This is a genomic window from Peribacillus sp. NPDC101480 (genome assembly GCF_050277335.1).
Taxonomy (GTDB): Bacteria; Bacillota; Bacilli; order Bacillales; family DSM-1321; genus Peribacillus.
In genome coordinates this window covers 220354-335696 of sequence record NZ_JBNNSB010000003.1, presented here as the reverse complement: position 1 = coordinate 335696, position 115343 = coordinate 220354, and the positions used below count along the sequence as shown (strand labels likewise).

Sequence of the window (115343 nt, the reverse complement as noted above, 5' to 3'; positions counted from 1 at the left end):
TTTTCCCCTATATATCGATGAGCAGATTTTCATGCCATTAACGACTTGAAGCATTTAGCAGTTGGAGTGAGCATACCCATTTTTGTATATGTCAACAGCACACCATTATAATGAACTAAGGATAAAAAATTCAAAAAGCGGGGTGCCTTCATTGGACGAATCAATATTAGGAAAACTTGGCAGGATGATGACAGGAAAAATCAGTCGTTGGGTTGTCATTGCTGTATGGATAATTGCAGCAATCGGATTAACCATCACATTGCCTGCCGTTAATGATCGAACAGCAAATAATGCCGCCGACTTGCCTGAAGACTCACCTTCCGTCGTGGCTGATGAACTTATTAAAGAAGAGTTTCCAAATTCCTCTGGAATACCTGCCCTGCTTACATGGCATCGGGAAGGTGGACTGACAGAGGCCGACTTGGCCGAAATCCAGTACCTTTCCAAGGAATTGACAGGTAACCCTTTGATACAGCAATCTTTTTTACCGCCGCTTCATGAAATTCCGTTGCGTGCTCTTCAAGGCTCGGTTTCAGAAGATGGAACGACTTTCGTACAGCCGCTTTTCTTTAAAGAAAAGACCGAGACTGAAATTCTTGAAAAAAATCTTGAGAGCATTAATGAAATAGTTTCGGAACGCATTGGATCTGACCCATTCAAGGTCCCTACAGATTCAGATGAATTATCACTTCGAGTGACAGGCCCTGTAGGGATATCCGTCGATGCAACAGGATTATTTTCAGGTGCTGATTTCAAATTGCTATTAGCTACCGTAATACTTGTACTTGTCGTATTATTACTCATTTACCGTTCCCCGCTTTTAGCCATCATCCCTTTAATCGGAGTAGGATTCGCCTATATTGTCACAAGCCCGATCCTTGGATTCATGGCAGATCATGGTTGGATTACAGTCGATTCACAGGCCATTTCGATCATGACCGTATTATTATTCGGTGCCGGAACGGATTATTGTCTATTTTTAATTTCTCACTACAGAAGTGAATTAAGAAATCATGAAAGCAAACGGAAAGCCATGATCTCCGCATTTAAAGATTCATCAGGCGCCATTGCGATGAGCGGCCTTACGATCGTCATCTCGCTGCTAACATTGCTTGTAGCGAAATACGGAGCCTACCACCGTTTCGCTGTACCATTCAGCTTGTCGATTTTAATCATGATGCTGGCAGCTTTAACACTTGTACCGGCATTGCTTTCTGTATTCGGAAGGGCTTCCTTCTTCCCAATCGTTCCTCGTACCCCAGAAATGGAAGAAGCACGGGCCAAGAAAAAGGGAAAAGCCGTCAAAAAGCATAAAGAAGGCCGCATCGGAAACTGGATTGGACATATCGTCACAACCAAGCCATGGACCGTCATTCTTACATGCCTGATCATCTTCAGTGTTTTAGCAGGATATTCTTCACAAATAAAATATTCATATGATATTCTCTCTTCCTTCCCTGAAGATATGAACTCCCGCGAAGGCTATTCTGTCATTTCCGACTCGTACTCACCGGGCGAACTGGCACCAGCCACAGTGGTTGTCGAAACGAATGGTGAAGATATTGATTTAGCGCCGACATTAGAAGGGATGAATATTGTTGAAAGTGTGGCTGATCCAGTCACAAGTAAATCCAATGAAGATCTGCAATCCTATGAGGTCAAATTCAACACCAACCCATATGATATCGAGGCAATTGATTCCATTCCGGAAATCCGCACAATTGCGGAGAAAGAATTGAAGGCCGCCAATATATCTTCCGTCGAAGATAAGGTTTGGATTGGCGGGCAAACTGCGACGCAATTCGATAAAAGGGATACCGTAAAGGCAGATGAATTCATGATCATCCCGATCATCATCGTCCTGATTTCCTTACTCCTTTTAGCCTACTTGCGATCTGTGACAGCCATGGTGTATTTAATGGGGACAGTGATTCTCTCATTCTTTGCTGCTATGGGCTTAGGTTGGATAATCCTGCACTATTTCATGGGTGTCGATGCCATAGAGGGGACGATTCCACTTTATTCTTTCGTATTCCTTGTTGCACTTGGAGAAGACTATAACATTTTCATGGTTTCAAGCATTTGGCGTAAGAAAGAAACGATGCCAATCAAGCAGGCCATCAGAAAAGGCGTTGCCGAAACTAGCGGTGTCATCACTTCCGCCGGAATAATCTTGGCAGCCACTTTTTCCGTTCTAGCCACACTTCCGATTCAAGTATTGGTTCAATTCGGGCTCATTACTGCTCTTGGTGTGTTAATGGACACATTCATTGTGCGCCCGTTCCTTGTTCCTGCGATTACCGCCCTGCTTGGCCGCCATGCCTTTTGGCCAAGTAAAGTGACCGATCAAGAAGAGAAAGATCATGCCAATTAATTAAGGTAGTCAGCTTTACTTTTCTTCATAATGAAAAACCCTGTGCCTCATAAATGCACAGGGTTTTTCATGTTTTCAAAATAAAGGAAAACTTTCAGTTGACACTATTGCTTCCACCTCTTATAATTACATTAAGTTAAGATATCTCAAATTAAAGATATATAAATTCAAGATTAATAATTAGGAGGAATTATCATGACCAATACAAAATGGACAGTCGACCCGACTCACAGTGCTATTGAATTTTCCGTAAAACATATGATGATCGCTAAAGTAAAAGGAAGTTTTAATAAGTTCGAAGCAAACATTCTTGCAAACCCATTGGATCTAACAACTGCAGAGATCGATTTTACCGTTGATGTGGCCAGTATTGACACACGCAATGCAGACCGGGATAATCACTTGCGTTCCGCTGACTTCTTTGATGTAGAAAAAAACCCTACATTAACATTCAAATCAACAAAAATTGTGAAAACGGATGAAGATGAATACGATGTAACTGGAAATGTGACTCTTAATGGAATCACACAAGAAGAAACTTTCAGCATCACCTTCGAAGGCCAAGGAAAAGATCCATGGGGAAATGAAAAAGCAGGCTTTAGCGGAAAAGGTAAAGTCAAACGCAGTGATTATGGTTTAACCTATAACGCAGCTTTAGAAACAGGCGGCGTACTGATCGGCGATCAAATCACGCTTACCATCGAAATCGAAGTTGCAAAAGAAGCTTAATTAATAAAGAAGCAGCCATCCTAGGGATGGCTGCTTCTTTATTAATTTACCGGTGTTACGAATTCCTCGTTTTATAAAGTAAATAAATGAAGTATGGTGCCCCGATGCTCGCTGTGAAGACACCAGCCGGTATTTCCAAAGGTGAGAATAGGGTCCGTCCAATCAAATCCGCCACCATAACCAGGATGCCGCCAAGCAAAGCTGAAGTGGGCAGTAACACTCCAAAACTAGAACCAACAAGCCTTCTGGCCATGTGTGGGGCCATTAATCCAACAAAGCCTATTCCTCCAGCAAAAGCTGTGGAACCGCCAATCAAGGCGGTACTGATCATCAATAATGTAAACCGTTGTTTTTGGACATGTCCCCCAAGACCCGTTGCAAGGTCATCGCCAAGCTCCTGTAAATTAATATTTCTGGCATACAGGAAGGCGATTAATAGGAATAGAATCGTCCATGGTGCCAGAACAGCGATATTATTCCAGGTGGAGTTAGACACTGACCCCGTGATCCAAAGGTTGGCCTGGCTCGCTTGATAGACTGGACCAAGAATCATCATCATCGTTGTGAGTGCCTTCATTAAGGCCATCACCCCAATTCCGATCAACACAAGCCTGATCGGGGGAACTCCATTTTTCCAGGCTAATGAATAAACAAGTAATGCCACGACTGTCGCCCCAATGAACGCAGCTAACGGCAGCCAATTGATGCTCACCGTTAATGAATGATTCTTATCACTAAAAATGGCCAAGAATCCAACGACCGCCACTGTCGCTCCTCCCGTTATCCCCAAGATATCAGGCGAAGCAAGTGGATTCCGAATCATCCCTTGAAGGATTCCGCCAGCAACAGCAAGGCCCATCCCCACCAACAGGGCAACAATTATTCTAGGCAGCCGGAAAGATTGGATGATAAGCCGATCGCTCTCCGTTCCCCCTCCGAAAAGGACCTGGAGGACACTTAGCGGATTTATATTCATTTCACCCACGCCAGTACTGATCACAAACACTAGTGAAGTGACTACAAATAATATGAAAATCACGATCATAGCTTTTTTATCCATCAAGAATGATATTTTTTCATTAAACAAACGAAAGCTCTTATATGACTTCATCGACCGCTGAACCCCTTTCTAGCTATATAAATAAAGAATGGGGTCCCTATTATGGCTGTCATGACTCCGACCGGAACTTCTCGAGGCATCAGGATATACCTGGATATGACATCGGCCGCAATCAAAAGCACCGCCCCGAAAAGTCCAGAGAAGGGAATCAGCCAGCGATGATCGATGCCTACTATAAAACGGGTAAGATGTGGAACGACGATTCCTATAAAGCCAATCGGACCCGCAACCGCCACTGATCCGCCAGCGAGAAGGATGATTGCCAGCCCCAGAACCAGCTTAAGGAAAACTATATTCAATCCAAGACCTTTTGCAACATCCTCACCCATGGACAACACATTCATTTTACCGGACATGATCAAGGCAAGGCCCCAGCCTACGACAAGATAAGGCAGGACAGCAACTAAATTGTCCAGACTTCTACCGGAGACGGATCCAGCAAGCCAGAATAGGACTTGCTCTAAAAGAGCCTCATTAGAAACAAGAAGACCTTGTGTAAGTGAAGCTACCATGGCCGTCATGGCTGCACCAGCCAATGTCAGCTTCATAGGTGTCAAGCCGCCTCGTCCCATGCTTCCAATCATATATATGCTTATCGCGGCTATGGCCGCCCCTATGAATGACAGCCATGTGAATACTTGAAGATTACTTATTCCAAAAACGGTGACACCGGTTACAACCGCCAATCCCGCCCCGGCGTTGACCCCGAATATATCTGGAGACGCGAGGGGGTTTTTAGTTAGCGTTTGCATTAACACCCCGGAAATGGCCAAACTTGCACCGATTGCCGAAGCTATCAGGGCCCGCGGAAGTCTGACTGATTGAATGACAATGTGTTCGTTCGTCCCATTGAAATCGGTAAAAGCATCGATGGCCATTTTCCACGTTGTATCTGTATAACCGTATACAATGCTTGAGCACAGTAAAAATAGCAGCAAAAGAATGGTAATGAACAGCCCCATCCATTTCTGCCATGAATTTTTTAATAACATATCCAGTTACCTTTCCAATCACGTTTGTATAGTAATATTTTACTGGTCTAAACAGGATTATGTCAACGAATTTGAGAATCATTTTCAATTATATATTGACAGAAAAGTATATTCATTTTATGATGGTGCTGTTAAGTGCGAATGATTATCATTTGCTGACAAATTGGGAGGGATACATAGATGTTTAGATTTAAGTCTTTATTAACGATTTTTACAATATTTGCAGTCTTCCTTCTAGCAGCTTGCGGGAATTCGGATGAAAAGGCCGATGGAAATAAAGCTGAAGACAAGAAAGAGGAGAAAAGCTACACAATTGAGCATGCCATGGGCACTGCCGAGTTGAAAGAAACGCCTAAAAGAGTGGTCGTTTTAACAAATGAAGGCACTGAAGCATTGATCGCTTTAGGGATTAAACCTGTTGGTGCCGTTCAATCATGGCTTGGTGACCCTTGGTACGACCATATTAAAGATGATATGGATGGGGTCGAAGTTGTTGGTGTTGAACATGAAGTTAACTTAGAGAAAATCGCATCACTGAAGCCTGACTTGATTATCGGAAGCAAGATACGCCAAGAAGCTGTTTATGATAAATTAAATGCAATCGCCCCTACCGTTTTCTCGGAAACGTTAAGAGGAGATTGGAAAGAAAACTTTAAACTATATGCAAAAGCCTTGAACCTTGAAGAAAAAGGGAACGATGTAATTGCAGAATTCGATAAAAACACTGAAGATCTTAAAGCTAAATTGGGTGATAAAGTAAATCAAGAAGTTTCCATTGTTCGTTTCATGGCTGGAACTACTCGTATTTATTACACAGATTCATTCTCTGGAGTGATTTTCGATCAATTAGGATTTAAACGTGCAGAACAACAGAAGGAACTCTTCACTGCAGATAATAAATTAGGCAACCTTGCCATTGAGGTTGGAAAAGAAGTCATCCCTAAAATGGATGGAGATATTCTCTTCTACTTCACTTACGCTCCTGAAGGCGACAAACAAGCCCTAAGCACAGCAAAAGAATGGACGAATGATCCACTTTGGAAAAACCTTGATGCAGTCAAAAACGGAAATGCCCATGAGGTTAGCGACGCAACATGGAATACAGCTGGCGGAGTAATTGCAGCTAATAAAATGCTTGAAGATATAGAAAAGATCATGCTTGAAAAGTAATAACACGTTTCCATTGAAAAAGGCCTTTCTCGATATAATTCGAGAAAGGCCTTTTATTTTATACTAATGTGTCATTATCCCACTTGTCCGCTTTCCTTCAATTGATCGTCAACGAATAAGAGGCCCAATTCGTAATGCTCCCCGTCAAATAAAGCTCTTTGCACAAAACGAATCTGTTCATTATTATCGATGACCTCAAGCTTGCAATGTGCCCGGTTTATTTGGAGCGCCCTATATAACTCTTCTTCTTCCCTGACGACGACACCATTTATTTTCGAAATGACCTCGCCTTTTAGCAACCCCATTTTATCTGCCGGAGATTGAGGGATAACGCCTAAGATCTGGACACCCAACTTACTTTTCGAAAAATAAAAAGGAAGCTTTCGATCCATTGCCTTTTGGGAATAATGCAGAAATTCACGACCGAGGATTGCTAAAACAGCCGTCATGATTGCCAATGGGGGATACCAGTAACCAACTGCCGCCAAAAGCGTAATCATAATTCCCAATGCCCCAACCTTTTTGCCTTGCGCCCTAATGGCCAGTTCAGGGAGCGTCCCATGCACTTTTTGCCTAAAGCCGATTAATATGGGCAGTACGATCGGCGACAGGGATACATCCCCGATTGAAAAAACTGGATACCATTCGAAAGGAATTGGAAGTTGTCCTCCAGGAACCATGACGAACATGGGAATTAGCCAGATTCGCTGTGATACATACACACCTATCGGCTGCCCCCTCTTGGATACCTCCAACTGGGGAGAGACCTTTTTACTTCCGTTGCCAACAATCAAGAACCCTTCAGCAATCAATAATAACCCTATTAAAATGACAAGTGTCGGATATACGGACCGATCCAGCTGATTAAAGGCATCCTGAAAGAACGTAAGCTTGATATCTCTATCATATAAAAAGAAAAGGATAAAGAAGGTGAGTCCCACTGTATAAACGGGGGAAACAAACCTCCTTTTCATGGATAGCATGGACAAAATCGTTACCACTGCCATGATGAGCAGCGCCGCCATAGGAATGGCGAGTCCAGTAGCCAGCGTAAGGAAGGAAAGGATCAATCCCCATATCAATCCTTGAGGTAACATGGAACGCAGCTCCATGGAAAAACTGTAAATCTTGGTATTAAAATCATGGCGTTCCCGTTTAACGCGAAGATAGCCGATGAATAAACAATAGGCAATCGAAACATAAAGCAAAGGATGAAGGAAGATTTTTCCTAATCCCATTAAGCATGCTATCAGCCAATCCGTTGTCAATTTCTTTCCACCATCCTCAAATGTAATCAAAATTTTGTCAATTTCGTTCTGGTCAGTTACCTCCTATTCTATCAAAAATGTAGCCTCCATGCCTATTAAGATGCAGAAAAAGTAGCTTTATCTAAAGTTTCCCCTAATCTGCCTCCATGTTCGCAGGCGAACTCAAACAAATGCAAAAGAGGCACCGCTCCAAGGGGAACGGTGCCATCAAGTTACTTCACTAAATAATTCAAAGCCGTGCGTAACTGAATATCATTATCTTCATCCTGGATCTTATCCAGAATGGCGGATTCCAAATGTGCTGCGGTTTTAGCGTCCAGCTTACCAGTCACTTCCAGGCCAAATTGTTTTTGGAATGCTTTTACTGCGATTTCTGTACTCCAATCATAATATCCATCCTCACGGCCCGGTTCAAATCCAAGTCCTTTCAGAATGCTTTGGGCATACTGGATTTGTTCATCATTCATATCCCGCTGCAACACCTTCTCAATGGCCAGCTGATGTGCATCAAAATACTCCGGTTGTTTCACTTTGATTGTCGGCTCGATCCCTTTTTTATGGATCCAGTTTCCTGAAGGCGTCAGCCACTTATATAATGTAAGTTTAATCTTACTGCCATCACCCATTGGTACAGCCTGCTGTACTGTGCCTTTCCCGAAGGTCTTCTCGCCAACCAATGGATAGCCTCCCGCCTCTTGCATCGCGCCTGCCAGGATTTCCGAGGCTGAGGCGCTCCCTTTATCCGTCAAGACGGCAATGGGATAACTTTTCGCTTTCTTAAGGCTTGTAAAAAACGATTGCGTTTCGCCCGTTCTTTCTGCAATTTGCAAATAAGGCTTGTCTTTTGTGATAAACTCGCCAAGAATCGTTTCCACACTAGAAAGAAGGCCACCTGGGTTACCGCGTACATCTATGACCAAGCCCTTGATTCCCTTCTTTTCGAGCTCTTTCATCTGCTTTTTGAAATCAGATGCAGTATTTTCCGAGAAAGTGGTCAACTCGATATAACCGATTTGTTCTCCGGCAACTTCCTTAATTGATGAAAATACGGTATCCAATGGAATTTCGGCACGCACCATTTTGAATTCAAGTGGATTGTCCACCCCTGCCCGCTTTATTTCCATTTTGACGGGAGATCCTTTTTTGCCGCGGATTTTCAGGCGCGTTTCATACAGATCCAAACCTTCTACACTTTCGCCATTCACCTTAAGGATTTGATCTTTCGGCTTTAATCCAGCTTTTTCTGCAGGCGAGTCTTTGTAAGGAGAAACAATGATGACCTTACCATCTTCCATTCCGATTTCAGTCCCGATCCCTTCAAAAGAGGAGTCCAGTGTTTCATTGAATTGCTTGGCGGTCTCCTTGTCCATATATACGGAATAAGGATCTTTCAGCGCTGACAGCATGCCTTGGATGGCGCCCTCCACCAAGTTGGAACCGTCCACCTGTTCTACATACTGACTTACGATCAAACCATAAGCTTGTTCCACTTTTGCCCATTCCTTATCCTTCGGTATTGCTTGGCTTTCATCTTTTGCTTCATTCTTGGCCGGAAGGCTTGTCCAATATATGCCCCCCATTGCTCCAATGGCTAGTGACATGATAATTACTAGAGGAAGTACCCATTTTTTGACCATATTTATCCCCATTTCTGACCTGATATGTATTTCACTATATGAGGCGATTGAAAGAAATATGCTTATAGAATATGGTGACACTACACAAAAAAACAGACCAGGAATTGATCCTGATCTGTTTTTCCGTTCATATATTGGGTATTAATTAGGTATATAGTTTAATGGATTAACAGCATTTGACTTGCTATAATTCCATGCGCCTTTATGTAGCTCAAAGTGTAAATGCTGACCGAAGGAATGTCCTGTGTTACCCATGATTCCAACCTGTTGACCTTTGGCAACTACAGCACCTTCGCCTACTTGTCTAGAACTTAAGTGTGCATAAACAGTAGTCCATTGCTGACCGCCGATTGAATGGGTAACGAAGACGACGTTACCGTATGTACTTGAGAAGTAAGAACGGCTTACGACTCCGTCGGCTGCAGCTACAACTGGAACCGTTCCGCTAGCAGCGATATCGATGCCGGCATGCTGTTTATTCCAACGTTCACCCATTGTTGAAGATACATATCCTGCACTTGGTCTAGTGAAAGTACCAGATGATACAGCTGGCGCTGAACTTACATTAGACGAAGGTTGTGAAGTTGATGGCGCTGATGAACTGTTGCTTTTTGCACTATATCCTGAAGAAGTGGATTGTTTTTTTGATTCCGATGCTTGTGATGCTGCTTGTGCAGCCGCTTGTGCCGCTTCTTGCTCTGCACGTTTTTTCGCTTCAGCTGCCGCTTTTTTACGAGCTGCTTCCAATTCGGCAAGACGTTGATGCTCTAAGCTGATGGCAGATTTGATGGCTTTTTCTTGAGCAGCAAGATTCGCTTTTTCTTCCTCTAGACCCATCTTCTCATGTTCATGCTTTTCAGTTTGTTGCTTTAATTTCTTAACTAAAGCATCCTTTTCTTGCTTCTGCTGTTTTTGTTGCTTTTGAATTTCCAATAGTTCAGCTTTTGCCACTTCTAAACTGGCAAGCTTCGTTTCAACAGCTTTTTGCTTTTCTTCCAGATCCTTTTTATCCAGCTCATGCTCCTTTAAAATATCGCGGTCAGCTTCAGCGATTGTCGCTACAGCTCCGACACGGTCAACTAAATCCCCAAAACTGGATGATCCGAATAATACTTCCAGGTAGTTCACGTCCCCGCCAGTCTCCTGGAAAGAAAGTGCCCTTTCCTTCAATACTTCATTACGTTTGGCGATCCGCTCTTTTAATACTTTAATCTCTTCTTTCAATGCTTCGATTTCTTTTTTCGTTTGTGTAATTTCAGCATTTTTAGCATCGATTTTTTTTGCGGACTCTGCGATTTTCGCTTCAATGGCAGCGATTTGGTCTTCTGCTGTCATTTGCTTATCCTGCAGGCTATCGATTTTCTTTTCAGTTTCGGAAATATTCGATTCAACACCTGAACGTTTTTCCTGTATGGATTCTTTCTGTTTTTCTAAATCCGAAATAGACTCAGCATAAACCGAAGGTGCCGCTAGAATGCTTCCCAACCCGATCATGATGGAGGCATTCATGGCAATGATATTTTTTTTCACGTTTCATTTCCCCTTTCAACCCGTTACATCCTTGCCTTGTAACGTCTCTCTATTTATGTCTGGCTACTTTTGGCTTTCGAGTAAAGATACACTTTTATACTTTCAAGAACTTCCTGACGGACATCAAGCTGCCCCATATTCCGATAACCGCACCAATTACGATGAGGATGGCCGAAACTTGATAAATAAACGGATTTGCAGGCAAGAAATCGATGAATTTGAACGTAATCTGCGGTGCTGCGTATTTATAAAGATTATAGTAGAGTACTGCAATCAGACCTATCGGAATGATGGAACCGAGGACTCCCAACCAAAGCCCTTCCAAGAAGAATGGCCAACGGATGAATGTATTTGTCGCTCCTACCAATCTCATGATCTCAATTTCTTTTCTTCTGGCTACAATGGTAATTTTAATCGTATTCGAAATCAGGAACATTGCAGTAAATAATAATCCTACAATAAGAACGATCCCTATGTTTCTAGCAATATTAACAAAGCTGAATAGTTTCTCGACGTAGCCTTGTCCATATTTAACACTTTGGATATATTCCATACCTTCGATTTTTTTTGCCACCTTGATGACATCTTGCGGAGATTTCGTTTTGATAACATAAACGTCCCTTAATGGGTTATCCTGTTCAAATGGTTTAAAAGCCTCACCATTATCTCCTAAATCATCTATTAAATTAGTAAGCTCTTCATCCTTTGGAGAGAAAATCACTGATTCGATGCCGTTTATCTCCGTAATTTGCTTACCTATAGCTTTTATATCGTCATCATTCGCCGCATTATCAATATGTGCACGAACTTCGACATCTTTCTCCACATTTCCCGCGATATGATTTAAATTCATCATGAGCACTAAAAAGACGCCAACCAAAGTTAGAGTGACCGTTACTGCACTGACTGAAGCAAACGTCATCCATCCATTACGGCCAATATTTTTAAAACTTTCACGGAAGTGACGGAGCAATGTTCTAAATTTCATATCCGTAATCACCTCGATGTTCATCGCGAACTATTTTTCCACTTTCAATGGCAATGACACGTCGTTTAATATTGTTGACGATGTCCCTATTATGGGTGGCCATGACAAGTGTAGTTCCGCGTTTATTAATTTCTTCGAATATGTTCATGATTTCCCATGATGTTTCGGGATCAAGATTACCTGTAGGCTCGTCTGCTATGACTACCTTGGGATCATTGACGATCGAACGGGCTATTGCAACCCTTTGCTGTTCCCCACCAGATAACTCGGAAGGAAGCATTCTCGCTTTATGTTTAATGCCAACCAGATCAAGGACTTCCATGACTCTCTTTTTGATTTCTTCCGGTTCCTTTTCAATAACTTCCATGGCAAAAGCAACATTTTCATATGCAGTGAATGTTTGAAGGAGTTTAAAATCTTGGAATACCATACCGATATTACGGCGAAATAGAGGAACTTTCGAATTGCGGATACTTGGCAGGCTTATGCCATTGACCAAGATATTACCGCTTGTAGGCTTTTCTTCCCTATACATCATTTTGATGAAGGTCGATTTTCCGGCACCGCTCGGACCCACTACATAAACGAACTCGCCTGGCTTTATTTTCACATTGATTCCATTAATGGCAATTACGCCATTTGGATATGTCTTTTTCACATCTATCATTTCTATCATTCTAAAACCACCTAATTTGCTTGGATTATCACTATGTACCTACAGCTTTTTCGACAATTTTCACTGAAATCTGACAGGAATCTCTCTTACTTGAGCACAGAAACATTATAACATCATATTTTGTCAAATTAAGCATAAAAAATATTACAGTTTCATTTCAGTTAGACATATATCAACATCTATGTAATAATTCCAGGATTTGATTGCTTGAAAAGGGGGTTAAATGTGAGTTGTCACGAGGTTTAAAGGAGGCTAAATGAAACGTCCTGCTAAGCAGGACGTTTCATTAATCATTATTTATGTTCAGCAAGCCATTCAGCGACCATGCTCGCTTCCTTGCCCTGGATTATACCTTTTGGCATTCCGCCTTGACCATTCGCAATGACTTTTTCGATGTCTGCTTTTGATAGCTTGGAACCGACCTTCGTTAAATTCGGTCCCACGCCGCCTTCAAGATTCACTGCATGGCAACTTGAACATTTGTTTTCATAAATTTTTGCGGCATCACCGGCATCTGCCGTAGTCGTTTCATTATTTTCACTTGCAGGCTCTTTATCTGCAGCATCATCGTTCCCACCGCATGCAGCCAAGGCCAAAGAAGTACCCAAAATTAAGGCTAACCACTTCATTTTCATCGAATTTACCCCCTCTGATTTATACCAGCACAAGAACATTATACCAATTTCAATCCAGTTTAAAACCCTCCCCAAGTACCTCCGATGCGTCCATTACAATTACAAACGCTTTAGGGTCAACGAGTTTCACCAATTGTTTCAATTTGGTGAATTCAGACTGGTCTATTACGCACATCAAAATTGGACGAGTAACATCTGTATATCCGCCATACCCGGATATGCCTGTTACACCCCGGTCCAGCTCATGTATGATAGCATCCCTTACTTCCATTTCTTTATTCGTGATGATTAATGACATCTTCGAACGGTTCAATCCAACCTGGACGAGGTCTATCGTCTTGCTTGTCACATACAATCCAATCAATGCATAAAGCCCTTTTTCAATATCAAAAACGATGGCAGCACTTAAAACGATGATTCCATCAATGACTGCCACACAGGTTCCTAATGACAGATGGGTATACTTATGGAAAATCTGTGCCGCCAAATCGGTCCCGCCTGTGGAACCCTTCCCTCGAAAGACGATCCCCAGCCCAAGTCCGACCATCATCCCTCCGCAAATCGAACCAAGCAATGCATCATTCGTCCATGCATCCCAATCCTTTGTCAGAAATACCACTAAAGGCAGAAACAAGGTTCCAATCAAGCTTTTGGCTCCGAAATGTCTTCCAAGGATAATAAGCCCCGCAATGAACAAAGGGATATTAAAACCCCAAAGAACGTAGGCTGGCTCCCAACCGAGAGTTGAATCGAGAATCGTGCTAATTCCACTGACCCCGCCAGATGCGACCTGGTTAGGCAGTAAGAATACATTAAAACCAATGGCAATTATGGATGAACCGACAATCACCAATCCATACTCCGTTAACTTTTGAATTAAAGGGTGCTTCTGCTCCCGGTATCTTTTCTTCATTTTGCATAAGTCTCCTCGAACCATCATTATTATCTAGTATTGGCCGAACGAGGTAGAGCATCCCTTTTCAATCCTGTAAATGTCAGCCAGAAGATTCGTTAAAAAGGAAAAAACAAAAAAGTCGGACCGTGGAAACCGGTCCGACTGGCTGATCTTATAATTTTGAACGCAAGTACGCATCAATGAACATATCGATATCGCCATCCATGACAGCCCCCAAGTTTCCGGTCTCCGCACTGGTACGATGATCTTTAACCATGGAATACGGGTGGAAAACATAAGAACGAATTTGGCTTCCCCAGCCAATTTCCTTTTGCTCACCACGGATTTCATCCAATTCCGCTTGTTGCTGCTCAATTTCACGTTGATACAATTTGGCTTTCAGCATATTCATGGCCTGGGCCTTGTTTTTGATTTGAGATCTCTCGTTTTGGCACGTTACCACGGTGTTCGTAGGTATATGGGTGATCCGGACTGCCGAGTCAGTTGTATTGATATGCTGACCACCTGCACCACTTGCCCGGTACGTATCTATTTTCAAATCTTCCGTGCGTACTTCTATATTGATCGTCTCATCGAATTCCGGCATGACTTCACATGAAACGAATGAAGTATGGCGTCGTCCTGAGGAATCGAAAGGAGAAATACGGACAAGACGGTGTACCCCTTTTTCCGCTTTCAAATAACCATAGGCGTTATGGCCTTTGAAAATTAAAGTGACACTCTTGATCCCAGCTTCATCACCTGGAAGGTAATCAAGGGTTTCCACTTTAAAGCCTCTTTTTTCACCCCATCTTGTATACATGCGCAGCAGCATGGAACCCCAATCCTGGGACTCCGTTCCGCCTGCACCAGGATGCAGTTCAAGAATGGCATTTTTCGAGTCATATTCTTCACTTAGTAAAAGTTGAAGTTCAAAGTCGTTCATCTTTTGTGCAAGAACCGTAATCTCTTCTTCCAGCTCCGCTAAAAGTTCTTGATCGTTCTCCTCTTTCACTAATTCATATGTCAAATCCAGATTTTCATATGATTCATTCAGGTCGGATAATTGATTGACTTGTTCTTTTAAACCATTCGTTTCATTGATGACAGTTTGTGCCTTTTGCTGATCATTCCAAAAATCGGGATGTGTCATCTCATTTTCTAGCTGTGCGATTCGTGCCTCTTTTTCATCTAAGTCAAAGAGACCCCCTAAAGTCCGTTAATCGTTGCGCTGTCCGTTCAAGTTCATTTCTAATTTCTGCTAATTCCATTTCTCTTCACCTCATTAAGTATGTTAAAAAAAATCCCTGAAGAGGGATTCCCTTCATTACAAATAAAACCTCTCCAAACTATATGCAAATGTATACCTTTATGCAAACAAAACATGAAAAGAGGCGGCAAGCCTTACACTTAACCGTCCCATAATCATTATACACCTAACTTTAACCTAAATTGCCATGGCAATTCTTATATTTTTTACCGCTGCCGCATGGGCATAACGCATTTCGGCCAACGTCTTCCTTTTTACGGGCAGGGGCTTTTTTCACTTTTCCCCCGTCTTCTTCCTTCGGATTGACCGCTTGTCCTTTTATGACTTCCTTACGTTCCAAATTGTTTCGGATTTCGGCCTTCATGATGTATTTTGCGACTTCATCTTCCATTGAAGCAATCATCGCTTCAAACATTGCGAAACCTTCTGATTGATATTCACGAAGCGGATCAATCTGGCCATAAGCACGAAGGTGGATCCCTTGGCGCAATTGCTCCATCGCATCAATATGGTCCATCCACTTGCTATCGACGGCACGAAGAACGATTACTTTTTCGAATTCACGCATTTGTTCTTCAGATAGCTCTTCTTCTTTTTGGTCATAGCTTTCTTTCACTTTTGCTAAAATGAACTCAACCAATTCCGTTTCATTTTTCCCTTCCAAATCAGCTACAGTGATTGAACCTTCATTGAATAGGTTACCATTCAGGTAATCGACAAGGCCTTGTAAATTCCAGCCTTCCTCATCACCCATTGGTGCAAACGCGACAACATTTCGCTGGATGGATGCCGTGATCATCGTTTCGACGATTTCACGTAAGTTGTCACTTTCCATGACATCGAAACGCTGTTTATAGATAATTTCCCGTTGTTGACGGAGAACATCATCATACTGCAGTAATTGCTTACGTGAATCGAAGTTATTGCCTTCGACCCGTTTCTGTGCGGATTCAACGGCCCTTGTCACCATTTTGCTTTGAATTGGCTGGGAATCATCCATACCAAGGCGCGCCATCATGTTTTTCATGTTATCCGAACCGAAGCGGCGCATCAATTCATCTTCCATTGATAAATAGAATTGAGTGACCCCTGGATCTCCCTGACGGCCGGACCGACCACGCAGCTGGTTATCTATACGCCTGCTTTCATGACGTTCCGTACCGATTACAGCAAGGCCCCCAAGCTCCTTGACACCTTCACCAAGCTTGATATCCGTACCGCGCCCTGCCATGTTCGTAGCGATCGTAACTGAGCCTTGATTACCTGCATTCGCAATGATTTCCGCTTCACGCTCATGGTTCTTGGCATTCAAAACATCGTGAGGGATTCCTTTTTTGGATAAATAGGCAGATATGACTTCAGATGTTTCGATGGCAACCGTACCGACAAGCACAGGCTGACCCTTTGTATAGCGTTCGGCGATGTCTTCCACAACAGCCTTGAATTTGCCATCAGTTGTCGCGTATATAAGATCTGCCCTGTCGTCCCTGATGATATTCCTGTTTGTCGGGATCGCAATTACATTCATATTATAAATATTGCGGAATTCTTCTTCTTCCGTTTTGGCTGTTCCGGTCATACCTGAAAGCTTTTCATACATCCTGAAATAGTTCTGGAATGTAATCGTCGCAAGAGTCATGCTTTCATTTTGAATTTCAAGTCCTTCTTTCGCTTCGATCGCCTGGTGGAGACCTTCACTGTAACGGCGGCCTTTCATCAAACGGCCAGTGAATTGGTCAACGATGACTATCTCGCCTTCCTGGACAACATAATCCACATCCAAATGCATGGAAACATGTGCCTTTAACGCCTGATTGATATGATGATTCAAAGTAACGTGATTAATATCGAATAAATTATCGATATTAAACGCTTTTTCAGCTCGATTCATCCCATCTTCCGTCAGCTGAACACCTTTTGTCTTTTCATCATATGTGTAGTCGGTTTCTTTTTTCAAGGTTTTTACAAACGCATTGGCCTGGATATACAGCTGAGCCGATTTTTGTGCGGAGCCGGAAATGATCAACGGCGTTCTTGCCTCATCGATCAAAATCGAATCGACCTCATCAATGACAGCGAAGTGCAGCGGGCGCTGTACCATTTGTTCTTTATATAACACCATATTGTCACGAAGATAATCAAAACCTAACTCATTATTCGTACTGTACGTAATGTCAGCATTGTACGCCGCCTGTTTTTCTTCTTTAGAATGACTGTTCAAATTCAACCCGACGGTCAAACCAAGGAAATCATACAATACACCCATCTCGGTGGCATCACGGTGTGCCAAGTATTCATTGACAGTAACGACATGTACACCTTTACCGGTAAGCGCGTTTAAATAAACCGGCATGGTGGATGTTAAGGTTTTACCTTCCCCTGTTTTCATCTCGGAGATATTTCCATCATGAAGTGATGCCCCACCCATGATTTGAACACGGTAAGGATATAAGCCCAGAGCACGCTTTGCCCCTTCACGTGCAACCGCAAAAGCCTCAACAAGCAAATCATCAACGGTTTCCCCATTTTGATAACGCTCTTTAAACTCACCCGTTTTGGCACGCAACTGTTCATCCGATAACCCCGCCGTCTCATCAGCCAGCGCTTCGACCTGATCGGCGATTTTTTCTAAACGTTTGATTTCTCGCTTATTCGGATCAAAAACTTTATTTAATATATTAAGCATTCAATAACGCTCCTCTATTATGGTAATGATCGTTCAATGACAAAATTCATATAAGTAAGAAGAAACACACTTCTATTATTACTAATGCACGCTTAATTTTACCACTTCTATCATAGAGGTACAACTTCATGTCACTTCCCTGGTATAGACCTGAATTCAATTCTTGCGAAAAACAATGGATAAATGAGGAGTAAAACTGTTAAAATAGAAGGAAGTATAAAAAATATGTTGCTAACTCCCCACTATTCCATATGTAAATGAGAATTATCCATAACCTTCCATCACTAGATGCTGTGTGTCCTCTCTAGCGATAGCATGTCAAGGTAATCCAACCTTACAGTCGTCTTGTTTTGAATGATAAGATTGGCTACTGACACTTATTAGCGGAAGATAAATAGAACATGTTTCGAGGTGGTATTGATGATTGGTGAACGTGTAAAAAAACTGCGAGAAGAAAAGAAAATGTCGATGACTGAACTTGCCGATAAAGCGGGTGTGGCAAAGTCTTATTTAAGTTCGCTCGAGCGGAACTTACAAACGAATCCTTCTATTCAATTTCTTGAAAAAATCTCCGCCGTACTAAACATTCCTGTTGATGCCCTGCTTTATGATGCACCAAATAAGGAAACCTTGGACACTGACTGGATGAAAATCGTTGAGGAAGCCATGAATTCGGGTGTCTCAAAACAACAATTCAGGGAATTCATCGAGTTTAATAAATGGAGAAAAGATAAAGAAGAGTAGAGTGGTAGTACACTAGTTTACCTACATAATCCTGAAGAATACAGTTTGAATAAGCTAGACTTGTAGAATCTCAAGGAAGAATAAACCCTATAAACAGCTAATGAATCGAATTACTGTTTATAGGGATGTTCTCGAACTTTTTCGTAAGCTATTTTCCATTGTTCTCCTCTAATGTTACCTCAAGGCTTTCCCGTTTCAAAAAAGCACTGATTTCCTCCTTTTTGAAACCCAAGCTCCTTGCTTCTGAAATCAATTTCACCCATTCTTGATCCATTTCCACATTAGCCACCTCTTCTACCTCCTAAAATACTCCTTGTATTTCAGGCAGACCAGCCATCATAGTCTCAAGGACCTTAGACCTGTGCCTTTGCGCCCTCATCTTTCAATAAGTTTGCCTTTGTCGTGGTATTTATTACCAAATACATTACATATAATCATATTATAACGGATACCCACTCCATATATTGCTATTTTATGTCGGTAATCTACCTAAATGCAAAAACTTTTATCCGACAAATTATTACAAAATTAAGAAAATTCATAGTGCAGGTAATTTATCATAGACTAATTGATTTTCGTTTTTTTGTATAATAGTGAATATTGCTCTTCTTAATATTTCGTTGCTTCGTATTGATTCTCTCCATTGTAAGTGCATCCAAGGCTTTTTGCGCAGTTAAATCCTCACCGCAGGTCGGGCAAAGCCACTTTCCATATTCCGCACTGCTAAAAGAAGCCCTATGGCAAGTATGGCAATTCTTTCGATACAAGTAATCCAACCCCTCTGCACCTTGATCAAATTGTTTTATATAAAAAATCAGCCGTTCTTTTTAAAGAACTTACAATTTGAGTATAGTACAAAAGAAGGGGGTTATTAAATAGGTAAAACTGACTATTTATCTTGATAAAGAACAATAATTGTTCTTCAAAAGGATTTTTCGTTGATTTGTATTTTATAGAGAACAAAAGAAGCAATCATTCTTTTTCTTTTCAAACGAATTCTATCAACAGGCATTAAAAAAGCACAACCCAAAGGCTGGGCTGTGCTTTTGATCTTAGAATAATAATTAACTAGGTTCAATCAATCCATAGCGTCCATCTTTTCGGCGGTACACTACGTTCGTTGTATTAGTATCCGCATTCGTGTAAACGAAGAAACTGTGACCAAGCATATTCATTTGTAAAATCGCTTCTTCACTGTCCATCGGCTTTAAATCAAAGCGCTTATTGCGGACCACTTCAATATCATTATCGTCTTCAAATTCATCCACCACTTCGTCAACTTCCATATTGAAGGCGAATGCATCTGGTGCAGCTGATAGATTGTTCCGGAACTTACGATTGACCTTCGTTTTATGTTTACGAATTTGGCGTTCAAGCTTATCATTGATCAAGTCAATGGCAGCATACATATCCGCATTTTCCTCTTCAGCACGAAGAACCAAATTCTGCATGGGAATCGTCACTTCGACCTTTGATGTATTATTGTTCACTTTTAAATTCACTAACACATTTGCATCTGGTGTATTGTTAAAATATCGTTCTAACTTGCCAATTTTCTTTTCGACGTATTCTCGAATTGCTGGAGTTACCTCAATGTTTTCACCGCGTACGTTGTAATTCATAAAGTGAGTCCTCCTTAAATTAAGACTATACAGTTAGATTCTACAATACCCCTCCGGTTCCTTTTAGAAACACATCATGAAATATGTCGAAATAATGAAACAATTGTCGGAAGGTTTGGAAAGGGGTTGATGTCTGCCCTAGCTTCATTATATCAAATGCTATGCTATAAAGAAAAAATTAAGCCTATTTTATTTACAGAAAATTTAAAAATAATTAACATGAAAACCTTTTGGAATCCAAACGGTCGTGTAATCAATTTCTTTTATCATAGAACACACCATCCACTGATAGACTTTCATACGGGTTCGTGTATTTATTGGATGATCGTTTCTTCTTGTTTATTTCCTGGATATCCCGCTTTATCTCCTGCTTTTGGAGCTTCAGCAAGTGATCGACCTTTTGGTTGAGCAACAGTGCTGCACGTCCCAGCTGCTGCTCTTCTGCAGTAAAAGGCGGTTTGATTCGAGAAAGAAGTCCATCTCGCTGATCGATCAGCTTTGTGATCCTTTCTATTTTATCATCACGCTCTGTAATCGTGTGATTTTCCAGAACGGCAAGTAATTCAACAGTCAAATCATGAAAGGTCCTAATCACCATTACACTTGACCGCTTTGGGTAAATTGTTTTTTCCGATTGATTTGAATTACTTCCTTCCAAGTATTCCGGAACTCAGTAACAAGGCCCTCCACTTCTTCCAAGGCAGAAACATCATTTTTCATATTCGCTTCTATCAGACGCCGGTTCATGAAATCATATAGACTCATCATATCTTTGGATACATCCGCATCCATATTCAGCGTCACCATCAATTCGCGGATGATATTTTGCGCCTTGATGATGTTCGTATTCTTCGCTTCGATATTTCCTGCTTCAATGGCCTTCTTCCCAAGCATGATGAACTTCAAACAGCCATTATAAAGCAGTAATGTAAGCTCTCCCGGGGATGCTGTGTTGACTGAATTTTGCTGATACGATTGATAAGGATTATTTATTGCCATATTTAACTTCCTTTCCGACTTACCTTAACTAAAATAAGAAGCTAACGATGCACTTTGGCTGTTTGCCTTTTGAATCGCTTTTTCCATCGCCGTGAACTGGTTGTAATAGCGCGATTCCAATTTCGTTAGCTTTGCCTCAAATGTTGAAATCTTCTTATCCAGCCCATTGACCAATTTTCCGATTGTAAAATTGTTATTAACAAATCCGGCCTTTCCGGCCTTTTCAGTAATCGCCTTCATTGATGATTCTATATCATCCCTTAACCGGCGCGCGAGGCCTTTGTCGCTCTTTTCTGGCCCATTGGCCATGAACATATCATAAATCGCATTCGGATCCTCACTAATGGCTGCCCGGAGCTTGTCCTCATCAATCGTTAATTTACCGCCCTCCAAATAATTTTTGGTGGTGGTGATCCCCAAACTGCTGAGATTGTTTTTTCCTGTGATCCCATCCACCGAGGTGTATAGGGATGACCTCATTGTGGTCAAGAGGCTTTTTAACGTCGAATCCCCTTTTAATGTTCCGCTCTTCGCTTTTTCTTCCCACAGCTTCACTTCATCCTCTGTCATTGCCTTTTTTTGCTCAGAGGTAAGCGGGGTAAAGGAGCGATATTTAGCTTCACCCGTTTTATCTTGAACCTTTTTAATGACATCATTGTATTTATTCACAAACTGAGTGATCGTGTCCAGGATGGCATCCACATCAGCTGTTGATGAGAATGTGACTGTATCCGTCGTTTTTTGCTTTACCGTTATTTCCGCTCCATTAATCTGAAACGTATTCGAAGGACGGGAAATGTCCAGGCCATTATAAGTAATCGATGCATTTTCCCCTATTGTGCCGCCAGTTCCTTCATTGTTACTGCTCATTTTTAGCACATTGAAGAAATCTCCGGTACTCCCTAACTCAATTTCAGGCCGATCTTTTATATCACCTGTATTTTTAGCAGTGATGGAAAACTTCTGGGACGTTTCATCGAAAAATAGAGTCACTCCCGAGTTTGCAATAATTTTATTTATGACACTCTCTAACGTATCGTCCGCATTAAGGGTAAGAGTATACGGATTTTCCACTGTTGCGCCATCTTTTACTTCCGTATCAAAACCGCCATCCTTATTGATGGACAGTATCGTAATATCTTGAGGAGTCGTGATTCCCAATTCCGATAGTTTCTTTTTCGGGTCGGTAACAGCTGATTTTTCTGTACTTGTCATGGTTGCTGCCTTGGCAAGCCCATTCACTTTTATATTCCCGGAAAAATCAATGGTCGAATTCACATTTCTCACTGATACAGCATCTGGATTCGATACCATCACCTTCTTTTTAATAAAGGAAGACTGCTTCCCAATTCCATCACGAATGAGCGTATCCAATTCTGATAAAGCTGTATTTATCGAACGGTAATCATCCCGCTGCCACTCGGAATACTGCTTTTTCTGTGTCAGTTTTTCCAATGGCACCCGTTCTGCCTGCATCATGCTCTTAACTAATTCATCAATGTCCATCCCGCTTGCTAAACCACTGATTCGTACCAAAATTGATCACCCGCTTATATTTTTTCATCCACCATTATGCCGACAAACTCCGTCATTGCCGCATAGAAGTCCAATAACTTCTTCGGGGGAATTTCCCTGATCGTCTCATCCGTTACATCATCCACTACCTTGACATAGTACTCATTCAGCTTCTCATGATATTCAAAACGAACCGCCGTATGTGTCGGATTCAGGAAGGTGTTCAAACTATCCACCATTTCCTGCACCTTTTCTTTTGATGGCATATCAGTAGATTCCACACTTTGCTCCGAATAGGCTAGCGTATTCATTTCCCGCTGATAAAATGAACTGATTCCTTCCGAGATTGCTGTTCTAAGTTGTGAGGAAAGGATATTTGTGGACAAACTCTCCCGCATCTAAATAGCCCCCAATATGATATCTTTACTTTTTATATCGGTTCCGAAATGGAACTTTACAGTGTACATACAAAGGATTTATTATTAAATAGAGAACAAACATTCGCTATCGGAGGGGATAACATTATAAAATGGGATTAAGAAGATGAGCTTACACTCTTATATAAGGAGGTTTTCATAATTAATCTTACTGAAATCCAGAAAAATATATTATATGCCAGCATTATAAGTGACGGTGAAATCACGAAAATTTATAAAAATAGCAGGAGAAAGAACAACAGCTACCGGGAGCACTACGGCACATCTCAGGGAGATTATCGAAAATGGAAAATTTCCTTTTTTGATGGATTATTATATATCACTCCGGCAAGCCAATGTGTCCGTTCCGCTTCTTTAGAATTATTCACCAATTTATTCCCACACTTTTACAGTGATGATGGAACTAAACATCTCCCCTTCACATTATTGAAACATTGCATTTTAACACATTTCCTAACTATTCTATACATGGATGATGGCTCTTTAAGCATCTCATACAGGGTAAATCATAATAAAAAAATTATTTACCTCACACCGCATATTTACCTTTACCTTCAATGTTATCCTAAAGACGAATTAGAGAAACTAAAGGAACATATATTTACCACATATCATTTATCCTTAAAGCTGAGCTCTCGTAAAGATGGATATGGATATATTCTAAAAACTACTTCTGTTAAAGAAACTTTTCGTTTCCTCGAACTAATCGAACCTGTTGCAAAAACTTGTTCTTCCATGTTATATAAAACCTCTTGGGAATTCCGAAATCAAAAAGAAATACTCAGGTGGAAATCTAAGTATCCTGATTACACGATTCTTACCAGCAGTTCAGATCGCTCTAAACCCTATTCTCCAGATGAAATTAAATTACTAAGACAACTTAAAGAAAATGGTTATACAACAAATGAAATTGCAAAGATGCTAAAAAGAAGTTATTGGTCCGTTACTTATAAATGGCAAGAAATAAAAAAACTAAACTAACGCCAAAACATGATAGTATTTTGGAGCTAAATAATGTTAATCTAACCGATCCTTTATATTTTTCGATAAAAAAAGAGACTCTAGTAAAACTAGAGTCTCTTTCAGGTAATCTAAAATTAACGAAGAAGTTGTAAAACTCCTTGTGGTTGTTGGTTCGCTTGCTTTGCGACTATGTCTTTCGATCATAGAACAGACTATATCTTCACCCTTATCTTATAAGGGGCTGGGCACTTCGAATGGCTTTTGCCACCCTACGGATTTCATTGCCATAGCTTTCACCTTAGACTGTATATCCTAGTCGTTGAACCTTCTCCAGAGTTTCCTCAAAGGAGCTTGGCTGCTGATTATCCATTATGTCATCTCCATCATTTTCAGACCATCACGCTTACCGTTTCCAGTTACGTTGTGGTTGATGCAGCTTTAGGAAGTTCCAGCAATTCACCCAGTCATAATTTTATCCATTACTGGATAAAACGCCCTTCAAATTTACCTCAGAAGTTGTAAAACTCCTTGAGGTGCGGAATTTGCTTGAGCTAGCATTGCTTGAGATGCTTGCGCCAAGATAGAGTTTTTAGTTTGCTCCATCATAGTCTTAGCCATATCTGTATCACGAACACGTGATTCAGCAGCAGTCAGGTTTTCAGAAGAAGTTCCTAAGTTGTTGATCGTATGCTCTAATCGGTTTTGGTTAGCACCTAGTTTAGAACGTTCAGCTGATACAGTGTCAATTGCAGATTGAATAACTGTGATTGCTGCAGATGCATTTTTAGCATTAGAAACATCCAGACCGGATTCAACGCCTTTAGAATCTGTACCATTGCTTACATTTGTAGTTGCAGTGAATCCATCACCAATACCAGTTAATCCTAGATTACTAGCACGCATGTCACCGATTTCAAGTGTCAGACTTTGGTTTTCATTTGCACCGATTTGGAATTGAAGACCTGCGCCAGCATCAGTACCCGTAGAAGAAGAACTACTTATTTTTAAATCAGCTAAAGCAGTACCAGCAGATGCACCAACTATTTCAACGGAACCTTTAGCGCCAGCAGTTAAGGTATCAAGCTTTAAAGCACCATCACCATCAAGGGACGCATACTCTTCACCAGTTGTTCCAAGTGCAGTATTTGCTGCAGTATTAATAGCAGTCACTATATCAGCAGCCGCATCACCATCTCCGATTGTAACATCGACATCTTTCCCATCGATTTTAAGACTTAATGTACCGCCAGTTGTAACAGCACCTGCCGCCCCTGAACCAGTCAAGCTAGCAGTAGAAAGTTTTGTATCAGAATCCTTAGAACCATTCAATAGTTTCTGAGTATTGAATTCAGTAGTATTACCGATACGGTTGATTTCAGATGTTAATGAATCCATTTCCTTTTGTATTTCTCCACGGTCACTAGTTGTATTAGTATCCGTTGATGCTTGTGTAGCAAGTTCACGCATACGTTGAAGAATGTCAGTCGTTTCGTTTAATGCACCTTCAGCAGTTTGGATCAATGAGATGGCATCCTGTGAGTTACGGGAAGCTTGGTCCAATCCGCGGATTTGTCCACGCATTTTTTCAGAGATTGCTAGACCAGCTGCGTCATCGCCTGCACGGTTGATGCGCATGCCCGATGCTAGTTTCTCCATTGATTTTGATTGTGCATTCGTTGCACTTGATAATTGACGGTGCGTGTTTAGAGCTGAGATATTGTGATTGATAATCATTTTTGTTTCCTCCTTGAGTCTTAAGTCCCCACGTCCATGTGGTTGTTTACGATGGGCAGTGACTAAGTCGGCCGCCTATTTCACTGCCCATCGTTGTATACTTAATATCGACCTGCATGGAAACATATTTAGCGGATTTTACGATTTTTTCTTGAAATACTCATTTATGCCTTCCAGAAAATTAGTTTCTGTTTTGGAGGCTTTTCTATTTTCCTGCTGAATGGACAGGTAGATTTCCTTCCTATGGATATCGACGTTTTTAGGGGCATTGATCCCCAGTTTGATCTGTTCCCCCTCGACGGACAGGATCGTAATTTCGATATCATCGCCAATCATGATTGCTTCATTTGGTTTTCTGGTCAAAACGAGCATCATTTCCCCCCCTGTTCCGCTGAGGTTCAAACAGTTTGTGCTTTGTACGGTATTCACTAGCGTTCATGATGAATTGCTTTCCGACTTTTTTAGGGCCGTTTATGATGATGGGTGCCTGGAGATTCGCCGTCGTTTCATTGAAAGGGTCTTGGATCGTTAAAATGACGAAAGTAATGACTTCCAGTTCCGTTTCTATTTGTAAAGAAGATAATACTTCATCCGTAAGCTTCACTTCGTAATCAGGAAACACCTCAAATGGAATCGTCACAATGAAAGCAAGCTCTTTTGTTTCTGTCGATTGCAGGACGAAAAATGGCGTGTCATCCAAAGCTAGCAAGCAAAACTGTTTTTCTTCTAAAAATCCTGGTATCCCGCTTTCAAATACATAAATCTCTTTCTCAGCCAATTCGAGTTCGCCATGAAATTTTGTTTGTAGAATCATCTATGTTTTCACTACCTTATCTCATCCGGATTTAAATTGATGAAATCTATATCCAGCGCATTTTTTTGTAGAATTTCGACATTCACACTACCTGGTGTGTATGTATGGTTAACGCTATTGATTTGAGCATCAATGATCGGTTTTTGAGCAGTTGCTTCAACCTTCACTTCCGCTGGCTGGTAGTCAAGCTTTACGCTGAATGGAGAGGGAATCCAGCCGAGATTGAACTGCTTCTCAGGGCCTTTGCTGTTTTGCCTAGCCTGTTCAGCGAGTGGATTACCCCCTTTTTCAATATGCCTCAGCTCAGTTCCCTGCTGGGCACGTCTTGCCATACCCGCCAGCCAATCCTGGTATCCCTGCTCCGCAAATTCATCGACTCTTACTGAAAGGCTTTTCAAATCCATGTCTTCCCTTGCTTGTGACTGATCGATCGTCAGCTTGCCTGGGGTCATTTGAATCTCGAGAATCGCTTGCGGCTGTTTGATTGATTGGACCGCAGCCTTCTGTTCGATTTGCTGTACAGGCTGTTCTATATTCACTCCAATCTTCATTGGGGTGGTTTGCAATCTAATTTGCGGAATCTGCATCATCAACACTCCTTATAGAAAAAAGCTATCCATTTAAGAATAGCTTAGCGAAGAAAATCCAATAAACTCGGCTGCATGATCTTTGCTCCGATGCTTAAAGCAGCACTATGGACACTTTCCTGGGTCGTCAAATCCATGATCGCCTTTTCGATATCGACATCCTCATTTTGCGAAAGGATTTCAGTGGCAAAAACCTCCTGCTGCTTGAGACGATCCGTCATCAGCTCAATCCGATTCTGCCTTGCGCCAACCTGTGCCTGCATGCCTAAGAAAGTATTTATCGTTGCGTCAAGTCCTTCCAGTGTGCCGCTCACGTCCCTGCCGTTTTCGAGTGCCTCGATTGTCTGGTCGATGCTTCCGCCGGCAGCTAGTGCATCACCAAAAATCTTGGAACCGTCCGTATTGATTTTAAGGGAAATCCCCGAAAAAACTTCAAGGTTTATGTCCCCTGTGCCATACACGGTATTTCCATTCCCATCTTTAACGGACGACGGTCTCACATTCGTATCCTGGCCGTTAAAGATATACTTCCCGCCAATCTGTGTGTCGCCTAGAGTTATGAGATGTTCTTTTAATTGTTTAATTTCTTCAGTAATTGTTTTAAGTTGCTCCCCTTCATACGTGCCATTGCTGCCTTGAACGGTTAATTCACGAATCCTCTGCAGGGCGGAAACACTTTCAGTAATGGCATCATCCGTGCTGTCGATCCAATTGGTCGCCTCGGCAATGTTACTTTGATACTGCCCTATTTGATTGAGGTTTGTCCTGTACCCCATTCCCATCATGGCCGCAACAGGGTTATCGGAGGGCTTGGAGAACTTCTTTTGAGAGGAAACCTGCTCTTGCAGCCTGGACATCTTTTCGTAACTGCTGCTTAAATTGCTCAGCATATTATTGGTTAGCATCGATTGCGTTACCCGCATATTCGTCTCCTCCTATCATCGGCCAACTGTACCCATTCCGTTTATGATTTTATCGAGCATTTCATCCATCATCGTCATCATTCTTGCGGATGCGTTGTATGCCTGCTGGAATTTGATCATGTCAGTCATTTCTTCATCAAGGGATACGGAACTGACAGACTCCCTATTTTGATTGACTGAGGCAGCAAGCACGACAGAGTTGGAAAGGTTCTTTTGGGCGCTTTGGGAATCCACACCAAGCTTTCCGATGATACCGGAATAATAGGTGTCGAAGCTACCCGTCAATTCGTCGGAGTTTTGGTCTTTAGTCGAGTACTCACTGAACGCCTTCTTTTTAAGGTCAGCCAGGAGTTTGGCGTTTTCATTATCACCGGATGCCCCTCCACTTTTACCGCCTGCGGCAATTTTTGTGGGATCCTTAACGATTTCACCATTCACCTTGATGCCTTGGGCGGCACTCTTACCCGGTTCGAGTTCAAAGAAGTTCAATGTGGAAGTGCTGTCATCACCCAGGGCATAGCCTTGTTTATGGATGGCATTGAATTCATTCACGAAAGCAGCCGTCATATTATCGAGCTTTTTCAGCATATCAGGATAAGCGCCGGCGATCGTGCCATCAGCCTTCTTATATCCAAAGCTTTTGATCAGACCGGATAGTTCCCCGGAGAAATTGTAATCCGTCAATGTTTTCGAACCAAACTTCAATCCATCCACCATACCTGTCGTTTTATCATGGCTAACTTCAACTTTCGAAGTTCCCACCATCCCGGTTTGGTTAACACTGACTAGATTGATGGGCGGCACAAAAGACGAACCGTCATCTTGCATCAATTCGATATTGTATAGCCCTGTGGCCACATCGCTTGCTCTGCCGTAATCCGTCGGAATGACGTTATTCACTTTAATGCTGACAAGCTGTGAGAGATTGTCTACGAGTACATCACGTTTATCGTAAAGGTCATTGGGAATATAACCATGAGGCTCCACTTTGCTGATCTGTTGGTTTAGCTGGTCAATACTGCTGATGAGCGTATTGATTTCGTTCGCTTTGACGTTTATCTGATTGCCGATATCCGTTTGAACGTTCGTAAGCGAGTTGTAATAGTAATTTAGGGTATCCGCGACCATGACGCCCGTCGAGGCAACGACCTCACGCGCCCCGGAGTTTTCCGTATTCGCCGTCAGCCCCTGCAGCGAGTTCCAGAACTTCTCCATCGTGGCGGCTAATCCGCTGTCGGTCGGCTCGTTCATGACGCCTTCCATTTTCGTCAAGGATTCGCTCATGGCCCCGTAATAACCGATTTTATTACTTTGTGTCCTGTATTGTGCGTCCAGGAAACTGTCCCGGATCCGCTGAACCGTTTCAGCTGCCACCCCTGTCCCGATTTGGCCGGCAACGCGCGGGCTGTTCAAACCGACAGTAGGAAAGCCCGACGTCTGGACCAGGTTGACCCGCTGTCTTGAATATCCTAATGTATTGGCATTGGCCACGTTATTTCCTGTTGTATACAAGGCCCCTTGAGAGGTGGATAATCCGCGTTTGGCAGTCTCAAGACCCATAAAGGTTGAAATCATTTGCTCGCACCTCCATCTTTTTTCTGCTTATTAAGCTTTGGAATCAAACATTCCCATGCCGATTTTGGCCGTTTTCTTAACCGAATCCCCGTAATTCAGGTTCTGGTGCTGCGGCCTCAGCATATCCAATGAGACATTGATGAATTGAAGGGACTGATAGATCAATTGCTGATTTAAACTGTTTCGCTCCTTCAGCGTTGTCACTTCATCAATCAATTCCGCTTTTAGTCTTTCAAGGATTTCCTTTTCTTTAGATCCTGTCAATTCCGTTACGGTATGGATGGAGACAGGCTGTCCCGCCGTTCCATTGGCTGCAAGAAATTCCTCGACTGCCATTTCTCTTTCCTTATCCGTTTGACTGATCGCTTTAATATGTTTTTGTTCTGAAATTAGCAGAGCAGTGATCTCCTCGGTATCATTTGCTTTCAAAATGGCCGTTTTTCTTATCGCCAATTGATTGAAGCTTTTATGAAGCTTGATCAATTTTTCAAGCGATCCGATGATGTTCCGTGCAGACATTTTGCTGCCTCCTCACTCATAAATGAAGGACGGAAAATGGCTCCGTCCTCTTCATTCAAGCTTTTTCATTAAAAATTCATTTCCGGTAAAAATCAATGAGACCCTTAGCCGTTGCTTGTGCATTCAATTTATAATTTCCTTTTTCAACTTGGATTTTCAGTTCATCCACTCTTGCTTGTCTTGCAGCAAGAATTGGTGATGATTGCTGCATTTCTTTTGCCGCTGAAGAAATTTCAACTTTATCCGAGGATTTGACCTTGGATTCTTTGATATTCCCCGTTTTATTGGCTTGAAGATTATAAGGGTTAACACCTGTCATACCGACGTTATTGATTTTCATATTCCAGATCCTCTCCTTCGGTCGATTTTATAAATCCCATAATGTTTCGATTCCTTAACACATGAAATGGCTCTGGACTGTGTTATTCTCCCTATCGTTATTATCGACAAGGAATGGATTTCTTTAATTGTTTCTTGTAATCTTTCCTTCGACACCCATTGTCGAATCTTGTTCTCAATATCGAATATTTTAACAAATACTGCATCATGTTTCCATGATTTATCCTTTTTGATCATCCTTCATGTAGTACGTATTTTTTTTATCATTTCCCTGAATTTCAGTCAGGCGCTTTTCCTCATATTCAAATGCCTGCAAATCCGTACGCAATGAATCGCTGCATTTGCCGCATAGCCTTCCGCTCTTGATGTTAGCGCCACACTTTTCACATGGAATTCCTAGATTGGGCAACTGCGAAATTCTCAGCTTTCCTGTTCTCACAAATTTAATAATTAACGTATCTTCAACGCCGGTTTCCTTAACCACCTGCATCATGGACGCCGTTCTATTTATTTTCTTGCGAATATATGCATACACTTTATCATATTGGTCTTCTTCTACTTTATAACAGGCATCGCATACATCACGGAATTTCGTCATGACGAATAACGAATTACAGCTTGGACAGTTGAATACTTCCATCGAGGACCCTCCTTCACCATCACAGCGATATTCTTCAGTACTGTATATATCGAATAATACCTGAGATACTTTAGGATGTTTTATTAAAATAAGCTTTTTCACCTAGCCAGGGTGATGGATGATACTTCTTTGGCCCCAGCCGTTATCAATGCCTTTGCTGCATGCCTGAGAGTTGTGCCTGTCGTGTAAATGTCATCGATGATCAAAATTGATTTAAGCTCCAGCAAATCTAACTGTATGACCTGAAAAACCTGCGGTAATGATATTCTCTCTTGACGTGATTTTTTTGATTGTTTTTCCGTATGGATTCTTGTCAAGATCTCAACCGTATGAATTCCAAGAAGGTCTGCCAAGGCCTGTACCTGGTTGAATCCACGTTCCGTAAGCCGTTCATGACTAAGCGGGATGACCGTTACCAGGTCAAACTCCATGTCCTTTAACCTTTCTTTCAAAAAAGGGACGAAAACCTCAGCTAATGCATAATCCCCACGGTACTTATATTTAGCAATAATATCTTTTAAGTATTCATTATAATGAAATAGCGATATGTTCTTCGACAAATAGCCGCTCCATTCCTTATTCCTTTCCCATCTTGAACAATCCAGACAGAGGTCACCGGTAATATGAACCCCACCAAGCTCCCTTGAACACATTGTACATGTTTCTCCGGTAATCCTATTAAGCTTCCCCTCACATCTTGCGCAGATTGCTCTTGCCTCGGTCTGCTTAAGCAAGCTCCTCCATGTCAATGCCTGCTTCATTCCTTCATCACAAACAAGACATCTATTCATAGAGCAGCCCCCTTATCTTGGCATCTTTATTCATCATTTGAATATGGTGAACCGCCTCGACCATCGCTTTACTTTTACCGTAATGAAAAAAGGTGATCGTCCCTGCAGGATTAGCAAAGCTTCTCCCTACCCTTCCAGCAATCTGAACGAGAGCACTATCAGAAAACACTTCATGTTCAGCACCGATCACGGCTACCTCCAACCGCTCAATAGTCACGCCGCGTTCCAGTATGGTCGTGGTCAGTAATCCTGGAACCAAGCCATTCCTTAATGCCATTACTATTTCCTTTCGATCAGGGTGCTGGGAGTGGACAATCGATAATTTTGGGGACAGCATTTGAAACAGCGGAATGACCTGCTCCATCACTTCAATGCTTGGAAAAAACAAGAGGAAGGGGATGTTCTGCTCAAGGCGTTCACTTACCCATCCGATGATTGCTGGGGGAATCTTTTTTTGAAGAAATATTTTTTGCCAATTGCCGCTCCACTTCATTTCAGGGACAGGGATTGGCTGACGATGATAACGGGCCGGTATTATGACGGCTTTCAATTTGCCGCTGCGGTATAGCCGCTGCATCCGTTTCGAAGGTGTGGCGGTCAAGTAGATGGTTGCCGCAGAAACCTTTTTTGATTTATTGACCGCATAATGCAGCGAATCATCAATTGAGTAGGGAAACGCATCGACTTCATCAACGATGATGACATCGAAAGCTTCAATAAAACGGAAAAGCTGATGTGTCGTGGAAACGGTTAGTGGCGAAAATCCATGTCGATCGCCACTGCCGGCATAGAGGGTCGCGACCTCAATGGCAGGAAAGGCTTTTTTTAACCTAGGGGATAGTTCGAGAACGACATCGGTCCGGGGTGTTGCCAAACAAATCCGTTTCCCGGCATGCAATGCTGCCTCAATCGCCGGGAATAGGACCTCCGTCTTTCCTGCCCCGCATACAGCCCATACCAGGAGTTCACCTTTTCCGTTTACAGCTTCAACGACAAGGTCGGAGGCAGTTTGTTGACCTTCCGATAAAGTGCCTTCCCAGCTCATCACTATGTCAGGAATCTGAAACTGAATGCCGGGTCCGGTCCACCTAAATAGTTTTGCACATTCACTGACCCGTCCCATCATGATGCATGAGCGGCAGTAAGTGCAATCTTGATCGCAAATCTTGCAAGGGAATGTATAAAACAAAGTTTGATCTTTGTTACCGCAGCGTACACAGTGATAACTGCCGTTACCGTATTGCACGCCGCAAGTTTCTGAGACATACCCATTCTTGAGGTGCTCTGCGAGGAGTTCTTGAGAGAAGGGGATTTCGAATGCCAAAAGATGTTTTCCGGTGAGATGGTTCTGAAGTTCCGGGGAATATGGCGGGGAAATGCTCATTTTTTCCAAACTGCAACCTCCTTTTCTTGATATATCACGCTCCTCCTTATCATTCGCTTTTTACTCCCGAATTCCCTTTTGCTTCAAAAAAAAAACACCTTCCACTTAGGAAAGGCGTTAAATAGCTTAAATTTTATACCAGCCCATCCCCATCGAGCCTTCGCCCAGATGCGTTCCGATTACTGGACCGAAGTAGCTGATGTCGAACTCGACATTCGGGAACCGGGCTTCAAGTTCCTCTTTCCAGTCTTTAGCTTCACTTTCCCGTTTTGCATGAATGATGACGGCTTTATATTTCTCGCCGCTCGCCGCGTCTTCTCCAAGCAAATCGGCAATCCGTTTCATCGCTTTTTTTCTTGTACGGATTTTTTCGAATGGGACGATGACCTTATCAACAAAATGGAGAACCGGCTTCACTTGAAGCAAACTGCCAATCAATGCTTGGGCACTGCTTAAGCGTCCCCCGCGCTGCAGATGGGAAAGGTCATCTGCCATGAAGTATGCCCTGACCGATGGCTTCATCTCTTCAAGCCTGGCCATGATTTCTTCTGCACTTTTACCATCAAGTGCCATCTTTGCCGCCTCGATCACATAAAACCCCTGTACCATGCAGCTGATCTCCGAATCAAAGGCATGAACCTTAATTCCATCGACCATTTCACCCGCCGATACCGCTCCTTGAAACGTTCCGCTGATGCCGCTCGATAAATGAATGGAAATAACATCATCATAGTCTTTTTGCAGCTCCTCGAACTTCTCGACAAACTTCCCTATTGGAGGCTGTGAAGTGGTTGGCAATTTCTCCTGCCTCTTTACTTCCTCATAAAACTCATCCGCAGTGATATCAACTTCCTCCCGATAAGCTTCATTGGAAAAAATGACATTAAGCGGCATCATATGTATATGTAAACGATCACGTATTTCCTCAGGTATATATGCAGTGCTATCTGTTACGACTGCGGTTTTCATAATAGTACCATCCTTATAAAAATTTACTTCATATCATACTCACCATTCTATCTGAAAATGCCTTTTTTTGCATTAAATTGCTTTCTCCATTACCAAAAATATGAATCCAGTTAGTCATCCTTCCTACAAAAAAAATCCAGCCCTTCAGCACGCATTGCGGAATCTGAAGAGCCGGACTTATCGATCGTTTTAATTACTTCACTTCTACCCAGCCGTTTTTGATAGCTAGGACAACCGCTTGTGTACGGTCATTCACATTCATCTTCTGAAGAATGTTACTTACATGGTTCTTGACTGTTTTTTCACTGATATAAAGAGTTTCACCGATGGCACGGTTGCTTTTACCATCCGCTAAAAGTTGGAGCACTTCACATTCGCGTCGAGTCAATAGGTGAAGCGGCCTCCTGATTTCTATTGTATGTACGGAATCACGATCAGCACCCTCTTCAGCTGCCAATCGGCGATATTCCTTAACCAAGTTATGGGTCACCTTCGGATGAAGGTATGATCCGCCTTCAGCTACTACACGCACAGCATCAATCAACGCATCCGCGTCCATTTCTTTCAACAGATAGCCTTGTGCTCCTGTTTTCAATGCGTGCTGTACGTAGTTTTCATCATCATGAATGGAAAGGATGATGACTTTTGTTTCAGGGTAACGGTTCACGAGCATTTTTGTCGCTTCGACCCCATTCATGTTCGGCATGTTGATATCCATGATAACAACATCAGGTTTATGTGTTTCAACGAGATCCATAGCTTCGCTTCCGTCATCACCCTCGGCAACAACATCAAAGGATGATTCAAAATCTAATATGCGCTTTACGCCTTCACGGAAAAGCTGATGGTCATCGATAATGATGATACTAGTCTTCAACGGCTTCTTCCTCCTAGTTTCTATTTAAAAAGTCTATTCTCTATCGTTTATATATGGTAGGGAATTTGTATAAATACTAAAGTGCCTGCCCCTGGTTGTGAATCTATCGTCATTTCACCTTCCAGTAGCTCGACTCTTTCTCTCATTCCTACCAAGCCAAATGAACCTTCTTTTTGAATCGAAGAGTCAAACCCCTTTCCATCATCCTTGACGACAACGGTCACCATCTCCTTGGAAATGGACAGTTTAACTTGAATCTGTTTTGGGTCCGCATGCTTCAATGAATTTTGTACTGCCTCTTGAACCAGCCTGAATAAAGCGACCTCCATATCGGAAGGAAGCCTTTTGACCTGCCCAAGATTGACGAAATTAAGATTCACGCCATTATTATAGTCTTCGGTCGTTTGCAGGTACTTTCTGAGGGTAGGAACTAGTCCTAAATCATCAAGCGCCATAGGACGAAGGTCATAGATGATTCTGCGCACTTCATATAAAGCATTCCTTACCATGACCTTTAAACTGCGGATTTCAACTAACGCTTCATCAGGGCCTCTCTCCCGTTGCACTCGTTCTATCAGATCTGAGCGCATCATGACGTTTGCCAGCATTTGCGCCGGCCCATCATGAATTTCACGTGAGAGCTTTTTACGTTCCTGCTCCTGGGCTTCGATTATTTTCAGGCCGAAGTCCTGTTTGCGTTTCGCTTCTTGAAGTGCTTCCCCGACAAATTTAAGATCCTGTGTCAAATAGTTCTGTACTACCGATATTTGCGAGACGAGATGCACCGCTTTATCGATTGTCTGCTGTAAACCCCTTAACCTTAACTCAAGCTCATCCCGGCGATTACGGAGCTCTTTCTCCAATTGCCGGTTAATTTGTAAATCGACTTGCAGCTTATGTGCCCTTTCATAAGCATCGCGTACCTGTTCTTCAGAAAAATGGTTGAAGTGCATACTGACTTCTGAAAGCCTTTTTCGAGCAAACCTGGCTTTTGAATCCAGTGCATCGCTGTCGGTTATCACAATGGCAACCCTGATTTTCACATCATCAAGCTCTTTTGATAATGACTCGAAATCCTTTCGGCATTGTTCGCCGATATCAAAGACTTCGTCCTTACTTTCACTAACAGTGCTCACCATTGTTTCTAAGATCTTGTCCAATGCTTTAGCATCAACCTTTTTTATGGACATTAAGATCCCTCCACTTACCAAAAGACTTAAACAATTTATTGTCTTAAAGACTATGTATATGGAAAAAAGTTCTTTTCCTTTTTCATGAATGGTTAAATTTCAGGAAACTTTTGTATGAAGTAACCTTCATGAACATATTGTACCAAAAAAAGTTTAAAAATACGTTAATTTCCTTTTATGATTTCCATAAAATGTACATATTTACTATACATCTCATATTCCCGGCCATTAAGTCTGCCTTTTAAAGGCAGAAAGCCATTTCTATTATCCTAATACAAATTATCCTTTTCAATCAAATGGGATATTCCGCTCCATTGATTATCATATGAAACAGATGCATTTATTAAATGGCAAAATCCTTGAAAAGAGAGGACACGTTAAGGTAAAGCCAGGATAATGGCACAGAACCCATGTTTTTCCTACAATGTTATTCTTTTAAGCATATATGACCAGCTAATAACAATAACAGGCAATGAAATTAATTATAACACGTACAGCTTTATCTTATATTAAAGTTTCTTTACACATGCGGCATGTAAATGAATCGTCATTGCCACTTTTTCCGCAAAGCCTTATAATAAATCAACTAATAGGAAGTACGAAGGTGGAATAGTAATGCTCACTCAATATTTAACGGTGGCAGGTCGCGGCGAACATGAAATCGTCATTGAAAAATCGCGTTTTATTTCCCACATCGCCCGGGTTGAAACCGAAGATGCCGCACAGGCCTTTATCCAGGAAATCAAGAAAAAGCACAAAGATGCTACACATAATTGTTCAGCCTATATGATCGGGGAACAAAATCAAATCCAAAAAGCCCTCGACGATGGGGAACCGAGCGGAACGGCAGGCGTCCCTATCCTAGAAGTGCTTAAGAAAAAGGATCTGAAAGACACCGCAGTTGTGGTCACACGGTATTTTGGCGGCATCAAACTTGGTGCTGGCGGTCTCATTCGCGCTTACAGCAAAGCGACTTCAGAAGGAATAAATTCCACTGGTGTGGTCATTAGAAAACTAATGCGTGTCATTTCGACAACCGTCGACTACACCTGGCTTGGAAAATTGGAAAACGAATTGCGATCTTCCATTTATCAAATAAAGGAAATTCAGTACCTTGATCAGGTCAATATCCTTGTATATGTCGAGGAAACACAAAAAGAGACATATACCGCTTGGATTACAGAGCTGACAAATGGCCAAGGCCACATCACTGAGGAAGAAATGCTTTATTTGGAAGAGGAATTCTCCTGATATACTCCTGCATATTTTTCCTTTTTTATGCTGTAATATAATTGAAAAGAAATATTTATTTTACGAAATTATTAAATCATTGTAAAATTAGGTGTAATAAATGACGAAATATAAACTGCAGGATTCGAAAAATAGCGATATATGTCTGATGTTCGTTATTTAAAAGGAGAAGAAAAAGATGTCTACTACTAGGCGTGTTTATAAAATTAAAAAAACAAAGAAAAAAAGGCGAAAGAGGCTTTGGTTATTGCTTGTTCCCCTGCTGGTACTTGGTCTGGGTGCTTCTACTTATGCTGCAACGCTGTATATGAAAGCCCAGAATGTATTCAATGATTCCTATGACCCTGTGGAAGCATCAGCAAAGCGAAGTGCAGCAATCGACCCGCTCGAAGATAATTTCTCCATTCTTTTCATCGGAATCGATGATAGTAAGGAACGTGATTTTAAAGGCAACTCACGCTCGGATGCTTTAATTCTGGCCACTTTCAATAAAGATCAGAAATCTATAAAACTACTAAGCATTCCCCGTGATTCCTATGTGTACGTACCAGCCAAAGGCGTAACCACAAAAATCAACGCTGCTCATGCTGCCGGCGGACCGAAAGCGACGATGGACACCGTTGAGGAGTTACTCGATATCCCTGTCGATTATTATGTTCGCATGAACTTTAATGCTTTCATCGATGTCGTGAATTCATTGGACGGTATCGAAGTCGACGTACCTTATGAATTGAATGAAATGGATTCAAATGACAAGAAGAATGCCATCCACCTTGAAGAAGGAATACAGACCGTTAATGGTGAAGAAGCATTAGCGTTTGCACGGACACGTAAAAAGGACAGTGATATCCAACGTGGTGAGCGTCAGCAGGAAGTCCTGAAAGCCATCATCGCCAAAGCAACCTCGGCTGGATCACTAACGAAATATACGGACGTAATGGAAGCTGTCGGTGACAATATGACAACGAACCTTCAATTCTCACAAATGAGAGGTTTCATAAAATATGTAACTACCGATAAAGGCCTTAATCTTGAAACCATCAAACTTGAAGGTCAGGATTCTACCATTAGCGGAACCTATTATTATCAGCTGAACGAAACATCATTAGCAAACACTAAGCTGTTGCTTCAATCCCACTTGAACCTGGGACCAGCTGAAGCCACTCAAACTGAAGCAGTTCAATCACAAATACAAGAATAAAGTGAAACCCCCACTCTTTATGAGTGGGGGTTTCCTTTTTTGCTATCTTTGCGCCCCCTCCAGTTAGGAGCAAAAAAGCCACCAGCCGTATCATTAAACGGTTGGTGGCTTTTCATATATACACTAGCGAATTTAGCTAATCTAGCAATCTATTTCCAAAACAATCATGGCTTGTTTTTAAAGTTGAGCATCTTCAGCAACGGCTGATAGTTTGAATTGACCAAACCAATTTTCTCCACAAAAATTTCTATGATCAGCAGGAGTCCCGTTACAAGTATCAAAGCTCCCCACACTGTTGCAAATTGAAAGATTATTGCCGCTAAGCCAAAGCAAGCAGCTAAAGCGTAAATGAGCAATACAGTCTGCTTATGAGTGAATCCCAAGTTTATCAAACAGTGATGTAAATGGGATTTATCAGCAGCCGAGATTGGCTGTTTATTGACGACCCTGCGGATAATCGCGAAAAATGTATCCGAAATGGGCACACCCAAAATGATGATCGGTACGATCAATGAAATCATCGTAACGTTTTTAAACCCTTGCAGGGACAGAACGGCAATGATGTAACCTAAGAATAATGCGCCTGTATCTCCCATGAAAATCTTTGCCGGATGAAAGTTATATTTCAAAAAGCCAAGAGTGCTTCCAATCACGATCAATGCTACCATAGCAACAAATAGGTCCCCTTTAATAAGGGCCATTGTTGCAATTGTCACTAATGCGATCGTTGAGACACCGCCTGCAAGACCATCCAGTCCATCTATTAGGTTAATTGCATTAATGATGCTGACAATCCACAAAATGGTTATCGGTATACTTAAAACACCAAATTCAAGTGTATCTATAAAGAACGGCAAATTGATGAATTCCACTTCAAGACCGCCCCATAATACGATGATGAGGGCAGCCAAAACCTGGCCCAGGAATTTGGGTGCAGCTCTTAATTCAAAAATATCATCTGCCATCCCAATCAAAATGATGACAAGGGCTCCCACCAGAAGGGGCAACTGCTCCCAAAAATCATTCATGAGGGGCAACTGCTCCCAAAAATCATTCATGAGGGGCAACTGCTCCCAAAAATCATTCATGAAAAGCAAGAAAGTAATGAAAAAACTCAAAAATATAGCTAAACCGCCCATGCGCGGCATAACTTTACTATGCACTTTTCGCTCATTCGGTTTATCGGTAGCTCCTAATTTAAAGGCCAGCTTTCCGACAAAAGGAGTCAAAAAAATGGATAATAAAAAGGATACCAACAAGGCCCCTATTAACATCAGGAACGACATCAAAAACCACCTCAATTCAACTAAAAATCTAATACCCGTAACGATCTATAAGAAAACCTATATATAAATGCTTATTTTAATTTTTCATCCTCAAATAAACATTATATACGTTATTGGCTAAAATCTCTATAGAAAAGTTGTTTTTTGCAAATTTTTGTAAATCCGCCCCTATCTTTGTCAGGTTCCCGGATTTTTTTAATTCTAAAGCATTGCAGATGGCCAATTTCAGCTGTTCGACATTGCCGATATCCGTAATCCAGCCCTTGCCCCGATCGGGAATCAATTCCTTTACACCGCCGACATCACTTGTGATTACCGGAAGACCCGATCTTGCTCCTTCAAGTAAAACCAGTGGAAAACTTTCGCTTAAGGAAGTCAATAATGTGATATCCCCCAACGGGTAGATTCGATCTAAATCTTCACGATACCCTAAAAAGTACACGTGATCTGATAATCCCTTTTCCGAGACCATCTCTTCCAAAGCGGATCTCCTGCTCCCGTCCCCTGCAAGCAACAGCTTTACATGGGGGAACTCTGATACAACTTCACTTAATGCTTCTAAAGCAAATTCATGACCTTTCACCGGCTCAAGCCTTGCAGGCATGATTACGATGAAATCGTCTTTCCCAAACCCAAAATCTTCTCTTTGAAATGGGAAAGGCAATTCCTTTTCAAAGTCAATTCCGTTTAGGATCTTTGTTATTTTGGACGAATGGATTCCTTGGTCAATCAAGTCCTGCTTAAAGCGGTCGGAAACTGCCAGTATATGATCGGCATATTGAAATGACCTTACATGAAGGCCCGTAAACAATTTTCCTTTTACACCCTGCCCCAAAAAGTCATGATGAGGTGAACTGTGAACAGTAAGAAGCCAAGGGCATTTAACGAGGCGCTTTATAAAGGCACCATATATATTCGCCCGCGGACCATGTGTATGGATGATGTCTATATTATTTTGACGGATAAAGTCCCTTAAAGGTTTCAAAATTGAAAGGTCATATTTGGAATGTTGCCTGAAAAGTTCGGTTTGTATCCCAGAGGACATGGCCCGCCGGTAAAGTTCACCATCTTCAAATAAACCAAGCAAACACTCCTCTTTATTCAATTGGTTCAGTAAGGACATTATATGAAACATACCGCCGCCGGTTTCATTACCGGCGTTTAAATGCAAGATCCTCATCCAGTCCACTCCTTATGTTCAGGAACGCTGCACCGATGTCCTCAATCGCCTAACCTTTAATACGAATCTTGGCAGTGCAAGCATCCGTTTCCACCGTGAAGGTTGCTGGATAAGTCGGTACAACCATTCAAGACGCATCTTTTGCCAGAAAACCGGGGCGCGGTTCACCTTACCCGCAAGTACATCAAAGCTCCCCCCAACTCCCATGAATAACCCTTTATTGAATAACGCATAGTGCCTGGAAACCCATTTTTCCTGCCTAGGGAACCCCAATGCAGTCAAAATGATGTCAGGTTCAAGTTCCGCTATCGACTTAGGCAGGGTATCATCCTTGATATCAATGTAACCATGATTGTATCCGACCAACTCGAGACCCGGGTATAGTTCTTTTACTTTCTGGGCCGCCGCTTCAATCACGTTTTCCTCCGCTCCAAGCATGTATACCTTCAGCGCTCTTTCATCAGCGACCCGAAATAATTCATTCATCAAGTCGAATCCTGTAATCCGCTCTTGTAAAGGTTGATTTAGCCATTTAGAGGCCATAATAATACCAACGCCATCCGGAGTGATGTAATCAGCAGATAAAATTATGTCTTTATAATCCTGATGTTCATTTGCATACTCAACTATTTCCGGATTTGCCGTAACGACAAACGTTTTTTCCTGATTCATCAATCTTGGATATATCATTCCATTCATGAATTCATCCATATTGCTATCAATGAATGGTATGGATAGTATCTCAACAAACTTTTCTGTCATTTCACTTCAGCCTTTCATATGTACTATACATCTAAAGGGTGGGGTATTATTCAAGAAATTTTTTCATACACATCATAGAACGTGATTTTTGATTCAAAGGTGGTTAATCAATTGAAGTTTCTAGAAAAACAATCGTTACCCATTCTATTACTGTGCCTGCTCGTCCCATCTGCAGTGCCTCACCCTATCGCCGGTTACTTGGCAACGGCGTTGATGCTCGTTTTTATCGGTATAAATAAAAAAAACCTGTTATTAATTCTATTCATTTATTTCCCTGCCCGTCCCTTATTTATGGAACTGAATAGCGGCTTAACCTATACAGGTGACCTGATCATCCTCACCTTATTCATTTCTTTGCTTATTGAAAGATTCAAAAAGAACGAATGGCAATTTTCGAAATATCATTTTACTGCGCCATTTTGGTTGTTTTGTTTAATTGGCGCCGCAGCTGGACTCATGAACGGAGTGGGAATCCTCCCCATCATATTTGAACTTCGTGCATTGCTTATCACATTCTTGCTTCTTTACATTATCGGTGAATTAAATCTAGAAAGAAAGGATATCTTTCGCTTTTTGAAGGTAATGCTAATATTTACAATGTTACTTTGCCTGCATGGCATAGTGGAGAAAATCTTTTCTCGTACGATCCTGCTTCCACACTCATGGGAAATGTGGAATCTTTCGCCGACAAACCGGATGAGGATTTATGGAGCACCTGCCAATCCCAATGTATTCGCCTTATTCTTAAGCATTCAGTTATTCCTTAGTTTCTTTCTATTTCAGTCGATGAAAAAATATAAATGGATCGTCTTTCTTGCTGCCATCCTGTTTTCCGGAACGTTACTGCTTACCTATTCACGGGGCACGATGATTGCATTCGGGTTCGCGGCGCTTGTCTTTATGATATGGACCAGAAATAAACCATTCTTCAAATATGCTGTAGGAGCATTTTGTCTCGGCCTGCTTCTTATTTATTACCCAACGTTATTTGCATCAAGTAAAGTGGAGGTATCCGCATCGATTCCCATGGAAAATGTGATAATCGGCAGCACCCCCTCTACTGAACACGAACATGCACTTTCCAATCGTTTTTCAGATATGTTCTCTGATAAGACACTGCACCAGAGTACAGAGTGGGGCCGGTTATATGTCCTGATCAAGGGAATTGAGATTTTCAAAGATCACCCGATAATCGGTACAGGGTTAGCAACCTTCGGAGATTCTGCCACACTATCCTTTTCCTCACCAATTTATCGGGAATATCAAATTGGTGAAAAGATGTATACCGACAATCAATATATCCAGATTCTGGTGCAAACTGGTGTGCTGGGCTTTCTTGCGGTTCTTGCATTCATCTTTTTCACCTGCCGTACAATCCTGAAATCGGAAAATACTTTGGCAGCGTTCACCATCTGCCTGATGTTGGCCGCATTATTAGCAGGACTTTTCTACAATATTCTCGAAGATAAAACGTTTACGCTGATATTTTATAGTTGTTTAGGATTCTGTTTACAGAAGGACATCATATTAAAGGATTGAAAATATGCCTACTCTTTCACATGTCATTAAATCGGTCGGGCTCGTCACTATTATTGCTGCCATTGGAAAAGTCCTCGGATTCGGGCGGGAATCGATCATAGCCGCCTATTTCGGGGCATCATCGATGGCAGATGTTTTTTTCGTGGCAAGCCTTATACCAACCATTCTTTTTACGGCTATCGGCAGCGGTCTTCAGGCCGGCGTTATCCCCATTTACTTGGAAAAGAAGGCGGATAACCCGTTGAAAGCTGATGAATTCATCAGTGTTTTAGGATCTTTCTTTATGCTGGTTGCCGGAATCCTGACCATTGCCTGCATGATTTTCATAAAGCCGCTCGTCATGTTGACGGCCCCGGGTTTCTCTGATTCGGAACTGGTCCTGACGGAGTCACTGACCCGGATCATGCTGCCAAGTTTACTATTTTTCACGCTTTCTTACATGGCGACGGGGGTCCTCAATGCGAATAAGCGTTTTATTCTGCCAGCACTCACTTCAACTGCACAAAACACGGTAATTATCGCAGCCACCGTATTGTTGGCTGCTCCGTTTGGGATTGAAGGGTTGGCTTGGGGGTTTGTGCTCGGTGCAGCAAGCCAGTTCCTTATCCAATACCCCTCATTGAAGCTGTACGGAATCCGGCCCATCGTCTCTTTCCTGCCTCATAAACGGCAGATCGCACAAACACTGTACACCTTTTATCCAATCATTATCGCCGCTTTGGCGATCCAGTTGAATAGTGTCGTCGATCGGATTATTGCGACCTCGCTCGAAACCGGAAGCGTATCGGCCTTGAACTATGCCAATCGCCTGCTTTGGCTGCCATTAAGCATTGTCCTCACGCCGCTGATTACCGTATTGTACCCTTCAATCGTCGAGCGTGCGCTTATAGGCTATCAATCTTTCCTTAATTTGACCTTAAAGGGGTTGAAATCGCTGTTATTTTTAGCGATTCCGTTCATGGTCGTCATGTTAATCAGCGGAAACAGCTTAATCACTCTAGCTTTCCAACGCGGGGCTTTCGATGCTTCAGCAACCGAAATGACTTATAGGGCATTCGTCTTTTATTCTGCCTGCCTCCCATTCTTTGCACTGAGGGATTATTTGATGAACGCTTTCTACGCCTTGAAGAAAACGAAAGTGGCGATGTATTCCTGCCTGATTGCCGTATTGCTTAACGTCCTGCTCAGCTGGGTCCTATCACGTTATCTCGGCGTCGGCGGAATCGCTTTAGCATCGGGTATTTCCATGCTCCTGCAATCTCTCTACCTTTTCGTCTACCTATGGCTGAAGACAGCAAGAGCGGACAAGGCCGCTTTCAGGGATGTTTTTCAGGAAAGCAGCAAGCTTACCATCATCGGAACCGTCATTTACGGAATGGCTCTCTGGGTCCACCCTCTTACCCTAAAGTTGCCCATCATCATGGAATTAGTGATCATCTCGCTGCTAGTATTCGGACTATATCTCGCATTATCCATTCTTTTTAAAGTAAGCAGCCTGCAAGCTCTGAAAAGAATCAGATCATCAAATTAATGCATTAGAAGAAGGAGTGCCACTATGGACATTTTAATCACAACGATTTTCAACTACCCTCATGAAGGAGGGCTATCGAGTCATATCACTACGTTAAAAAAGGGGTTAATTTCACGGGGCCATAATGTGGACATTTTATCTTTCTCTCAATTACACCCTTTCAAGAGGAAAATGCTCGCCCAGGCCCCAGGATTTTTATTAAATAAAGTAAAACAGGGTAGCGGCCAGCTTTTCAATGACCGGCAACGCCAAAAATTGTTGGCTTCATCTATTAAAGCCTTGAAAAAGAACTATGATGTCATTAATGCTCAAGACATTTTCGCAACGCTTGCCTCCATCGAATCCGGGATACCGACGGTGCAAACCGTCCATGGGTATTATTCATTCGAGGCAGTCAGCAGGGGCGCCCTTCTTCCGGATAGTGAAGAAGATTTGATCATTCGCGAACTAGAAAGGAATGCTTATCAGTCCGCTGCAAAAGTAGTGACGGTCGATCAAAGGATCAAAGACTATATCAATCATTTGGCACATATAGAAGCGGATACGATCAAGAACTTCATTGACGTGTCTGCTTTCAAACCCGAAAGCGCAAAGCGGGAGCAAACTCGCCGGGACTTTCAAATACCGCTACATAAAAAGATGCTTTTCGTTCCGAGAAGAATGACGGAAAAGAACGGTGTCATATACCCGCTTCTTTCTCTGCCGGAGGTGCTGGAAAACCATCCTGAAACAGTATTGGTCTATGCAGGTACGGGTGAACAGCGAAGCCGGCTCGAGGAAACCGCAGCCAGGCTCAAAATATCAGATTCCGTACTTTTTCTCGGTTCAGTGCCGTTCGAGAAAATGCATAACCTCTATGAAGCATCGGACATCGTACTCATCCCAAGCGTTCATTCCCACGGGGTGGAAGAAGCGACTTCCATTTCTGCTTTAGAAGCGATGAGTTGCCGCTCACCCGTCATCGCAAGCGCAATCGGAGGTTTAAAGGAGATTCTCATTGATGGAGAAGATGGTCTGTTAGTAGCGGAAAAAAATGAAGACGCACTTGCACAAGCCATCTCCAACCTGCTTAATGATCCTGAATATGCAGCAAATTTAGCTGCGAAAGCAAGATATAAAATGGAAAGCGAATACTCCCACCTTTCAGCTGCCGAGCGGTTTGAGAAAGCTTATGAAAAAGTGCTTAACTAAAAAAAGCAGACCCGTAGCCCGGGTCTGCTTTTCACTTTCATACCAGTGCAGAACTGCGCCTTTTCATTTGTTCTTCACGGTATTTTTTCTGTTCTTGTTTAGACATGGCGTTATATTCTTTTAAGAATGCTTCATATTGCGGCATTACTTCGTTCATGGCACCATATGCCTTTAACTCTCCATATTCAAGCCATAAAGCCTTTTGGCAAAATTTCTTCATCTGACCGATTGAATGGCTGACAAAGAACATCGTTTTTCCTTTTGCCTTAAATTCGTTCATTTTCTCTAAACACTTCTCAGCAAAGTTTTTATCCCCGACTGATAAGGCTTCATCAATAATCAGGATATCTGGATCGATATGCACGGAAATGGAAAAACCAAGCCTGGACTTCATGCCGCTTGAGTAGGATTTCACCGGTTGGTCAATGAACTTACCAAGTTCCGAAAACTCAATGATCTCAGGCTCAAGTTCTTTGATCCGATTTTTATCGAATCCGAGCATCAGCATTTTCAGTTCGATGTTTTCTCTGCCCGTCAACTGATTATTCAGGCCCGATGCAACGGCAATCAAAGCCGTTTTCCCGTTAGTTTGGACATTTCCGTCCGTGGGTGGGATGATGCCTGCAATAATATTGGACAATGTGGACTTACCTGACCCGTTGACCCCGACAAATCCTATTACATCGCCCTTTTCCGCTTCAAAACTTACATTCCTCAGAGCAAAGTACTCTTCCCCATAGCTTTTGGGCAAAAGAAGATCCAATAATTTTTCCGAGTTTTTATTATATAATTTATATTTTTTCGTTATATCTTTGACAATTACCGATTTTTCCAATTTTTCTCACTTCCAGTTTACTTAAAGTCAACAAAGCGATCTCTAAACCTGACATGCAGCGAGGAACCTATCAAAAATAAGATGATAACGACTGCCCAGAAATAAAGGGTATATTCCCAATGCGCTATTAGATACCATGATTCCCCCAACAATGAAGCCCGATACCCTTCCACAATATAATATAGCGGATTCAGCTTCATGATGTTTAGTATGATAGGGTGCTCCTTAGCATCCAATACCCAAAGGATTGGTGTTAAATAAAACAAGACTTTCATTAAGGACACGATTATATTATGAACGTCACGAATAATGGTTGATAATGTTGAAGAGATTAACCCAATTGAAAATAATAGCAAGACCGTCGCGGCAACATAATACGGCAGTTGTATGATATAAACTGTTGGAAGGTATCCAGTAAAACCTAATAGGATGATGATGACTCCCAGCAGCATGATATGCTGATACAACTTGGCAAAGATGACGTACGATGGAATTACACTCATCGGAAAGCTCATCTTGGATACCATATTCAGTCGGGAATAGACGGATTTGGACGTTTGGGTTATCGAAGGATTCACAAAGAACCAGACAACGATCCCTGCCATCAGCCATGGAAGGAAATTTTCCCCGCGATTTAGGATTATAAATCCGAATACAAACCAATAAATCGCAATCTGTATCATTGGATTGATGATTTCCCATAAGACTCCCAGGTAGTTATTGCTGTTGGCACTTTTCATCTCATAAACAGATAAACGCCTTACCAAATAAAAATTATTGATTTGTTCTTTTAAAACGGTCAAAGCTGAACTCATAAATTACACAGACCTTCCTAAAAACACTTTTTCTACGACACGGCGTGAAGCCTGGCCATCCTCGAGTGCACAAAACCGCTCGTGAAAATGATTGATATCATTGGTATTTTCATATTTCATCGTCTTGATACTATCAATGACCGCATCAGATGTTTTGACTAACAAACCAGGTGCACTCTTTTCGAAATCAAAGTAAAAACCGCGAAGCTTGTCCCTGTAATTTTCAATATCATATACATAGAAAAGCATCGGACGCTGTAAATTTGCGTAATCAAAGAATACGGAGGAATAATCAGTTATTAATAAATCCGAAATAAGATACAAATGACTAATATCTTCGTAACTGGATAAATCATAAGCGAATCCTTGATACGCCGATAAATCCAAGTTCTCGGAAACCAAGTAATGAAGACGGAGCAAAATGACATACTCCTCCCCCAATTCCTGTTTCATTCGATTCAGATCGAGTTTTATTTCAAACTTATATTTTCCCTTGCTATAAAACTCATCGTCCCTCCAAGTTGGTGCATATAAAACGATTCTTTTCTCTATTGGTATACCCAACTTCTGTTTCAATGAGTCGATTGTATCACGATTATTCCCATTGTAAAGTATATCATTGCGAGGATAACCGGTTTCCAGAATTTTAGCAGTATCGACATTGAAGGCACGTGCAAAAATTTCACTTGAATAAGCGTTCGGTGAAATTAAATAATCCCATTTACTTGATTCGGCATGGAAATTTTCTTTATATTTATCCGTCGTTGTTCCAGGCATATGAACCTCATTCATATCCGCCGCAAGTTTCTTTAATGGAGTACCATGCCACGTTTGCAGATAGATCGTGTGCTTCGGCTTCGGAATCCAAAGCGGGAGCCTGCTGTTCGTTACCCAATACTGGGCTCTTGTCATTTTGAGCAACCAACTAAATGAAAAGCGATTGAGATATGGGATGCCTGCCTCTTCGAAATGAGCTGTATATCTTTTATCTACGCTCCAATACATTTTATATTCAGGATGGTTACTCTGCAAGTATTCATAAATCGCCCGGGGATTGCAGCTATACTGCTTGCCCAAAAAGCTCTCAAAAATAACCAGCTTCCGGTCCACTGGCAATACTGTCCCCACCAATGCAAAGGCCATTTTATATCCTCTTAAAATAATTGCTTTAGCCTTATTTTTAACTAGCGATAGAAAGGAAGGTCTCTTTGAGGTTTGTATTTTTTCATTTGACATATCCGATCTCCCTTTTTATTGATTAATGATAAGTGAACCATGTTAATAAATCGAATTAAAAATAAGCTCGCCCAATAGAAGGGAGAGCTTATTTTTGGTGTGCTTCTAACAGCTACTCCAAAGACTTTATTGCCAGTCCCAAATTATTTGCCACTGTTGTATAAAACTCCACATTTTTCTTATTATAAGTCATCTTATTTTTCAGGATCCTTTTAATATTCACCAATTGATAATCATTGTAGCGAATGAACAACGTAAATAAGGACTTTTCCATTTTATCAATTTCATCCAATGAAACAGTGAAATGGCCTCTATTACCTTCTATTTGAACTCCGCAATTGATTTCATTGTCGATTCTTGTCCTATCACGTATCAATACAGAATCTATGTTGTTTATATCATCACCATAAATCTCAAAACTTTGGTGGTAGACATTATCCATAATATAAGAATCCAGTGCACGGGCAAGCATCGGTATCCTGACAAAGCGATATTCACCTTCCAGAAATGGAAGTTCGTAATAAGGTAAACCATCTTTTATATGATATTTTTTATTGGACTCTCGCTTCAACCATTCAAACAACTTTATGAAATCACCAACACGATCCTCCATGAATAATTCAAGTGCCAATTTATAAATAGGTACTTTAAATTCATTCTTGAAGTCATATGACAAGTTTTTCGCAGTTTCGACAGCTTCCTTTAATATTTCTATAAAATCTTCTTTATTCTTGGCTTTCACAAAGGTTTGACTGTCGAACGTTTTTACAATATCGTACTCATAAATCCGGTTAAGAGCCACCTTTTTCAATTCAATGGCAATATCCTTGGATTGAATATACTTTATTATTTCAATATCCGCTTTCCTTTTGTCCAACACATTCGTGACACGTGTTAAAGAAGAGGGGTTTTCAGACGTTCTATTGACATAATAAATAGGTTTTTTAGTAGTTGATACTGCTCTAACTTTAAAGAAAACATCAGTAAAAAACCATTTATCCTCACCGAATTTCATATTCGGAAAACCAATTTCATTTTCTTTAACCATAGGCAGATTCATCATCCTTGCCGTTGGACCCATATGATAAAAAAAGTGCGGAACATCCAGAGGGGTGATGCTTCTTCTTTCTTTAATGGAAGCAAACTCACCGATGACGCTCTCTGACCCGGATTCGACTTTTACCGTTTTGCCCACCACATAATCATCACCGGTTTCCTCCAGGATGTTATAGAGGCTTTCCAATCCATCATGTGCAAGCCAGTCATCCGCGTCTAAAAAAGTTATATATTTGGATGTTCCCAATTCTATTCCAATGTTTCTCGGAGTTCCGGGTGACCCATTATTTTCTTGAAGGGTAACTGAACAGATATTCTTATATTTGGCTGCATACTCTTGAATGATTTTATTGGTGCCATCTGTCGAACAATCATCAATAATGATGTATTCAATCTGATCAATACCGATGGTTTGATTGATTACTGATTCAATCGTTTTTCTGATGAATTTTTCAGCATTATATGCAGCAGTGACTACCGTGACTTTTTTTTCTTTTCCTAAAAATTTATTTCTTAAGCTTACAGGACTATTTTTCAATTGAATATTACCGCTCTTTAAAAGTTCTCTCGCTTTTTGACGTACCAAGAAATTCATACGATTCCTCTCTCCTTTTATGTCTAGAGGTAACATAGACGTTTCGACTTGGGCAGCCAAATTCACCAGTTACTTAAGCAACAATACCCTTTATTTTAGGAATCAATCATTAAAAAATTTATCCACGATTCTCCGGGTAGCTTTACCGTCCTCTATTCCACAATACTTCTCTCTAAATAAACCATATCTTTCTTTATATTGCATGTTTATATCATCGATATTGGTAATAGTTTCGATAATCTCCTCAGTTGTACTTAAAAATGGACCTGGTGCTTCCTTTTCAAAATCCATATAGAATCCACGGATGTTATCTCGGTAATCTTCCAAATCATAAGTGTAGTACAAAATCGGCCGAGCAGTATTAGCAAAATCGAACATTACTGAAGAATAATCCGTGATCAATATATCAGAAATCAGGTAAAGTTCCTGAATATCTGAATAATTGGATACATTTATCACGAAATCCTCAAATTCACTCGGGATGCTGAGATTATTACTTATAACAACATGCATCCTTAACAACAGGATATATTCATCCCCTAATTCTTCCTTCATTCTTTCCAAATCAAATTTCAGTTCGAAAATGAATTTATTGTTTTTTGAAGTTTGATTATCCCGGAATGTAGGAGCATATAAGATGACTTTTTTTCCTTTTGGTATCTTCAGTTTTTCCATCACTGACTTGGAAATCATTGAAGCATCTTCCCTGTAAAACAAATCATTTCTTGGATATCCCGTTTCTAAAATTTCCCCTTCATACTTGAAAGCGCTTCTGAATGCATTGGATGCGTATGGACTTGGTGATATTAAATAATCCCAAGTTCTCGTTGCACCATGCACTCGATCTAAGTACCCATCGTCTCTTCCCTGAATATTATCTATATCAAATAGCATTTTTTTCAAAGGGGTACCATGCCAAGTCTGGATATATGTCGTTTCCTTCCTTTTGCTTAAATAGGTAGGGAAGTTTTGATTATTTATCCAATAACCTGCTTTGGCTAAATAATAATAGTATTCCGGACTTAAGCGTTTAATCAGCTTTGTATTCTTACCTTTTATTGGTAAATTACCATTATACACCCAAACTTTTTTATATTTATTATCCCTTTTGACCAGTTCTTCATAAATATACTTCGGGCTATCGGCGAATTGCTTCCCTATCCCACTTTCAAAAAGAATAAGGTTCCGGTCAACCGGGATAACCTTGGACATGATTTTATAAACCTTTTTCATGACAGGGAAATACTTATCACTTTTCCTGAACCGATTCATAATGAGTTTCGATATCGGATGGTTATATAATTTAATTATTGAATTTTGATCTTTTTCTGCATTTTGAATCACTTCGAATATCCTTGAATTAGAATGGACATCGCGATATTTAATAAAACGATTGGCCTTATCCATATACTTTTTCTTCATGACAAAATCAGTGTTGGCATATTCGGCTAATACACCTAACAATTCATCCAATTCATCAACGATTTCACCCGGAAGATCGTTATCCAAATCCAAATGTGACGGTCTTTTCCCTATGAAACGGTCTCTATCAAATTGATAGTAAATTACCGGTTTATGCAGGAAACTAAAATCAAACGCTACACTTGAATAGTCCGTGATCATAATCGCGCTTTCCTTAATTAATCTTTGGACATCCACTTCACCCTGACTGATCACCCTGACAGGGGCATCCTTGAAATAAGACGTGAACTTCTGCATATTAGGGTGAAGGCAAAAAATGATTTCGAATCCATTGTTTTTAGATAACTCATGTAAAACCGGGTGATTCACTAATTTCTGATACCTTTCAAAATACTCGCTTTCCAAAAAGATTTCATCGGATGTAATCCAATCTCTCCATGTTGGAATGATCAATAATTGCCGCTTAGTTAAAACATCATCCTTGAACAGCGAGTCGAACCTCGAAAGTCCCGTCGTGAATACTTCTTTTTCGTTGTATCCAAAATCTGTTACAATCATATCCTTTTCGAAATCTGAACTTACCAGAAAAACATCCGTACTAAAGCCTGAGACTGCATTTTTCCCGTAGTTTGCCACCATATTCTTCGTGCCCATAACACCATGTTGAAGAAATACCTTAACTCCCTTAACACGATTTTTAAATTCAGAAGTTCTTAAAGGATATAAATAATCCGGATGATGTGATGAAATGATACGGGTCGATTCCATAGTCTTTTTAATATGATCCTTTGATTTGAAATAAAGTATATTTCCAAAGGGCTCGACGTTCTTGGCTTCCACTGAATTTTCTTCTATTACATAATACACTTCTTTTTCTGGGTGATTTTCCCTCATATATTTAAAAAAGTGATATCCGGTATCCTGGGCTTTATACGTTCTTTCTCCAATTAGCCAGACATCCTTTTTCTTTTTAAATAAGGCCAAAAACCGCCTCCACCCCATCATCCTTTTTAAATATCGATAACTTTCCGTAGAGAAGTTAAACACTTCCAATGATAAATTGGATGCTTTAAAGGTATAGTATGGATTGACGATAGCAACTCCATTATTCGAGCTGACATCGGTCTCTTTAGTAAATAATTTAGTTCTGGTGGTTGGTCTTCCGACGCGTACCATTTTCGGCTCTTCCTGATCATGTAAATGTAATTTCATGTAAATGTCATATACATCATCTTCCAAATCCGCACTGACTAATTGTTCTAAATCCACTCTCAAATCATATATATAACGATTCAGTCCATATTTCTTAATATTCATTTCCTTATTATGAATAAAAGAGATATTTGCCTGATATTCTTTGTCACTTTGTCTTCCTTTTACAAGGCCCTCACCTTTTATGATCCTTGAATGCTTGGTGAAAATTTGACCATTAATTTGCATGGCCTTCGATTTGCTTTTGATTTTTTCAATTTGAGACTTAATCGAAATTTTAGGGGTTTTATTGAAGTAAAGAGATAAATTCCCTTTATTTGTTATAGTGAATATACTTTGTTTATCTTCATAGTTATAAATACTCAAATTGTTCATGTGCGTTTCCTGGAAACGCCCTAGACGAATTGGATATTCGATATTAACCTGTTCGTTCTCTTCTACATATTCAGCTTTATGCTCGATACTAAGTATCGCTTTTTTGCTCAGCTTTTCAACTGGAACGGAAACCTTTATATAACAGTCATAAACAGTCGGTTCATCACCGTCTAATTTCCGCATTAAATCTTTCAAATCTACTTTAAACTCAAATTTAGATGAACTCACCGACTCAGCTATTTTTATTTTTTGATCTTCGTAATCCCTAGAAAATAACCATAGTTCTTTTGCGCAATAATGTTCTATTGAAAATTCACCTTTTATCAACAGTGTATCTTTCTCTTGCGCAATGGTCAGAACTTGTTTCAGCTTAATTTTAGGAGTTTTTTTTGCTTTCCCTTTTCCAAGAAGCTTTTTAATCATTTTAGACCACCTATTACAATTTATTTAAATAAAAACGAATCATTCAATGTACATTAAAATCATAAACTTTTTTGGGTTTTTCCTCAATATCATTAAACAGACAGGCGAACTGCCCATATATTTACTATAAATCCTCTAATGAACAAAAAAAGACAATATTGGTTAGTACATAGTCGAAAACGAACATACTAAAACTTAAAAACATTCGTAAATATAAGACTTCCAAGGAGGTACTGCCGTTCTTCCATGTTGCCAGAATGGAAAGGGAATAGCAAAAACAATTCTCTTTATTGCAAAGAAGTCTTCATGACATCAAAGTTAACGCTTTCAAATCAATACTTGCACTTCATTAATTGGATACTTAAAAAATGTTAGGCGATAGATTTATGGCCAATACATGCCCATCATCTGTCCTTCATACAATTCTGTCGCTTCACCTTCACTATTAGAAAACAGGGATTAATGAAGCTCCTCTAGTTGTTCTCTCCTAAACGTGGTAAAATTGTGAATGGCTTATTCTGATTGCAGCAAGAATATGAAATTTTTCTTATCAATCGTTCATCAGCTTACTTTAAGTAAAGTGAAGAGAAGTTATTTTTAAATACCATTCAGTATAAACCATACATTCATATAGACACCTTATTATGCCCTACAAAATAGTCAACATTTAATTTTAGCTTAAAAAATAATATTTACAATAATCATCAATGTAAAAATTGTGGTTTATTTGTAAAAAAATTGTGGTTTATTTGTAAAGCTATTAAGTTATAATTAGTTAGAGAATGTCATTGCCTAAAAATATAGGAAAACAACAAGCAGAAATTTAAATGCCAGTTGCCTGTTTTATTGTTCCATTTCATATTCTAATAGACCAAATATATATTAATTTGATTGAATAACAGTTTAAGAGTCTTAAAGGAGGAATAAAGATGAAGAAAGTAATCACTTACGGAACCTTTGATTTGCTTCATTGGGGTCATATCAATCTATTAAAACGCGCTAAAGATTTAGGGGATTATCTGATCGTTGCCATTTCCACGGATGAATTCAATGCTTTAAAAGATAAAAAAGCTTATCATAGCTTTGAAAACAGAAAAATGATCCTTGAATCAATCCGCTATGTGGATGAAGTCATACCGGAAGACAATTGGGAACAAAAGAGGGAAGACATCGTTCGTGAAGGTGTAGATATCTTTGTAATGGGCGATGACTGGAAAGGCCAATTCGATGAATTATCCGAAGTTTGTGAAGTGGTCTACCTTCCAAGAACTATCGGCATTTCGACTTCCCAAATTAAAGATGACCTTTTACAAGTTACTAATGGCTAAAGAATTCGCGATAGGGATTTATCTTTTTTGTTTCAAAGTTTTATTCTCTATCTTTAAACTTTTCCCTTTATATGACAAAACGACCTTTGTCACATCATTCGGGGACAATTGCCAATATATCGCAGATGAAATGGACAAGCAGGACATTTCCGTTCAAAAAGTATTTTTAATGAAATCGAGCAGTTCCATGCAAGTTAAGGACGATGGGGAAACCATCGTCCTTCCGTTTGAATCAAAAAATATCATGGCCATGATCCGATCGATTTATCATCTGGCTACATCAAAATGGATCATCATCGATAATTATTTTGGCTTTCTTTCAGCCATTGCATTCAAAAAGCAAGTGACATGTGTCCAAGTGTGGCATGCAGCCGGTGCCGTTAAGCAATTCGGGGCAAAAGACCCTTCCATTCAAAACCGCTCAGCCGGTGCAAGGAAAAGATTTTTTGAGGTATATAACAAATTCGATTATGTTACGGCAGGTTCAGAGAGAATGGCCGAGATTTTTCAAGAAAGTTTTCAACTGCCGGCATCGCATATCCTAAGGACCGGGATACCTCGGACCGACTTCTTTTTCAATGATGAATCAAAAAGAAATGCCCGCAATGCTTTGCTGGACAGGTATCCAGAACTTGAGCATAAGAAAATCATGCTGTATGCCCCTACATTCCGTAATGACGGTTTGAACAGCGGAGAGATTGCACTTGATTTGGAATTGCTCTACGAGGAACTTCAGGGCGAAAATTATGCGTTATTACTAAAACTGCATCCAGCAGTTAAAGCAGAGCATGATTTACAAGATAAATTCCCGGGATTCATTTATCCTGTCGATAGTGAATTTCATGTTAACCAACTGCTTATCAGTACGGATCTTTTAATAACCGATTACTCATCGATACCATTTGAATTCTCTTTCTTGGAAAGACCCATGGTATTCTTTGCATATGACTTAGAAAAGTATGTGCAGGAACGGGGATTCTGGGAGGATTACTCCTCTTCCATGCCCGGACCCGTGGTATCTACCACAGTAGAGCTCTTAAAGAAAATCCGTGCCGCTGATCATTCATTACTGAAGATCGCTTCCTTTAACCAAAAATGGAATGAATACTCCACAGGAAATTCAAGCAGGAATTTAGTCGATTTCCTTTTTAAATAAAAAACCCACTTCGTTTTACGAAGTGGGTTTTTTATTTTTTAAACGGAAATGCGCATCCAAAAACAGGGTTATTTTTACATATAATTACAAAAAAACGCAAAACCCCTCAATGTGAAAAAAGACTCACAATATAGAAAATATTGTAGATTACATTACTCAAGGTTCACCAATATAAACCAGTAAAATACTACTATTTTCCCCTTGTAACAAAAATGTAATATGTTTAAACCTGTTTATTTTGTTAGAATAGGGAAAAAGACATATTAGAGGTGGAAAATTGTGAAAAAAAGTGTTGTCGCATTTTCGACATTAGCCATTTTATCTTCGACTTTTGTTTCTCCTGCCCTTGCCGGTACATATACTGTCAAAAGCGGTGATAACTTAAGTAAAATCGCCCAGAAGCATCATACGACGGTAAAAGACTTAAAACAGCTTAATAACTTAAAATCAGACTTTTTGAAAATCAATCAAAAATTAATTACACCCAACTCCAAAACAACATCCAATGCTTCTTCAGTTTCCGTGAAAAAAACAAAGAAAACCACATATACCATTGTTTCAGGTGATACCTTAACCAGGATAGCAAACAAGCATAACCTTACACTTGCTGAATTGATGAAACTGAATAACTTAAAATCCGATAGAATTTATGCAGGTAACAAACTTATCGTATCTAAATCAACCACTACCACTACCATTGATTTACCCGGCAGCTCCAAACCGTCCAATGTTACACAGACCCCAGTCAATTCGTCTACATACATTGTGGTAAAAGGTGACACTCTTTCCAAGATATCCAGAAAAACCAACTTGACTGTAACTCAGCTTAAATCAATCAACTCTTTAAAGTCCGATTTAATCAGAGTGGGTCAAAAGCTAAAACTAAGTAAATCGGCAAGTACTGCCCCAGCGGATAAAAACGATGAGGGAAAAGTGGAAGCCCCAAGTTCGGGGAACAAAGTGGCCAAGCTCGTTTCCGAAGCAAAAAAATTAATTGGTACACCATATTCATGGGCGGGTTCCTCCCCATCAGGTTTCGATTGCAGCGGATTCATTTACTATACATTCAAGAAGGCTGGGTATGACGTGCCGAGGCTTTCATCTTCCACATATTATGATATGGGTAAAAAGGTTACTTCACCGAAAAGCGGCGATCTTATCTTCTTTGCAACGGGTTCCAATAAATCAGTGATAAGCCACATGGGAATCTACTTGGGCGGCGGGGAATTCATTCATGCCTCATCAAGCAAGGGAGTAACGATCAGTACTACTTCAAACTCTTATTTCAAGAGTAAAATCATCGGTTATAGAAGTCTATAAGATTTAATTGCCAGACTTTCCCTTAAAGTCTGGCAATTTCATGTAAAAGAATCATAGCATCCTTTTCAGAGGTTACTATTAACGAAACATTCTAATGTTGTACTAACGAAGGAATTCGGTTTCTCTAGAATCCTTCGTTTTTTTGGATAAAAAATGGTAAATATGCACTCTAACTACAAAAAGAAACTATTCTATTTTTGACAAAAAAAAGGTATAGTTAAAAATACCGACTAGGTACTTTTTCACACCTTCCATTTTGTGGGATGGTTAAGGGAGGAATATAAAATGAGATCCGAACATAAAAAAAAGAAAAAGAAACGCAAAACGTTTAAAATAATCGGCTTCACCCTTTTAATCCTTTTCATTGGCGCAGGTGTTTATGGCGCTTCAGTTTATCAATCATTAGCCGGTGCGATCAGCACTATGCAGGGGACAGCCCATAAAACGGATAAACGGGTAGAGGACATCAAGTTCAAGAGCAAAGATCCATTTTCATTGCTGATTCTTGGTGTGGATGAAAGAGAAAATGACTCAGGCCGATCAGATACGATGATTGTCATGACGGTTAATCCTAAAAAAGAATCGATCGAGTTATTGAGTTTACCGAGGGATACGCGTACAGAGATCATCGGTAAAGGTATAAATGATAAAATGAACCATGCCTATGCATATGGCGGAGTTGCCATGTCGATAAATACAGTGGAAGCCTATTTGGATATTCCGATTGATTATTACGTCAAAATGAATATGGAAGGCTTTCAGGATATTGTGAATGCTGTTGGTGGCGTCACAGTCGATAATGATATGGACCTTGCCTATAAAGGCTATACTTTCAATAAAGGCACAATAGACTTAAATGGTAAAGAGGCCTTGATTTATTCCCGAATCCGTAAGGAAGATCCCCGCGGGGATTATGGACGGCAAATGCGGCAACGCCAGGTTATCCAAGCTGTCATGAAAAAAGGGTCAAGCCTATCGACACTTACCAATTATGACGATATATTCGAAGCTTTAGGTAAAAACGTGGAAACCAATTTAAGTTTCAATGAAATGTTGAGCATCCAAAATAACTACAAATCATCCCTCAAAAATATTGAACAATATACACTTGAAGGTGACAATCAACGGGTAGATGGCGTTTGGTACAACATCGTTCCGGAAGATACAAAGCTTGAAGCCCAAAATCGTGTGAAAACGCATTTGGGATTATAAGAAAAAAGAGGATGGCTTTTATCAGTCATCCTCTTTTTTTTCACCTTTTTTCTCTTCCTTCATTTGTTTAAAGTAATCAGAACGTATCACTTGATCACTCAGATCAATCTCCTTTTGGTCTTCAGGTGAAAATTCTTCGACCTTACCTTCCCCATTTATTTTCATTTGAGTACCATAATCCCCTTTTAATATCAAAGCATCACCATTTTCGCCATTCAGCATGCTCTCTCCAAAGTATGAAGAACTCTTAATATTGAACAGATCATATAGAGTTGGTAAAATATCAATTTGGCCCGCTACCTTATCAATCGTTCTCCCTTTCATATCCTCCTGATAAATGATCACAGGAATTGGCATATATTTTTCAATCCACTCTTCATCGCTAATTTTACTACCGTAATAAGCTTCTACCTCGTGTTTATCTTTTAAAAATAGCCCATCATGATCTCCGTAAATGACAATCACGCTGTCTTTCAATTTCCCGTCATCCTTCAACCTCTTTACGAAATCCCCGATGGCTGAATCTGTATAATGAATTGCTTCAAAATATTTAGTCAGGTAACTGTTCTCTTTTCCAACTTCAGACTTCAATGTTATCTGTTCCTTTGGCAGTGAAAAAGGTACATGGCTGGTCAATGTAACGAAAAAAGCGTAATAGGGATTTTGTTTATCTTTTAGGAAATCATAGCTTTGATTGAAGAAACTGCGGTCTCCCAACCCCATCGAAATCATCTCATCTTGCGACATATCCTCTATGGAAAGATAGTCATCAAACCCTAGCGAGGGATATGCATGCTGCCTATTCCAAAAGTCTTCTTCATCTCCGTGGAAAGCAAAACTTTGATAATCCGACTTTTTTAATTCCTTAGCAAGACCCGGAAAATCATTATATGGGAATCGAAAAAAGGTCGCACCCTGCTTTAAAGGAAATAATCCGGTATTCACGATAAGCTCTCCGTCAGATGAATTCCCAAATACCGTCTGTGGATAAACATGGGGGAAGTACAACCCACCTTTCGCCAGTTCATTCATGAATGGCGTGACCTCCTGCCCGGCACTGCTTTGAAATAGCGGAAACGCCTGTAAAGATTCCACCTGGATGATAATGAGATTCTTCCCCTCCAAGGAGCCTGAATGCCCGTTTCCCTTTCTTTTCTTTTTATTGAAGTAATCAGAAACGGCCATCTTTTCTTGTGAAGACATTCCATGCCTTCCCGAGTCAGTAAAGTAGGCATACGTATCCAATGCGTGATGACCGATCGGGCCCCAGTTTCGCAAGAAGGTATTTGCCTCATAACGCCTGGTTATATCTACTTTGTCGATAAAGATGTTCTTGACCGGCTTCAAACCTGCTATCATCAGGAATATTACGACCGGAACGAGTGCCATATGCTTGAGGGGGTATTTTTTCTTCACAAATGACTCAGCAATTGGAATGCCTGCCAGAAGAAAGATTGCATCCTTCATTTCCATCATACTGAATATACTTTCACCCAGCCCATTCAGATTGCTTTTTTGCATCCACATATAGGATGTTATAGGTGTCGAATAATAACGGTAAAACCAGATGTCCCCAAGGAAAAAGACCATGATCGAAAGAAGGAAAACTGAAAAAATGATGCCCTTTACGATTTGATTCGGTATCCATTCCTTCAGATAAACAATAAAACCGGCAACACCGATGATTATCGTAATTATCCCAATAGAAAGATCGTTACCCATCCTATCATTCGTATAAATGAAAAGTATGGCCACGATTGAGAATGACAATAACTCAAATAGTCTCTCCTTCAATCGTTGATTACGGTTATTCTTCATGCTCCTGCCACTTTCCTCTTCATTATTTCCAAGCCTTAGTTAAGCCTGATTGCGGAAGATTACTTATAAATATTACTTAGCGTTGCCATTTATGAGAAATTGCACACAGAAAACGGCATAAATATTTGGCACTAATGACTTCCTTTATAAACAAAAAGCCTTCATCACTAACAGGATGAGGGCTTTGCTTTGGATCTCCGGCAAAATAGCTGCCGGTTGCCGCTAGACTCATGCGGGTACTTCCCTATTATCTCTTCCATTCGAAAGCAATCTTCCAACCTTCATCAGGAATCGATTCCGCCAACATATCCCCTTCCTCGAATAAGAAACGCCAGGGGATGCTTGAAAGTGCTGGAAGCTCACCAAGCTCTGAAAGATCGAATGCCCTTTTTGCGAGGAATTTTCCATCTCCATCAACTAACAGTAAATCCACGATATCAAAACTGACAGCTTTCTCTATTGAATTTCGTAGAAAAGCCTCTATGATTACATCATCTTCCACCCTAGTCAGCTTGATGCCGGATAATGAAATTTGGTTCGGTTTTAATGCAGGAAGCCTTTGATGGTGGAATTTATATACATATTCCTCTTGCTTGGAAACTTCCCACCCCTTGTGAAACATCAAGGAAGTATGAACGGTGTCATCCTGATCTGATAACTTTTGTGTATTATCCCTTTTTTCTAATAAACTCATCACTCCTCACCCTCCAAAGCAGCTTCATCTTCCTGATTGCTATTCATATATTCCATAAAGCGGATGCTTATCTCCGACTCAATTTTACTTAATAGAAGGTTAAATTGATTGAGAGCTTCTTTTTCAAACAACGTATATGGGTCCTGCTGACCATATCCGCTTAAACCAACGCCTTCCTTCACACTGTTCATTTGATCCAGGTGGTTCATCCAATTTGTATCGATATGCTGCAGCATGAAAGCGCACAACTGGTTTCCCCATTCTGCATCGTCCTGAAAGATCACCAATCTCGATTCCAATTCACCTAAAGCATCCAACGCTTTTCCTTGGATCTGGCCATCTAAATCCTGCAAATCACTTGCCTGCCAACCTAACGACTGGAAAACAGGGGAAAGCTCTTCAATTAAGGCAGAGGAATCAGGTTCCATCATAAGTTCAGGGGAATATTTAACTGTGAGCCGAGTAATGTATTTTTTGATATATTCAAGTAAAATGGCCGACATCCGTTCAGGCTCCATTTCAAGAATACGCTCTCTCATTGCATAGATGATTTTACTCTGCTCATTTAATGCATGCTCTAACTTTAATAAATGGTAACGGCTTGATTGATGCATTTGCTCTACCGTTTCCTGAACCAATTTAACGAATTTATCGGGTGCAGGGCTCAGCACCAATCCATTTTCATCCGTTTTGATTTTCTTGATATAACGTCCGATTTCTTCTTCATCATAGTAATCAAACAAATCATCTTCCAAAGAAATGATAAATTGTGTTGAACCAGGATCCCCCTGCCGGCCGGAACGTCCTCTTAGCTGCATATCGATCCGACGGCTCTCGTGTCGCTCCGTACCGATAATATGAAGGCCGCCCAATTCCTTGACATCATTTCCAAGTATTATATCCGTTCCTCTACCAGCCATGTTCGTAGCCAGCATCACTTGATTTTTTTGCCCGGCATTCGCGATGATTTCCGCTTCATCCTCTTCCGTCTTCGCATTAAGGATTTGATGTTTAATTCTCCACTTCTCTAGTTGAACCGAAATTTTTTCAGATTGCTCAATGGAGGTCGTCCCGATCAGAATGGGTCTGCCTCCATCATGAATCCGTTTTACTTCCGTGACGATTTTGTTGATTTTGCTTGTTTCATCTTTATAAATCAAATCAACCTCATCAACTCGAATAATAGGCTCATTAGTTGGAATTTCAATGACTGGGAGCTGATATATTTCCCAGAATTCAGACTTGGATGGCATGGCACTGCCTGTCATCCCAGACATTGAATGATATAATCGAAAATAATTTTGGACAGTAATCATAGCCTGTGTTTCATTCTCTTCGGAAATCTCCAAGCCCTCTTTTGCCTCAATCGCTTGATGAAGCCCTTCACTGAAACTTCGCCCTTCCATCACCCTGCCTGTGAATTTATCGATGATTGCAATCTTTTCATCGACGACAATGTAGTCGACATCCAATTTCATGATTGCATGGGCTTTTACCGCCTGTGTAACATTATGTAATAGCTCTTGATGCTCCATTCCATACAGATTGTCGATACCAAAGGCCGCTTCAATCCTGGAAGCCCCTTGATCCGTGAAAAAGACGGACTTTGAATCGATGTAAATCTCGTAATCCTCATTTTCTACAAATGACTTCATGATTTGTGCCGTGATCTGGTGAAGCTCGGTTCCATAGCTTGCCCTGCCCGCAATGATTAATGGTGTCCTCGCTTCATCAATCAAGATGCTGTCAATCTCATCGACAATGGCAAATCGGTGTCCTCTTTGAACCTTGTCTTCTTTTCGGTAGACCATATTATCACGCAAATAATCAAAACCGAACTCTGTTGCCGTCCCATATGTGATATCTGCGGCATACGCATTACGTTTTGCAGAAGTCCCCATTTGGGAAATGTTCAAACCAACCGTCAGTCCTAGATATTCTAGAATTTTTCCCATCAACTCTTTATCACGTCTGGCCAAATATTCATTGGCCGTAATAATATGCACACCATTACCGTACAGTGCATGTAAATAGCTAGGCAAAGTGGAGACAAGCGTCTTCCCCTCGCCCGTATTCATTTGTGCAATGCCCCCTTCACTCAGGACAAAACCGCCTGCAATCTGAACATCATGGTGCCTAAGATTCAATACTCGCTTGGAAGCCTCCCTCACGACCGCAAAAGCTTCGGCTTGTATATCCAATATATTGTCACCAGCATCCAATACGCTTTTAAATTTATCCTTCATTCCGCTTAATTCCAGATCTGAATATCTTTCATATTTACCCTCTAGCCGATTCACTTCTTCTACCAACTTATAAATTCTCTTCAAGTCTTTAGAACCTTCTTTGAAGAACTTTTTCATACTGGATAGCATAGGGTTCTCTCTCCTATTATTTGAATTGACCTTTAGTGAAATTATATCAGTTAAGTATTTACTGTTTATAAATTATCAACTTCATATTGTAATTATATAGAAATTCTTTCTTTTTTTGAAAGATAAATTACGCAAAAACCGACTGGTTGCCGGTAACAGTGCTAAAAAGATTAGCTCCATCCTGAATATCAGAGAGGGGTTTTTTTTATCGATTTAGACAAATAATAGGAAGACTTTCACCCGATGGAGGATTACAGATGAATAAAAAATCCAGACATAAACCACATCGCTTTGGATTATTCGTTCTTATGATTTGTTTTATTTGCATGAGCTCCCCTATTCAAGCAGAATCAAAAAATACCCCCAAGAATGTCATATTGCTGATTGGCGACGGCATGGGGTTAGGGGCGATAGAAATTGCCCGGCAATTAGAATATGGAAAGACAGGTGCACTGCATTTGGAAAAACTGGAGCATGTTGCCCTGATGCGCACGTATTCCGCCAATAATTACGTCACTGACTCGGCAGCAGGAGGATCCGCGATTGCCACTGGTATAAAAACGAACAATGAATCGATCGGAGTCGATGCCAATGGTTCCGAGGTCGATAGTGTATTGGATGCCTTTCAGAACAATGGAAAAAAAGTCGGGATCATCTCAACCAATATGGTAGTCGATGCCACCCCCGCTGCCTTTGGTGCAAGTGTTCCTAACCGCTGGACAGGCGGCGCAAATATCGCGAGGCAGCTCTTTGATAACCGGATCGACGTCATCCTCGGCGGAGGTGCCAGCTATTTCGAGGCGGATAAGCAGAAAGGCGAGGATTTAATCGGTAAATTTAAACAAGCTGGCTATGGGATTACGACGACTAAAGAAGAACTTAGTTCCATAAATAAACCGGAAAAACTTTTAGGGTTATTTCACCCTACCTATATGAATTTTATACTGGATAAAGAAGTATTACATTCTCAAGAGCCATCTCTAACCGAAATGACATCCAAAGCGTTGGATATTTTATCACGGGGTGATAAGGGGTTTTTCTTGATGGCCGAAGGTGCGCGTATTGACCATATGGAGCATGCAGCCGATATCACTGGAATATGGAAAGAAACGATTGAATTTGACCAAACGGTGAAAAAGGTTGTAAATTGGGCAAAAAATCGAAATGATACGTTGATCGTTGTACTTGCAGACCACGAAACAATGGGGACCTCCGCTTCTGAAACAATGGATATCACGGCATTAAAAAAAATCAGGGTTTCATCTGAATATATGTCCAAACAGCTTACATTCGATAAAAATAATGAAATCAATCCAGAAAGCGTCGTTTCCACATTCAAAAAGTATGCACATATATCCCTTACGGATCAGGAAGTCGATCAATTCATCGATAACGTAAGAAAAAATAAAACGCTTGTCTATCCACAGCATCAAATAGATTGGGAAATCGGAAGCACCATCGCCAGGCATTATAAGGCGGGTATAGCTGATCGAAGCATACGGGCGGCCAGTTCCACAGGAGGGCACACAGCCAATATGATTCCCGTTTTCGCTTCGGGTCCAGGCAGTGAAGCCTTTGATGGAGTCATTGAAAATACGGATATTTCGAAAATCATCACAAAAGCCGCCGGTGTTCCGTTCACACCCGGGCAGCATAAAACAAAAGAGGAATGACATCATTACATCCTCTTTTAAGTTTCTTCCTCATTAACCTTTCTTTTGAGATGCGTTTACTCAAGTTTTGGGGTATTTCTTTGAAGTTTTGGAGCATTTACTCATGAGTTTGGTGAATCTGCTCATTGATCTGCGATTTACTCGTGAGTTTAGTGCTTTTACTCGTGAATTTGAGCGCTTACTCGTGAGTTTGGTGCTTTTACTCGTGAGTTTGCGCCCTTTACTCGTGAGTTTAGTGCATTTACTCGTGAGTTTGCGATTTACTCGCGAATTCGTGCTGTTTTCTTGTAAGTGTAGTGCTTTTACTCTTTATAAGATCAAAAATAGACGCCATACGTGGCGTCCTACTCATTTATTTTTTTATGTGCTTTTTTAATACATACCCAATTCGGCTTCCCTTTTTCACTTTATACCATTCATCTTGTTGAGCCAGTATCGTTACGGCTTGTTCCCTGTGAAGAGTGCCAATCGTTTCAGAAACTGCATTTCTACTTTCTTTAATAGATAATTCGTTTGCTTTCACTATTCCCGTCGTCTTCCTAATCGAGATTTTCGTTGAAGTGGTTTTCTGATTGTCACTCTCATCCTTAGCGGAGATTTTTACCGTAAATATCCCGTTGGACATATTTTTGAAATCCCAGGTTGCCGATTGACTGCCTTTATGGAACTGCCTTTCAGAAAGGATGCCGACAACCTTACCTTTACTGTTCTTGATTTCCACCGTTACATTAGCGTTTTCATTAATTGAATACGTTATGTTCGCTTTCTCGGTACTGTAATCACCCGATGTTTTGACATCCGTGATTTTAGGTGCCGACGTATCTCTACTGATTTTTATCGCCATTGTTTCCAAACCTTCATTCCCGCCTCGTTCCATTGCTGATAATTCTGCTTCATATGTCCCGTTACTTACCGCTATTATGTTCCAGATAGCTGTATGGGTACCCTTTTTCATTGTTTGATCACGGACTGGGCTAGCTAAGGCATTACCTTTCCTATCTTTAATCGTGAGAGTTACCACAGCATCTTCTTTTAGGGAGTATGTGATTCCAACCTCATCATTTAAATGATCCGTCTTCGCTTTCATGTTTACTGAATTCGGTTCTTCCTTTACAACAATATCCGTTTTAGATCCAGCGCCTGGTCCATATTCCTTTTCTATAATTGTGTCAGGATAATAAAAAGCCAAAATATCTTGATATGAGTGTCCTGCTTCCGCTCTGTTTTTCGCTCCAAACTGACTTAGTCCGACCCCATGCCCATATCCTGATCCTTCGATTGCAATTTTGGAAGGATCGGAAGATGAATGGTCAACCAAATAGCTTTTCATCACCTCTTGCCCCACCATGCCCCTGATTTTGGAAGCCGCTACATTAGTAAGCTTAACCGTTTGCTGCAAAAGTTTTCCCCTATCATCAACGAGATCCCTTACATAGAAATTCATTTGTATGGAGCCTTTCGTAACCCGACCTCCCGTTTTTTCATCTGTAAAAGTTAACAAGGGAATCTCCGTTATTTTAATATCTTTCTTCGCATATCCATTATTCGTCAGCCAAGCCTTCAGCTTCGGCACAACCGTTTTATCTTTTTCCTCTACACTTGTCCACCATTCTTCAGGTTTAGATAAATCCATTTTTGACAGGTCGATTTGCTGCTTGTCCAGCGTTATCGACCAATTGGTTTTTGAATCATATAAATCTTTTTTGATAGATAAATATGCAAGAGGGTTGCCTCTTGACCAAACATTTGAATTCGATTCGGTCATCCCTCCATTGCTTGATGAAAAGAACGCTTCGATTATTTCGCCATCATGTTTGATTACCATGCCCTTTGTCTGATCAATGGCTGAATCAGTTCGATAATGACCGGCAGCCCCGCCATATACTTGGTAAGAAACTGTATCATCAATGATTGACGATTGATGGCGAAGTGCATACGTCCGGGCGGCAATCGCCTGTGCTTTTAAGGCTTCGGCATGCCATAGTGCGGGCATCTCCAGCGGGACAACGCCCTTTAGATAATCTTCAATGTAAACAGCATTGATTGGCCGGATGTAACCGTCCTCCACTGTAAATGTCATTGAGCCATGATACGGACGGCCGTTTATGGACAATGATGCTTCAGGTTTAACTGGCATTACCTTAAAGGAAGCATAAGATCCCGTTTTCTGAGAACCTTTGTAAACGGCAAGTTCAGCCGACTCCGCTTTCAGAGTCAGACTTTCACCTGCCTTGATGAATATCTCTCCCCCTGAATTACGGTAGTCCCCGGTTGCCGTTATTTTAACACTGGTTCTATTCCCCAAATAATTCTTCAGTTTCACTTCCATTGTTGTATTCTCTTCCACAGCCGTTGCTTCATGAGAAGGAAATGCAAAAAAAGTGATAAAGAAAGCGATAAACAAATACTTTAAACTTCTCATTCCCCTTCATCCTCATTCCTTTTCTATTTATCTTTTCAAGACTTTTGAATTAACCCTGTTCAATCTATTGGCATGAGAAAACTGTTTACTTGTAGGTTACTGAACTCTCTTTTTACATTCTGTATGTACGCCGCATTATCCTTCAAATCCGGCTTTATTGTGTAATCGGAATCCACAACCAAAATAAAAGCAGGACATGGAAGAAACCATGTCCTGCTTTTATTTTGGTAAATGCTTGCTGATGGTTGACTTTTTTCTTTACTTCAAATACTTCTTCAACACCGGTTTCATTTGATCGACAACGACATGGCTGCCGCCTCGGCCTTTTACATCTTCAATCATCCATGCCATGAGAAGTTCCGGGTCTTCTGTGTCCATGGCAACGAACCAGCCATTTTCTGTTCCGTCCGCATTTTTGGATGCCTTGATTTCAGCAGTTCCTGTTTTAGCAGCGATTTTGATGCCAAGATCATCTATTCCATGTCCGCTTCCCTTAGGATGTTCCACTACTTGTGTCAGCATCTTGGTGACCTGATTTGCTTGGTCAGCTGATATCGCATTTTCTTTCCATATTTTCTTTTCTATTTTATCTCCTGTTATTAACGAAGGTGCCGGGATGTTCCCTGCATTCAAAAAGGCTGAATAGGTCATGGCGAGATGAAGCGTACTCATTTGGACTTGCGCTTGACCATATCCAGCGTCAGCCAAACGTCCCTCACTATCGATCTTACCGATGCTCGATGCCTTGATCGGATAATCGTAATTCAAAGGCTCATCAAATCCGAATGCCTTGAGTCCATTTGTGAATTTTTCCTTACCAAGCCCCAGAGCTTTTTGGGCAAAGTAAATATTGTCTGAATAAATTAAAGCCTTTTCCATATCGATTGGAACCCCAGGGTCCGAAACCCTTGTAATGGAATGATCTTTCCATGTCGATTTGGCCCATGTTTTCCCTTGAATATTGATCGACTCTTTCGGATCCACGCCATTTTTCAAAGCGATTGCCGCAGTGATGGCCTTAATGGTTGAACCAGGTGCAAACGTCGAACTGAAACGGTTCAAAAGTGGTTTTTCCGGGTCTTCTTCAAGCGCTTTTTGTTCCGCTTTCGTTATTCCGAAAATATATTTATTAGGATCGAATGACGGACTTGAAACAAGTGCAAGCGTTTCGCCTGTCTTCGGATCAATTGCCGATGCCGATCCGGCTTCGTTCTTATATTGTTTGAAGATATCCTTTTGAAGCTCGGCGTCGATGGTCAATGTAATTGTTTCTCCCTCTTCAGCAGGCTTTTCAGCAATCACTTTTTCTTCGCCATCTTCGGCTCTAATAAAGATTTTACCGCCAGGTTTGCCTTTAAGCCGCGCTTCCAAAACTTCCTCAAGACCGCGTTTGCCAATAACATCACTTGCTGTATATCCTTTTCCTTTCAATTTCTCCAGATCTTCGGCCGATGCCTCACCGACATATCCAATTAGATGGGCAGTAGCCTCTTTATATGGATATATGCGTTCTTCCGTATTATTGACAGATACACCAGCAATGCTTAATAGCTTTTCCAAGGTTGCATTATTATCATTTGACATTTTCTTGATGGGCACGAAATAGCTTGGCTTTACCCATGTTTGTTTTAATTTCTGATTCACTTCGTCGGTGGACATATTAAGGATTCCAGCGACCTTTTTAACCGTTTCGGATTCATTGGCCATTTTCTCTGGCACGATTCCCACTTCTGCAACCGTTCCATTCATGGCAAGGCCGCGTTCATTTCTATCGACAATTTCCCCGCGAATGGCTGGATACGATTCAACCGATACCTTCTCGCCAGCTTTCAATTGAGGGAATATGTAGCTTTCATCCCACTTGATATACCAATTTTCTTCCTCGCCTTCCCCTTCCTTGACAAGTGTCGCTTTATGATCAGAGCTGACAGCACCCGCCATAGTGGACATATCAACGGTATATGAAAGGCTTACCTTTTCCCCATCTTTATGGTCTTTCTCTTCTTTTGGCTGTTTATAGTCCACCTTTAATTGGTCGGCTTCTATGCCCGTATAGATTTTCTCATAACGCTTAGCAAATTCATCCGCACTGATTTTCTTCTTTGTCTCAGGCGACAGATACTCGTACATCTTCGCAAAATCCTGTTTATTCCAAAGCTTCGTGTATGCCGCAAAGCGATCTTCCGGACTTGGCTCATCCGAGCATCCGGCCAGAAACAATACGCTCAACAACAATAAGCTGGAAACTAAAGCTAGTTTCTTCATGATTTCCTCCTAATGAATAGTTAGAATGATATACCTATAGTTTAGCAAAATATTAGGGGAATGGGGGATTTTACATGCCGAATTTCTTCATTTTTCTAATTAACCATGTTTTTTCTAAAACAAAAGTCCTGTACATTATGTACAGGACTTTTGTTTTAGAAAAAATAGATGAAGGTCCAGTTCACAAAAAAGATCAAGTTGATTTAAGGAATCAGCTCCCTTTCTGCCGGGTCTGCTAACAAAGGAAACCCGCAGGCGGAAAGCCAGCGCCTAGAGGCAACATTCAAAATTGTACAAACCCTAAAAAACGTAGGCAAACTCAATCTTCATCGAGTTTGCCTACAGCCTGGGTCATGTACATAATGTTCAGGATTCTAGAGCATTCTTTTTTTTCGGCTTTTTTTCTCTTGGAGCCATTTTTTCAGGAAGATAAAGCCCAGTATGGCCGAAATGATGAGACCGCTTGTCGTTACAATGACAGCTACCCATTCGTATAAGGTGTAATCCATATACGCTTTCCATGGTAATTTCCCTTTCCAATCTTCAATATATAGATTCATTCCGAATATCCCGGAGACTACCGTATAAATCGTTAGTATTTGCAAAAGATAATTACTTCTTTTCCCAGACAGTTTATCCTGATTTTGATAAAGGTAGGAAAGTGTTTCCTTCACCTCACTGTAGAGAGGGGCAATCCTGAAGGCTTCATCCGTTTTTTTGAAAAGCTCTTTACCGATTGCCGTACTATTCACTTCAGTGAATAAGTACTTTGCAGAAAACTGAGTGATCATGAAAATCAGCTGTTCTGTATCCGATTGATCTTTTTCCACATCTATCTGGGAATGTTCATGAGCCAATTTGAGCAGTACGATTTTATAATAGAAGAAAAGCAACAATGAATAAAAATGCTGTCCATACATTTCGCTTGCCAGTTCCTGTTCCAGTTTACCTGTAGCTTTCGTGACACACGCGAAATGATACATGCTAGTTACATAATAGGTTTCCTTGCCCCACCTGTCATATACTCTTTCCTGATAATACTTTTCTATATAATCAGGATTTAATGCACCTATATATGGTTCACCATCATTGTCATACCCGTTCAGTTCACTGATCCGGAATAAGTCATTTTTAGATATATCACGATCCTCAGGGAATGCCGTATAACTGATCACGTACATCCTTTCATCGATGAAGAAGGGCAAACTGCCAAAATAGGTCGGGTCCGCTTGTTCTTCATCCATATATTCCTCTATTGGCGGCAATAGTTCATTGAAGATGAAATCCTTCACTTGTTCATACTGATTTTCCCGACAGCCGACTTTCGTTTTTTCCTCATCATCAGCAATCGGTTCAAGGATTCGGAATGTATCGCCAAAATAGAGCACATCATCATGTGAAAGCCCTTCAGGTAAAGTAACACGAAGGTTCATCATGCCAATATGAAATGGGCATATGAAGATATCGATAGAGTTAATAATAAATGGGGTATTTAGATAGGGTGATTCGAAGGTACAATCAATATCCAGTTTTTTCGTGAAACGCCGCAAGCCTTCCTTCTGTTTGGCATTACTCGGAAATAAAATTGGCTCGATGTAAGGCATGAAATACTTTTCCAGTTTACGGTGCGAAACTTTATGGCCACCGTAAAATTGATTTTGTTGTTCCATATCTTTCAAGTTCAAAAAAACGAAATTGTCCTCAAACAACTTTTCCACAAACTTTTCAATCTTATTTCCTTCAAGCGTAAATGGAAAAATGTACTGCTGGAAAGTTCGCTTCGTCGGATCATTCTTTACTTTCACATCCATAAAATATATTCCTCCGATTAAACTGCGATTAACACAGGTTTAATTCATCTTGTTTCTTATATTTACCCATGTATATACAAACAAAACGAAACATATTATAGAAAAAAAGTGGACAAATTATCCAAATAAAAAAGATCCCCCAAGCATATGCATGGGGGCCATCGAAAAGAGTTCTTCAACCCTCTTCACTTTAGGGTACTAGAAACTGATGTTTCTAATGAAAAATCCGATATTCGGACCATTTTAACATTTATTTTAAGTATGATAAAATACGAAATTCCTCCATATTTGGGCTTCACCTCTTATTATCATCTAATAAATCCTTATATGCAGGGATTCACAGAAGAAAATATAACTACAGGAATATTTGCAAGATCTTCTGTTCATCCCTTTATCATTAAAATCACGTTTTAACTAAGAAAAAAATGGGTAAATAAAAAAAAGCAAAGGAGAGACATCATGAAAATTGATAGCAATAAACAACACTTTAAATTTTTTGAAAGAACAAATAACGCTAAACCAAGTAAGCGGAAACAAATGAGCGATTTCATTAAAAAGAAAATGAATGCTCAAAACAGTCATTTAAATGGCAAAAACTCATGACATGTGGGATGTCATGAGTTTTTATCTTTTAAAATGCGATTTCATTACCTTGAAGATTGTGCTTCACACATTTCTTGATACCGATTACATTCAAAAAATGTTGAATCTTCTTCATCGAGGTCGCCTGATATTCATCTACAATGGAAAACTCTTTAAGATAAGCGATTTTTTCTTGTACATCTGTATCTATATGATCTTGGCTGGATTCTTTATCATCTGATTTTTTGCATGTGTACACCACAGCTTCACCAATTTTCCTGGTTGCCTTATCAAAATAAAAAGAAAACACAATGGCACATTCATCATCGTAAAAAGAGGGTTGAACTTTCATATTAATATCAATCATTAACCTTACACCTCTCTCCGTTTTGTTATATACACTATAACAAAAGCATTAAAAGGAAATAGGCGTTACAAACTACGCTCACGTTTCTTCAACACCTACCAAATGGACCTTACACCCCCCATTCATAGATAATTATAACTACAGGAATATGCGCAAAAGAATAATCATCATTTAATAATAATAAAAAAAACATCTTCAATTGAAGATGCTTGAATGATTGATAAGAAGCTTCATTTATTTATTTATATAAACCTGGAAGTTCTGCATAAAGGCCTGGTAATTCGCTTGGGACAATAACAAAAGCAGCGATGATAAGAAAAGATACGACTAATGCTTTAGTACTTTTTTTCATAGGTCATTCCTCCTTTTCTTTTAAAAAAATATTGGTTAAAATAGAAAATAATTCTATAGTTATATTTAACCACAATTCTTAAAGTCATATATTTCGACTAAAGAATCTATTTAAACCGTTCAGGACCTGTACATACCGCTTTCACCGATTTTTCATAACAAAATATAACTCTAGGCATATTTTAAGGAGAATCAAAATGGATTTTTTTGCAGTTGGACAAAAGATCAAAGAGCTACGTAAACAAATCGGGCTTTCCCAGGAAGAGTTGGCAACCGGTATTTGTACACAAGCACAGATCAGTAAGATTGAAAAGGGCGATGTCTATCCATATGCATCCACTCTCTACTTAATTTCCCAACGTTTAGGCGTTGATGTAAACTATTTTTTCGATATTGGAATGACCCCTAGGCTGGATTACGTGGAAGAAGTGATTTATCAATTAAAAATAGCCAGAAGAACCCGAAATTATGAGGAAATGCAGCAAATTGTAAAGGCTGAGGAAAACAGTCCCCTCTTTCTTCAAAATAAAAAGAATCATCAATTGATTCTTTGGCACAAGGGAATATACGAATATGAAAAAAATAAAGATTTAGATAAAGCCATAGAATTCATCAATAAGGCCATCTCCATTACTCATACGACCGATAAAATTTATTCGGAACGGGAGCTTGAAATCCTAAGCAGTCTTGGTGTAATGTATGTTGCCGAAGAACAATACGAAAATGCATTTGCCTTGTTAAGGAAAGCTTTAGATCACTTGAAAGCCCTGCCATTCTTGACGGATAAAACGCTAAAGACGCGCCTATCCTATAATTTTGGCAGAGTGCTAACACGCCTTGGCCGATACGGAGAGTCCATTGCCTGCTGCCAAGATGCCATAAAGTGGTGCCTCGAACATGATCAATTATATGCTTTAGCGGATTTACATTACCATTTAGGATACAATTTTGAACTCGTAGGTAACTTTGAAGAGGCAAAAGAGTACTTGGGAAAATCTGCGTTTCTATTCAAATTACAAAAAAACCATACCTTTGTTACATTCATCAACAAAAAGCTGGACAGTTGGAAGAACGAAATGAAAATAAACTAATTCTATAATTTGGAGCCATTTCCCCGGGAATGGCTCCAAATTATAGACAAACTCGATGCCTCCAGTCACTCGCTTTCCGCGGGCGGACCGTTCTCGGGTCCTATGCGCCTGCGGGTCTCCACTTGACGCTCTTCCCCCGCAGGAGTCTCGCACATTGTTCCAATCTACTTTGTATTAAATTTATATATAGAACCCCTTTTGTCTACAAATTGAGCCATTCAACAGGAGTATATAATTTCTCACACTCATCATTTCCAAAACCTCTAATCTACATTTTAAATTCCAAGCCAAAATGAAGTATAATAAAGAGATGCTTCAAAAAAGCAATTTTAAAAAAGATTCCTGCCTCATCACTTGGTATTGTGAAGCGTGATGAGGATGAAGGATTTGAGGCATGTTAAAGTGATTGCCAGTTATTCCTGTTTATATCCGAACCGCTTATATTCAAGGGGATTTTTGACGATATTGACTTTTACAGGGTTTTTATGAATATACGGCTAGAAGCATTGATGGTTTGTTCGATTAAATGGATTAGAACGTAAAGAGAACGGCCATAGTCCGGCATTCGATCTGGGATGTAATTTATGCACCCAACGATAAGTTAAAGAACTGATGGTTCATGATCATACAAAAATATAATTTTGGTATACAGGGCTTGTCCCTGAAGGAGGAGAGTATGGAGCGGGAGTTGTTGTTAGTTGGGGAGCGGCTGGCGGAATTTTTGGAGGCCGGGGATCCGGAAGATTCGGATGTGGTGAATCAAGGGCTCCAGTTATACCGTCAGGGGCTCATTGATATTAAAGAAGAAGCGGCGGATACGATTGCAGCTGAGGTACAGGATGTGACACGCTTTAAGGCCAGGCTGAATCTGCTCTTCCCTCAGGATGGAAGCTGTACATGTGATTCAAGGTTCATTTGCCGGCATCAAATGGCCGTTTTCTTTTCTGCATATTCTGAACACGCTAGTGTTTCCGAATGGCTGAGCGATTGGAAAGCACCAAAAAAAACCTCAACGGCCCAAGCACTGCAGCAAGTGAAACCGGCAAGTGAATTACTTAAACAGGCGGCAGGGAAATCCATCATCTTAGATAAAAGCTATCCATCATGGAAGCAATTCGTGAATGATGAATTTGCTGAACATGTGGAGCCTCATATAGGCGAGGCTACTTATATGATTGAAAATCACATACAAACTTACTTTAAACGCCTTAGCTCAAAAGCTCCAATGGAAAGGGAATGGAAATTACTTTATCATTTCGTTACCCAATTTTGCACGATGCAGCAGACACTGAGAATGATTCAGCTGCATAAAAGTGAGACGCAAACGATCAGGGTCTTTTATGCACTTGCCGTCGACCTTGCAGAGGAGCTTCATGAAACGGTACAGCCGCTTAGCAGGCAAGCGAGGCCCTTCGCCTTTGATCCCTTCGTTTTTAGCATCAAGGAAGATGTAGCTAAACTGCTGGATGGAGGAGAAGGCCTCGAATACGAAAAGATCGACCTTTACCGGGAGATATGGAGCTACTTATTCTCCAACTCCTCATGGCGTAAAGAGGAACTGGAACGAATCAATAAAGAACTTCCCGAGAAGTATATGGGCACGACTGAGAGGACGTCCTATTCCCTCGCAGCGATTCACCTATCCCTTTTGGAGAACCATGATAAACAAGCAATTGGGCTTCTTCATGAATTGAAGAACGAAGCCTGTCCATACATTTTTTATTGGCTGAATCTCTTGGCTGAATCCGACAACCGGGCACGGGCTATCCCTTTCATTGAATTCATCAATAATAATGTCCAGGAGTTCCTTGCCGGTTTATCCGATTATTATAAACGGGTAGATTTCGTCCGTACCTTTACGACTTTAATTAACAGTTGCTGTTATAAATTAAAACGGACCGATTTGCTTGAGAAATTTTACAGGGCCACCCTTCCGCACAGCTATTGGAACTATGCAAACTTCCTTTTTGAACAAGGACAATATAAAAAATGGGTGGAGATGCATATTTACTCAGAAATCAGCATTGACTTAATCAGCAGTGAATCCATCAAAGAAGTGGTCTCAAAAGAACCGGAACTAATCCTGCCGCTTTATTATCATGCCGTCCAGGAAAAAGTTTCTTTGAAAAATCGGCCTGCTTATAAGCAAGCTGTCCGTTATTTGAAAAGGATGCGCACCATCTATAAGAAGAGCAAAAAGGAAGACGTATTCGAACGTTATATACTTTATGTAGCAGATTCGACCAAACGGCTTCGCGCTTTCCAAGAAGAACTAAAAAGGGGTAAGCTTATCGATGTTTAATCCAGGGAAATTAAAAATCAAAATAGCCGCTCTCGAAAACGGAACTTACGCCCTTGGTGTCGTCAATGAAGAAAATACCTTCCTCACCACGAATTATATACGCAGGCTGTTATTCAACTGGGATGACGCAAGCTTTTATGGCACTAAAATGACTACGGATATAGTGGATGGAAATCAAGTATTCATTCTTGACGCTTGGGGACTTCTCAATTTTTTTGCGAGGGAAAGCTTCAACTCCTTCATAGAATGGGAATGGTCCGAGATATCCTCCCTTTGCCTGTCAGCAGCTCCCGTTCTTCATGAATCCATTGAAGCTGGAATCCCCGTACCGGATTTCACCAATCTTCAATTGGACTCCATCGGCTGGAAGCTGCCGGAGGAAGTGGAAGAGGAATTCGTCCCTTCCTTTTGGGAAGAAGAAATATCTTTGGATCTTCCTTCACCTGAACTGGAAACCAACCGTACTTTTATCGAAAAGTGGTATAACGGTGCCGCTAATATGTATTTAAAAAACTATTCACCCATGCAGCATAAATGGAGGGAAGCCGTCGGGGCATTAAAGGATACTCGACTTTCTCCCGAAGAATTGCAGGCCTTTTTTGACAAGGACAGCTGGCAGGAATGGCTCGGTACCCTGCCCGATCCCAAGCCATTCACTATAGGTCTCCGTTTAACTGAGCCTCCAGATGGCAACGGGCCTTGGATGCTCGATGTTACCCTTCGTTCCAAAAGGGATGAGAATATCATTGAAACATATACAGGAAAAAAACTTCCGCGCGGCTGGAATAAGTATGCAAGTGATGTGGTGCGTGCTACGAAACGCTGGCAACTCGTCGTGCCCTGGCTTGGGGAGAATGGCCGTCTGAAAAGGGAGATTTCAGAAACGGATGCATGGGAGTTCTTGACCGATGCAAGCGAAAAGCTCCTGTTTCTTGGCGTCGAAATTCTCCTTCCATCGTGGTGGCTTGCCTTGAAGGAGTCCTCATTGAAGGTCAAAGCGAAAGTGAAGAGCCAATCGAACCGCGGCCCTTCTTATGTCGGGTTAAAAGCTTTAATGGACTTTGATTGGCGGTTCTCATTAAATGGCAAGGAGCTCACTGAGGCGGAGTTCGAGGAGCTCGTCAATGAAAAAAGGCGGCTTGTCTTCATCCGCGGCCAATGGGTCAAGCTTGACCCTGCTTTCATTAAGCAAATTCAGGAGCTGATGGAAACAGCGAATGAAAAAGGCATCCAACTGACTGACTTGCTGCAGCAGGAACTGTTGAATGGCATGAATGAAGATGGCGATGGCGATTCTGAAAACGACGAAATGCTCCGGATTCAATTTGAATTGAACCAGGAGCTCCGTAAAATGGTGGGAAGGCTCCGGGAAACCAAAAACATATCCATCCTGCCCGTCCCTAATGCACTTCAAGGTGATTTACGCCCCTATCAAAAACTGGGCATGAGCTGGCTCCTTTTTTTAAGGGAGCATGGTTTTGGTGCTTGTCTAGCCGACGATATGGGACTTGGAAAAACCGTCCAGATGATTGCCTACCTACTTCATGTTAAAGGCAAAGAAATGGTCGGTAAAGAGCTGCCCACTGGGCCCAAGGATGAACAAAAGAGTGAACCAATCATCGTCGAAGAGGATAGTAGCGCGGAGAGCAGTGATGAGGGTGAAGTCATTACCACTGCCCCTGAATCCGTCCCTGTACAATCGGCGCTCATCGTCTGCCCGACATCGGTACTTGGCAACTGGCAAAAAGAATTGGAAAAATTCGCTCCATCACTTAAAGTTCACCTACACTACGGATCGAATCGTGCTAAAGGTGAGGCATTTACTAAACTGGCAGCCGATCATGATATTGTCTTAACATCATATGGACTGACCCACCAAGATGTGGCTGAACTGACCTCCATCCATTGGAGCAGTGTTATCCTTGATGAAGCACAAAACATCAAGAATGCCCAAACGAAGCAATCCAAAGCGGTCCGCAAGCTAAATGGCAGACATCATATCGCCCTATCGGGTACGCCGATGGAAAACCGTTTAAGTGAGCTATGGGCGATTTTCGACTTCATCAACAAAGGTTATCTCGGAACGCTAGGTCAGTTTCAGGAAAAATATGTGGCGACCATCGAGCGTGATGATCAGAAGGATAAAATCAAGGAATTGCAGCGTTTGATACAGCCATTTTTGCTTCGCCGTACAAAGCGTGATAAAGAAGTCGCTCTTAATCTTCCGGATAAGCAAGAACAAAAGGAATTCGTACCGCTTACCACCGAGCAAGCATCGTTGTATGAGCAACTGATTAAAGATACATTCACTGATATCGAACAACTATCTGCCTTTGAAAGAAAAGGCATCATCCTCCAGATGCTGAATAAGCTAAAGCAGCTTTGCAATCATCCAGCTCTTTACTTAAAAGAAATGGAAAAGGAAAACATCATGAAGGCACCTAACCGATCTGGCAAACTCGAGAAGCTGACCGAGCTTATCGATGCTGTCCGCGAACAGGATGAAAGCTGTCTCATTTTCACTCAATATATCGGGATGGGCAATATGATTAAAGATTTGCTGGAAAAACGATATGGCTTTGAAGTGCCATTCCTGAACGGGAGTGCGAACAAGAAGCAGCGTGATGAAATGATCACGCGGTTCCAAGATGGGGATTTCCCTATTTTCATACTCTCGTTGAAAGCAGGCGGCACTGGGCTTAATCTTACAGAAGCAAACCACGTGATTCACTATGATCGCTGGTGGAACCCAGCTGTTGAAAATCAAGCCACCGACCGTGCTTACCGAATTGGGCAACAGCGTTTCGTTCATGTTCATAAGCTAATCTGCACAGGGACCCTGGAAGAAAAAATCGACCAGATGCTTGATAAAAAGCAAGCCCTGAACGACGAGATCATCAGCAGTGACAACTGGATCACCGAACTTTCCACAGAGGAAATCAAGGACCTGGTTGCTCTTCAATAAACCCGCTCTCACGATTTGAAGAAGAACGAGGTCAGGTTGTTAACTTATAAGGAAAAAAAGGGGAATGCAATTCGATATGCATTCCCCTTTTTTATACATAAGCGTCCTGTAACTTTATTGAATACCTGGTATGGCCAGGTTCAAATGCATGTCTTTTATCAAAAAATCGATTTAACCATATAAAGAGCTGTGATCCAAATGATGATTGCAGAAATTTTATTTAATATTCCAAGGAATTTACCAGATGTATCAACCTTTTTCAGCAATCGTCCCGCAAGACATAATCCATGGAACCAGCACCATGACACAAAGATGCACGTTGCGGTGAAAATCATTTTATCTTTTCCTGAATAAACAAGTGAGCTCGAACCGATTACACCTATCGTATCCAAGATTGCATGCGGATTCAGTAATGATACGGATAGAGCAAATACAATTTGTTTTTTGGTCGACATCTGCATGGATTGGGCACCTGACTGTGAGTTCGATTTGGCAAACCAAATCTGAAAACCCATATACAATAAAAATATAACTCCGATTATGATTAATGTAAGGCGCAACCAATCATATTGCATGACAACCAACGAAACACCTAAAATAGCTAACAAAATGAGCAGTGTATCACAAATTGCAGCTGTTATCGTTGCTGGCAATGCTTTTTTTATTGTAGGTTGGATTGCTCCTTGATTAAAAATGAATACATTTTGCACTCCCAACGGAAGTATCAGCCCCAATGCCAATAATAATCCATGAAAAAATGGCCCCATACGAATACCCCCTCCTTTCAAATTCAGTATAATGAAAAAAACAAAGGAATTGACCATCCAATTGGTTGGCTTTCAAACCAACCAATTTATATTGAATACAGAACATGAAAGGAGTGGTTTTCGTATGTTTATCGAATGGAGACCAAACCGTACTTCCGACCAATCACTTCACCTGCAAATAGTGGATTGGATCAAACAACAAATTACACGAGGGGAATGGCCAGTTAGTACCAAGCTTCCATCACAACGTTCATTGGCCGACTCATTTGGGGTAAACCGAAGTACCATCATCACAGCCATTGATGAGTTGATTGCTGATGGATTATTGGAAACTAAGGTTGGGTCCGGCACATTCGTTTCCAATAATACATGGAATGTGCTCGTCTCAAGCAAACAGCCCGACTGGAAAAACTATGTCAGGAATGGACTCTATGAACCTAATTTAAAAACGATTCAGGACATTAATCAGTATGAAACGGACACTGCCATCATCAGATTAGGCACGGGCGAACTATCTCCAGATCTATTGCCTGCAAAACAAATCGAAAAGACGTTGCGATCCACTTCTTTTGATGCCCACTCTTTAGGCTATTCCGAACCCAAGGGTGATAAGAGACTTCGTCAATGTATAAGTGCTTATTTAGAAACAAAAGGGATCAACGCGAGTCCCAGCTCCCTCATGGTCGTTTCTGGCGGGCTTCAGGCACTCCAGTTGATATCAGTCGGTTTACTTCAAAAGGGATCGATGATTTTACATGAATCCCCTTCCTATTTAAATTCCGTTCACCCTTTTCAATCTGCGGGCATGCACTTAGTAGGTTTATCAATACAAGGCCGGGAAAGTATCCCGACACAAATAAAGCACATCAACGGAAGGAAGAAAGCGTCACTATTTTATACTGTTCCAACGTTTAACAATCCAACGAATACTACATGGTCAAAAGAAGAAAGACTTAACCTCCTATCACTATGCAAAAAGGAACAGATCCCGATTATTGAAGATGACGTATATAGTGATTTGTGGTTTGATAATGAACCACCGCCTCCATTAAAATCCCTTGATGCAGATGGCCTTGTATTGCATATTGGCAGCATGTCCAAAACATTAAGCCCAGGATTGCGTATCGGATGGATTGCTGGCCCAATAACCGTGATTGAACGTTTAGCGGACATTAAAATGCAAATGGATTATGGTTCAAGTGCACTTTCCCAGCACCTTGTGGCGGAATGGTTAGCAAATGGGCAATATTCAAAGCATTTAAAGTGGCTAAGGCATGAGTTGATAGGACGCAGAGATTTTACATTAACTCTTCTCAATCAATATTTTAAGGGACTGGCTGAATGGCAAATACCTCAAGGCGGATTTTATATATGGTTAAAATTATGTAAACCAATCGTGAATTCAAACCTTTTCAGGCAAGCGTTAAAGGAAAACATACTTCTTAATCCGGGATACATATACGAACCAAATAACCATACACATATACGGCTTTCATATTCATACGCCTCGGAGGAACAATTAGCTTATGGCATCCAAACCCTTTCAAAGATCATCCGGCGGTTGGTTTGACATCTTGAAAGATTGGAGAGGCATTAATGGAGCTGCCGTGGCAGCTCCATCCTTATTGAGTAAAGTAACTTTTCGTATGAATTATTCGGAAATCTCATACCTTACAACGTCCTGCCTAAAAATGTTAGGGATTTTCATGGGGTAGCAGCTTTCATTTTTACGTTCCGCTCTTTTTGCTGGATGATGAAAAAAGAATGGTGATAGCCATGATTGATCATGATATGATCGAGGATTGCAGTAAGCGCCTCACCCTTATTCGGCTGATATGTCTCTGAACTTTCTTCAATGATGATTTTTTCTTGGTGGGGATCATAATTAATAGATGTTTTAGCACCTTCTTCAAAAAAAGAAAGGGTTACCTCCTGACATAGAGGAAAATCCTGATAAGGTGAATCAGAGCGGAGATCCTTTTCAAAGGGAGAATGGACGTGCTGAAGTGCATCAAAGAAACTCGGTTTTGTAAGATATGACCTGTCGCTTCCTCTCCTTTCGAATTTCACTGTAATTGCAATACTAGTTACTTTATTGCTAGATTTCTTCTTATAATTCATAGATACCCTCCTTTCAATAAGACCTTTATACCTAATTCTTTTATCCTATTCGATATACCTGCCGGATAATGAAAAAACTTCCTCACTAAGAGATTTCCATATTAGCACGGTGAAAACGCAAGGAACTACACCATAATCTACTAAAGAATTCATTCATCAAATCCATACTCGGGAAAGCTTATTATGCAAAAACAGCCCTCTTGGATAAGAGGGCTCATACTGTAGACAAATTCGAACGAGTTTGCCCGCAGTTTTTTCTTTGAAAACGTCCAGTTTATTTCAGAAATCCGCTCCCTTTCCGCCGACTGTCTGCCAAGCCTCCTCGACGCAAGCGTCTGTGGGGTTCTCGGCTAGCCAGTTATTCGGCAGGAGTGTCGCAAATTTCTTCAATTTAATGGTGGTTTCATTCCATATTAAAAGGTAAAAATTCATGAAGGATAACCAAGTCTTCTTTTTATAATCATGGTTCGGGGTAGTCCATTCGGAACCCCCATTTTGTACGAAGGAAAGCAAGTTTGCCTACAGTATTATTTTTCCAGTTGATTGGAGCGGGTGTACAAGACTCATGCGGGAATGGCGTGTCCAAGGCGCAGCGAGCGCCGAGAGCGGACCGCCCGCTGAAAGCGAGTGCCCTACATCCCATCCAATGTTCAATTGTACAACCCCGCAAAAAAACTGTAGGTACAAATCATTATGTCTACAAACTGAAGCCCTCTTGGGTAAGAGGGCTTCCTTTCGTTATTTTTTTGCTTTATTGATGTTAAAAGATTTCTTCATTTCATTTCCTGCAAGATCGGTCACCTTAAACTCAATCTTATTGTTGCCTGTTTTAAGCGGCAGTTCCAAATCCTCTATCTTCTTCTTATAGGCACGCATTTTGTATGGTTCCTTGAATTCATGATAGAATACTTCGCTTCCGTTCAGGTAAAGGCGGATTTCATCGAAATTATCTTCCACCGTCACGTCCACTTTTGGATTTTTCCCTTTGGCTCCCACAGTTTTCGGTACACCCTTCACTTTTAAACCTGGCTTTGTTGCATCGACCATAATCGTCCGTTTAAAGGAAACCGTGTTATCCCACTTATCGGTTGCTTTAACAGTGAAGCTTTGAACACCCTCTTCAAATTTCTTTTCATATGAGAATTCATATTTGTTATTCGCCTTGTTATACGTTGCAGGTACCGTTTTATTGTCGATTTTAAACTCCTTTATTTCCGACGCTTCTTCAATTTCCCCTGTTATTTTGATTTTATTTTTATTGTTCACGCTCAAGGCTTCAGGACTCTTGATCTTTACAGCTGGTGCATGATTATCGATTGGAGCTGAATCACTGGCTAATTCAGTTTCAGCCGTTTTTTCATTACCTGCATAGTCAATTGCCACAACCTGAACCTTTTCCCCTTTTACATCAGGTAAAGTGAATTGCTTCGCATTCGCCGGGAGCGGCTCTTCCATGATGGATGCTCCATCGACTTGTACATCGTAATAAGCAAGTCCTGAACCATTCAAATTATCCTTGCCTTGGATGGTTAATACATTGCCTTTTTTCGAAATTTTGACTGTCGGCTTTACCGTATCGATTTTGATAGGCATTTTAAACGTCTGCCATTTTGCACCCTCGTAATCTATCATCGCTTTGATTTCAAAATAATAGACCCCATCCTTAGCGAGTGCATTATTGATTTTACCGTCCCATTTACGGGCCGGATCAAGGGTGTACGCGGTCCCTTGTCCGCCATCATAATAGTCCTTGCGTACATTATTCTCTGTGCGAAGTTTCCGGATTGATTTGTTTTCACCATTCAATATATTGTATTCTACCTTTTTCGCATTCCTTAAGAATGATAGGACAGGCACGAAGTCATCCTGTGCACCATCATTATTTGGGGAAATCGCAATATTTTTGCCATTGAATGTTTTTCCCGCAGGGTCATAGCCAAGATAAGTGAAATCTTCACCTGCTGTAGAAACTCCACCTGCCATGCCATAGAAGGACTCTTTATCATATTTAGTGCCATCCAGGATAGGGGCTTTGTCCCACTCCCCTTTAAACCCTACATACGGTACATTCAGTTCCGGATTCGTATCGGCAGGATCCTTCAATGAAATGAACCCTTCAACAAAATATCCGTTTGGAAAGACCTCGTCAATGTCTACAAGAGTCTGAAGGTCATCACCGAGTACTTTTGCATCGGATATGTCAACTTTCACTTCGAATGTAACCGATTTTTTTGCGGGAACGGTAATCTTATTTGTGCTTTTATTATTGATTTTAATCGAAGCGTTCTTAATTTCCTGTGCTTCCAGTTCGTTAGCGGTATAACCGAGTTGTCCCTGGATTGCATAGTCTGTTTGGATATTACCTTTTACATCATACTTGACCGCTTTGTTGCTGAAGTTTTCAACCTTTAAAGTAAAGGCGAACTTATTGCCGATCTCCTTCATTGCAACCTTCGCTTCTTTCGTGAATGCCTCGGTCACGACAGCTGGTGTGGACAATGCGGATTGCAGCTGCATGACCCCGGCTCCCTGCCTGCGAGGCGAGTAAGGGTTTTCCCAGTCAAGGGCTTTATTGACGACACCTTGATCCGCTAGTGGTTTTGAAGTATTCATCATCAGGTTCTTCGCTAAATTTGCCCGGGCAGAACCATTTAATTTAAATTCTTTATCCACTCTTTCAAGAACAAGTGCCGAGCCGCCGGAAACATGTGGTGCCGCCATCGAAGTACCACTCATCATTCCATATTCATCGTTGTTCAGCGTCGAATAAATTTGTCCTCCCGGAGCAGTGATTTCCGGTTTAAAATCCAGGTTTGGTGCGACTCCCCATGAACTGAATGAGCTCATTTTCCCTGCTTCTGGATTTACAGCTTTTGTTTTATCACCATTAAAGGTAATCTTCACCTTTTCTCCATCCGTTAAGGCCGCTTTCAGCTTTGCACCATCCGATTTCAACATGAACAGCTGGGGAATGGTGATGCTTGGATCTGTGGCCATGGAAATATATCCGTCAGCATTATTGTAAATAATGACTCCTGTCGCACCTGCTGCCTGGGCATTTTGCGCCTTTTCTATAAAAGATAGCGTGCCGCGTTCGATGAGGGCGAACTTGCCTTTAACATCCACTTTGGAAAGCTCCTCCGGCGTCCCAAGACCTGCAGCCACCAAGTCATGTGTTTTTTCATTTAAAGTATTGGGATGTACGCTTGAAGCCGACATGAACGGAGCTTTCCCTACTTGTCCGTTTATATCATAAGTCGCTGCATCCAAATCCATATAGTTATTCTCTACCGACGCCACTTGTACAGAATCGTATGCAAGTCCAGGTGAACCTGAAACGCCAATATCCGGGTTCGACGCTGATGGGTTTGCAAATCCATTTCCAAAATGTGCTGAGTTTCCTGCTGAAATCGACATGAGGATCCCATTATCAACAGCCCTGGATACCGCCTGCTGCTCCGGATCTTCTGCAGATACAAAACCTGCAGTGGAGCCAAGGCTCATATTCAACACATCCGCCCCAAGGATGATGGCATCGTCAATTGCCTTGATATATATATCGCCCCATGTTGTCTGCATGTCGGGATCATTCCCGAAGACCTTTAAAGCAAGCAGCTGGGCTTCAGGAGCAACCCCTTTAATGCCGCCATTCTCTTCATCTCCATTGGCACCGGCTGTACCTGCTACATGCATTCCATGCATTGACGCCCCTTCACCAAGATCAAGGATTTCTTCATTTTCATCCATGTAATTGTATCCATAAGGAACCTTCGCCGTATAATAATTGCCTAATAGATGGTTAGATTCCTTCATTCCGCTAATTTCATTTTCAGTCAGTTCTGCCTTATTATCATTATTCAGGACCATATCACGGTGAGATGGGTCGATTCCAGTATCGATAATCCCGACGACCATCCCTTCCCCTTTATATCCATATTCCCGCCAAGCTTCCTGGGCTTGGACTAGTTCTTTACTATAAAGCATTTCGGGTTTTTCTACAGGACGTTCATATTCATTCGCAATATGTACTTCAGCAACTTCAGGCATGGCTTCCACCTTTTTGATTTCACCATACTGAAGTTCACCGCTGAACCCATTGACGACTGTCGTAAAACTTTCAAGCTCTTTGAAAGCTATTTTTTTCTCTTTCACCTTTTTTTTCAATTTCTTCTGATTAGCTAGCTTTTCGGACTTTAATTGTTGTTTCTTATTTTTCGATAACTGTTTAAAAAGTTTCCCTTCCTTCGAAGCTGTTTCTATTGCCGGGGCTTCCTTCATCTCTACGATGACCCTGACCTTCTCATTGCTTTTGTATTTCTTATCCAAATCATTTTTCTTCAGCTTTATAATACTTTCCTGATTCTTCTTACCTGCACCGCCCGAACCTGCCGGGGGGTCTGGGAGCTTGGCTGCGGAAACGCTTGCAGTAAATACTAATAGAAAGATTGCTAGAATGGACAAGCTACGTTTAATCAATGAACTTTCCTCCTCTAAAATAAGCAATTTTTGGAATATTCTTACTGAGTATAAAAGTATCACAACTTTTGGGGTGATTTTAAGAGATAATAGTCACTATTTTCCTATTTCGAACTAGGATTTTGTTATTATTTTTCATATTTTGATAGATTTACAGATAAACGACAAAAAGATGGTGATGTTAATCTAACATCACCCTTTAACTTCTAGTTTTTCATTCTTGGATCCAAAGCATCGCGCAGCCCATCCCCCATTAGGTTAAAGCCGAGTACCGTAAGCATGATTGCAAGCCCAGGGAAAAGAACCGTCCATGGTGCTTGAATGATGAACGCCCTGGAATCGGCGAGCATTTTTCCCCACTCTGGTGCTGGCGGCTGTGCACCAAGACCGAGAAAGCCGAGTGCTGCACACTCAATTATGGCAGTTGCAATCGCTAACGTACCTTGAACGATAATCGGTGCAAGGCTATTCGGAAGGACGTGGTGAAGGAGAATGCGGCCATCCCCCATTCCAATTGCCTTTGCAGCCGTTACATATTCCTCTTCTTTCACCGTTAAGACCCGTGAACGTAAAAGCCGGCCGAATATCGGGACATTGACGATGGCTATGGCGATAAGTGCGTTGCGAAGGGAGGGTCCCAAAACGGCAACGACAGCAATGGCAAGCAAGATACTTGGAAAGGCCAGAATAATATCAAAGATCCTCGATATGATCGTATCTATCCACCTGCCGTAATAACCGGCAATGATTCCTAAAAAAGACCCGACCACAACAGATCCGGCAACAGATAAAAAGCCGACCCCTATTGATATGCGCGAGCCATAAATGACCCTGCTCAAAATATCCCGGCCAAATTCATCCGTTCCGAACCAATGCTCCGCAGACGGGGCCAAATGTTTATCACTTAGCTTTTGCCCCTCAAATGAATAAGGTGCTATAACGGGTGCGAAGATGGCGATTAGGATGAAAAATGAAACAATCCCCAGACCCACAAGGGCTACCTTATTTTTCTTAAAACTTTTCCAGCCTTCCTTCCAGGGAGAGATGACTTTTTCCTCTGCCTCTTTTGGAGGAAGGATTGGCGAAGTATTCGTTGCTATTTCAGGCATGAGTTTCCCTCCCTATTTATACTTAATCCTAGGATCGATCGCTGCATACAACAAGTCCACAACTAGATTGATCATGACAAACAAAAAGGCGATGACGAGAATTCCGGACTGTATCACCGGATAATCCCGAGATAGGATTGCATCATAAATATATGTACCGATACCTGGCCACCCAAAAATGTTTTCCGTCAATATGGCGCCGCCTAAAAGTAATCCTGTTTGCAGTCCGATAACCGTCACCACTGGAATCAGGGCATTCTTAAAGGAATGCTTGTAAACAACCCAAAACATTCTCATTCCTTTAGCACGAGCCGTACGAATGAAATCCGATCTCATAACTTCCAGCATGGACGAACGTGTCATCCTTGCAATAATGGCCATCGGAATGGTCGCCAGCGCAATTCCCGGCAAGATGAGATGTTTTATCACTTCGAAAAACTGATCCACCCTGCCCGCCATGAGTGTATCTATCAAATACAGTCCGGTTATGGCCTCAACGGGATCCCTGATATTGTCCCGCCCTGTCGTCGGAAGTAAATCCCATTGAATTGAAATGATAAATTGTTCCATTAATCCCAGCCAGAAAATAGGCATGGACAAACCAATCAACGCAATCACCATGGCGACATAATCAAACCATGAGTTTTGGAACCAAGCTGATATAATCCCTGCATTAACGCCTATGACCACGGCGATGATCATGGCGATCAAGGCCAGTTCTATCGTAGCCATGAGGTATGGCCCAATTTCTTCGGAAACCGGACTATTCGTTTTTAAGGAAACACCCAGGTCTCCCTTTAACAGGCCTGATAAGTAATCCCAAAATTGAATGAACCAAGGTTTATCCAGACCAAGTTCCTTTGTCATTGCAGCGACTGCCTCTTCCGTTGCTTGCTGCCCTAAAATTACCTGTGCTGGATTTCCTGGAATAGCCCGGATCATCATGAATACAATAAACGCCATTCCTAGTAACACTGGAATGAGAGATCCTAAACGTCGTACGGTATAGGAAAACAAAACAATCACCCGCCTTTTAAATAAGGGGCCTTAAAAGCGCCCTCGATCATTTTGAAATGCATTCCATAACAAAACCGGGAAGCATGCAAGACTCCATACTACCCGGTTCGTACGGTTAATTTTCTAGAGAAACATTAACAAGGGATTGTGAACCAGTTGGATGTGGAACAAACCCTTTGACCGTCTTAGATCCGGCTAACTGCGGTAAAGAATGTACAAGCGGTACCCATGGAGCTTCATCATGAATGATTTCCTGGGCTTTTACATACAACTCATTACGCTTGGCTTCATCTGCCGTGGACTGAGCTTCGATCAGCAGTTTATGGACTTCTTCGTTTGCGTAACGGGCATAGTTGTTGGAGCCGATATTATCTTTATCCAATAATGTATAAAGGAAGTTATCCGCATCTCCATTATCGCCTGTCCAGCCCATCATGAAGGATTGGGCTTCACCGGCCTGCACTTTCTCTAAATATGCAGCCCATTCGTATGAAACGATATTCGCTTCGATGCCGACTTGTTTTAGGCTTGCTTGAATGGCTTCAGCCACTTTTTGACCATCTGGCATATATGGGCGCGGTACCGGCATTGCCCATAGGTCCATTTTAAATCCGTCTTCAAGTCCAGCTTTTTTCAGCAGTTCCTTCGCTTTTTCTACATCGTAATCATAGTCTTCGACTTTGTCATTGTAGCCAGAAACGGATGGCGGCATAGGATTCTTGGCAGGCTCTGCTGTGCCTTCATAAAAATTATCAATGATTTCCTTTTTATTGATCAAATGCGAGATGGCTTGACGCACTTCTTTCTTGTCGAATGGTGCCTTCTCAACATTGAAAGCAAAGTACCCGACATTCATGGATGCACGTTCGAATATTTGCAGGTTTTCATCTCCTGTAACTTTACTGATATCACTTGGGTTCAACCCGTCCATCAGGTCGATTTCACCTTTGATTGCAGCATTTAAACGCGCAGAGTTATCTTTAATGACCTTAAACGTGATACCATCAAGTTTTGGCAGTCCATCTTGCCAATAGTCATCGTTTTTCACCACTTCAATCGTATCGCCAGGTTTCCATGATTTGAATTTGAAAGGACCTGTACCAGATGGATTTTTAGTGAAATCGTCACCCTCTTTTTCAATTCCAGCCGGACTGGCTATTGCAAATGTAGGCATGGCAAGGTTTTTCAGGAACGGCGCCTGCGGACGGTTCAAAGTGAATTCCACCGTGCTGGCATCGATCGCTTTTACTTCTTTGATAACATGGCCTTCATCACCTTCAAATCCTCCGAACATGGAGGCATAGTACGCAAATTTACCCTCATCCTTACTTTGTGCCCAACGTTGAAAGTTTTTAACGACAGCATCTGCATTGAAATCCGTACCATCATGGAACTTGATTCCGGTTTTCAATTTGAATGTGTATGTTTTTGCGTCATCGGACACTTCCCATGATTCTGCAAGACCCGGATTGATTTCCGTATCATCTTCCCCATATTTCACAAGCGTTTCAAAGATCTGCTGTGTGACGATGAATGATTCACCATCGGTTACGATGGCTGGGTCAAGACCGACAGCGTCTCCGCCTTTACCGTATATCAATACGCCGCCCTTCGCTTCACTCGATCCCCCTTTACCACCATCTTTCTCTTTTGATGTAGACGAGGAGCATCCCGCAAGCGCTAGTGAAAGAGCAAGGATACCAGTCAGCAATAATGCCCATGTTTTCTTCATATTCTTCCCCCTTATTATTTGCGAATTTATGTATACGTCGTGTCAATTGTATAAATGACAAGCAACGTAGTGACCAGGTTTATGTTCATTCAAAATTGGCTTGTCCGTTTTGCATTCTTCCATCGCCTTCGGACATCTCGTATGGAATGGACAGCCGCCGGGCGGGTTTGATGGGCTTGGAACATCTCCCTGCAGGATTACCCTATCCCCCTTGTATTCCACATCCGGGATCGGCACCGCTGATAATAAAGCCTGCGTATATGGGTGAAGCGGATCTTCATAAAGTCCTTCACTTTCCGTCAATTCAACTATATGTCCAAGATACATGACGCCGACACGGTCGGAGATATGCCTTACCACCCCAAGATCATGGGCAATGAACAAGTAGGTCAAATCAAAATCTTCCTGCAAATCCTGCAACAGATTCAAGACCTGGGCCTGAATCGACACATCCAGTGCAGATACCGGCTCATCTGCAATGATCAGTTTAGGGTTGACTGCAAGTGCCCTCGCGATGCCAATACGCTGCCGCTGGCCCCCGCTGAATTGATGAGGATACCTTTTAGCATGGTAACTGCTTAAGCCAACAACCCTAAGAAGTTCCTGTACACGGGATTTTCGTGCCTTTTTATCTTTAACCCCATGAACGATGAGCGGTTCTTCCAATATTTTTTCAATTGTATGCCTGGGATTGAGGGAAGCGAATGGGTCCTGAAAGACCATCTGCATTTCACGGCGCATCTTTCTCATTTCACCGGCAGATAAAGCCGTCAGGTCCTTTCCTTCAAAATAAACATTACCCTCACTTGGCTCAAGCAATCGAAGCAATAATCTTCCCGTCGTCGACTTTCCGCAACCGCTTTCACCGACAAGGCCTAAAGTTTCCCCTTTATAAATGGAAAAAGACAAACCATCAACTGCCTTGACCTCTCCAATGGTCTTTCCCAGAACCCCTCCTTTAATCGGAAAATGCTTCTTTAGGTTTTCTACCTTAACCAATGTTTGACTCATTCAAGGCAGCTCCTTTCCCATCTTCATACAGCCAGCAGCGAACATGCTGACCCTCATCGAATTTCAATAGAGACGGGGTCTCATTTATACATTGCTCCATGGCATGTGAGCATCGAGGGGCAAACTGGCACCCGAGGTTGCTTGTCCCAGGTTTTGGCACATTACCAGGTATTGAGTAAAGGCGCTCTTTCTTTATTCGCATATCCGGAATCGATTGTAGTAAACCGACCGTATAAGGGTGCTTAGGATTTTGGAAAATCGTTTGCACATTTCCTTCCTCTATTACCTTGCCGGCATACATGACAATGACACGTTCACACATTTGCGCAACTACCCCAAGATCATGGGTAATCATCATGATTGCCGTGTCTGTTTCTTTATTTAAATTCTTCATTAATTCTAGAATTTGTGCCTGGATCGTCACATCCAAAGCCGTTGTCGGTTCATCGGCTATTAGGAGTTTCGGCTCACAGATCATGGCCATTGCTATCATGACCCTTTGTCTCATTCCGCCTGAAAGCTGATGAGGATATTCATCGAGCAATTCCTCGGCACGGCCAAGCCCAACCAGCTTCAACATTTCCACCGCTCTTTGGCGGGCCTGTTTTTTGTTCCATTTTTTATGTATCCGAAGCGTCTCAACCAACTGCTCGCCAATAGTGAACACGGGATTCAAGCTTGTCATCGGTTCCTGAAATATCATCGCTATATCATTCCCGCGAATTTTTCTCATTTTCGCTTCAGGGGCATTTGCGATGTTCTCTCCTTTAAAAAGGATTTCTCCCTCCACCTTACCAGCCGGTGAAGAAACGAGACCCATGATGGACAGAGAAGTAACGCTTTTTCCGCACCCCGATTCCCCCACTATCCCTAAAACCTCACCAGGATTTACATGAAAATCGATTGAATTCACGACAGGGATCACCCCATCGTCCGTACGAAAACTGGTTTGCAGCCCATTCACCTTAATAATTGGTTCGTCCATCAAATCACTTCCTATATATAACTTTTTTTCCAATTATATTATTGGGTTTATTATTGCATCAAAATTAAAATATTACAATATATTTTCTAAAAATTCTAATTTAACAGAATTATTTTTTATTTTTTCCTATTTACGCACTTTTTGGCACAAAAAAAATGACTGCAAATTTACAGTCATTACAAGAGGGGAAACAGATAAATCGATTTTATTGAGGGTAAATCGGGGTTTCCAGCCGAGGAAGAGGCTATATTAGCTTAGGGGGAATGAATTGATGAAAATGAATTTTATAAATAGTGTTGAAATTCTGTACAGTTATTTTTCATTATGGTCATATAAATACTTTTTTTGTTCCCTATGTTTTAAGCATAAAATTGATCGTTCCTATTATTGACGGAATATATCACTAATGTTTTTTTCCACTACTGCATAACAATCTTGCTTCTGTCCTGTCGTCATGCCCAAAACTATAAACCAATATGTTCAAATTCCTTAGGCTTAACATCATTTTGTTTTGAGCCAATGAATTGAACCCTCTCGGCGACCACTTCAGTTACATATACATATTTACCCTCCTGATTTTCATATCTCCTTGTTTGTATTCTGCCAGTTATGCCGATTATGGCACCTTTTTTACAATATTGAGCAGTATTTTCAGCAGACTTTTTCCATATGATACACTGTACAAAGTCGGCCTCATAGTTACCGACAGTATTACGAAAGTTCCGGTTGACTGCTAAAGTGATATTGGAAACAGCCTTGCCATCAGGTGTGTGTCTTAATTCGGGATCCTTCGTAAGCCTGCCGACGAGGGTAACTTGGTTAATCATTTTTTCACTCCTTCCTCTTTAATATGCTTTTATCATACTCTTTCTTCCATCGATTAAAAAATGAAGGAAATAGCCTTAATACACCATTTTTCTTCATAAAAAACCGTTTGAAATGATGCAAAACCATTTTTTATTGATTAAAATTAGGTGAAAAACGAATAGTTAACAAAATTAAATATTTTGCAAATTTTTATTCTATCCTTCATAATTTAGACAAATGTTGGGTATTCATTTCATTAAGGAACTTTTTTTTAGTATGATATAATTACCTTTAAAAGGATTTATCGATATGTACTATTTCAAAATTTACGTTTAAGAGAGGTAATTACCGCTCTTTCTTGCAAGAAACGGAGGAATTAGATGAAATCATTTAAATTGATCTCGTTGCAAATTGTAACTGAAAATTTTAACTTGATTGATATTGTATTAACAGATGGATTGATTATAAATAAAGAAAACGACGCTAGATCGTGGTTACTGGAAGCCTTTGTAGATGAAAATCATTTCAAAGAGCTTGAACCTTCACTTCCCGATATAAACGGAGAGGTGTATATCCAGGCCGTCATTACCAACAAGGATAATGAACCGGCTTTGTTTCACACTGTACTACGCACAATAAGAAAAGTCGGCAGCCATTATAGCCTTCTATTCGTTGGTCACATCCAAAAAACACGGAGCAAATATGCAGAACTTCTTCTTGAAGATTTGGTTCAAAAAGGGCTCGTCGGCGATGAATTAATAAATGAGTTCAAGCAAAAAATCCGCTCAAAGCCTAAATTAGCAACCAATAAATAAAAACCTTCTTTTAATTCCCATCCCCTAACGAATGCATATAAAAAGACTGACTTAGCTGAAGAAGGATATTAATCCTCTTCTTACCTAAGCCAGTCTTTGTCATTCCGTGCTAATTACTTATTGTTGTCGCCTTTTTTCTCAGCGTCTTCAATCAAGTCATCGGCATCATTATCGACGTTATTATCGTCGTTTTCAAGGATGTCATCATCGTTATTGTTGTCATTATCAAGCATGCCATCATCGTTATCGTTGTTGTTATCATCTGTACCGTTGTTATCATCTTCAATGATGTTGTTATCATCTTCTGGAGCGGGATTGTTGTTGTCATCATTATCCGTTCCACATCCAGCAAGGAACATAATAGATAATAAAGATCCCCCAATTAGTGCAAAAATTTTCTTCATCATTTTTGGCAACCTCCCTTCTTTCTTTATCATTAGTTATTTTGCCCGAATGTGAAAATAACTTGCGTCCTATTTTAAATTTAAAAAGAAAATCCTCTAATTTGAATTTAATCATTAAAAAATGCCGGACATAAAAATGTCCGGCATTCAAAGGGAGATAGATAGTTCTTAAAACCGCGCTTGCTTTAAAAAAGCATGCGGCGCTATTTATATACACCGCTTCACGATTACTTAAACCATTTTTGAAATATATAGTTAAAATACCCCATTTCCCTATCGCGTAAAATGAATCCTATTTGTCACCAAAAGCAAACATGATATCGGCTTCACATGCTGTTTCTCCATCTACCGTTGCCACTGCTTTCCCTTTACCCATTGAACCTCTCATACGCACTATTTCCACTTCCAGACGCAGCTGATCACCTGGTTTTACTTGCTTTTTAAAGCGGCAATTATCTATCCCAGCGAAAAATGCAAGCCGCCCTTTGTATTCTTCCTGTATTAAAACGGCTACAGCGCCAACTTGCGCTAATGCCTCTACAATCAAAACTCCAGGCATAACTGGATAATCGGGGAAATGGCCATTAAAGAATTCTTCATTTGCTGTGACATTCTTCAATCCTACCGCTCTTTTCCCTTCATCTATTTCAATGATCCGGTCGACTAATAAGAATGGGTAACGATGCGGAATAATTTCCTTTATTTGTGTGATATCAAGCATACTTTTTCCTCCTATGACTTAAATATTTCAAACATAACGTAAACTCGCCCCTGCCATGAAGACAGAGGCGTAGTTGCCATGTAATATAAATCCGCTAACGACAGCAACTACTTCAAAAAAAACATGGAACTACGCGCCCTTGTTCACTATATCAATAATATGGGTCCATGTGGATTTTTGGAAAACATCCATTGCATGTCCTCCACCAATCACACTGTATCCTAATAGTGCCCCGGATAATACAGCAATGAAAATCAATCCGATAACAATGAGTAAACGAAGCCAAATCGGTAAAAGACGGACCTTGACTCTACGATTCGGTTTCGCCTCAACTTCCTTTATCTCTTCTTCAATTTGTTGTCTCATTACACGATTTTGTTCCATATAGAATGTGAAAGCTCCTTTTAAGAAAACTCGCCGACTGATTTTCACTATCAGAAATTCAGCAGCTATGCAAAATGATCGGCACGATGATTTCCTTTGTTATGAATTCATTATAACCGATTTGCTCTAATTCCGCAGGGAGACATTTTATTTACCAGATACCTTAACGGATTCCATTGACTAATCCGCTCATTTGATCAGCCATCGTTACCGCTCGGGATTGAAATTGGTAAGACCGCTGAACATTGATTAGATCCGTCATTTCTTTGGAAAGATCGACATTCGAGGACTCCAGAGTGCCTTGTTGAACTGCTGCCTGGTTACGGGAATCCCCTGTTAGTGCAGTCATGATATCGTCTTCAGTAACACCCAAGGCATTGAAGTTTTCGGGCATACCAAGTAAATTTCCGCCTAAGCGGTCAAGAAATTGGGGGTTTTTTACCGAGACGATCCCGAGACCAAAACTACGTTTTCCATATTCTTCCGTATCCACTATCAATAAACCAGTTTCCGAAATCTTAATGTCTTTAATATTTCCCTCAATGAGGATCGGTTCACCATTTTCATCAAGGACTTTATGTCCTGCAGAGGTAACGAGCAACATTTGGTCGTTACCATTAGGAGATAAATAAAAGGCACCATCCCTTGTTAGCCTTGTATTGATCCCATTTTCACCCTGAACGCTTACTGTGAAGAATTGGTCCTCACGGGTGAATGCAGCATCAAGGTTGCGATCCGTCGTCTTTAAGGGTCCCTGTGAAAGCACCAATTGAGATTGGCTTATCATGGCACCTGTTCCCTGCCGGATGCCAGGTGTGGTCAACCTTCCTTTTTCCTTGGTCTCACTCGGTTGATTATTGAAACTCTGTGTCAATAAGTCATTGAAGCTCGTTTGGCTCTTTTTGTAGGCAGTCGTGTCCACATTCGCGATATTATTACTTATATGATCGATTTTACTTTGAAGTTGGTTCAGCGTATTCGTCGCCGTCATCATCGTCCGATTCATGATTTTTCCCCTTACATGTTCAAATTTCCAAAATCATTTTTTCTACTGTTCAATTAAAGCCTGCCAACCTCATTGACTGCTTTATCCAAACTTTTATCATAGGCTTGAAGAACCTTCTGATTCGCTTCAAAAGAGCGGTATGCCGACATCATTTCTGTCATCGTTCTCGATTGGTCAACATTGGAGCCTTCAAGAAAGCCTTGCTTAGTAGAAAAACCGACATCTGCAGCCACGTATGCGCTAGGTAAATCCCCATCATTCACAGCCTTAAATAGGCCTTCCCCATCCTTCATGAGCTGTAATGACGGATCATTCGAATAACCGATGCCCATACGTGCGGTCTGAACATTTCCTTCTAAAATAACACCGTTTTCCGCTACTGTGAACTGATCGCTATCAAGCTTGATCTTTTCATTATTTTCATTCAATACATAATGACCCGAAGGCGTGGTCAGATAACCTTGCCCATCCAGGGTGAAACTGCCGTTACGCGTATAACGGATAGCACCATCCCTATCCTGGACAGTAAAAAACACCGATCCTTGCCGACCCGTTTCTTCATTGATCGGCAGATTTTCATCAACTAAGGAAATATCCGTATTAAGCTGAGTTTCCTCCAATGTACCCTGGGTAAATAAAGGATTCGCCTCCTGTACGTAAACACCCGTACTGAGCCCTCCAACCTGGGATAAGTTAGTCATGTTCAATTTGTTCTCAGTAGGAACCGTTTTACCACCTATGTTGCTTATGAGCATTTCCGGAAAAGACCTTACGCTCATTTGATCCGCTTTATACCCTGTTGTATTCGCATTGGACATATTGTTTGTGAGCAATTCTGTGCGCCTTTGCTGTGTAAGCATCCCGGAAGCAGCCGTATAAAAACCTCTTAACATCTTCTTCACTCCTCAATCTACATAACTTATTCCGTTCGATTTCTCATATCTATCTTATCGGACATGAACATCAGTATGTTAAGGAAAAGGAAAAGCATTAGGCAGAAGAATTTGTCTATATCGTAGGCAAGGTCAAATTTAAAGGAATGGTGTTAAATTTTCGACTAAAAGAAGAGGGCCTATTGCTCATCAGTACTAGAACTGCACGACTTTCACTATGCCTCACGTTTGTCTGAACCTTAGACCCCTATCTTATGATGCAGATTTCCATCCGCTTTTTAGTTGAATTTGTGCCGTGGCAATTTATCCATATTATCAAGCATGATACCGGTTCCGATTGCTACACAATCCATTGGCTGCTCGGCAACGAGTACTGGGACCTTAAGCTCTTCGGCAAGAAGTAAATCAATCCCATGAAGCAATGCTCCCCCGCCTGTTAAAATGACGCCTCGGTCGATGATATCAGCAGAAAGTTCTGGCGGCGTCCGCTCAAGTACGCTTTTTGCAGCTTGTACAATGATGGAAACCTGCTCGCGGAGAGCCTCCTCAATTTCTTCTGAATTGACCGAAATGGTTCTAGGCAATCCCGATACCATATCGCGCCCACGGATATCGATGACTTCATTACGAGATCCAGGGAAGACGGTCGCAACCTGGATTTTAATGTTTTCCGCTGTACGTTCACCAATGAGGAGCTTATACTTCCGTTTGACATAATTTAATATTTCATTATCGAATTTGTCACCGGCCATTTTAATAGAAGAAGATGTAACGATATCCCCCATTGAAAGAACGGCAATATCCGTTGTACCTCCGCCAATGTCCACGACCATATTGCCGCTTGGCTGAAAAATATCCATGCCGGCACCGATTGCAGCCACTTTTGGTTCTTCTTCAAGGAATACTTTCTTTCCACCGCTTTTTTCGGCAGCTTCTTTAATCGCCTTTTGTTCGACACTTGTTATGTTGGTCGGGCAGCAGATTAAAATTCTAGGCTTTGAAAGGAAGCCTTTCACATTCAATGTATTGATAAAATGCTTAAGCATCGATTCTGTTACATCAAAATCCGCAATGACACCGTCTTTTAAAGGTCGGATTGCGATGATGTTTCCTGGAGTACGGCCTACCATTTTACGAGCTTCTTCACCGACGGCAAGAACACGGTTCGTATTCTTATCAATCGCAACTACCGAAGGCTCATTTAACACAATTCCTTTACCTTTGACATGTATAAGAACATTGGCTGTTCCAAGGTCTATCCCAATATCTCTAGCAAACATTTCTTAAATCCTCCTTGAATATCCTCACATATAACCTACTTCTGTCCTAATTGTTTATTTTACCATATTGCATTGACACAAGTAAGTATGAATTATAAATAAACACTAATATAGACTATTATTTCCTAATTTGCCAATATGTAAAAAAATCCGGTGCCTTATGTACTACATTTACTTATTTCCCCATAAAAAAATCCCGGCATGGAACCGCAACAAGGTTGAGAAAAGAGCTGACACTCACTTTCATGTCCCCTCATTCATTACCCGATTGCCCGATTCACTTCCAATTGCCGGAATGATTCAAGTATCATTTAACGATTTCTTCTTCTCTTTCAGAACGTTTATATTTTAATTTTGTCGCTTCTCCGCCTCTAAGGTGACGAATGGATTTATGATAATCCAATATATCCTTCACTTCGTTAGCCAAATCAGGATTAATTTCTGGCAGCCTCTCAGTTAAGTCTTTATGCACTGTGCTTTTAGAGACCCCGAACTCTTTTGCAATGACGCGGACTGTTTTTCTAGTTTCCACGATATACTTTCCTATCTTGATAGTTCTTTCTTTGATGTAATCGTGCACACCACTCGACCTCCCCAAATTGGATGTGAGAAGTGTGAAATGAGATTCGTATTTTTCGAATCGAATACCGCTGCCCTATAAACAATGAAAGATAGAATTATTCACCTATTAGATAATTTGTAATAAACGATTCCTCACCTCAAACACTCTCTTTGCATGGTTTATAACATCTTATTAGCTTGGTTAAGAATATATGCCTAATGGGACAGGAGGTTTGGATTTATTTATGATTTTCATCTGTTTCTTTTCCTTAAGAGCAAATTATTTCCCGAGAAATTTGTCAGAAATTCAAAGGTTTCAGCATATTGTCCAATATTTCCTCGAAAGAAAAAAAGGAAGCCGTTCAAAGTGAACGGCTTCCTTTTACCAAATTTTCAGTTGTTGTCATTCGTAACGTTCTAGGTTTTTGTTTTGATTTTATTAAAAATCTTAATTTTAATTAGATTGATTTAACGAATCTTTTAAGGAATCGCTTTCTTCAGTTGTATCTTCACCAGGGACAGAGCCTTCCTCATCAGTGCCATTCTCTAAATCAGTGCCCTCTTCAGATTCGTCAACTGCAGGAGTTTCTTCTGTGCCAGTTTCAGACTCTTCGACTGCAGGCGTTTCTTCTTTATCAGCTTCAGATCCTTCGACTGCAGGTGTTTCTTCTTTATTACCTGAATTTTCAAGTTCACTGCCCTCGGCTTCAGTTGCCGATTGAATCGCAGAAGCTTGTTTATCAACAAAATCAAGTGGGTTTAACGCAATGTTATCTTTTCTGATTTCGAAGTGGACATGTACGCCAGCCTCTTCATTGATTTGGCTTTTTCCAGCTGTAGCAATTGCTTGTCCTTGTTTCACTTTGTCACCGACTGCAACCTTAATGTCTTTAACAGATTGATAACGGGTAACGACACCATCTTCATGCTCAACTTCAACTAAATTTCCAAGCAACGCATCGTCTTGAACTTTCGTTACATTTCCACTTAAGGAAGCTTTTACATCGAAAGACTTTCCATCTTCCATTGCAATGTCTATACCTTTATTTTGCTCATATCTATTGTTGTAGAAAACCAATGCTTCTTCTTGTGCCTTTTCATCCGCATTCACATCATAAAACTGTTTCTTGATAACCGTTTTATCTGCATTGGCTACAGGCATCTTGATTGTCTCAAGATTACTATTAACCTCTACAGAAGGCTCACCATAGTTTTTTCCTGTTTCAGCTGATTCCTCATTGCCATCTTTAGCTGAATCATTAAAACTATTTTGTAATAAGAAGGCCGCGGCTAAGATTATGGCTGCACTTGCGATATAGATTGCTGATAATGCCCAACGTTGTTTTAGTATACGTCGGATTGTGGAAGTTGGTTTCTTTTCTTCCTCTCTCATATTAATCACCTCAGCAATCATTCTGAACATTTTGCCAAGATTATATACATTCAGGAAAAAATTTTTTTAGATTTATTTTGTGGAAATGAAACCGATTTTATTCGCAGAATGGTAAAATGTTTGATATCTTACTGTTGAAGGATGTTTAAATCATGAAAAAAGCTTTTAAACTTGTGTTAACGTTATTGCCTTTCCTATATATGATTGCCATTTGGATAATGTCGAGCAACCCCGATGATATGATTCTTGATCTTCCCTCATCCTCAATTGACCGATTTATCAAAGAGGCACTTCATCTGGTCGAATTTGCCCTTTTGTATATATTATTAGTTTCGGCCCTTGCCGCAAACCAAAAAATGAAAGCAGGTTTAAGCCTGTTGGCTGCCCTTGTAGCTTGCCTTTACGGTGTTATTGATGAATACCACCAATCTTTCGTCCCATACCGCTCCTCTACCTTAATAGATGTCATTAAGGATATCATTGGAGTGGCTGCAGTCTATTTTCATGTCCAATATCATTATTTCAAGCGTAAACGGGGCTTTTTGACGATTATAGAAAAATTAAACGAAAAAAAATGAGAGATGGGATCCCCATCTCTCATTTTTTTGCCGTCATCGTATTCAGCCACTTACTTGAAGACTGAACTTTGACGCCTTTATAATAATATTTAACGATGTCTTCATAGGTTTTTCCTTCCCTGGCCATGCCATTAGCACCGTACTGGCTCATTCCAACTCCGTGTCCGGACCCTTTTGTCGTGATGACAATCTGGTTGCCTTGACGCTCCCAGTCAAAATCGGATGATGTCAGCCCGAGCTTCTCACGAATCTGTTTTCCTGTCATTTTCTTTCCTCCGATTTCCACTACACCTACGCGATTACCCGATGTTCTTTCAATGACAGTCCCTATAGATGTTCCCGAAGAAAGACTTACACCCAGCTTTTTTTCAAAATCTGCAGTATCAACAACAACTTTATTATAAAATTTTGGTGATTCTTCTTTATCCCATGGACTGGATACACTTTTTAAATAGGGAAATTCAGCTTGCCAATAGTCCTCTGAATTCTCCGTATAGCCATTGCTGGTCGAAAAAAAAGTGGCAGTAATCGGTTTTCCTTCATAGGTTAAGATTTGACCGGCAGTTTCCTTTATAGCCTTGTTGATTTTTTGCATCTTCGATTTATAATCAGAGCCCCACTGTTTTTTCAGCTCATCATTATTCTTATAAACTTGGTGCATGACCGTATCGCTTACATCGGCACCTTCAGGCAAGCCTAATCGACTTTCGCTTATGAGCTGATTGACAATGTAGGTTCTCGCTGTCAATGCTTGTGCCTTCAGCGCTTCTTCTTCAAAATCTGCTGGCATTTCAGCTGCAACCACACCAGTCAAGTACGATTCAATCGGCAGTTTTTCAATCTTTTTTGCAGATGTGCGGTAAACGGCAACTTCTACGGAACTCATTTCATTTGCAGCTACCTCTTTACCCTCATTCTTCACTTTCTTTTCCAACTCTTCGGTCAATTGCCCACTTGTCTTTTCATTTGAAAATGGAAGCACAAGCACTGCTGGAATCATGATAATTACGAATGCTACTGCTATGAATAGTACGATCATCGGTTTGATTGCTTTCAAATTCCTGAGCCTCCCTACACTTGTTTTCTCTGCCGTAAATCGCATTCGGCAGGTATCATCTTTACATAACAAATGTATGTCGAAGGACAAGCTTTTATGAATAGAAAAACGACAACTATTTAACTGTAGGCGATGAACCAGGAACAAGACAAAAAAAACCATTCACGGTTCAATGACTCGAACGTGAATGGTTTTATAAGCTAACTTATGCGTTTAAATCTGCGATTTTTTTTGTTTCAGCAGGTACATCTTCGTTAATACGTTCCACATCAGCACCTAGAGATGCCAATTTACCATGGAAATTCACGTACCCTCTGTCAAGATGCTTCAATTCTGTAACACGTGTAATGCCATCTGCAACCAATCCAGTCAGGATGAGCGCTGCCGCGGCACGTAAATCTGTTGCAGCTACTTCAGCACCTTGAATGTTAGTTGGTCCGTTAACGATAACGGAACGACCTTCTATTTTAATATTGGCATTCATGCGACGGAATTCTTCAACATGCATAAAACGGTTTTCGAAAACGGTCTCCGTAATCATGCTTGTTCCTTCAGCACGAAGTAGTAATGCCATCATTTGCGATTGCATATCAGTCGGGAAACCAGGATGTGGCATTGTTTTGATATCAATGGCCTTCAAGGTTTTTGGACCGATAACGCGTAATCCATCTTCTTCTTCAAGAATTTCAACACCCATTTCCTCCATTTTGGCAATAAGGGAAGTAAGGTGTTCAGGTACAGCTCCTTGAACAAGAACATTGCCGCCAGTAAGAGCGGCCGCAGTCATGAATGTACCAGCTTCGATACGGTCAGGTATAATCGTATGTTCAGTGCCATATAATTTATCGACACCTTCGATTCTCATCGTACCAGTACCGGCACCTCTGACTTTGGCACCCATTTTATTAAGGAGATTCGCAAGATCTACAATTTCAGGCTCTTTGGCCACATTTTCAAGAATAGTTATACCTTCAGCAAGTGTTGCTGCCATCATGATGTTTTCAGTGGCACCCACACTCGGGAAGTCAAGATACACTCTTGCACCCTTAAGTCTGCCTTCAACCTCGGCATCAATGAAACCATTGCCGACCTTCACTTTTGCTCCCATCGCTTCAAAGCCCTTTAAATGCTGGTCGATAGGACGTGATCCGATGGCACAGCCACCAGGAAGAGCAACGCGGGCCCGGCCATTCCTTGCTAGTAATGAGCCCATCACTAAAACGGAAGCTCTCATTTTGCGTACATATTCAAATGGTGCTTCTTCTAATAACTCTCTTGATGCATCTACAGTTACTTGATTGTCATGAAAGGCAACATCTGCATTTAAGTTGCGCAATACTTCATTGATTGTATATACATCGGAGAGCGTAGGAACATCTTTAATGATACTTTTCCCATCACTTGCTAATAATGTTGCAGCGATAACTGGCAAAACGGCGTTTTTAGCACCTTCTACTTTAACTGTCCCGCTAAGCCTTTTTCCGCCGCGGACGATGATTTTTTCCAAAAGTATTCCCCTCCGCGTCCATTTTCTCTATATTAATATTCAAACGTTATGATTGGTGTGCCAACTACAAAGTTCGTTCGGTCACCCAATCCTTCTGTCCGTAGCCCAAACTGCAAATTTAATTTTTCTTTTGTCAAAGGTTGTTTAAACAATGTTGAATGTGCAGATATAGATGTAAAGTTTGTTTCATGCACACTCTCAATTTCCCTTGCATGGAACATATCTAACAGGTCTTCAGTTTTAGAGCTTAAAACCGAATCCATATTATCATTGATAGACCCTTTAATACAAGAAAAAATTGAAGGAGTTCCTATAAATAGGTCATTCACCCTGTTTTGGAACGTAGCAGTAAAAAATGCCGCATTGGCTTTCTTCCACTTTTTCCCCTCCACTTCGTAAATAACATAGGTAACTTTATCAAATTTCTCTTCCGTTGTCATTATTTTGATAGACTCGGTCAGACCTGAATCGACATTGTAAGTTAACGCCTCTGCCTTCCAGCCGGAAGCATCATCTTTCCGGTGCCATTGAAATTGAGGGTATTTTCGTTTTAAAGCTGTAACTTCGTTTTCAAACTCTTGTTTAGTTGTAATCTCTTTATTTATTTCTCTAGTGAGTACAGACCAATCGCCTATGTCTAAATCTTTATCTTTTTGTAACAGTCCCACCAATTTAACTATATCTGGTTTGCTTTCTGCCACAATCGTACTATTCCCTATTAAAATCACCATCAAACCGAGAAATACTATGTATGATAACATTTTTTTGTTTAAATTAAACATGTTAAATCCCTCCCCTTTTACACATTCTTTCCATAAGGAGAGAGATCATACTTCGAGTTTTCCGACAATTGGTGACAACTTCCCCTTATACTGGCAGGAAGCAAAAGCGAATACAAGAGTAGAATCATATTTTGCTATAAGAAAATTCTTACAGCATATCAGTCATTACTAAACATATACGGAAGTTGATTTGCAAATCCCAGGTAGTCGAGGAAGAAATTACTTACAACTGAACCGATGGCAACCGTTAATAAAATATATAAAACCCTTGCCTTGATGACAGAATTGGATCTTAATATTTTATCAAAATGTAATGCCTGTAGAGCCCACCAGGTAACTGCGATGAAAAACAAGTGTGCAATTATTCCTGTTAAAGCCTGCTGTCCCATTGCTGAAAACATGTACATACCTCCTAAAAGACACCCGAATTCTATTCTAACACAAAACCCCTTCATATTTGGAATTTAAAAGGAAGAATTGCAAAATATCTTTTTAAAACTGTAAATAGAGGCTTGATCCAATGGAACAAGCCTCTGATACAGGCATTATATCATTTACTTGAAATAAAGTCTGTAAATTCGCCAAATTGATCATGAATAAAATCAAAGGCAATATTGGGCGCCACCCCGAAAAGTATGGTGCCTATTACGCAAATGATCAACACAATGTAAAGACCCGGACGGATTTTAATGACCTTCTCTGAATGAATCGGTCGGAAAAAGACCTGAACCAATAAGCCGAAATAATACACATAGGATACAATGGTACCTGCAATCATGATTCCCGCAAGGACAAAATGTCCAGGCTCCGTTATGAATGTTCCAAGAAAAATATTAAGTTTGCCAATGAAACCTGTCGTACCGGGGATTCCAGCAAGCGACAGGATAAATACGGTGAATACCATGGCAAGATAAGGTGATTTCCTCCCCATTCCTGCAAGAATGCTAATATCTTCTGACCCACTTTGGCTGGATAGAAGCTGAATGACTGCGAATATACCGATATTCATTAATACATAAGCCATCAGGTAAAACCAGACAGTATCCAGGAGAAAATATCCCCCGCCCAATGTGGCCACCGCTACAAGCAGGTAACCCGCATGGGCGATGCTTGAATAAGCGAATAATCGTTTTAAATTTTGCTGCCTTAACGCAACCACATTTCCAATGATGATCGTCAGGCCCGCCAACGAAGCTATATAGATATTATTTTTTTCCAAAAAGTCGAGCGCTCCGAACGTATCACCGGAAGCTGTTAGGAACAATGAGAGAAAAATGCGCAGGATGATGACGAAACCCGCCATTTTCGAAATTACACTCAAGAAGGCTGCGACCGGTGTCGGTGCCCCCTCATACACATCCGGCGCCCACATATGAAATGGAGCGGCAGCTATCTTGAAGGCTATACCTACAAACACCATGAAGAAAGCGAGGCCCATGATGTATTGCAGCTGTCCGTCCGTCATCGCAGCCATCGTCCGGCTCATTTCGCCTAGATTGACGGAACCGGTCACTCCATATAAATAGCTCATCCCAAATAAAGTGATCGCTGTGGAAATGCCTCCGTTTATTACATACTTCATGGACGCTTCGTTGGACTTCCGATCATGCTTGCGTATTCCGACCAATATATAAGATGAAAGTGAAAGCAGTTCCAGTCCAACGAACAGCGTTATCAAATCACCGCTTGAGGACATGACCATCGCTCCAAGCAAAGCGGTCAGGAACAGATAATAAAATTCCCCCCGGTGCTCCCGCAGCCCCTCTTGCGGTTCATATCCTTCAGCCAGAAGGATGATTAAGGCCGCTCCTAATAACAGCAGCAGCTTAAAAGCTTTTGCAAATGAATCCAAACGAAACGTATCGGATAAGATACTGACTGTCTCAAAGGATAGCAGGCTAATCAGTGACAAACATGCCAAAATGATTCCGGTTAGCGCGAGCCATGCCAGTTTTCTCCGATTAAAGTGCTTTGGCCAGAATAAATCCAATATCCAAAGAATCATGGTTGTTCCAAGGATGATGAATTCTGGCATCATCGCTCCCCAATCATAAGAAAGCATCGTGTTCCAATCCATCCTTCATCGCCCCCCTAGAGCAAGCATCATGGCTTCAATCGTTCCTTGAAGAGGCCCGCCTAACAAATTTGGGTATACCCCAACAGATATTATCAAAGCGAGAAGAACCAACGCGGGAAAAAACTCCCAGCCCCTTAGGTCCCATTTCTCTTTTTCTATCAAGCTATCATTTTTCCCGAAAGTCATCTGCATGACCGCCCTCAATACATAAACAGCGGTTAAAACCAGCCCGATCACCCCAATTGCCGCAAGCAACGGCTGACTCTTGAATAAGCCAAGAAATACCATGAATTCACTGATGAAGCCCGACATGCCAGGCAAACCGAGAGAAGCCATCCCGCAAGCTAACATAAACCCTGAAAAAATCGGCATCGACTTGGCCAGCCCCCCAAGCTTAGGAAGCATCGTGGTTCCCATACGCTCATACAACACTCCCACCAAGAAAAACAACAAAGCAGCAATTAGCCCGTGTGAGATGACTTGAAAAATAGCTCCCTGAATGCCCGCTTCATTCAAGGCTCCCAGCCCCATCATGACGATACCCATATGTGAGATTGATGAGTATGCTAAAACGAGCTTGAAATCCGTTTGTACCAAAGCTAGAAATGCACCATATAAAAAACTGAGGACCCCAAATAGGACAATGGTAAAGGCCAAGCTTTTATATTGTTCAGGAAATATCCCCATTCCAAACCGGATGATTCCGTACGCCCCTATTTTCAATAGGACACCCGCATGTATCATGACTATGGATGGAGGTGCTTCTGCATGGACCCGCACCATCCAGCTGTGAAAGGGAAAGACGGGCAGCTTTATCGCAAATGCTACGAGAAAGGCGAGACATAAACCATATTTCATCGAACCGGATATTGGTGCAAAAAGTGAAACACCGCCCATTGTCATCATCTGTGTCAATGCTGCAATGTTGGTCGTACCCGTCCTGGCAAACAAAATCAAAATAGCCACTAATAAAACAGCCGAACCAATGCCATTATAAATCAGAAAACTATAAGAAGCTTTCTCCCTCTCCAGGAAGCCCCATCTGCCAATTAAAAAGAAAGCAGGAATCAAAGTCATTTCAAAAAAGATGAAAAAAAGGATTAAATTTTCTGCGGTGAAGACACCGAGCATCCCAATCTCCAGGATCAAAAATAACAAATAATACCCTTTCCATTCCTTTTTTATATAAATGGATGCGATTGCGGCCAGTGTTGAAATGATTGTTGTCAGTAATATGAAGATGAGACTTAATCCATCCAGCCCCAACTCAAAGTCAACCGTGAAGAGCTTGGGATCATACATCTCCAAATTCCCAAACCTGATCCAATTCAACTTAATGTCAAATAAGGATAGGGCCACACCCGAATAATATTGGCTGCATAGAAAGAACGATAGGAAAAGAGGAGGCAGTGTTCCGAAAAAGCCAAATTGTTTAATCGTCCTTCCCTCTTTTTTCGGCATGAGGGCAACCATCACTATGCCCAGCAGCGGTGAAAACACTAAAAGCGAGAGCAAATAGACATTCATCTTAGATACCCCCCAGTTACTGCAAAAATCACCAACAGTACCGCAAGTCCCAGAAAGGCTATCATGCCATATTGCTGTACCTGTCCTGTTTGCAGTTTAGACCCTATTTTTCCTAATCCTTCTATCGAACTTGTTACAGTGGAAACCAGGCCGCCGACAATGAACCTTTCCATATAAGATAGGAATATACTAAAGCCCTTGACTGCATAGCCTGCAGTGTAATAGTAAATCTCATCAATATAATACTTATTTTCCAAAACCCGATATACCCCGGAGTTTTCTTTGACAAGCCAGTCCCGTGGTAACTTCTTTTTAGCGTATATCATATAAGCAAGGTATATCCCGGCCAGCGATACAAGCACGGCCAGCAACATTATCCAAACGGGTCCCTCACTATGGCTGGCGCCTAGAGCAGCTTCATTTCCCTCCACAAGCCACTCCCCAAGGAAAGTTCCAAACCATGGTGTTTGGATATACCCGCCGATTACAGCAAGCAAAGCCAATGCGAGCATGGGAATTAGCATGATGGAAGGTGATTCCTTGACCTGTTTTACTTGACTGCGCGAATCGCCTGCAAACATCATGAAAAACAGCCGGAACATATAAAAAGCAGTTAAAAAGGAGGTAACCACCGCTAGACCAAACAATATATAACTACCATTCTCCCAGGCTGCCATTAGAATTTCATCTTTACTGAAAAAACCTGAGAGTAACGGAAACCCCGATATCGCCAACGTGCCAGTCAAGAACAGCGGCCCAGTCCAATTCAACTTACCCCATAGGCCGCCCATCTTTTCCATATCCTGTGTATGTATAGCGTGAATAACACTGCCTGCTGCCAAAAACAGCAATGCTTTAAAAAAGGCATGGGTCATTAAATGGAACACCCCGGCCACATATCCCGAAGTACCCAAAGCAAGCATCATAAAGCCAAGCTGAGAGATTGTCGAATATGCCAATACACGCTTAACATCCTTTTGCACGATGGCAATGCTTGCGGCGAATATGGCTGTAATTCCACCTGTTATCGCTACGACCTGCATCGCAGCAAAACTTGCCATGAATAGCGGAAACATGGCCGCCACCAGGTAAACCCCTGCAGCAACCATGGTTGCTGCGTGTATCAATGCGGAAACCGGAGTCGGTCCTTCCATTGCATCCGGAAGCCACGTGTGAAGAGGAAATTGTCCAGACTTCCCAACCGCTCCGATAAAAATCAAAATAGCGATTAAAGTCAGTTTTTCGCTTGATATCATGCCCGATTGAACGGCTTGAAAGATCTCTCCATATTCAAAGCTGCCTGTTTCCCAGAATAGCAGAATGATGCCGATTAAGAGCCCTACATCCCCAATCCTGGTCATGATGAATGCCTTCTTCGCTGCAGCCTTAGCTTCATGTTTATAAAAGTAAAACCCAATGAGCAGGAAAGAACCCACCCCGACCAATTCCCAGAAGATATAAAGTTGTAATAAATTGGGTGCCATGACAAGTCCAAGCATGGCAAAGGTGAAGAAGCCCAGATAAGCATAAAAAATGGAGAATCGCACTTCACCCTTCATATACCCCTTCGAATATATCTGGACAAGCAGGCTGACAAGGGAAACGACCACAAGCATCAAGGCATTAAGCTGATTGATTTCGAATCCAGCTGAAAGTTGCGTCCCCCCGAAGGAAAGCCAATCTATCGATATATTATAAGTAGGTTCTTTAAATCGTTCCATCAGGACGAGCAACGATAAAACAAACGAAGCCAATGTACATATTATTCCTATAAATGCCCCTCGTTCCCGCAACCGCCCGCCTGATAGAAGCAGAACCAGAAACGTGACGAGTGGAAAGACCGGTATGAGCCATGCGTACTCCATCATCGTATCAAATCCCCTTCTTCATTTATATAAACCTTCAATTCTTCATAATTTCCATTTCATCGACATTGACCGTCTTCCGATTGCGATAAAGGGACATTAGTATAGCCAGCCCTACAGCCGCCTCGGCCGCGGCGATCGTAATCGTGAATAAGGAAAAAACTTGACCCGTAATGGATGGTGTTACCCCCAATTTACTGAAGGCAACTAAATTGATATTTGCAGCGTTCAGCATCAGCTCGATTGAAATCAAAACAATGACCGCATTTCTTTTCGTCAAGGCACCATACAACCCTATACAAAATAAAACGAGTGCCAATACAAGGTAAGCCGACAAGGGAACTCCCGTCATGATCGATCTCCCTCCTCATCATCTTTTTTAGCCAATACGATGGCACCGACTAAAGCAACAAGCAGGAGTACCGACATCACTTCAAATGGAATTACATATTTTGAAAAAAGTTCGATTCCTATTTGCTTTGTATTTTCCTCATGCAAGGCCGTTGGCTGTACAGGTATATCAAGGTTATAAATCCCCAGATACACCGCCACGGCAAATCCAGCAATCGCCGCCAGCAAGGAGAAATTCCCCCAGCCCCCTTTAGCGGGTGCATCATTTTCTTGGTGTTTTGTCAGCATAATCCCGAATAGCATCACGATCGTAATAGCCCCTGAATAAATCAGGATTTGAACAATGGCGACAAACTCGGCCGAAAGCAACATATAAATGCCTGCAATGCCCAAGAAAGTAAAAACAAGTGCAATTACCATGTGCACCACTTTTGTTAAGGTAATCAACAGCACCCCGCCTACTATCGAGACGAGTGCCAAACCAATGAAGGCAATTAATTCACCCGACAAACTCATACTTTATTCACCTTCCGGACATTTTCATCGTTTTCATCCAGCCACTCCAGATTTTTAAATAGATGATCACGGCTATATTCGGCCAGCTCGAATTGATTCGTCATCACGATTGCTTCTGTAGGGCAGACCTCCGTACATAAATCACATAAAATGCAAATCTCGAAATTAATGTCATACGTATCGATGATTTTCCCTTTTTTCGACGGGTCCGGATGCTTCTTACCTGTTAATTGAATACAATCCGTTGGGCAAATCGTCACGCACTGATTGCATACAATACATTTTTCAGGATAGAATTTCTGGATTCCGCGGAATCGGTCAGGAAGTGGAAGCGGCTCATTCGGGTAGTCATAGGTCACTTTTTTCCTCGTCAAGTTCTTTAATGTATAGGTTAAACCTTTTGCTAAACCAAGCATATAAATCCCTCGCTTTCCGACCAGCTTAAGTTTCTAAAAAAGGTTAATCAATTCTTTTATAAGTGCCGTCAAAAATATATTAGCCAATGCAACCGGAAGCAGCACCTTCCATCCGAATTCCATCAATTGATCGGCCCTTATACGAGGAAAGGTTACACGAATCCAGACCAATACATAGAATACGGCACTGAACTTCAGACCGAACCAGATGGCTGCCGGAATAAAATCCAAAAACGGAATAGAATTCCATCCCCCTAAAAATAATACAGTGGTTAGCGTTGCCATTGCAAACATATACACATATTCAGATAACATAAAGAAGGCCCAGCGAAATCCAGAGTATTCAACATGATAGCCTGCAACAAGTTCGGATTCCGCTTCCGGAAGGTCAAAAGGAACCCTGTTCAACTCGGCAACCGATGCAATGAAAAACACGATGAACGCAATCGGCTGAAGAAAAATGAACCAAACCCTTTCCTGGGCTGCAACTATATCATTCAAGTTTAAACTGCCTGTTAGGAGGACGATTCCCACTAGTGACATCACCAATGGGATTTCATAAGATATCATTTGCGCGGCTGCCCTCATCCCGCCAATCAAAGAATATTTATTATTGGATGCCCAACCCGCAGTGACGATGCCGATGGTCGATATGCCGGAAATCGCCATATAATAAAGCAGTCCGACACCTATATCCGCAAATTGGAAGGCATCGGTGAACGGCAAGGTGGCAAGGACCATGAAAGCAGGAGCAAAAGCAATTACCGGAGCTAAAATATATAACGGCTTATCAGCTTTTTTGGGTATCGTATCTTCCTTGATCAGAAGTTTCAAAACATCGGCAACGGTCTGCAAGAGACCCCATTTCCCCCCAATTTGGTTTGGGCCGACACGCATCTGCATGAATCCCATGATTTTTCGCTCTGAAAGGATTCCATAGGTTACAAACCCTAATACGACGAACAGGAGCAGGACTGCCAAACCAAAAAAAATGCCAAAATTCAGCAGGCTTGGAGCGGAGTGGAGAAGGTCCTTGATCATTTATCCATCCACCTCCCCTAAAACGATATCGATTGCACCTAATATCGTTATCAAGTTCGCCATATTTTCCCCTTCCAATAATTTCGGAAGAATTTGCAGATTATAAAATGAAGGTCTGCGAAATTTCAAACGGTATGGCTCCTTTTTCCCTTCACTCGCGATATAACAGCCTATTTCCCCTCTTGGCGATTCAATTCTGACAAATGCTTCACCCTTAGGAACCTTTATTATTTTAGGGACCTTAGCGAGGATAGGCCCTTCTGGAAATTGCTCAACCGCCTGCTCGATGATTTTCAGTGATTCCTCGATTTCTTCCATTCTACAGTGATAGCGAGAAAAGGCATCACCCTCTTCCCTTGTAGGAACATCAAATGTGAACCTGTCGTAAATGGAATATGGCTCATTTTTTCGTAAATCCCATTTCACACCTGTACATCTTAAGTTGGCACCGCTAAGCGAATACTGCAGGGCTTCTTCCTTCGTATAGATGCCCACCCCCTTAACCCGATTAACAAAGATTTCATTCCCTGTCACAAGCTCATGGTAACCGGCAAGCTGCTCCCTCATATAAGGGACAAACTCGGCAACCTTCGCAATCCAGTCTTCAGGAGCATCCCATTTCACGCCTCCAACACGCATATAATTGAATGTAAGGCGTGCCCCTGACAATTCAGTCAATAAATTAACGATCATTTCACGTTCTCGAAAGGCGTATAGGAAAGGGCTCGTCGCACCTATATCCAGCAAGTATGTACCCCACCAGACAAGGTGGCTTGCAACTCTGCCCAATTCCATTGCGATCACCCGCAAATATTCTGCCCTTTCGGGAATCTCGACCCCCATCATTGTCTCAACAGCATGGCAAAGCACATAATTATTTGTCATTGCCGCTAGATAATCGAGCCGATCGGTATATGGGATTATTTGTGTATATTGCAGATTTTCCGCTAATTTTTCCGTACCGCGATGCAGATACCCAATAACAGGTGTAGCCTCTTTTATAATTTCACCGTCAATCTTGATGACAAGCCGAAAAACACCATGTGTACTCGGATGCTGCGGCCCGACATTGAGAAGCATTTCTTCCGTCCTTAACATTGGGCTTACACCTCCACATCATAAGGCTGATAATCTTTTCTAAGGGGATACCCTTTCCAATCATCACCAAGTAAAATCCGTTTTAGATCAGGGTGTTCATAAAAGTTAATACCTAATAAATCATATGCCTCACATTCTGGCCAATTTGCTCCTGGCCATAATGAGACCAATGATGGAATAACGGGAGATTCCCTATCAAGCTTCACCTTCAAGGCAACTGATTGGTTCATTTTGAATGAATGTAAATGTACATAGATTTCCATATGGGATTCAAAATCCGTACCATGAAGTTCCGATAAATACGAAAAGTCAAGCTGTTCATCGTATCGCAGAAATTTTGCTATTGAGAAATATGTATCCGGATTAGCCACTAAAGTGGGTACATCTTTTGATAATCTATTAATATAGTGCTCTAATAATGCCCCTTGTCCTAAATGGCTTTCAATAGCAGAAATAATTTGATCGAGTTTCAACTGATTTGGGGAAAGCTCGTTAGGGATGATAACTTCTTCGCTTTCCTTTACAGCAGTCCTGTTCTTTGCAGCAGCAGCAGCTTTCGCTTTGGCCGCCGCTGCCGCCTTTTGCTTCGCTATATCCATTTCATCTTCCGGCTTCTCCGCACTTTCAGCTTTCGCCTTGGCCGCTGCCGCTGCCTTTTGCTTCGCTACATCCATTTCGCCTTCCGGTTTTTCAGTCGCATCCTCTTTCGACCGTTTTCTGGCCAATGCTGCTGCTTTCGCTTTGGCCGCCGCTGCCGCCTTTTGCTTCGCTATATCCGTTTCATCTTCCGGCTTCTCCGCACTTTCAGCTTT

General features: G+C 41.2%; 101 protein-coding genes, 1 pseudogene and 1 riboswitch. Of the genes and pseudogenes, 22 read left to right on the top strand and 80 right to left on the bottom strand.

Annotated elements, in window-relative coordinates; translation table 11 throughout:
• Positions 1-151 precede the first annotated feature (151 nt).
• Both ACQKMF_RS12865 and ACQKMF_RS12860 read left to right on the top strand, forming a co-directional pair.
• Positions 152-2374 (top strand): MMPL family transporter, encoded by a 2223-nt coding sequence (locus ACQKMF_RS12865; RefSeq protein ID WP_427573555.1) that lies wholly within the window; start codon positions 152-154, stop codon positions 2372-2374.
• 195 nt (positions 2375-2569) lie between these two features.
• The gene (locus tag ACQKMF_RS12860; protein WP_101223742.1) at positions 2570-3103 is read left to right on the top strand and encodes a YceI family protein; all 534 of its coding nucleotides are present in this window, start codon (positions 2570-2572) and stop codon (positions 3101-3103) included.
• A gap of 55 nt (positions 3104-3158) precedes the next feature.
• On the opposite strand, the gene ACQKMF_RS12855 is transcribed toward ACQKMF_RS12860, so the two are convergent.
• Positions 3159-4214 carry a FecCD family ABC transporter permease gene (locus ACQKMF_RS12855; protein ID WP_101223743.1) on the bottom strand — a complete coding sequence of 352 codons (1056 nt, stop codon included), beginning with the start codon at positions 4212-4214 and terminating at the stop codon, positions 3159-3161.
• Positions 4211-5215, bottom strand: a complete 1005-nt coding sequence (locus tag ACQKMF_RS12850) for a FecCD family ABC transporter permease (protein ID WP_402943507.1) — start codon at positions 5213-5215, stop codon at positions 4211-4213. Before ACQKMF_RS12850 ends, ACQKMF_RS12855 begins: the two co-directional genes overlap by 4 nt.
• A 180-nt stretch (positions 5216-5395) precedes the next feature.
• Between ACQKMF_RS12850 and ACQKMF_RS12845 the strand changes: the two genes are divergently transcribed.
• Positions 5396-6385 (top strand): ABC transporter substrate-binding protein, encoded by a 990-nt coding sequence (locus ACQKMF_RS12845; RefSeq protein WP_063595771.1) that lies wholly within the window; start codon positions 5396-5398, stop codon positions 6383-6385.
• A gap of 74 nt (positions 6386-6459) precedes the next feature.
• On the opposite strand, the gene ACQKMF_RS12840 is transcribed toward ACQKMF_RS12845, so the two are convergent.
• The 9 genes from ACQKMF_RS12840 to secA (ACQKMF_RS12800) form a co-directional block, all read right to left on the bottom strand.
• Entirely contained in the window at positions 6460-7653 is a 1194-nt protein-coding gene (locus tag ACQKMF_RS12840; protein WP_402943501.1) for a PDZ domain-containing protein, read from the bottom strand.
• A 212-nt stretch (positions 7654-7865) separates the two neighbouring features.
• A complete protein-coding gene (locus tag ACQKMF_RS12835) occupies positions 7866-9290 on the bottom strand; it encodes a S41 family peptidase (protein ID WP_402943499.1) in 1425 nt (474 codons plus the stop codon).
• A 141-nt stretch (positions 9291-9431) separates the two neighbouring features.
• On the bottom strand, positions 9432-10820 hold the full coding sequence (locus tag ACQKMF_RS12830) for a murein hydrolase activator EnvC family protein (RefSeq protein WP_402943496.1): 1389 nt from the start codon (positions 10818-10820) through the stop codon (positions 9432-9434).
• A gap of 94 nt (positions 10821-10914) precedes the next feature.
• Positions 10915-11808, bottom strand: coding sequence for a permease-like cell division protein FtsX (gene ftsX, locus ACQKMF_RS12825; RefSeq protein ID WP_034309901.1), 894 nt, complete (start codon positions 11806-11808; stop codon positions 10915-10917).
• Positions 11798-12484: a cell division ATP-binding protein FtsE gene (gene ftsE, locus ACQKMF_RS12820; RefSeq protein ID WP_089361962.1), complete on the bottom strand. Its 687-nt coding sequence runs from the start codon at positions 12482-12484 to the stop codon at positions 11798-11800. Before ftsE ends, ftsX begins: the two co-directional genes overlap by 11 nt.
• 293 nt (positions 12485-12777) lie before the next feature.
• Positions 12778-13119 carry a cytochrome c551 gene (gene cccB, locus ACQKMF_RS12815; protein WP_230176155.1) on the bottom strand — a complete coding sequence of 114 codons (342 nt, stop codon included), beginning with the start codon at positions 13117-13119 and terminating at the stop codon, positions 12778-12780.
• Between the two features lie 49 nt (positions 13120-13168).
• Positions 13169-14032 (bottom strand): YitT family protein, encoded by an 864-nt coding sequence (locus ACQKMF_RS12810; protein ID WP_402943491.1) that lies wholly within the window; start codon positions 14030-14032, stop codon positions 13169-13171.
• 154 nt (positions 14033-14186) lie between these two features.
• Positions 14187-15285 (bottom strand): peptide chain release factor 2 gene (gene prfB / locus ACQKMF_RS12805; protein WP_402943489.1). Its coding sequence is split into 2 segments (ribosomal slippage): positions 14187-15221 and positions 15223-15285, totalling 1098 coding nucleotides; the frame shifts between segments, so codons are not numbered across the junction.
• Positions 15286-15456: 171 nt separating this feature from the next.
• Positions 15457-17970 carry a preprotein translocase subunit SecA gene (gene secA, locus ACQKMF_RS12800; protein WP_402943487.1) on the bottom strand — a complete coding sequence of 838 codons (2514 nt, stop codon included), beginning with the start codon at positions 17968-17970 and terminating at the stop codon, positions 15457-15459.
• Positions 17971-18390: 420 nt separating this feature from the next.
• Here secA (ACQKMF_RS12800) and ACQKMF_RS12795 point away from each other — a divergent pair, with 420 nt between their 5' ends.
• Positions 18391-18714: a helix-turn-helix domain-containing protein gene (locus tag ACQKMF_RS12795; RefSeq protein WP_063233922.1), complete on the top strand. Its 324-nt coding sequence runs from the start codon at positions 18391-18393 to the stop codon at positions 18712-18714.
• 148 nt (positions 18715-18862) lie between these two features.
• Here ACQKMF_RS12795 and ACQKMF_RS12790 read toward each other — a convergent pair whose 3' ends face one another.
• The 7 genes from ACQKMF_RS12790 to flaG all read right to left on the bottom strand — a co-directional run bounded on the left by ACQKMF_RS12790 (position 18863) and on the right by flaG (position 23248).
• Positions 18863-19003 carry an anti-repressor SinI family protein gene (locus ACQKMF_RS12790; RefSeq protein ID WP_230176152.1) on the bottom strand — a complete coding sequence of 47 codons (141 nt, stop codon included), beginning with the start codon at positions 19001-19003 and terminating at the stop codon, positions 18863-18865.
• Positions 19004-19034: 31 nt separating this feature from the next.
• Positions 19035-19120, bottom strand: a riboswitch (cyclic di-GMP riboswitch).
• A 151-nt stretch (positions 19121-19271) separates the two neighbouring features.
• Positions 19272-19481, bottom strand: a complete 210-nt coding sequence (locus ACQKMF_RS12785) for a hypothetical protein (RefSeq protein ID WP_402943484.1) — start codon at positions 19479-19481, stop codon at positions 19272-19274.
• 297 nt (positions 19482-19778) lie between these two features.
• Positions 19779-20336, bottom strand: coding sequence for a ribosome hibernation-promoting factor, HPF/YfiA family (gene hpf / locus ACQKMF_RS12780; RefSeq protein WP_137016562.1), 558 nt, complete (start codon positions 20334-20336; stop codon positions 19779-19781).
• A 253-nt stretch (positions 20337-20589) separates the two neighbouring features.
• Positions 20590-20934, bottom strand: coding sequence for a flagellar protein FliT (locus tag ACQKMF_RS12775; protein ID WP_230176151.1), 345 nt, complete (start codon positions 20932-20934; stop codon positions 20590-20592).
• Entirely contained in the window at positions 20934-21335 is a 402-nt protein-coding gene (fliS, locus tag ACQKMF_RS12770) for a flagellar export chaperone FliS (RefSeq protein WP_101223755.1), read from the bottom strand. Before fliS ends, ACQKMF_RS12775 begins: the two co-directional genes overlap by 1 nt.
• Positions 21336-21359: 24 nt before the next feature.
• A complete protein-coding gene (locus ACQKMF_RS12765; protein WP_427573547.1) occupies positions 21360-22871 on the bottom strand; it encodes a flagellar hook-associated protein 2 in 1512 nt (503 codons plus the stop codon).
• Positions 22872-22885: 14 nt separating this feature from the next.
• Positions 22886-23248 carry a flagellar protein FlaG gene (gene flaG / locus ACQKMF_RS12760; RefSeq protein ID WP_427573545.1) on the bottom strand — a complete coding sequence of 121 codons (363 nt, stop codon included), beginning with the start codon at positions 23246-23248 and terminating at the stop codon, positions 22886-22888.
• Between the two features lie 177 nt (positions 23249-23425).
• On the opposite strand from flaG, the gene ACQKMF_RS12755 reads away from it, so the two are divergent.
• Complete coding sequence (locus ACQKMF_RS12755; RefSeq protein WP_427573760.1) at positions 23426-24268, top strand: DNA endonuclease; 843 nt, start codon at positions 23426-23428, stop codon at positions 24266-24268.
• Between the two features lie 486 nt (positions 24269-24754).
• Here the strand turns inward: ACQKMF_RS12755 and ACQKMF_RS12750 are convergent, their stop codons facing one another.
• The 14 genes from ACQKMF_RS12750 to ACQKMF_RS12685 form a co-directional block, all read right to left on the bottom strand.
• Positions 24755-25984, bottom strand: a complete 1230-nt coding sequence (locus ACQKMF_RS12750) for a flagellin (RefSeq protein ID WP_101223758.1) — start codon at positions 25982-25984, stop codon at positions 24755-24757.
• 138 nt (positions 25985-26122) lie between these two features.
• Complete coding sequence (gene csrA / locus ACQKMF_RS12745; RefSeq protein ID WP_352923959.1) at positions 26123-26356, bottom strand: carbon storage regulator CsrA; 234 nt, start codon at positions 26354-26356, stop codon at positions 26123-26125.
• Positions 26328-26798: a flagellar assembly protein FliW gene (gene fliW / locus ACQKMF_RS12740; protein ID WP_427573542.1), complete on the bottom strand. Its 471-nt coding sequence runs from the start codon at positions 26796-26798 to the stop codon at positions 26328-26330. The genes csrA and fliW overlap by 29 nt, the downstream gene beginning before the upstream one ends.
• A gap of 11 nt (positions 26799-26809) precedes the next feature.
• A complete protein-coding gene (locus ACQKMF_RS12735; protein WP_427573540.1) occupies positions 26810-27385 on the bottom strand; it encodes a DUF6470 family protein in 576 nt (191 codons plus the stop codon).
• Between the two features lie 44 nt (positions 27386-27429).
• On the bottom strand, positions 27430-28308 hold the full coding sequence (gene flgL / locus ACQKMF_RS12730; RefSeq protein ID WP_427573538.1) for a flagellar hook-associated protein FlgL: 879 nt from the start codon (positions 28306-28308) through the stop codon (positions 27430-27432).
• A gap of 15 nt (positions 28309-28323) precedes the next feature.
• Positions 28324-29883 (bottom strand): flagellar hook-associated protein FlgK, encoded by a 1560-nt coding sequence (flgK, locus tag ACQKMF_RS12725; RefSeq protein WP_427573535.1) that lies wholly within the window; start codon positions 29881-29883, stop codon positions 28324-28326.
• A 30-nt stretch (positions 29884-29913) separates the two neighbouring features.
• Positions 29914-30402 (bottom strand): flagellar protein FlgN, encoded by a 489-nt coding sequence (locus tag ACQKMF_RS12720; RefSeq protein ID WP_402943457.1) that lies wholly within the window; start codon positions 30400-30402, stop codon positions 29914-29916.
• A 76-nt stretch (positions 30403-30478) separates the two neighbouring features.
• The gene (flgM, locus tag ACQKMF_RS12715; RefSeq protein ID WP_230176146.1) at positions 30479-30742 is read right to left on the bottom strand and encodes a flagellar biosynthesis anti-sigma factor FlgM; all 264 of its coding nucleotides are present in this window, start codon (positions 30740-30742) and stop codon (positions 30479-30481) included.
• 219 nt (positions 30743-30961) lie between these two features.
• Complete coding sequence (locus ACQKMF_RS12710) at positions 30962-31381, bottom strand: TIGR03826 family flagellar region protein (protein ID WP_427573531.1); 420 nt, start codon at positions 31379-31381, stop codon at positions 30962-30964.
• Positions 31382-31479: 98 nt separating this feature from the next.
• Entirely contained in the window at positions 31480-32172 is a 693-nt protein-coding gene (locus ACQKMF_RS12705; protein WP_427573529.1) for a ComF family protein, read from the bottom strand.
• Entirely contained in the window at positions 32165-33556 is a 1392-nt protein-coding gene (locus ACQKMF_RS12700; RefSeq protein WP_427573758.1) for a DEAD/DEAH box helicase, read from the bottom strand. Before ACQKMF_RS12700 ends, ACQKMF_RS12705 begins: the two co-directional genes overlap by 8 nt.
• Positions 33557-33682: 126 nt before the next feature.
• Positions 33683-34525, bottom strand: coding sequence for a DegV family protein (locus tag ACQKMF_RS12695; protein ID WP_230176143.1), 843 nt, complete (start codon positions 34523-34525; stop codon positions 33683-33685).
• A gap of 193 nt (positions 34526-34718) precedes the next feature.
• Complete coding sequence (locus tag ACQKMF_RS12690) at positions 34719-35402, bottom strand: response regulator (RefSeq protein ID WP_101223770.1); 684 nt, start codon at positions 35400-35402, stop codon at positions 34719-34721.
• 47 nt (positions 35403-35449) lie between these two features.
• Positions 35450-36592 (bottom strand): sensor histidine kinase, encoded by a 1143-nt coding sequence (locus ACQKMF_RS12685; RefSeq protein WP_101223771.1) that lies wholly within the window; start codon positions 36590-36592, stop codon positions 35450-35452.
• 615 nt (positions 36593-37207) lie between these two features.
• Between ACQKMF_RS12685 and ACQKMF_RS12680 the strand changes: the two genes are divergently transcribed.
• Both ACQKMF_RS12680 and ACQKMF_RS12675 read left to right on the top strand, forming a co-directional pair.
• Positions 37208-37843 carry a YigZ family protein gene (locus ACQKMF_RS12680; RefSeq protein WP_402943445.1) on the top strand — a complete coding sequence of 212 codons (636 nt, stop codon included), beginning with the start codon at positions 37208-37210 and terminating at the stop codon, positions 37841-37843.
• Positions 37844-38021: 178 nt separating this feature from the next.
• Positions 38022-39044, top strand: a complete 1023-nt coding sequence (locus ACQKMF_RS12675; protein WP_101223773.1) for an LCP family protein — start codon at positions 38022-38024, stop codon at positions 39042-39044.
• Between the two features lie 164 nt (positions 39045-39208).
• Here the strand turns inward: ACQKMF_RS12675 and ACQKMF_RS12670 are convergent, their stop codons facing one another.
• From ACQKMF_RS12670 to ACQKMF_RS12660, 3 genes are all read right to left on the bottom strand, one after another.
• Positions 39209-40318 (bottom strand): glycosyltransferase family 4 protein, encoded by a 1110-nt coding sequence (locus tag ACQKMF_RS12670; protein ID WP_260358867.1) that lies wholly within the window; start codon positions 40316-40318, stop codon positions 39209-39211.
• Positions 40319-40406: 88 nt separating this feature from the next.
• Positions 40407-41510, bottom strand: coding sequence for a glycosyltransferase family 4 protein (locus ACQKMF_RS12665; RefSeq protein ID WP_402943442.1), 1104 nt, complete (start codon positions 41508-41510; stop codon positions 40407-40409).
• Between the two features lie 18 nt (positions 41511-41528).
• Entirely contained in the window at positions 41529-42272 is a 744-nt protein-coding gene (locus ACQKMF_RS12660) for a WecB/TagA/CpsF family glycosyltransferase (RefSeq protein ID WP_427573522.1), read from the bottom strand.
• Between the two features lie 111 nt (positions 42273-42383).
• Here ACQKMF_RS12660 and ACQKMF_RS12655 point away from each other — a divergent pair, with 111 nt between their 5' ends.
• The 3 genes from ACQKMF_RS12655 to ACQKMF_RS12645 are packed head-to-tail and all read left to right on the top strand — an operon-like array spanning position 42384 to position 46533.
• Positions 42384-43811: an O-antigen ligase family protein gene (locus ACQKMF_RS12655; protein WP_427573519.1), complete on the top strand. Its 1428-nt coding sequence runs from the start codon at positions 42384-42386 to the stop codon at positions 43809-43811.
• A 4-nt stretch (positions 43812-43815) separates the two neighbouring features.
• Positions 43816-45342 carry a murein biosynthesis integral membrane protein MurJ gene (gene murJ, locus ACQKMF_RS12650; protein ID WP_402943436.1) on the top strand — a complete coding sequence of 509 codons (1527 nt, stop codon included), beginning with the start codon at positions 43816-43818 and terminating at the stop codon, positions 45340-45342.
• Positions 45343-45366: 24 nt separating this feature from the next.
• On the top strand, positions 45367-46533 hold the full coding sequence (locus ACQKMF_RS12645) for a glycosyltransferase family 4 protein (RefSeq protein ID WP_427573515.1): 1167 nt from the start codon (positions 45367-45369) through the stop codon (positions 46531-46533).
• Between the two features lie 37 nt (positions 46534-46570).
• Here the strand turns inward: ACQKMF_RS12645 and tagH are convergent, their stop codons facing one another.
• From tagH to ACQKMF_RS12620, 5 genes and pseudogenes are all read right to left on the bottom strand, one after another.
• Positions 46571-47368, bottom strand: coding sequence for a teichoic acids export ABC transporter ATP-binding subunit TagH (gene tagH, locus ACQKMF_RS12640; protein WP_101223779.1), 798 nt, complete (start codon positions 47366-47368; stop codon positions 46571-46573).
• 17 nt (positions 47369-47385) lie between these two features.
• On the bottom strand, positions 47386-48183 hold the full coding sequence (locus ACQKMF_RS12635; protein ID WP_402943430.1) for an ABC transporter permease: 798 nt from the start codon (positions 48181-48183) through the stop codon (positions 47386-47388).
• Positions 48184-48186: 3 nt separating this feature from the next.
• Positions 48187-49392: pseudogene (locus tag ACQKMF_RS12630) on the bottom strand (CDP-glycerol glycerophosphotransferase family protein); the annotation flags it as partial.
• A 139-nt stretch (positions 49393-49531) separates the two neighbouring features.
• Complete coding sequence (locus ACQKMF_RS12625; protein WP_402943427.1) at positions 49532-51070, bottom strand: glycosyltransferase family 2 protein; 1539 nt, start codon at positions 51068-51070, stop codon at positions 49532-49534.
• Between the two features lie 102 nt (positions 51071-51172).
• Complete coding sequence (locus ACQKMF_RS12620) at positions 51173-54502, bottom strand: CDP-glycerol glycerophosphotransferase family protein (protein ID WP_427573510.1); 3330 nt, start codon at positions 54500-54502, stop codon at positions 51173-51175.
• Between the two features lie 929 nt (positions 54503-55431).
• Here ACQKMF_RS12620 and tagD point away from each other — a divergent pair.
• The 4 genes from tagD (at position 55432) to ACQKMF_RS12600 (ending at position 59518) form a co-directional block, all read left to right on the top strand.
• The gene (gene tagD / locus ACQKMF_RS12615; protein ID WP_057278149.1) at positions 55432-55830 is read left to right on the top strand and encodes a glycerol-3-phosphate cytidylyltransferase; all 399 of its coding nucleotides are present in this window, start codon (positions 55432-55434) and stop codon (positions 55828-55830) included.
• Positions 55823-56986, top strand: coding sequence for a CDP-glycerol glycerophosphotransferase family protein (locus tag ACQKMF_RS12610; RefSeq protein WP_427573507.1), 1164 nt, complete (start codon positions 55823-55825; stop codon positions 56984-56986). Before tagD ends, ACQKMF_RS12610 begins: the two co-directional genes overlap by 8 nt.
• Positions 56987-57265: 279 nt before the next feature.
• Positions 57266-58306, top strand: coding sequence for a LysM peptidoglycan-binding domain-containing protein (locus ACQKMF_RS12605; protein WP_101223785.1), 1041 nt, complete (start codon positions 57266-57268; stop codon positions 58304-58306).
• A gap of 285 nt (positions 58307-58591) precedes the next feature.
• Positions 58592-59518: an LCP family protein gene (locus tag ACQKMF_RS12600; RefSeq protein WP_101223786.1), complete on the top strand. Its 927-nt coding sequence runs from the start codon at positions 58592-58594 to the stop codon at positions 59516-59518.
• Positions 59519-59539: 21 nt separating this feature from the next.
• Here ACQKMF_RS12600 and ACQKMF_RS12595 read toward each other — a convergent pair whose 3' ends face one another.
• The 4 genes from ACQKMF_RS12595 to secA (ACQKMF_RS12580) all read right to left on the bottom strand — a co-directional run bounded on the left by ACQKMF_RS12595 (position 59540) and on the right by secA (ACQKMF_RS12580) (position 64405).
• On the bottom strand, positions 59540-61336 hold the full coding sequence (locus ACQKMF_RS12595) for an LTA synthase family protein (protein ID WP_402943421.1): 1797 nt from the start codon (positions 61334-61336) through the stop codon (positions 59540-59542).
• 76 nt (positions 61337-61412) lie between these two features.
• A complete protein-coding gene (locus ACQKMF_RS12590) occupies positions 61413-61568 on the bottom strand; it encodes a hypothetical protein (RefSeq protein WP_157831066.1) in 156 nt (51 codons plus the stop codon).
• A 15-nt stretch (positions 61569-61583) separates the two neighbouring features.
• On the bottom strand, positions 61584-62030 hold the full coding sequence (locus ACQKMF_RS12585) for an SLAP domain-containing protein (protein ID WP_402944035.1): 447 nt from the start codon (positions 62028-62030) through the stop codon (positions 61584-61586).
• Positions 62030-64405, bottom strand: coding sequence for a preprotein translocase subunit SecA (gene secA, locus ACQKMF_RS12580; protein WP_427573501.1), 2376 nt, complete (start codon positions 64403-64405; stop codon positions 62030-62032). Before secA (ACQKMF_RS12580) ends, ACQKMF_RS12585 begins: the two co-directional genes overlap by 1 nt.
• Positions 64406-64662: 257 nt before the next feature.
• On the opposite strand from secA (ACQKMF_RS12580), the gene ACQKMF_RS12575 reads away from it, so the two are divergent.
• Positions 64663-66078, top strand: a complete 1416-nt coding sequence (locus ACQKMF_RS12575; RefSeq protein WP_402943414.1) for an alkaline phosphatase — start codon at positions 64663-64665, stop codon at positions 66076-66078.
• A gap of 352 nt (positions 66079-66430) precedes the next feature.
• Here ACQKMF_RS12575 and ACQKMF_RS12570 read toward each other — a convergent pair whose 3' ends face one another.
• From ACQKMF_RS12570 to ACQKMF_RS12560, 3 genes are all read right to left on the bottom strand, one after another.
• The gene (locus ACQKMF_RS12570) at positions 66431-68500 is read right to left on the bottom strand and encodes a SpoIID/LytB domain-containing protein (protein WP_427573497.1); all 2070 of its coding nucleotides are present in this window, start codon (positions 68498-68500) and stop codon (positions 66431-66433) included.
• Between the two features lie 258 nt (positions 68501-68758).
• Positions 68759-70765: a penicillin-binding transpeptidase domain-containing protein gene (locus ACQKMF_RS12565; protein WP_230176133.1), complete on the bottom strand. Its 2007-nt coding sequence runs from the start codon at positions 70763-70765 to the stop codon at positions 68759-68761.
• A gap of 374 nt (positions 70766-71139) precedes the next feature.
• A complete protein-coding gene (locus ACQKMF_RS12560; protein ID WP_230176132.1) occupies positions 71140-72576 on the bottom strand; it encodes a hypothetical protein in 1437 nt (478 codons plus the stop codon).
• Positions 72577-73035: 459 nt separating this feature from the next.
• On the opposite strand from ACQKMF_RS12560, the gene ACQKMF_RS12555 reads away from it, so the two are divergent.
• Positions 73036-73179, top strand: a complete 144-nt coding sequence (locus ACQKMF_RS12555) for a hypothetical protein (RefSeq protein ID WP_402943405.1) — start codon at positions 73036-73038, stop codon at positions 73177-73179.
• A 28-nt stretch (positions 73180-73207) separates the two neighbouring features.
• Here ACQKMF_RS12555 and ACQKMF_RS12550 read toward each other — a convergent pair whose 3' ends face one another.
• Entirely contained in the window at positions 73208-73525 is a 318-nt protein-coding gene (locus tag ACQKMF_RS12550) for a hypothetical protein (protein ID WP_101223795.1), read from the bottom strand.
• A 548-nt stretch (positions 73526-74073) separates the two neighbouring features.
• On the opposite strand from ACQKMF_RS12550, the gene ACQKMF_RS12545 reads away from it, so the two are divergent.
• The 3 genes from ACQKMF_RS12545 (at position 74074) to ACQKMF_RS12535 (ending at position 80234) form a co-directional block, all read left to right on the top strand.
• Positions 74074-74967, top strand: coding sequence for a helix-turn-helix domain-containing protein (locus ACQKMF_RS12545; RefSeq protein WP_427573492.1), 894 nt, complete (start codon positions 74074-74076; stop codon positions 74965-74967).
• 676 nt (positions 74968-75643) lie between these two features.
• The gene (locus ACQKMF_RS12540; RefSeq protein ID WP_427573489.1) at positions 75644-77269 is read left to right on the top strand and encodes a hypothetical protein; all 1626 of its coding nucleotides are present in this window, start codon (positions 75644-75646) and stop codon (positions 77267-77269) included.
• Positions 77262-80234, top strand: a complete 2973-nt coding sequence (locus ACQKMF_RS12535; protein WP_427573486.1) for a DEAD/DEAH box helicase — start codon at positions 77262-77264, stop codon at positions 80232-80234. Before ACQKMF_RS12540 ends, ACQKMF_RS12535 begins: the two co-directional genes overlap by 8 nt.
• A gap of 158 nt (positions 80235-80392) precedes the next feature.
• Here ACQKMF_RS12535 and ACQKMF_RS12530 read toward each other — a convergent pair whose 3' ends face one another.
• A complete protein-coding gene (locus tag ACQKMF_RS12530; protein WP_101223799.1) occupies positions 80393-81001 on the bottom strand; it encodes a LysE/ArgO family amino acid transporter in 609 nt (202 codons plus the stop codon).
• 124 nt (positions 81002-81125) lie between these two features.
• Here ACQKMF_RS12530 and ACQKMF_RS12525 point away from each other — a divergent pair, with 124 nt between their 5' ends.
• Positions 81126-82571, top strand: coding sequence for a PLP-dependent aminotransferase family protein (locus tag ACQKMF_RS12525; RefSeq protein ID WP_427573482.1), 1446 nt, complete (start codon positions 81126-81128; stop codon positions 82569-82571).
• A gap of 134 nt (positions 82572-82705) precedes the next feature.
• Here the strand turns inward: ACQKMF_RS12525 and ACQKMF_RS12520 are convergent, their stop codons facing one another.
• The 10 genes from ACQKMF_RS12520 to ssb all read right to left on the bottom strand — a co-directional run bounded on the left by ACQKMF_RS12520 (position 82706) and on the right by ssb (position 94279).
• A complete protein-coding gene (locus ACQKMF_RS12520; protein ID WP_402943391.1) occupies positions 82706-83122 on the bottom strand; it encodes a hypothetical protein in 417 nt (138 codons plus the stop codon).
• Between the two features lie 279 nt (positions 83123-83401).
• Entirely contained in the window at positions 83402-83554 is a 153-nt protein-coding gene (locus tag ACQKMF_RS12515) for a hypothetical protein (RefSeq protein WP_427573479.1), read from the bottom strand.
• An 87-nt stretch (positions 83555-83641) separates the two neighbouring features.
• The gene (locus ACQKMF_RS12510) at positions 83642-83776 is read right to left on the bottom strand and encodes a hypothetical protein (protein ID WP_427573476.1); all 135 of its coding nucleotides are present in this window, start codon (positions 83774-83776) and stop codon (positions 83642-83644) included.
• A gap of 84 nt (positions 83777-83860) precedes the next feature.
• Complete coding sequence (locus tag ACQKMF_RS12505) at positions 83861-87598, bottom strand: S8 family serine peptidase (RefSeq protein ID WP_402943382.1); 3738 nt, start codon at positions 87596-87598, stop codon at positions 83861-83863.
• Between the two features lie 206 nt (positions 87599-87804).
• A complete protein-coding gene (locus ACQKMF_RS12500; protein WP_101223804.1) occupies positions 87805-88707 on the bottom strand; it encodes an ABC transporter permease in 903 nt (300 codons plus the stop codon).
• 12 nt (positions 88708-88719) lie between these two features.
• Positions 88720-89724 carry an ABC transporter permease gene (locus ACQKMF_RS12495; RefSeq protein ID WP_427573471.1) on the bottom strand — a complete coding sequence of 335 codons (1005 nt, stop codon included), beginning with the start codon at positions 89722-89724 and terminating at the stop codon, positions 88720-88722.
• A gap of 115 nt (positions 89725-89839) precedes the next feature.
• Positions 89840-91456: an ABC transporter substrate-binding protein gene (locus tag ACQKMF_RS12490; protein ID WP_427573468.1), complete on the bottom strand. Its 1617-nt coding sequence runs from the start codon at positions 91454-91456 to the stop codon at positions 89840-89842.
• Positions 91457-91498: 42 nt separating this feature from the next.
• Positions 91499-92467: an ABC transporter ATP-binding protein gene (locus ACQKMF_RS12485; RefSeq protein WP_402943378.1), complete on the bottom strand. Its 969-nt coding sequence runs from the start codon at positions 92465-92467 to the stop codon at positions 91499-91501.
• On the bottom strand, positions 92448-93452 hold the full coding sequence (locus ACQKMF_RS12480) for an ABC transporter ATP-binding protein (RefSeq protein WP_427573465.1): 1005 nt from the start codon (positions 93450-93452) through the stop codon (positions 92448-92450). The genes ACQKMF_RS12485 and ACQKMF_RS12480 overlap by 20 nt, the downstream gene beginning before the upstream one ends.
• Before the next feature lie 464 nt (positions 93453-93916).
• Positions 93917-94279, bottom strand: coding sequence for a single-stranded DNA-binding protein (gene ssb, locus ACQKMF_RS12475; RefSeq protein WP_101223809.1), 363 nt, complete (start codon positions 94277-94279; stop codon positions 93917-93919).
• Between the two features lie 360 nt (positions 94280-94639).
• Here ssb and ACQKMF_RS12470 point away from each other — a divergent pair, with 360 nt between their 5' ends.
• A complete protein-coding gene (locus ACQKMF_RS12470; protein WP_101223810.1) occupies positions 94640-95074 on the top strand; it encodes a YwpF family protein in 435 nt (144 codons plus the stop codon).
• A 113-nt stretch (positions 95075-95187) separates the two neighbouring features.
• Here the strand turns inward: ACQKMF_RS12470 and ACQKMF_RS12465 are convergent, their stop codons facing one another.
• The 8 genes from ACQKMF_RS12465 to ACQKMF_RS12430 all read right to left on the bottom strand — a co-directional run bounded on the left by ACQKMF_RS12465 (position 95188) and on the right by ACQKMF_RS12430 (position 101716).
• A complete protein-coding gene (locus ACQKMF_RS12465) occupies positions 95188-95481 on the bottom strand; it encodes a hypothetical protein (RefSeq protein WP_402943370.1) in 294 nt (97 codons plus the stop codon).
• 289 nt (positions 95482-95770) lie between these two features.
• Complete coding sequence (fabZ, locus tag ACQKMF_RS12460) at positions 95771-96199, bottom strand: 3-hydroxyacyl-ACP dehydratase FabZ (protein ID WP_427573460.1); 429 nt, start codon at positions 96197-96199, stop codon at positions 95771-95773.
• Positions 96200-96328: 129 nt separating this feature from the next.
• A complete protein-coding gene (locus tag ACQKMF_RS12455; RefSeq protein ID WP_101223813.1) occupies positions 96329-96583 on the bottom strand; it encodes a DNA-directed RNA polymerase subunit beta in 255 nt (84 codons plus the stop codon).
• Positions 96584-96746: 163 nt separating this feature from the next.
• Positions 96747-97589 carry a flagellar hook-basal body protein gene (locus tag ACQKMF_RS12450; protein WP_427573457.1) on the bottom strand — a complete coding sequence of 281 codons (843 nt, stop codon included), beginning with the start codon at positions 97587-97589 and terminating at the stop codon, positions 96747-96749.
• Positions 97590-97642: 53 nt separating this feature from the next.
• Positions 97643-98482, bottom strand: coding sequence for a flagellar hook-basal body protein (locus ACQKMF_RS12445; protein WP_427573454.1), 840 nt, complete (start codon positions 98480-98482; stop codon positions 97643-97645).
• A 278-nt stretch (positions 98483-98760) separates the two neighbouring features.
• Positions 98761-99762: a rod shape-determining protein gene (locus tag ACQKMF_RS12440; protein WP_101223816.1), complete on the bottom strand. Its 1002-nt coding sequence runs from the start codon at positions 99760-99762 to the stop codon at positions 98761-98763.
• A gap of 307 nt (positions 99763-100069) precedes the next feature.
• Positions 100070-100342 (bottom strand): sporulation transcriptional regulator SpoIIID, encoded by a 273-nt coding sequence (gene spoIIID, locus ACQKMF_RS12435; protein WP_034315767.1) that lies wholly within the window; start codon positions 100340-100342, stop codon positions 100070-100072.
• 435 nt (positions 100343-100777) lie between these two features.
• Entirely contained in the window at positions 100778-101716 is a 939-nt protein-coding gene (locus ACQKMF_RS12430) for a M23 family metallopeptidase (RefSeq protein ID WP_101223817.1), read from the bottom strand.
• A gap of 152 nt (positions 101717-101868) precedes the next feature.
• Here ACQKMF_RS12430 and ACQKMF_RS12425 point away from each other — a divergent pair, with 152 nt between their 5' ends.
• Positions 101869-102294 carry a VanZ family protein gene (locus tag ACQKMF_RS12425; RefSeq protein ID WP_101223818.1) on the top strand — a complete coding sequence of 142 codons (426 nt, stop codon included), beginning with the start codon at positions 101869-101871 and terminating at the stop codon, positions 102292-102294.
• 19 nt (positions 102295-102313) lie between these two features.
• On the opposite strand, the gene spoIID is transcribed toward ACQKMF_RS12425, so the two are convergent.
• The 13 genes from spoIID to ACQKMF_RS12360 form a co-directional block, all read right to left on the bottom strand.
• Positions 102314-103351, bottom strand: coding sequence for a stage II sporulation protein D (spoIID, locus tag ACQKMF_RS12420; protein ID WP_230176120.1), 1038 nt, complete (start codon positions 103349-103351; stop codon positions 102314-102316).
• A gap of 205 nt (positions 103352-103556) precedes the next feature.
• Positions 103557-104858, bottom strand: a complete 1302-nt coding sequence (gene murA / locus ACQKMF_RS12415; RefSeq protein WP_098371638.1) for a UDP-N-acetylglucosamine 1-carboxyvinyltransferase — start codon at positions 104856-104858, stop codon at positions 103557-103559.
• 32 nt (positions 104859-104890) lie between these two features.
• The gene (locus tag ACQKMF_RS12410) at positions 104891-105640 is read right to left on the bottom strand and encodes a YwmB family TATA-box binding protein (RefSeq protein WP_402943356.1); all 750 of its coding nucleotides are present in this window, start codon (positions 105638-105640) and stop codon (positions 104891-104893) included.
• 158 nt (positions 105641-105798) lie between these two features.
• The gene (locus ACQKMF_RS12405) at positions 105799-106041 is read right to left on the bottom strand and encodes a DUF1146 family protein (RefSeq protein ID WP_101223821.1); all 243 of its coding nucleotides are present in this window, start codon (positions 106039-106041) and stop codon (positions 105799-105801) included.
• A 149-nt stretch (positions 106042-106190) separates the two neighbouring features.
• Positions 106191-107717 (bottom strand): NADH-quinone oxidoreductase subunit NuoN, encoded by a 1527-nt coding sequence (gene nuoN, locus ACQKMF_RS12400; protein WP_427573447.1) that lies wholly within the window; start codon positions 107715-107717, stop codon positions 106191-106193.
• A 3-nt stretch (positions 107718-107720) separates the two neighbouring features.
• Positions 107721-109244: an NADH-quinone oxidoreductase subunit M gene (locus ACQKMF_RS12395; protein WP_427573444.1), complete on the bottom strand. Its 1524-nt coding sequence runs from the start codon at positions 109242-109244 to the stop codon at positions 107721-107723.
• Positions 109241-111112 carry an NADH-quinone oxidoreductase subunit L gene (gene nuoL, locus ACQKMF_RS12390; protein ID WP_260358787.1) on the bottom strand — a complete coding sequence of 624 codons (1872 nt, stop codon included), beginning with the start codon at positions 111110-111112 and terminating at the stop codon, positions 109241-109243. Before nuoL ends, ACQKMF_RS12395 begins: the two co-directional genes overlap by 4 nt.
• Before the next feature lie 34 nt (positions 111113-111146).
• Positions 111147-111461: an NADH-quinone oxidoreductase subunit NuoK gene (nuoK, locus tag ACQKMF_RS12385; protein WP_101223825.1), complete on the bottom strand. Its 315-nt coding sequence runs from the start codon at positions 111459-111461 to the stop codon at positions 111147-111149.
• Positions 111458-111976, bottom strand: coding sequence for an NADH-quinone oxidoreductase subunit J (locus ACQKMF_RS12380; protein WP_101223826.1), 519 nt, complete (start codon positions 111974-111976; stop codon positions 111458-111460). Before ACQKMF_RS12380 ends, nuoK begins: the two co-directional genes overlap by 4 nt.
• The gene (gene nuoI / locus ACQKMF_RS12375) at positions 111973-112392 is read right to left on the bottom strand and encodes an NADH-quinone oxidoreductase subunit NuoI (RefSeq protein WP_101223827.1); all 420 of its coding nucleotides are present in this window, start codon (positions 112390-112392) and stop codon (positions 111973-111975) included. The genes ACQKMF_RS12380 and nuoI overlap by 4 nt, the downstream gene beginning before the upstream one ends.
• 33 nt (positions 112393-112425) lie before the next feature.
• Entirely contained in the window at positions 112426-113433 is a 1008-nt protein-coding gene (gene nuoH, locus ACQKMF_RS12370) for an NADH-quinone oxidoreductase subunit NuoH (RefSeq protein WP_427573438.1), read from the bottom strand.
• Complete coding sequence (locus ACQKMF_RS12365; protein WP_101223829.1) at positions 113434-114531, bottom strand: NADH-quinone oxidoreductase subunit D; 1098 nt, start codon at positions 114529-114531, stop codon at positions 113434-113436.
• Positions 114532-114536: 5 nt separating this feature from the next.
• Positions 114537-115343 (bottom strand): NADH-quinone oxidoreductase subunit C (locus ACQKMF_RS12360; RefSeq protein WP_427573434.1); only part of this gene is annotated, 807 nt, incomplete at its 5' end.

Bases quoted from the DNA above. Each gene is read 5' to 3' on its own strand.
- ACQKMF_RS12775 (WP_230176151.1), bottom strand. From the start codon at position 20,934: ATGGTGATTAGGACCTTTCATGATTTGACTGTTGAATTACTTGCCGTT.
- ACQKMF_RS12705 (WP_427573529.1), bottom strand. From the start codon at position 32,172: ATGAATAGATGTCTTGTTTGTGATGAAGGAATGAAGCAGGCATTGACA.
- ACQKMF_RS12540 (WP_427573489.1), top strand. From the start codon at position 75,644: ATGGAGCGGGAGTTGTTGTTAGTTGGGGAGCGGCTGGCGGAATTTTTG.
- ACQKMF_RS12380 (WP_101223826.1), bottom strand. From the start codon at position 111,976: ATGAGTTTGTCGGGTGAATTAATTGCCTTCATTGGTTTGGCACTCGTC.
- ACQKMF_RS12660 (WP_427573522.1), bottom strand. From the start codon at position 42,272: ATGACAGAAAAGTTTGTTGAGATACTATCCATACCATTCATTGATAGC.
- ACQKMF_RS12685 (WP_101223771.1), bottom strand. From the start codon at position 36,592: ATGTCCATAAAAAAGGTTGATGCTAAAGCATTGGACAAGATCTTAGAA.
- ACQKMF_RS12860 (WP_101223742.1), top strand. From the start codon at position 2,570: ATGACCAATACAAAATGGACAGTCGACCCGACTCACAGTGCTATTGAA.
- cccB (WP_230176155.1), bottom strand. From the start codon at position 13,119: ATGAAAATGAAGTGGTTAGCCTTAATTTTGGGTACTTCTTTGGCCTTG.
- ACQKMF_RS12855 (WP_101223743.1), bottom strand. From the start codon at position 4,214: ATGAAGTCATATAAGAGCTTTCGTTTGTTTAATGAAAAAATATCATTC.
- ACQKMF_RS12635 (WP_402943430.1), bottom strand. From the start codon at position 48,183: ATGAGTTCAGCTTTGACCGTTTTAAAAGAACAAATCAATAATTTTTAT.
- ACQKMF_RS12470 (WP_101223810.1), top strand. From the start codon at position 94,640: ATGAAATCATTTAAATTGATCTCGTTGCAAATTGTAACTGAAAATTTT.
- ACQKMF_RS12500 (WP_101223804.1), bottom strand. From the start codon at position 88,707: ATGCCTGAAATAGCAACGAATACTTCGCCAATCCTTCCTCCAAAAGAG.
- ssb (WP_101223809.1), bottom strand. From the start codon at position 94,279: ATGATTAACCAAGTTACCCTCGTCGGCAGGCTTACGAAGGATCCCGAA.
- ACQKMF_RS12480 (WP_427573465.1), bottom strand. From the start codon at position 93,452: ATGGACGAACCAATTATTAAGGTGAATGGGCTGCAAACCAGTTTTCGT.
- tagD (WP_057278149.1), top strand. From the start codon at position 55,432: ATGAAGAAAGTAATCACTTACGGAACCTTTGATTTGCTTCATTGGGGT.
- ACQKMF_RS12425 (WP_101223818.1), top strand. From the start codon at position 101,869: ATGAAAAAAGCTTTTAAACTTGTGTTAACGTTATTGCCTTTCCTATAT.
- ACQKMF_RS12735 (WP_427573540.1), bottom strand. From the start codon at position 27,385: ATGCAGATTCCGCAAATTAGATTGCAAACCACCCCAATGAAGATTGGA.
- hpf (WP_137016562.1), bottom strand. From the start codon at position 20,336: ATGAATTACAACGTACGCGGTGAAAACATTGAGGTAACTCCAGCAATT.
- ACQKMF_RS12670 (WP_260358867.1), bottom strand. From the start codon at position 40,318: ATGTTAATAGGGGCCTTGTTGGTATCCTTTTTATTATCCATTTTTTTG.
- ACQKMF_RS12665 (WP_402943442.1), bottom strand. From the start codon at position 41,510: ATGAGGATCTTGCATTTAAACGCCGGTAATGAAACCGGCGGCGGTATG.
- secA (WP_427573501.1), bottom strand. From the start codon at position 64,405: ATGCTATCCAGTATGAAAAAGTTCTTCAAAGAAGGTTCTAAAGACTTG.
- ACQKMF_RS12850 (WP_402943507.1), bottom strand. From the start codon at position 5,215: ATGTTATTAAAAAATTCATGGCAGAAATGGATGGGGCTGTTCATTACC.
- flgM (WP_230176146.1), bottom strand. From the start codon at position 30,742: ATGAAAATCAATAACGTCGGTATGACAGGTGTTAACCCTTATAATCTT.
- ACQKMF_RS12395 (WP_427573444.1), bottom strand. From the start codon at position 109,244: ATGAATGTCTATTTGCTCTCGCTTTTAGTGTTTTCACCGCTGCTGGGC.
- ACQKMF_RS12430 (WP_101223817.1), bottom strand. From the start codon at position 101,716: ATGAGAGAGGAAGAAAAGAAACCAACTTCCACAATCCGACGTATACTA.
- ACQKMF_RS12595 (WP_402943421.1), bottom strand. From the start codon at position 61,336: ATGAAGAATAACCGTAATCAACGATTGAAGGAGAGACTATTTGAGTTA.
- ACQKMF_RS12450 (WP_427573457.1), bottom strand. From the start codon at position 97,589: ATGAATCGGACGATGATGACGGCGACGAATACGCTGAACCAACTTCAA.
- ACQKMF_RS12695 (WP_230176143.1), bottom strand. From the start codon at position 34,525: ATGAAAACCGCAGTCGTAACAGATAGCACTGCATATATACCTGAGGAA.
- fliW (WP_427573542.1), bottom strand. From the start codon at position 26,798: ATGATTCTACAAACAAAATTTCATGGCGAACTCGAATTGGCTGAGAAA.
- nuoN (WP_427573447.1), bottom strand. From the start codon at position 107,717: ATGGATTGGAACACGATGCTTTCTTATGATTGGGGAGCGATGATGCCA.
- fliS (WP_101223755.1), bottom strand. From the start codon at position 21,335: ATGGCAATAAATAATCCTTATCAATCGTATCAGCAAAATTCAGTCAAC.
- ACQKMF_RS12750 (WP_101223758.1), bottom strand. From the start codon at position 25,984: ATGATTATCAATCACAATATCTCAGCTCTAAACACGCACCGTCAATTA.
- ACQKMF_RS12525 (WP_427573482.1), top strand. From the start codon at position 81,126: ATGTTTATCGAATGGAGACCAAACCGTACTTCCGACCAATCACTTCAC.
- ftsE (WP_089361962.1), bottom strand. From the start codon at position 12,484: ATGATAGAAATGATAGATGTGAAAAAGACATATCCAAATGGCGTAATT.
- ACQKMF_RS12365 (WP_101223829.1), bottom strand. From the start codon at position 114,531: ATGTTAAGGACGGAAGAAATGCTTCTCAATGTCGGGCCGCAGCATCCG.
- secA (WP_402943487.1), bottom strand. From the start codon at position 17,970: ATGCTTAATATATTAAATAAAGTTTTTGATCCGAATAAGCGAGAAATC.
- fabZ (WP_427573460.1), bottom strand. From the start codon at position 96,199: ATGCTTGATATCACACAAATAAAGGAAATTATTCCGCATCGTTACCCA.
- ACQKMF_RS12560 (WP_230176132.1), bottom strand. From the start codon at position 72,576: ATGGATGTGAAAGTAAAGAATGATCCGACGAAGCGAACTTTCCAGCAG.
- ACQKMF_RS12620 (WP_427573510.1), bottom strand. From the start codon at position 54,502: ATGATTAAAAAGCTTCTTGGAAAAGGGAAAGCAAAAAAAACTCCTAAA.
- ACQKMF_RS12675 (WP_101223773.1), top strand. From the start codon at position 38,022: ATGTCTACTACTAGGCGTGTTTATAAAATTAAAAAAACAAAGAAAAAA.
- ACQKMF_RS12845 (WP_063595771.1), top strand. From the start codon at position 5,396: ATGTTTAGATTTAAGTCTTTATTAACGATTTTTACAATATTTGCAGTC.
- ACQKMF_RS12485 (WP_402943378.1), bottom strand. From the start codon at position 92,467: ATGAGTCAAACATTGGTTAAGGTAGAAAACCTAAAGAAGCATTTTCCG.
- ACQKMF_RS12410 (WP_402943356.1), bottom strand. From the start codon at position 105,640: ATGTTTAATTTAAACAAAAAAATGTTATCATACATAGTATTTCTCGGT.
- ACQKMF_RS12600 (WP_101223786.1), top strand. From the start codon at position 58,592: ATGAGATCCGAACATAAAAAAAAGAAAAAGAAACGCAAAACGTTTAAA.
- nuoL (WP_260358787.1), bottom strand. From the start codon at position 111,112: ATGATGGAGTACGCATGGCTCATACCGGTCTTTCCACTCGTCACGTTT.
- nuoI (WP_101223827.1), bottom strand. From the start codon at position 112,392: ATGCTTGGTTTAGCAAAAGGTTTAACCTATACATTAAAGAACTTGACG.
- ACQKMF_RS12795 (WP_063233922.1), top strand. From the start codon at position 18,391: ATGATTGGTGAACGTGTAAAAAAACTGCGAGAAGAAAAGAAAATGTCG.
- ACQKMF_RS12530 (WP_101223799.1), bottom strand. From the start codon at position 81,001: ATGGGGCCATTTTTTCATGGATTATTATTGGCATTGGGGCTGATACTT.
- ACQKMF_RS12710 (WP_427573531.1), bottom strand. From the start codon at position 31,381: ATGGAAGTATTCAACTGTCCAAGCTGTAATTCGTTATTCGTCATGACG.
- ACQKMF_RS12550 (WP_101223795.1), bottom strand. From the start codon at position 73,525: ATGATTGATATTAATATGAAAGTTCAACCCTCTTTTTACGATGATGAA.
- ACQKMF_RS12490 (WP_427573468.1), bottom strand. From the start codon at position 91,456: ATGAAGAAAACATGGGCATTATTGCTGACTGGTATCCTTGCTCTTTCA.
- ACQKMF_RS12610 (WP_427573507.1), top strand. From the start codon at position 55,823: ATGGCTAAAGAATTCGCGATAGGGATTTATCTTTTTTGTTTCAAAGTT.
- ACQKMF_RS12445 (WP_427573454.1), bottom strand. From the start codon at position 98,482: ATGTTAAGAGGTTTTTATACGGCTGCTTCCGGGATGCTTACACAGCAA.
- ACQKMF_RS12455 (WP_101223813.1), bottom strand. From the start codon at position 96,583: ATGGAACAAAATCGTGTAATGAGACAACAAATTGAAGAAGAGATAAAG.
- murJ (WP_402943436.1), top strand. From the start codon at position 43,816: ATGCCTACTCTTTCACATGTCATTAAATCGGTCGGGCTCGTCACTATT.
- ACQKMF_RS12405 (WP_101223821.1), bottom strand. From the start codon at position 106,041: ATGTTTTCAGCAATGGGACAGCAGGCTTTAACAGGAATAATTGCACAC.
- ACQKMF_RS12585 (WP_402944035.1), bottom strand. From the start codon at position 62,030: ATGAGTTTATTAGAAAAAAGGGATAATACACAAAAGTTATCAGATCAG.
- ACQKMF_RS12440 (WP_101223816.1), bottom strand. From the start codon at position 99,762: ATGTTTGCTAGAGATATTGGGATAGACCTTGGAACAGCCAATGTTCTT.
- ACQKMF_RS12565 (WP_230176133.1), bottom strand. From the start codon at position 70,765: ATGAAGAAACTAGCTTTAGTTTCCAGCTTATTGTTGTTGAGCGTATTG.
- ACQKMF_RS12515 (WP_427573479.1), bottom strand. From the start codon at position 83,554: ATGAATTTTTACCTTTTAATATGGAATGAAACCACCATTAAATTGAAG.
- nuoK (WP_101223825.1), bottom strand. From the start codon at position 111,461: ATGACGGGAGTTCCCTTGTCGGCTTACCTTGTATTGGCACTCGTTTTA.
- ftsX (WP_034309901.1), bottom strand. From the start codon at position 11,808: ATGAAATTTAGAACATTGCTCCGTCACTTCCGTGAAAGTTTTAAAAAT.
- ACQKMF_RS12520 (WP_402943391.1), bottom strand. From the start codon at position 83,122: ATGAATTATAAGAAGAAATCTAGCAATAAAGTAACTAGTATTGCAATT.
- ACQKMF_RS12700 (WP_427573758.1), bottom strand. From the start codon at position 33,556: ATGAGCATTTCCCCGCCATATTCCCCGGAACTTCAGAACCATCTCACC.
- flaG (WP_427573545.1), bottom strand. From the start codon at position 23,248: ATGCGGGAGAGTTTGTCCACAAATATCCTTTCCTCACAACTTAGAACA.
- csrA (WP_352923959.1), bottom strand. From the start codon at position 26,356: ATGCTCGTTTTGACCAGAAAACCAAATGAAGCAATCATGATTGGCGAT.
- ACQKMF_RS12720 (WP_402943457.1), bottom strand. From the start codon at position 30,402: ATGTCTGCACGGAACATCATCGGATCGCTTGAAAAATTGATCAAGCTT.
- ACQKMF_RS12535 (WP_427573486.1), top strand. From the start codon at position 77,262: ATGTTTAATCCAGGGAAATTAAAAATCAAAATAGCCGCTCTCGAAAAC.
- ACQKMF_RS12465 (WP_402943370.1), bottom strand. From the start codon at position 95,481: ATGATGAAGAAAATTTTTGCACTAATTGGGGGATCTTTATTATCTATT.
- ACQKMF_RS12680 (WP_402943445.1), top strand. From the start codon at position 37,208: ATGCTCACTCAATATTTAACGGTGGCAGGTCGCGGCGAACATGAAATC.
- nuoH (WP_427573438.1), bottom strand. From the start codon at position 113,433: ATGATCAAGGACCTTCTCCACTCCGCTCCAAGCCTGCTGAATTTTGGC.
- flgK (WP_427573535.1), bottom strand. From the start codon at position 29,883: ATGATTTCAACCTTTATGGGTCTTGAGACTGCCAAACGCGGATTATCC.
- ACQKMF_RS12645 (WP_427573515.1), top strand. From the start codon at position 45,367: ATGGACATTTTAATCACAACGATTTTCAACTACCCTCATGAAGGAGGG.
- ACQKMF_RS12570 (WP_427573497.1), bottom strand. From the start codon at position 68,500: ATGAGAAGTTTAAAGTATTTGTTTATCGCTTTCTTTATCACTTTTTTT.
- ACQKMF_RS12575 (WP_402943414.1), top strand. From the start codon at position 64,663: ATGAATAAAAAATCCAGACATAAACCACATCGCTTTGGATTATTCGTT.
- ACQKMF_RS12835 (WP_402943499.1), bottom strand. From the start codon at position 9,290: ATGGTCAAAAAATGGGTACTTCCTCTAGTAATTATCATGTCACTAGCC.
- flgL (WP_427573538.1), bottom strand. From the start codon at position 28,308: ATGCGGGTAACGCAATCGATGCTAACCAATAATATGCTGAGCAATTTA.
- ACQKMF_RS12625 (WP_402943427.1), bottom strand. From the start codon at position 51,070: ATGAATTTCTTGGTACGTCAAAAAGCGAGAGAACTTTTAAAGAGCGGT.
- ACQKMF_RS12810 (WP_402943491.1), bottom strand. From the start codon at position 14,032: ATGAAGAAAAGATACCGGGAGCAGAAGCACCCTTTAATTCAAAAGTTA.
- ACQKMF_RS12555 (WP_402943405.1), top strand. From the start codon at position 73,036: ATGAAAATTGATAGCAATAAACAACACTTTAAATTTTTTGAAAGAACA.
- ACQKMF_RS12545 (WP_427573492.1), top strand. From the start codon at position 74,074: ATGGATTTTTTTGCAGTTGGACAAAAGATCAAAGAGCTACGTAAACAA.
- ACQKMF_RS12590 (WP_157831066.1), bottom strand. From the start codon at position 61,568: ATGAGTCTAGCGGCAACCGGCAGCTATTTTGCCGGAGATCCAAAGCAA.